Origin of the sequence: Pseudoxanthomonas japonensis (assembly GCF_043632995.1) — a bacterium.
Classification (GTDB): Bacteria; Pseudomonadota; Gammaproteobacteria; order Xanthomonadales; family Xanthomonadaceae; genus Pseudoxanthomonas_A; species Pseudoxanthomonas_A japonensis.
Genome location: NZ_CP171633.1, coordinates 1 through 112235, shown reverse-complemented (window position 1 = coordinate 112235; position 112235 = coordinate 1). Strand labels below are relative to the sequence as shown.

Below are 112235 nucleotides of genomic sequence, written 5' to 3'. Positions count from 1 at the left end.
CGATCGTGGCCGACGCGAGCGACTCCAAGAATGCGACGGTGACATCGGCCCTGACGGATACAACGTTGGTTGTCGATGCCTCGGCCGGTCTGGACTACCCGCGTCACGCCAGCACGATCGATTCCTTTGCGCGCCACGCGTCCATCTTCGTGACACCGAGCGGGAACGCCGGCGTCGTGCTCATCGAAGACGCGTCGCGCAACCAGCGACTGCGCACCTTGGAGGGTCAGTATTACCGGGCTCTGATCCAGAACGACTGGGGCCGTGACCACTTGGCGGGCCACCTCGGCGCATTCTGGAGTGGCGCGAGCTGCCGCGACATCTCGATGGTCCTGCCCTACGCCCGGGTGCTGGGCCATGCGTGCACCTTTGCCGAACAGCTCCCCGCGTTGATTGCGAGCGACCAAGCGCACATCCGTGTCTGGCAACAGGCATTGAAACAAGGTGGCGTGGCGGTCTACGACATCCCGGTGGAGGCTGAGCAGAGTCTGCCGCTCGATGACGATCTGACGGTGTTCTTAGATGCGGGCGTTGAACGCCGCTTGCGCGAATGGCGCCGCCTAGGCTTCCCCAATGAAACAGGTGGCGTGCTGCTGGGCTACTACGACTACAACGTCGGGGCCTTGGTCATTGTCGACGTCCTCCCTGCACCGCCCGACAGCAAGGCCACCGCGGGTTCCTTCGAACGTGGCATAGAGGGCTTGAAGGAGGCCGTGGACGAGGCCTCGCGGCGCACGGCCGGCATCGTCGGCTATGTGGGCGAGTGGCACAGTCATCCGCAGGGGCATTCCGCCTCGCCGAGCCGGGATGATTGGATCCAGCTCATCCACCTCGCCTTGGGCATGAGCGAGGACGGCCTGCCAGGCGTGCAGCTGATCGTCGGTGAAAGCGGCCTGCAGTTGTTGAAAGGTGCCATGCGCGTATGAGCTTGCCGACCGACACGCCCATCGCCTTGGCCCTGTCCGGCGGCGGCATTCGCGCCATGGTGTTTCATCTGGGCGTGCTGCGCTTTCTCGCCGAACAGGGGCGGCTCGAAGACATTCGGTGCATCTCCAGCGTATCCGGCGGCAGTCTGGTAACCGGCCTGATCTTCCAGGAAGGCGGAATGCGATGGCCGAACTCGCGGGAGTTCCTGAGCAATGTCTATCCGGCATTGCGTGAACGATTGGGTCAACGCAGCATGCAATGGGGCGCACTGCGCGAGCTGTTGCGCCTGACCAATCTGCGGTTCTTGCTATCCCGTGCCAATCTCCTCGCAGGCGCGCTCAAGCGAGAGTGGCGCATTAGCCATCGACTGGCCGACTTGCCATCCGTTCCGGAATGGTCGATCAACGGCACCAATGCCGAGAACGGCCGGCGTTTCCGCTTCAAACTTGACGGGATGGGCGATTACCGGACCGGCTACGCGGCACCGGGCAATTTTCCGCTCGCCAACGCGATGGCCGTATCCGCGGCGTTTCCAGGCGGGTTCGGTCCGTTGAGCCTGCGTGCCGATCGCTTCGAATGGCGGCGACGAGACTGGGATGCGCCCCTAGAGGCCATGCAGATGGTCCGCCCGCCGCGCATCCTCCATCTGTACGACGGGGGGGTGTACGACAACCTGGGGATCGAGTCGTTTTTTGATCCCGGACGCGCACGCACAAAGAAGCCGGGCCATTTCATCCTGGTATCGGATGCCGGCATGCCGCTCGCCGACGGGCTGGCGGCCAGCGCGCTGAATCCTTTCCGGCTCAAGCGGGTCGCTGACATCATGTCCGATCAGGCGCATGCCTTGCGCATTCGCACCTTCCATCACTACCTGCAGCAAGCGCCTGGACAGGGCGCCTTCTTGTACATCGCAGGTGCGACGAGCACCGGAGGCGCAGCCGAACGGGATTTCGCCGCTACGTTTCCAACCACTTTGCGAAAAGTGTCGGGCGCCACCTTCGACCGAATCTCTTCCCATGGCTACCACGTTGCCCAAGACCAACTGAGCGGGCCAGTTCCCACATGCCAACCCTCCTGAAGACCGCCCCCACCCGATTCCGCGCCTACCAGTTGGGTCAGGCAGGATCCTCGTTCTCGTACTTTGATGGCCAGCATTTCACGCTGATCGAAGCCATGGCCACCGATGTCAGCAAGCCCTCGCTGCTACATGAGCTTGCAGCGTGTGGTAAGCGCACCATCGACACCTTGCACATTACCAGTTGGGACTCCGATCACTGCAGCGAGTCCGGCCTCGGCTGGGCACTGGAAACCCTCCAGCCCGCCAAGGTCGAGTATCCAGGCTACGATCCTCATACCGATTGTGCGAAGGCTTGCCTCAAGCTGCTTCGCTCCTACCAGAGCCAAGCCACTGCGAAACAGCGGTCCGTCAAGCTCAATAGGATTGACCCTCCCTATATCCAGTCATTGGAGCAGGCGCAGGGGCTTGGATACCGGAATATCTTCTACCATCCGAAGAGCATCTTTCCGTCGTCCAACGACAACTCGACGGTAAAGCTGTTCCGGACGGGGATGTTCAATGTCCTCAGTCTGGGCGACGTTCAACACGCCAACATCGGCTCGATGCTACGGTCCTGCAAGATCATTTGCCGGGAAACCGACGTTATGGTGCTGGCCCACCATGGCGCGGATAACGGCATTACGACCAAGAAGTTCTTGGAATGCATACGCCCCTCATTGGCTATCTGCACCAGCAACTATGACAACCAGTACGACCATCCCCCTCAGAGCATCAAGTCGCTGCTCTACGAGCAGGGGGTCAGGCTGTGCACCACGAAAACAGGCGATGTCATCATCGCCTCGGAGGCTCCGCATCGCTCAGCTTATAGAGTGATCAACCTGAAGGCCGGCTCCACCGAAGTATCGTCTGTAACAACGTTCCGGGCGAAGAAATCGCACTTGCTTTCGGCTAATCAGGACGTGATCCGCAATATCTACCACCCGGGCTTCAAGGGCATCAAACGCTAACCAGCCATCCAGCCCACGCTCATGATCGGCCCCACTACCGGCGAGGTAATAACTGACAATGGCCAAGTTGTGGATTGACAACGGCTACCACGTTCGCGTTCTGGAGAGGGCCTACCGAGGCGAACTGGTTTCCAACGACCACTCAAGGACGGTGAACTTCTGGATGACCCACAGTATCGAGGTGCCCGAGGGCAAGGTGGGTTTCGCCACAACGGTCAAAGTAGACAAGTCAACACACTCGGACGAACAGGCGGCACTTGCCTATGCGCGCAACTGGCTTTCGGTGGAGCTTCCGCGGGCGTTCCAGCAAGGACACGGGCACTTCAACGTTTACGGTTGCAGATGGTGCACGGCCGCTGACACCGCCAAGGATGTATTGCCTGCGGTATCGCCCGTCGTGCTGGAGTTCGACTGTTCGCCACCAGCAAGGGCTCACTTGGTCGAAACTATTGCCCATCTTGAATCCGTCAAGCGGGCGTTCTCAGCAGCACGGACGAAAATTGACGACTGGGCGTACCACAACACCCCGCACGGCTTCAAGGCAACGTTGGGGATGGCTTGCGGCTTGTTCTCGAAGCTGGAACAAGTGCTCTCCTGCTCCGGAGAAGGCCAGGGTGGAAGCAAGCCATCCCATGTTCGCAATGCGCGAAGTAGTTACGAAGAATTGGCGCGTCGCTCAAGGGAGTCGAACTCCACTTACCAGCACCATCTCAGGGATCTGCAGCGGTTTGCGTTGGCATTGCGATTCCCGGCGGTATGGGACAGGAGGCCGCAGGTTCCGTCCTGAGCATCGCACTCGTTGAGTTTTGCCTGGTTCCCCTTATCGCGCCACAGAACGTAACGAGAACAGAAAAGCGCCTATGGACGCCTTGGAAGACATTCTGAAGAGCGGTGCTTATCCAGGAACATTTCACCCGATTTATCAGCGTTCGCCCTCGGCATGGTTTCCAGGAAACGAGGCCGCGAGCCTTCTTCTGCAGTCGCAGTTCATCTGGGACGACATCGTCGCGCTTTCCAATATCCAGCACGACTCCAACGGTCAGTATCAGCGGAAGCTGATCCTGAAGTACCTCATCGTCGAACTCAGATCGTTGCTCGAGGTCTTCGATCGGCTGCAGGCATTGGTCATGCGCGCAACCGTGTTTGATCCTGAAGAGCGCGATCAGCGGCCCTACCGAGGCATCACCATGGCCGAGCACCGGCTCGCGAGGGCGCTCTATAAGGAGTACGCCCAAGCCAAATCAGGTGTTGAGAAAGACGTCGTCGATATCAGGAACGCCATCGGCGCGCATCGAGGCAACATTGACTGGCCCGTGGTAATGAGGTTCTGGGATGCCCTCTCTCTTTCTGCTCTCCAACCTCTCCTGGACGTCATCCCAAGGGTATTTGCCCATGTCAAGGAGCTGAACATCTACGAATGGAGTCGTGCGCCTAATGAAGGCGTCATCGAGATCATTGGGGCAGCGATCTACCCAGGCGACATCGAGTTTGAAGATGTCTTGGATTCCGAGCCGCCTTAAGCTCGCGCTGTCGTCCTCCCGTATGTTGCGCCATGGCGCAGTTAGTGCGTCGCTAATCAGGGAAACACCATGTCGGATGAAACGCCGAAATCAAGGCCTGAGGTTGACGGCGCCCCGCCGAGACGAGTGGTTGATCGAACCTTGGCTGGGCGTCAAATGACATTAGGCCAGTTCCACGAGACGGCGCGACGCCAGTTCAGCGTTGTTGGTCAAATCCAGCAGGTGCTTAGGCCTTCGGTCGATAAGTTGGTTGGGAGCTCCGCGACAATGCAGTTCCAGACTATCGCCGCCAGTCTCTCGCCACTCTCGACGATCCGCTCTTCCGCGCCGTGGCTGAATGTCCTGCAAGCCTCCTCTGCCCTGTTGACAGTTGCGGAGGCCGCAGCAGCCGAGCGTGCCCGGGTGCTTGAACTGATCCGGCCGAAGTGGAACACCAGCCTGATAGGCAATGCCCTCTCGGAGACCGTGCGTCAGGCCGAGATGGCCAGCATTGGCCGGATAAGCGAAGTCGCCCGGCTGGCCAACATCGATGCGATGCAACGCGTCAGCAGTACCGTCGGGAGCGTCATTGCCAACCTTCAGGTGCGGTTGCCAAGTCTTCTGGAGATTGGCGAAGCCCTCCAGCGCTTGCCCGAGCGGGTGCGCGAGAACCTGGTCGCGCTGGCTGATGCCGGCTGGTACCTCGATCCCGAAATGCCTTTTACGGACTTGGCATATTTCAGGGAAGAACTGGCTGAAGGTTCGCCCGAGGAGGTGCATCGCGAACTGGCCGGTTATTTTCACGAAGCACTGGATCGCATTGAACAGGAGTTGATCGAACGCCACCCAAAGCGGGAAAGATTTATCCGCAGCGCGATGAAGTCGCACCGGACCGGCGATTACGCCAGTGCGATTCCGTTGTTGTTTGTCCAGGCCGACGGCATCTGTTTCGACAGCACTGGCTACCAACTGTTTGCCAACGGGGGGCTGCGAAAATACGCTAAGCGCATCGATCCAGACACGCTGGAACGCGCCTACCTTGAGCCGCTGCTGCGGGAAACACCGATGACCGAAAGTACCGGGCGGCGTGCTGCCCGAAGTACCGCACTGAATCGCCATGCCGTCCTGCATGGCGAAAGCCTCGATTACGACAGCAACGTGAACAGCCTCAAGGCCATTTCGTTCCTCAATTTCGTTTCGTATGTATTACTTTCTGATGACCAAGCATCAGAAGGCTGTGCTATCCCGCATGTCGATGGAGAGTAACTCTACTCCGCAGCAGCAAATTCCCGCTCTTGGCGGACGCTAATTCAGCACCGCGCCTTCCAGTTCACTGCGGGCAGCATGCCACCTCGCCTTCCCCACTGCCGGCTGTCTTTGCAGCCGCAAAGGCCTTGAGCGCCCACATCTCTCCCACGCAGCCGCCCATGGTCGAAGCGATTGCAAGCATTTCGGCCATCTCCTCTCGGTTGGCCCCCAACTCGACCGCCTTGCGTGCGTAGTGCGCTATACAGGGCTCGCAGCGGGAACTGACCGACCACAGCAGCGCTGCCAGCGCCTTGATCCGGGCAGGCAGCGCGCCATCGTCGGCGTAGATTGCTGCTTGGCGCATCTGGTCGATGTGGGATGCAGCAACATGAAAGGGATTCGACGGCGCGCTCATGGCTTCACCTGCGATGGATAGCCGGCGTTCGTCGTGGCATCGGTCAGCTGCTGCAGAGATGCCTTGGCGTCGTCGAAGGTGACGATGGCCTCGCGCTTCTCGAAGTTCACTGTGATTGCGGTGACGCCATCAACCTTGGCAAGGGCCTTCTTGACCGTGATTGGGCAGGCGGGACACGTCATGCCCGGAACCGACAAGGTCGCGATTCGGGTGACGGCCCATGCCGGAGCCATGGTCAGGGCCAATGCAGCGGCGGAGAGGAGAAAAAGTCTTTTCATGGCGAACTCCCGACTAATAGAAGAGTGGCACAACATAGGGAAAGCCGAGCGCAATCAGGATCAGCGCAGCCACAATCCAGAAGATCAGCTTGTAAGCGGCTCGGATCTTCGGCACTGCGCACACCTGCCCCGGCTCGCACGCCGACGCCGGATGGAAGATGCGCCTCCAGGCGAAAAACAAAGCCGTCAGTGCAGCCAGGATGAAGATGGGGCGATACGGCTCCAGCACCGTGAGATTGCCGATCCAGGCGCCACTGAACCCCAGTGCCACCAGAATCAGCGGCCCCAGGCAGCAGGTCGAAGCCAGTACGGCTGACAGGCCACCCACGGCTAGTGCCGCACGACCGTCTTTTCTCGTCATCCTTCTATCTCCTGTTCAATGCCTACGAGGTAAAGTTAGGGCCGTACCAAAGTACGGACTCAAGCCCATGTCGCCGCCTCCCGATGAGCTGACCATTGGTGCCCTGGCCAAATCCGCGGGCGTCAATGTGGAGACCATCCGCTTCTATCAGCGCAAGGGATTGCTTCCGGAACCGGTCCGGCCGTATGGCGGCATCCGTCGCTACGGCGCGACCGACCTGGCGCGGTTGCGGTTCGTGAAGTCGGCCCAGCGCCTGGGCTTCAGCCTCGAAGAGATCGCGCAACTGCTACTTCTGGAAGACGGCACCCATTGCCGCGAGGCGGCGCAATTGGCAACGGCGCACTTGAGTGACGTCCGAGCCCGCCTCGCGGATCTTCATCGCATCGAGGCGGCATTGTCCCAGTTGCTGGCGGCGTGCGAATCGCGTCGCGGCCAGGTGTCGTGCCCCCTGATCGATGCTTTGCACTGACCGGGCACAGGCAATAAATCGATTACCGGGCGCGGCGTGCGTACACCAGCCCGAGAACGCTGCCGAACACCAGATGCAGCATCCACGTCATGACCGGCGCGATCATGCCGAGCTTCATTCCGAAGAGCCCCGCGCCTGCCATCGGCATGATCATCAACATCATGAGCAGCCAGGCCGCCGATCCGAACACCAGACCCTTGGCGACTGCCTCCTTGCCCGGGATCGCCTTGTACAGCACTGCGAACAGGGCGCCCCATATGGCACCGATCATGAAGTGGATGACCCAGGCGACTGGAACCGCTACCCCCATCATCCGCGACAGCATCGAGATGACATCCAGCTGGGGCATCAGCCCCATCATCGACTTTGCCACCATCAGTACCGACAGCACGACGGTCGCGACAATTCCGGCGGTAATGCCCTTGGCGATATTGCCCATTTCGCTTCTCCTCTGAGTTGGTCGAGCGAGCTTGCTCTCAACGATAAAGAGGTGGCGATGAGGCAAAAGGATTCGCCGACCAGCGTTGCCGAAGGAATTCATCGTGATCCGCCACGAGGGAAAGCCTGAGGAAGGTGCTATTCCACGCCCCCGCGAGCGTGTTCCCTTATCGCATCCGTCACTTCGCGATTCACGTCCATCCCGCCCAGCAGGTAGCAGCGCCCACGCACGCACGGCATGCCGCGGTGATCCATGCTGGGTTGCTCCAGGAGTGGTCGCGACCTCCATGTCCCCGTGCCCAGGTCAAAGGCATCCACTCGCGCCGACGCGGGTGACGGCACTCCGTCGTATCCGGTGCCGTCGAAGTTGTAGGGGTTCTCGCTGCCCGCAACGAATACCAGCTGCCGGCCTTCATCGTCGGCGAAACTGCCCATGCGGTAACGTGGCAAGCCCGGGTGGGATGCCACGCGTTGCCACGCAATCCGCGTAGGGTCGCCTTCCTGGATGCGCCCGTGCCAGCATTCGTCGGAAGCCTGAAAACGGCGCGTCCCCTCGCCAGTGTCCAGTCGCACCCCGTCGCAGATCAGCAGATCCTCGCCCAGCAGCGCCCCGGCGTGGCCGAATACCGGGGTGCCCGGCCAGTCGGGGGCCCGACTCCAGACATTGCGGCGCGTGTCATACACCTGCACGGCGGCGACGTTGTCGTGCTGGTGCCAGCCGCTGACGAGAATGACCCAGCGGTCCGCGTAAACCAGCGCCACGGTGTCGTCCACCGGCACCGGCATCGGCGCCATCGCCGTGTAACGGCGGCTCCTCGGGTCGAAACGCAGCACATCCGGAGTGGAGACCTCCGTCCCGTCCTCGGCCACGGTGTAGCCACCGAACAGGTAGATCCGACCGCGAGCGGCTGCCGCGACCGAGGCCAGCCTTCCTCCTGCGACCGGCGGTGGCGGCAACTCTTGCCAGCGGTTTCGCCGGCTGTCGTATTCGAACGCGCGGCGGCTGACGTCGCGCCAGGTCTTTCCCTGCCCGAGTCCGAAGAAGCTGTAGAGCCTGAACTCCTCCCCCTCCTCCACGGCCGCCACCGCGTTGTTGCTGACGGCGACCGGCAAAGGCGGAATGGCACTGCCTGCCATCGGGAGCATCAGCAGGACGAGCAGCGGGAAAACGCGTCCGCACATGCGCAGCCCGGTCTCGATCGATCTGCCCGCAGGGGATCTGCCTGGCGCGGTGCGTCCAGTTACGGTGTCCACCCTCAAGTCGTTCGGCATATGTCCCCCTCGCAATGCACCGACGGTATGACGCGTCCCATCATGCGCATCGCCGAAAGGGCAATGGCGACCCCCGCCAGAATCCCGAGGTAGGCCGGGATTGCATGCGGCGAAAGCGATGGGATGCCGAACAGGATGAGCCCGTCGTTGCCGCCCGGAATGAACATGGCGCCGATGCCCATCAGCAAGCCGCCTCCGGCATGGCGCATGGCCTCGCGTGCGCGTAGCCGTTGCAGCCGGAAGGATCCGCGCTGCCAGCTGGAGAAAGCCATCCCCACGAGCGCCGCCGCGAGTACCAGCAGCGGAACGGATTGCGACGCGCCGCAGCGGGCCACCGTGCTGGCCTCCAGGACGCAAAGCATCGTTCCGGTGAACGACCACGGCCCCCATGCCAGCAGCAGCACGGCGTTGGCCCCGCCGACCAGCGCCGCTCCGGCGGACAAGGTGTAGATCGGAGCCCCGATGCTGTGGCGGAGCGAACCGGATTGCGCCAGCCTGCGCACCAGCAATGCCGCTTCCCAAAGGACGAACAGGCCAATCGGAACCGACAGCCAGAGCGGCAGTTGACCGGCGGGTACGTTCGCGGGCGTGGCGTCGCGAAGTCCGGACATGAGTGTCAGCGCCGACACGATCCCTACGGGCCACATGAGGACCGTGGCCAGTACATTCAGATTGCCGTCCATCAGCCGCGACAGTGTCGAAAACGTGCAGCCGCCGTTGATCCCTGCCCCCAGGCCAAACAGCATGCCTCCGGCGACGGAAAGCCCGCTCAACGGCCAATGCCGCAACCCGATTTCCAGGGGCACCGCCGCAGCCAATGCGCTCAGTGCCATGACCCAGAGCGAGCTCTTGGCGAACGACCACAGGAAATTGGCACGTCGGGTGGTCAGAACTTCCGCCACGGCCTTGACCGTGCAAAGCCCGGCGCGATGCGCGGCAAAGCCCAGCAACGCGCCCATCAGCATTGAAAGAACAATCAGCATGCCTGGCCTGGCCCTGGACTATTGCGACATGAGTGGGGCAGTCGCCGATTCCGATACCTTCGCAATGCGCAGGATATCGCCTGCACTGAACGGCGGGACGGACAACGGCTGCGGCAGGCGACAATAGAGTGTCGGCGGAACCGAAATGTCGGCGACATAGAGATCACCCGCTGCGGCGCATGTTGAAAGTCCGATCTTGGGCGCGGCCAACGTCAGCGTGGCGACCGCCACCATCGACGGATCCAGCGTCTTGCCGCTGGCGGCGTCGAATCCCGAAGGCACATCGAGCGACAGCACAGGCGCTGATGCGGCCCTCGCCCAGGAAATCAGTTCGGCGACGCGCCCGCGGGGGACGCCATGCAGGGAATAGCCGATCAGTCCGTCGAGGATCAGGTCGATTCCGTCATCGGGCTGGCCTCCCGGCTGCAGTCCCATTCGTTCGAGAATGGCCAGTTGCCGTGCCGGTACGGGCGCCATCGCGGCGGGGTCCTGCGAGAGGACGATGGAAACCCGGGCACCCCACCCTGCCAGCCTTCGCGCGGCCACGAGCGCGCCACCGCCATTGCCGCCGCCTCCCGCCAGCACGACGACGTGCGTCCCCCTCGGATCTCGCCCCAGGAACCGCACAGATGCCAGCGTGGCCAATGCACGGCCGGCGTTCTCCATCATCTGCGGGAGGCTGATGTCGTAGTGCCCGATCATCAAGCGGTCGACTTCGATCATTCCGGCCGCATCGATGGCGGGCCAGTTGCGAACGACCGGAAATCCGAACGGATCGCGTTCCATCACGCCGCCTCGATGGCCGCGACGACATCACGGCACCACCCCGTGCCACCGGTGAAGCATGCGCGCGGAAGGCATGGAGCTTTCGCGCTCATGGGGTCGCAGCCTGTTCTACGTGGCGATTGCCGACATCGTGGAGAAACTCCACGAACTCGGGTGACTTCTGCAGGAGCTCCCTGGATTGCGCAACGAGCGCATCGACTTGGGCAGGTTGCAGGCGAAAGGTAGTCGGCATGGCATTGAAGCGCCTACGAACGTCAGCGCTTTCGATCTGGTCGAAGGTCAGGATGGAGAAGTGCACCCTGACCTTTGCCTGGTCCGGCCCCCGCATGGTGTTGACGTGGTCCTCCCACATCAGGAAACCCTGCTTCGCCAGGGAAACCGTCTCCGTGTTGAGGATGCCGAGTGCCGAGTCGAACGAGGACTGGAGCATGGCGGTAAGCCCGGGTTCGCGCCCCTGGAGCGACCAATCCGTCTCCGTGTACACCTGCGCGTTTGCAATGACCACGAGGACATTGCGCACGCGCTGCAGCTGATCCCGAGTAAATGCCCCAGACATCTCCGGAACATTGCCGTAGTGCGCGACCGGACTCATCATCGAACCGCGTACGCCCAGGTTGTCGGTTACACCACCGTCGACCAGGCGCACTACCGGCATGCGATCGGGGATGGCGTAGCGCTCCAGCGCTAGCGCGACGGCACGCCGCCGCTCCAGAAAGGAGTCATGCGCCAGCGCATCGGCGACCCAGGGCTGATTCCGCTCATTGCAGCCATCGTAGTTGCGCAGCGCCATGCTGGCGAAAGGCCCCGGAACGGCGGACGATGCCATCACGGCATTGGCCACCGGATAGGGAGCAAGGTCGGAACACAGGAAGTCGAACTGTTGCTGGATGAAGGAGAACGTTGTGGCGTTGTTGATGTCGCTGGCGTTGATGATGATGAATGGCAGGTCATGCTGCGACAGGTCGCGATAGGTCGCCCCTGCGAACAAGGTTCGATCCAGGTATGCCGCCACGAGGTCGCTTCGGTTGTAATCGCCGGACGCGGTCCGCACTAGGCTGCCCGGACGCGCCGCGAGCCTGATCAACTCGCCCTGCCAGTCGCGGTTCAGGAATTCGCGCTTGAATTCCGTGAAGATGCGATCGCCATATAGGCCGTAATACGCTGCGGTATAGCTGCCACCGGAAACGGACGTGATGACGTCGACCTCGTCCAGCAACCGGCGTTGCGCGCCATCGACCTTGATCGTGGTATCGCGCAACGCCTCCAGTACGCCGTAGCTGAACGAAGCGGCACGGGTACCACCTCCCGAGAACGCAAGCACCACGAAGATGTCCTGTGAATTCTTCGGCAGGCGATTCCGGAACTCATAGCGATCGTCCATCGCCTGCCGGCCAATCGGTGCATTCCAGATGCGGTGTGCACATCCGGTACCGGACACGGTGACGACGATCCCGAACACTACCCAGGCCAGAACGGATCGCACTGTGCGCTGACTCGCCATGGGCTGTCCGGGGATGTCAGCTCTGCCGGTGCGACCACGCGAAGTCACCGAACTCGGGGTTGGTAGCCGTCCCGGTGATGTGGTTGGTGTAATTGCTGAGGGTCTTCATGGCCACGCCGAGCACGACTTCGATCGCCTGCTGCTTCGTGAAGCCGGCGGCAAGGAAGCGATCCAGTTCGCCTTCGGGCACCCAACCGCGTTGTGACACAACGGTCCGCGTGAAGGCCGCCAGTTCGTCGAGGCGCTTGTCCGGGATCGTGGCTTCACCGCGAAGGGCATCGACAACCTCCGCCGCCGCACCCGCCATCTTGAGTGCGATCATCGAGTGCGCAGCGACGCAGAATTCGCAACCGTTGGCTACGCTCGTCGCCAGCAGCACGACCTGCCGTTCGACCGGGGTGAACGAGGTCTTGTCGAACAACGCCGAAAGATCGAAGTACGCCTCCAATGCCGCGGGGGCCTCCGCGAGGTGGCCATACAGATTGGGAACGAAGCCCAGCTTCTGCCGGGCGCCCTTCAGCAGGTCGCGCGCGCCTTCGGGCGCCGAATCAGTGGTGTGCAAGGGAAAGTGGGACACGGGATTTCCTCTTTGTTGATGTCCAGAGCCTGCGGGGACCTGCGCACGCATGTGCGCGTTGGACACCCGCACCAAGCCGCACGAAAACGGCTGACTACCTGGATAAAGAGGCGTCGGGAAGGCAAAAGGATTCGCAGGCCGGCAGATTCGTCAGCCGCACACGCGACGTAACTTTTCCATCCGCTGAAGCGAAGTCTCCCTGTGAGAGGGATGCCAGGCCGAGTGCCGGTGCCCTCGATTCCCAACCACACAGGAGATTTTCCATGTCGACCCGCTTCCAGTCCGCCGTTCCCGCCCTCGCCCTCGCCGCTGCGCTGGGTTCGGCTCTGGCCATGGGCGCCGCGCCCGCTTCCGCCGCCGAAAAGGGCGCCGCCCAGGAGAAGTGCTTCGGCGTCGCCCTCGCCGGCAAGAACGACTGCGCCGCCGGCCCGGGCACGACCTGCGCGGGCACCTCCAAGGTCGATCATCAGGCGAACTCGTGGAAGTTCGTCCCCGCCGGCACCTGCACCACGACGCCGTCGAAGACCTCGCCGACCGGCTTCGGCCAACTGGCGGAGTTCAAGGCCAAGCCGTCCAAGGCCGGCTGATCGTCTTTCCCTCTGGCTTCCGGAGATAGGTCGGTGAACCTCCCTCGCAATCCGCACAGCGCCGAATATCCTCCGGCCGATGCCGGCCTGCCCTTGCGGGCCGGTATCGGATTCAAACCCCAGCACTTCGATGCGTTGCTGGCAGACGAGGCACCGCCCGCCTTCGTCGAAGTGCACGCGGAAAACTACATGGGCGCCGGCGGTCCACCGCACGCCCAATTGTCCATGCTCCGGGAACGCCTGCCGGTGTCCGTGCACGGCGTAGGCCTGTCCATCGGTGGCGAAGCCCCGTTGGACCCGGCCCATCTCGCCCGTCTGCAGGCGCTGATCGACCGCTACCAGCCTGCGGCGTTCTCGGAGCACCTGGCGTGGTCCACCCATGACGGCCGCTTCTTCAACGACCTGCTGCCGCTGCGTTACGACGCGGCAAGCCTGGCCCGGGTCTGCGCGCACATCGACCAGGTCCAGGAGCGGCTTGGCCGGCAGATGCTGCTGGAAAATCCCAGCACCTATCTGGAGTTTGAAGGCAGCAGCTACAGCGAGCCGGATTTCCTGTCGGCGATCGTGCGGCATACCGGCTGTGCGCTGCTGCTGGACGTGAACAACGTCTACGTGTCCTGCCACAACAATCGCCATGATCCGGTCGAGTATCTGGCTGCGTTGCCACTGCGTGCGGTGCGCGAGATCCACCTGGCCGGGCATGCGCAGGAATGCGATGCCTCCGGCGAACGGCTGCTGATCGACGATCACGGCTCCCCGGTCGGTGCCGCCGTGTGGGCGCTGTACCGGCACGTGATAGCGCAGACCGGACCGATGCCGACCCTGATCGAGTGGGATACCCATATTCCGGCCTATGCCACGCTGCGCGAGCAGGCGCAGCGAGCCCAGGCCTTGCTGGATGAAGTCTGCGCGACGGCGAAGGAGGCGGCATGATCGCGTCCGCCTCTCCTCATCGCGAATTCGCCGCCGCGCTGCAGGTGCCGACCCTGAGCGTTCCCCCAGGGCTCAGGGTCGGCGGTGGGTATGCGGCTGAGCGCCGGTTCGCCGTCCATCGCAACAACTTCGTCGTCGGCCTGATCGACGCACTGGCCGAGTCCTTTCCCGTGGCCGAGGCCCTGGTCGGCCCGGAGTTCTTCCGCGCGATGGCGCGTGAACGTGTGCTTTCCGATCCGCCGCGTTCACCGGTGCTGACCGACTACGCACTCGATTTCCCGGACTTCATCGCCGGTTTCGCGCCGGCCGCGGTCGTCCCCAATCTCGCGGACGTGGCGCGAATCGAAGCCCTGCGCATCCGCGCCTACCACGCTGCGGACGCCACGCCTGTGCGGGACGCGGCTTACCGGGAGTTGCTCGCGGATCCGTTGCGGATGGGTGCTGCGACGCTGCGACTGCATCCGGCCTGCACCTGGTTTCGCTCGCGCCACGCCGCCTATTCCATCTGGCACGCCCATCAAGGGGTGTCCGACATGTCCGAAGCCCGACTCGACTTGATCGATGTCGATCGCCCCGAGGACGTGCTGGTCACGCGGCCGGAACTCGACGTCGTAACGATCCCCCTGCCCGTCGGCGCCACCCTGTGGCTGGACGCGCTGCAAGACCGGCACACGCTGGGCGAAGCCTTTCAACAAGCCCATGCCGCTGACTCGCAGGTGGACGACGGTGCGCTGTTCACGCTGCTGGTCCAGAACGGATTGGCCATCGCCCTCGAAACAACTACGGAGAACTGAAGTGAGCACTTTCATCGTGGCCTCTTCCAAGCCCCAGCCCGGCCTCGTGGCCTCCGTCACCCGTCTGCTGCAGAAGACGACAGCCCTTTTCAGTCGCATTCCGCACAGCCTGATCGCCTTGCTGGCACGGTTCTCCGTGGCAATGACGTTCTGGCTGTCGGGACAGACCAAGATCGAGGGTCTGGTGCTGGATCCCATCAACGGCACGGCGCAGCTCGGCGTACCGCGGATTTCGGACGGCGCGCTGGAACTGTTTCGCAGTGAGTACGCGCTGCCGCTGATCCCACCCGAACTCGCCGCGCCCATGGCGGCCGTCGCCGAGCACGTGTTCCCGCTGTTGCTGCTCGTCGGTCTGGCCAGTCGTCTGTCGGCGCTGGCATTGCTGGTCATGACGTTGGTCATCCAGGTGTTCGTCTACCCCAGCGCGTTCCCGACCCACGGATTGTGGGCGGTGTCGATGCTTTACATCATGGCGCGCGGGCCCGGCGTGGTCTCGCTGGACCACTGGATCGCCCGCCGCTCGGGCGTCTGGGCGCGGTGACTTGGCCGCTGTGCCGGGACGACGCATCATGGCCACCATCCTCCCGTTCCCGATGCCGACACCGGCCATGCCCCAACGCAGTGAGCAGGTGGTCCACAACGTTCCGGGCCGCACGCCGGACCCGGACGACACCTGGAGCGCACTGATGGTGCGCGCCCAGGATGGCGACAAGGTCGCCTATCACGCGCTGCTCAACGACATCACGCCCTACCTGCGTGCCATCGCCGGCCGTTACCTGGGGAGGGGCGAGGATGCCGAGGACGCGGTGCAGGAAATACTGCTGGTCGTGCACGACATCCGACATACGTACGAGCCGGGACGTCCATTCAAGCCCTGGCTGGGCACGATCGCGACGCGCCGCTGCATCGACCTGCTGCGGCGACGCTCGCGGCGGATCGAACATGAATTGCTCGTGGACGTGGAGTTCGACCATCTGCAGGACGCATCGCCGGGGCCGGAAGAAGCCACGACCCGGCTGCAAGAGGCTCAAGACGTTCGCGACGCCGTCGCCGAACTGTCACCCCGGCAACAGGAGGCCGTTCGGCTGATGCACCTGCAAGACATGTCGTTGAACGAGGCGTCGGTCCAGAGCAAGCAGAGCGTCGGGTCCCTGAAAGTCGCCTGCCATCGGGCGCTGAAAACGTTGAAGCACGCGCTGCACAAGGGGGACGGCCGCCATGACTGATACCAACCGACTCATCGAACAGCTCGCCGCCCGCGCTCAACCGGTACGCCGACTCGCCTCGCCGCTGCGCCGGAGTCTGCTCTGGGTCACGCTGGCCACGGTGCTGATTGCCATGATCACGTCGGTTTATGGCCTCCGTTCCGGACTGGCGTCGCAGCTGTCTGCCGCGCCGGCATTGATCGAATGGATCGCCAGCGTGCTCACCGGCCTGCTCGCCGCGTACGCCGTCTTCCAGATCAGCGTGCCGGGGCGCTCGCTCGCGTGGATGTGGTTGCCGTTGCCCGCCCTGCTCCTGTGGTTGAGCGGACTGGGCTGGGGCTGCATGCAGGACTATGCGCGCATGGGACGGGAAGCCTTCCTGGTCGAACTGGTCAGCTCGGAATGCGCCGTCGCCATCACCATGACCAGTATCCCGCTGGGCCTGCTGATGCTGGTGATGGTGCGCCACGCCGGCGTGGTGCGCCCCGCGCCGACGGCGATGCTGGCGGCGCTGAGCGCGGCCGCCCTGTCCGCCGCCGGCGTCAGCCTCTACCACAGCGGAGAGAGCGCGCTGATGGTGCTGCTCTGGCACCTCGGCGCGGTCGTCGCGTTGTCGCTTGCGTGCCTCGCGTTCGGGCGCCCGCTGTTCTCCTGGATCGGGTACGCCAAGCGCTGAATCTCGCAGCCCGGCGCGGCGTAACCAAGGTAGGCGGATCGCCAGTCTGTGGATGCCGCCGGGAGAAGCGTTGAGGTTCTTCCGGCGGCTTCCGGGCAAGTCGTGCGGGCTCAGTGCCCGACCGAAAGGGCCGCGTCGCGGTCGCGGTGAACGCCCAGCCGCTCCACGAGCGACTCACTGGCCTGGTTCAACCCGATCACCTCCACGTCAGCGCCGTGCTTGCGCAGCTTGAGCACGACGCGATCCAGCGCGGCCACTGCGCTGGTGTCCCAGAAGTGCGCGTGGGTCAGGTCGATGACCACCTTCTTCTGTGCGTGCAGGTAATCGAAACTGTTGGCGAACTGGATGGCACAGGCGAAGAACACCTGCCCCTTCACGACGTACACGCGGCTGCCGTCTTCGGCCACGTGATCGTCCACCTGCAGCATCGAACTCACCCGGCGCGTGAACGAAAGCGCAGTCAGCAGAACACCGGTGAGCACGCCCTTTGCCAGGTCATGTGTGGCCACGGTGACGATGACCGTGCCGATCATGATCAGGTTCGCACTCTTGGGATGCGTCTTCAGCTCGGCGAAGCTCTTCCAGTGGAACGTCCCGATGCTGACCATGATCATCACCGCCACCAGCGCCGCCATCGGAATGCGCGAGACCCAGTCCGACGCATAGACGACGAGCAGCAACAGCACCACGCCCGCGACGAAGCAGGACAAACGCCCCCGTCCACCGGACGATACGTTGATCACGGACTGGCCGATCATCGCGCAACCGGCCATGCCTCCGAAGAGGCCGGCAACGATGTTGGCCGCACCCTGCCCGGCGCATTCGCGGCGGCGATGGGTCGGGGTGTCCGTCGTATCCTCGACGATCTGCGCGGTCATCAGCGATTCAAGCAAGCCGACAACGGCCAGGGTCGCCGAAACCGGCAGCAGGATCTTCAGCGTTCCCAGCGTCCAGGGGATGTCCGGGAACAGGAAGACCGGCAGGCTGTCGGGCAGTTCGCCCATGTCGCCGACGGTACGGATGTCCAGCCCCAGCCAGACGCAAACAGCGGTGAGCACGACGATCGCGACCAGCGGCGACGGCACCGCCCGCGTCAGCCGCGGCAACAAGTAGATGATGGCCAGCCCCGCCGCGCACACGGCATACACCTTCCAGGACATGCCGATCAGCTCCGGCAACTGCGCCAGGAAGATGAGGATCGCCAGCGCGTTGACGAAGCCGATGACCACCGAACGCGAGACGAAACGCATCAGCGTGTTCAGCCTGAGCGCCGCGGCAACGATCTGCAGCAGGCCGGCGAGGATCGTGGCGGCGAACAGGTACTGGAGGCCGTGGTCCTTGACCAGGTCGACCATCAGCAGGGCCATCGCCCCGGTGGCGGCCGAGATCATCCCCGGTCGGCCGCCGGCGATGGCGGTGATCACGGCGATGCAGAACGAGGCGTACAGGCCGACCTTGGGATCGACGCCGGCGATGATCGAGAAAGCGATGGCCTCGGGAATGAGGGCCAACGCGACGAGCAGGCCGGACAGGATGTCGCCGCGGACATTGCCGAACCACTGCTCGCGCAGCGAATATGTAACGGACACTGGAATGACTCCGGCGCGCCAGCAAGGCGCGCATGCAAAGGAAGGCACAAGACCCTGTCAACCGCCACAAGGCGGTCGGCGCGAACGCAGCCAGAGAAGGGTCAGGGCGGAGTCATCAGGCAGGAGCTCGGCGAAGGACGCGCATTGTATTGCAGCGCAGCAGGTGACTCAACGACGGGCGCTATCGCGGTGCGATAGCCAGAGTTTCTTTGGTGTCGCGACGCGTGGTGTGCCGCCCTGCATCTCTTATCCACTCTTGGTACGAACTCTCAGCCGCCGTCCGTCGCGCCTTGCGACAAGCGCTCGCGCATCAGGGACCGGGCACGGTGCACGCGGGACTTCACCGCGGCCAGCTCCATTCCGAGCTGCTCGCCGATCTCGTTGAGCGTCAGGCCGTCCACGTCGCGCATCAGCAGGATTTCCCGGTAGTGCGGCGGCAATGTCGCCATCACCCGGCTGATGTCGGCGCGCAACTCCAGGGGCTCGGGCGTCACGATCGACTCGATCGCGGGTGTTATTTCCTGGTTGGTCAACAGGCGCCAGCCGCGCCGCATCCGGTTGCACTCGCGCTTGACGATGCGGAACAGCCAGGAGGTCATCGATTCGACCTGGCGTAGGTCGCCCATTCGCCTGGATACGGTGAAGAGCGTTTCCTGCACCGCGTCCTCGACGTCGTTGACCTCGCAGTGGTACTCGGCATAGCGGCGCAGATCCTGGCGCGAGCACGTTAGAACGGCGTTGATCGCTTCAACGTCGCCGGCTTTCGCCGCATTCACTGTTTCTGGGTCCAGGCGACCTGCCACTATCACTCTCCAAAGCGCCTCGGAACAACGTTGTTGCCGCTCCGTACCGGCTTCTACATGGTATCCGACCGCGATTCATCCAATTCCCTCCCCCCGAAGAACACCATCTCACGTCGCCAGATGTGGACGAAAAACCGCCAGGAAGTAACCCGCGCGAATCCTTTTGCCTCTTGCCGGCCTCTTTACACAGGTAACCGGTCATTACGCCGGTCCCGCCCGACTTGAGGAAACGCAATGGCTCGATCCGCGATGCGCCTGATCCTGCTGGCTGTGCTGGCCATCGCCGCCTGGGCGCTATGGCGCAGTGGGCTGCTGGATCAGCTCAGCCTGGAGGGACTGAAGGCCCGGCAGGAGGCGCTGCAAGGCTGGACCGCCGCCCACTCCGTCGGGGCGGCAGTCGGGTTCTTTGCGCTGTACGTGCTGGTGGCCGGCCTGTCCCTGCCCGGGGCCGCCATCCTCACGCTGGCCGCGGGCGCCCTGTTCGGCCTGGTCGAGGGCACGCTGCTGGCCTCCTTCGCCAGCACGATCGGCGCGACGCTCGCGTTCCTGGCGTCGCGGTTCCTGTTCCGGGATGCCATCCGCAACCGGTACGGCGAGCGGCTGCGCGCCTTCGACGAAGGCATCGCGCGCGATGGCGGGTTCTACCTGTTCACGCTGCGCCTGGTGCCGGTCTTTCCGTTCTTCGTCATCAACCTGGTCGCGGGCCTGACCGCGCTGACGGTGCGCTCGTTCTACTGGGTCAGCCAGGCCGGAATGCTCCCGGGCACCATCGCCTACGTGTACGCCGGCACCCAGCTGGCGCGCATCCGCGAAGCCGGCGACATCCTCTCTCCCGGCCTGCTCGGCGCCTTCGCGCTGCTGGGTCTGATGCCCTTGCTGATGCGCTGGCTGGCACGGTGGCTGGCGGCGCGCCGGGTTTATCGCGGACACAAGCGCCCGCGCCGCTTCGACTACAACCTGGTCGTGATCGGCGCCGGTTCGGCGGGCCTGGTCTCGGCGTATATCGCTTCCGCGGTCAAGGCGAAGGTGGCGCTGGTCGAACGCCACCGCATGGGCGGCGACTGCCTCAACACCGGTTGCGTCCCGTCCAAGGCGCTGCTGCGCAGCGCCCGGCTGCTGGCCGAGGCGCGGCACTCGCAGCGCTACGGCATCGACCGGATGGACGCGGAGTACGACTTCGCGCAGGTGATGGAGCGCGTCCAGGCCGTGATCGGCAAGGTGGCGCCGCACGATTCGGTGGAGCGCTACACGGGGCTTGGCGTGGAGGTCGTCGAAGGCGATGCGCGCATCGTGTCGCCGTGGGAGGTGGAAGTGGGTGGCCGGCGCCTGAGCGCACGCAGCCTGATCGTCGCCACCGGTGCCGGGCCGCTGGTGCCGCCGCTTCCCGGTCTGGACACCGTCGACTACCTCACCTCCGACACGCTGTGGAACCTGCGCGCCCTGCCGAAGCGGTTGCTGGTGCTGGGCGGTGGCCCGATCGGCTGCGAACTGAGCCAGGCGTTCGCGCGTTTCGGCAGCGAAGTCACGCAGGTGGAGATGGCGCCGCGGCTGCTGCCGCGCGAGGACGCCGATGCCGCCAGCGAGGTGGAGTCGCGCTTTCGCGAAGAAGGCATCCACGTCAGGGCCGGCTGCAAGGCGCTGCGGGTGGAACGCGATGGAGAAGGCGGCCGCCTCGTGTGCGAGCAGGACGGGAAGGAAGTCGCGTTCGCCTTCGATCGTCTGCTGCTGGCACTGGGGCGCAAGGCCAACGTGCACGGGTTCGGGTTGCAGGAGCTGGGCGTCGCGATCGATCCCCGCGGCACCGTCCGCGCCGATGCCTTCATGCGCACCAACTTCCCCAACATCCTGGTCGCTGGCGACGTCGCCGGCCCCTACCAGTTCACCCACGTTGCCGCGCACCAGGCTTGGTATGCGTCGGTCAATGCGTTGCTGGCGCCGCTGTGGCGCTTCAAGGCGGACTACCGCGTGATCCCGTGGGCAACGTTTACCGAGCCGGAAGTGGCCCGCGTCGGCCTGTCGGAGGACGAGGCGCGGGCGCAGGGCATCGCCGTGGAAGTCACCCGGTACGGGCTCGACGACCTGGACCGCGCGATCGCGGACTCCGCCGATCGCGGTTTCGTCAAGGTGCTCACCGCACCAGGCAAGGACCGCATCCTCGGCGCGACCATCGTCGGCGAGCACGCCGGCGACCTGCTGGCCGAGTTCGTATTGGCGGTGAAGCACGGCATCGGCCTGAACAAACTGCTCGGCACGATCCACACCTACCCGACCCTGAGCGAGGCCAGCAAATACGCGGCCGGCGTGTGGAAGCGCGCCCACGCGCCGCAGGGCGCGCTGCGTTGGGCCGAACGCTACTTCGCGTGGCAGCGGAGCTGATCATCATGCGCCTGCTGCTTGCCTTGCTGTTCTGGTTCTCGGCTTTCGACGTGATCGCCGCGCCGGCGGCCTACGATCCGTCCCACGCCGCCTGGGGCCGGTTGTTGTCGGCCCACGTCGACTGGAATGCGGTGGGGACGACGACGACGGTGGACTACGCCGGCTTCGCCCGCGACTCGGTCGCGCTGCGCGGTTACCTGCAGTCGCTGACGACCGTCACCGAAGCGCAATTCCGGCAATGGCCCCAGGCCGAGCGCGAGGCGTTCCTGATCAATGCCTACAACGCCGCCACGGTGCAATTGATCCTGACCCGTTATCCGAAGCTGCGGTCCATCAAGGAGCTTGGCGGGCTGCTCAGTTCGCCCTGGAAGCAGGCGTACGTTCCGCTGCTCGGGAAGACGCGCAGCCTCGACGACATCGAGCACGGCCTGCTGCGCAGCGATCCGGGTTATGCCGATCCGCGCATCCACTTCGCGGTCAACTGCGCCTCGGTAGGATGCCCCGCCCTGCGGCCCGAAGCCTACGTCGGTCCGCGCCTGCGTCAGCAACTGGAAGACCAGACCCGGCGCTTCCTGCGCGACCGCTCTCGCAATCGTCTGGATGCCGGAACCCTGCGGGTATCGAAGATTTTCGACTGGTACGGGCGCGACTTCGCCGCTCAGGGCGGCGTGAGCGCGTTCCTCGCTCGCTACCCGGATGCGTTGGGCCTGGACGCGGGTGTCAGCGGTCGACTGCGCCGGGGACAGTTGCCGATCGCCTACCTGGACTACGACTGGTCCTTAAATCGGAGGCAGCCATGAAGTCGCGACTGGCTGATTGCCTGCACTCGTTTCGCGCCATGCCGCGTTGGGTGCAATTGTGGATGGCGTGCGTGCTGGTCCCGGTCAACCTGATGCCGTTCCTGTTGCTGTCCACACCGACCGGTCGGGCGGCGGCGTTGGCGACGCTCGTGGTGATGCTCGGCGGCCTGCCGATCATGCTCGCCGAGCGTGGGCTCTCGCGCCTGATGTCCGTGCCGCACCTGGTGGCCTGGATTCCGCTGGTGACGTTGCTCGTCATCTGGTTGATGCATGGACGTCCGATGAGCCCGGCTGAAACCGGACTGGCCGTCACGCTCGTCGTGGTCAACACCATTTCTCTCGGGTTCGACGTTGTCGAGTTCGTCCGCTGGTGCCTGGGAGGCCGTGCGGTACCCAGCGCTGCATCAACCCCCAACCGCACCTGAGGAGCTTTCCGGCATGTCACTGATCCTGCTGATTCTGGTCACCCTGGCGCTGGCCGCCGCCAACGGGGCCAACGACAACATCAAGGGCGCGGCCACGCTCATCGGCTCCGGCGTGATCGGTCATCGCGGTGCGATCGTGCTGGCCACGGTTGCGACAGCGGCCGGTGGCGTGGTTTCGATTTTTCTCGCCAATGGGCTGCTGGCGGCCTTCAGCGGCAAAGGCATCGTGCCGCAGGAGATCACCACTTCGGTGCCGTTCCTGCTGGCGGTGGGCGTGGGTGCGGCCATGACCATCTGGCTAGCCACGTGGACCGGCATGCCGGTTTCCACCACCCATGCCCTGCTCGGCGGCTTGCTGGGCGCAGGTGTGGCGATGGTGATGCAGCAGGTGGCCGTCGGGACCGCGATCAAAGCGATGCTGGCGCCGCTGCTGATCTCGCCGCTGATCGCGCTGGTGTTCGCATTCGCGCTGGTGCCGCTGCTGCGGCGGCTGCGCGCACCCTCGGCGCACGGCGAGCCCTGCGTCTGCAGCGAGATCGAAGTGGGCCACATGGGCACGGCATTGGCGATCGATCGCACCATGCTCGCAGTGGCCACCGAGGATGCACCGCAATGCCAGCCGGCGCCCGGCCGTAGCGTGACGGTACTGCCCATGCGACGTTGGCTCGACAACACCCACCTGCTCAGTGCCGCTGCCGTCAGCTTTGCGCGCGGATTGAACGACACGCCGAAGATCGCCGCATTGGCCGTCGCCGGAAGCGGCCTGGGCGTGGGCTCGGCCTCCGCGGCGGTGGTGACGGCCATGGCAGCCGGCGGCCTGCTGGCGTCACGCCGGGTCGCCAACACGCTCGCCCACAAGGTCACCCGGATGGATGCGGGCGAAGGCCTCGGCGGCAACCTCGTCACGGCACTGCTGGTGATGGGCGCTTCGCGCTTCGGCATGCCGGTATCCACCACGCACGTCAGCACCGGCGCCCTGTTCGGCGTGGCGGCCAGCAACGGTGGCGGCCATGCCGCGATGATCCGACAGATCCTGCTGGCATGGTGTTTCACCCTGCCCGTGGCCGCGCTGCTCGCATTCGGCACCGCACAGATCATTTCCTGAGAGATACCCATGAACCTGCACACTTCCCACGGCGACAACATCCACAATGACATCCGCCACTATTACGGCGACGTGCTCCAGTCCTCGCGCGATCTCAAGACCGGTGCGTGCTGCCCGGCCGAAGCCATGGCACCTGCACTGCGGGCCTTGCTCGACGACGTCCATCCCGAAGTGAAGGACCGGTTCTACGGCTGCGGCTCGCCGCTGCCGCCGGCCCTGGAAGGCAGGACCGTGCTCGACCTGGGCTGCGGCACCGGGCGCGACGTGTACCTGCTCTCGCGCCTGGTCGGCGAATCCGGTCGCGTGATCGGCGTGGACATGACCCCCGAGCAATTGGAGGTCGCCCTCCGGCATCAGGACTGGCACGCACAACGCTACGGCTACGCCCGCTCCAACGTCAGCTTCCACGAGGGCTACATCGAGCGACTCGACGCCTGCGGGATTGCCGATGCTAGCATCGACGTGGTCGTCTCCAACTGTGTGCTCAACCTGTCGCCGGAAAAGGAAAAGGTCTTCGCCGAGATCTTGCGCGTGCTCAAGCCCGGCGGCGAGTTGTACTTCTCCGACGTGTTCGCCGACCGGCGCATTCCCGACGCATTGCGAACCGACCCCGTGCTGCTCGGCGAGTGTCTGTCAGGCGCACTGTACGTGGAGGACTTCCGCCGGATCATGGGCCGCCTGGGTTGCGCGGACGTGCGTTGCGTCAGCCAGTCGCCGATCCCGCTGCTGGATGCGCAGATCGAGGCCCGCATCGGCATGGTCCACTTCCGTTCGATGACCATGCGCGCCTTCCGCCTGCCGCTGGAGGACCGCTGCGAGGACTTCGGGCAGGTCGCGACCTACCGCGGCACTGTCGCCGGCCAGCCGCATGCCTTCGTGCTCGACGACCATCATCGCTTCGAGACTGGAAAGCCATTGCGGGTGTGCGGCAACACCTTCGACATGCTCGCCGCGTCGCGCTTCGCCGGGCACTTCGACCTGCTCGGCGACAAGGGCACGCATTTCGGCCTGTTCGACTGCGCCCCTGCGGTGGATCCGTCCTCCTGTGCCACCGGCAGTTGCTGCTGAGCCATGTCGCCGAGCCTCGCCATCGTCGTGCCCGCCGGTCCAGGCGATGAAGCCTGGCGTGGGCTGTTGCCGCAACTGGATGCCGCCGGCGCCCAGGAGATCGCTCTCGTCCTGACGCAGTCCGACGCACGCGACGTGGAGGACCTGTCGTCCAATATCACGCTGGTTCCCTCGCTGCCAGGACGGGCACGGCAACTCAATGCCGGCGCCGCGGCCACCTGCGCGGACTGGCTGTGGTTCCTGCACGCCGACTCGCACATTGGAGCCGCCACCATTGCCGGCCTGCACCGCTTCGTCCGCACCAATGACGATGCGATCGGCTACTTCGACCTGCGGTTCCTGGACGATGGCCCATCGCTGATGTGGCTCAACACGCTCGGGGCGCGTCTTCGCAGCCGCTGGCTGGGACTGCCGTTCGGCGACCAGGGTTTCCTGATGTCACGTCGGATCTTCGACGCCATCGGAGGATTCGACGAACACCTCGTAGGCGGCGAGGACCACGCGCTGGTCTGGATGGCGCGATCGCTGGACGTTCAACTTCGTCCTACAAGGGCTCCCCTGCACACAAGCGCACGCAAGTATGCGCGGTATGGCTGGTGGTCGATCACGCGCGAGCACCTGCGGCTGACGCTCATGCAGGCGCGCACGTTCTCCCGGCAGGTGTCGCCACGATGAACTGCGGGATCGCCATCTTCGTCAAGACGCCGGCGTTGTCGCCGGTGAAGACCCGCCTGTGGCCGGGCATCGGGCGTCGCTGCGCCGAAGCGCTGTACCTGCTTTCGGCGGAAGCCGTGGCCTCGGTGGCACAGCAGGCCGGCGGCGTGCAGCCGTACTGGGCCGTCGCGGAGACCGCCGCGCTGCATTCCGATGCCTGGCTCGACCTGCCGCACCTGCCGCAGGGCGAGGGCTCGCTGGGCGAACGCATGGCCCATGTCTATCGCCAGCTACGCCAACGGCACCACGCGGCCCTGCTCGTCGGCGCGGACGCCCCCCAGCTCATCGCCGCGTCGCTGCACAGGGCGGCGGAGTGGCTGAGCTGCGTGGACTCCCGGCTGGTGCTGGGCCGTGCCGATGATGGCGGATTCTGGCTGTTTGGTGGAAACAGCCCCCTTCCGGATCGGGCCTGGACCAGCGTGCATTACAGCGCGCCGGATACGGCCATGGAATTCACCCACGCCATGCGTGACGGTGGCTGCTGGCTGGAGCTGGAGACCCTGCACGATATCGACACGGCCGACGACATTCCCCACGCGGTCGCGTCGTTGGCTGCGATCGACGTTCCGACCGCCGCTCAGGTTCGCCTGCTGCGGTGGCTGACGTCGTCGACGATCGCGGAGCCCTGCGTATGAACGGCAATGGGCTCCTGACGCCAGGACTGCTGCGGCTGGCGATCGTGTTGGCTTTGCTGCTCGTGCTGCTGGCCTGCCAGCGCGCCTGGCCCCGGCGTGGAGAAGCGTCTCCGCCGCGCCGTCGCTGGCGCAACCTGGGCCTGGCCGCGATCGGCACCGCCGTCGTTTATCTGGCTCTGCCGGTGAGCGCGGTGTCCTTCGCCGCGATCGTGCAGAACCACGGTTTCGGATTGCTCGCGCTCACGCCCTGGCCGGGCATCATCGAGTCCGCGCTGGCGATTGCCGTACTGGACCTGGCCATCTACTGGCAGCACCGCTGGTTCCACCAACTGCCCTGGTTGTGGCGCATCCATCGCGTGCATCACAGCGACACGCAGTTCGAGGTGACGCTGGGACTGCGCTTCCATCCAGCCGAAATCCTGCTGTCGATGCTGTACAAGTTCGCCGTCATCATCGCCCTGGGGCCGTCGGCGGCAGCAGTGGCGTTGTATGAAGTACTGCTGGCCACCTTCGCCCTGATCACCCACGCCGATGTCGCGCTGCCCGGACAGTGGGATCGGCGTCTTCGTATCGTGCTGGTTACCCCGGACTGGCACCGCGTGCACCATTCCGTGCACCGGAACGAGACCGACAGCAACTACGGCAACCTGCTGACGCTCTGGGATCGCCTCTTTGCGTCCCGCATCGCGCAGCCACGCGATGGCCACCCCGGCATGACCATCGGCCTGCCCCAGTTCCGCGCCCCCGCAGACCAGACGTTGCCGGCCCTGTTGCGGCTGCCGCTGGTCGGCGATGTGCGCCCCTCCACGAGTGGACATTGAACCCTATGCACGACACCTGGCCCCTACTGAAAGACAGTGATTTCCCGCGGATCGAGCGCGGCGCAGTCACCACGCTGCAGCTCAACCTCGGCTACCGCTGCAACCTCAGCTGCATCCACTGCCATGTCAACGCCGGTCCGCGACGGACCGAGCGCATGGACGAGGACACCATGCGCACCGCGCTGGCGGTGGCCAAGCGGTTGAACGCCACCACCCTGGATCTCACCGGCGGTTCTCCGGAAATGAACCCGCTGTTCCGCTGGCTGGTCGAGCAGGCACGCGCGCTCGGCCTACACGTGATGGACCGGCTCAACCCCACCATCATGGAGGAGCCAGGCTACGAGTGGGTCGGGGAATTCCTCGCCGCGCACCAGGTCGAGATCGTCGCTTCGTTGCCGTGCTACAGCCAGGAGAACGTCGACGAGCAGCGCGGCGACGGCGTTTTCGAAAGCTCGATCCGTGCCCTGCGTCGACTCAACGAAGTCGGCTATGGACAGCCCGGCAGCCCGCTGCAACTGAACCTGGTCTACAACCCCAACGGCGCCTTCCTGCCTCCGAATCAGGAAAAACTCGAACAGGACTACCACCGGCTGCTCGGCGACAACTTCGGCATCGTCTTCAACCGCCTGTACGCCCTGGCGAACATGCCGATCCAGCGCTTCGGCTCCTGGCTGGTCTCCAAGGGCCAGTTCCAGACCTACATGGCGACGTTGCGACAGGCGCATCGCGACGAGAACCTGGATTCGGTGATGTGCCGGTCGACCCTCAGCGTCGGCTACGACGGCTATCTGTACGACTGCGACTTCAACCAGATGCTGAAGCTGCCGCTGGCCGGCCGCGAGCAGCCCACGCACTTGCGGGATTTTCTCGATGGCGAGGTTCCTCGCGGGATCGGCGTGGCGGGACATTGCTACGGCTGCACCGCCGGCCAGGGTTCCAGTTGCGGAGGAGCTTTGTCATGAGCGTCCAGCCCGGGTCATGTAGTGCGGTCAATGTCCTGTTCCTGTGTACACACAACTCTGCGCGCAGCATCTTGGCTGAAGGCTTGGCGACGAAGCTCGGGGAAGGCCGGCTTATCGGCCACAGCGCGGGCAGTCATCCTTCCGGAACGGTCAATCGCCATGCCTTGGAAACGCTACGGGAGCGCGGTTGTCACGTAGCCGCATTGCGGAGCAAGTCGTGGGAAGAGTTTGTGCAGCCGGGGGCGATTCCGATGGACATCGTCATTGCCGTCTGCGACAGCGCTGCGCGCGAGGCCTGTCCCGTCTGGCCGGGTGCACCGGTCACGGCGAACTGGGCCTGCAGGGACCCGTCGGCAGCGTCAGGTGACGATCGGACCATCGCGCTGGCCTTCAGACACACAGCGGATCTGATCACAGGCAGGCTGTGGCGCCTGCTTTCGATTCCGTTCGACACCGTGCCTCCTGCCGTGATCGCGGACGAGCTGACCGCGATCGCACGGGAAATATCGGAGGTAGAGAAGCCATGACTGCACCGGTAGCCAACAGCATGTTCGTCGACCGGCTATTGCCGGGTTGCATGGCCTTCTTCATGTCCGCCCTCGTGACCTGCACCGCGACCTGGGTCAACTCGCCCTCGATGGCCGGCGTCGCAGTGGCTTTCCTGCGCGCATGGGCGGTATCCCTGCCGGTGGCGGTGGTCGCCGCCTACCTGACCCGCCCTCTGGCCTTGCGCGTCGCCAAGGCCATGTCGATGTGTATCGCTCGGCTTCCGCGACGCGCGCACTGAAAGTTAGTGGCCGCGCCACACCCCATCAGGAGTCTTGCATGAGCTGGATCAAAGAAATCGGGCCGGACGAAGCCGAAGGTGAGTTGCTGCACCAGTACCAGGAACTGGAACGGCAACGCGGCAAGGTGGCGAACATCCTCAAGGTCCACAGCCTGCGGCCGTCGTCGCTGCAGGCACACCTGGCGCTCTACATGGACCTGATGTTCGCCTCCGGCGGGTTGTCGCGCGCCCAGCGTGAGCTGATCGCCGTCGTCGTTTCGCGGGTCAATCAATGCGACTACTGCGTCGCCCATCACGCCGAGGCGCTTTCCCGCTATCTGCGGGATCCGGCGTTGCTGGCGGAGATCGCCCACGGCGAGGTGCCGGCGTCGCTGACGCCTGCCGATCAGGCACTGGCCGCCTACGCCAGCAAGCTCACCGGCGCACCGTCCACGATAGCGCCAGACGACATCGAAACCTTGCGGCGCCACGGGTACGCCGATCCGGACATCCTGCTGATCAACCTGATCGTCGCCTATTTCAACTTCGTCAATCGCATCGCGCTCGGGCTGGGGGTCAGCTTCGACGAAGTCGAGGTCAGCGGGTACCGCACATGAGGTGACGTCATGCTCCTGATCAACAAGCCACTGGCGTGGCTGGGGCAGAGGTTGGCCCGGTTCCTCTCCAAGCAGACTCATGTGCACGGCGTCGCCCCCGAGACACCGCTGGGACTGTTGCGGGCGACCCTGCGCCCGGGCGACGTCCTGCTGGTGGAGGGGCACAGCCGGATCAGTTCGGCGATCAAGTACCTGACCCAATCCACCTGGTCCCATGCCGCGCTCTACGTCGGCGATCACTTGGCGCAGGCGGGCGGCGATCCGCGCCACTGCTTCATCGAGGCCGACATCGTCGACGGCGTGCGCAGCATCGGCCTGGAGCAATTCGCGGGCTACCACACCCGGATCTGCCGCCCGGTCGGGCTGGACGAGGCCGCGGCGCGCAAGCTTACCGGCTATGCAATCCAGCGTCTGGGCGCACGCTACGACCTGCGCAACGTGTTCGACCTGGCACGTTTCCTGTTCCCGACCCCGCCGCTGCCCGCATCGCTGCGCCGGCGGGCGCTGGCCTTCGGCAGCGGCGATCCGACACGGGCCATCTGCTCGACCCTGATCGCGCAAGCCTTCCAGTCCATCCGCTATCCGGTACTTCCGACCTTGCTCCGACACGACGTTTCCACACCCACGTGCCCGGGATGCGTGGACGAACTGCTGCGCGTGCGTCACTACAGCCTGTTCGCACCGCGGGACTTCGACGTGTCGCCGTATTTCGAGATCGTCAAGCCGAGCCTGGCGTCGGGCTTCGACTACCAGAAGCTGCGCTGGGACGAGATCGCAGCGACTCACCCGCATCCTGAAGGAGAAAAGCCATGATCCCCGCATCAAGAAGACTGGAAATTTCGCTGCTCGCGCTGCGTCTGGGTGTGGCTGCCGTCATGTTGCCGTGGGCGCTGGACAAGCTGGTCCGCCCGGAGCATTCGGCGAAAGTGTTCGAGGGGTTCTACCACTTGTCCGGGTTCGGCGAGACCGCCTTCCTGGTCCTGGGGCTGGCCCAGACGGTGCTGGTGCTGATGTTCCTGGCGGGCCTCGCCCGCACCTGGACCTACGGCGCGGTGCTGCTCCTGCATGCCATTTCGACCTTGTCGTCGTGGCGGCAATACCTGGCCCCGTACGAGGGCGTCAACCTGCTGTTCTTCGCCGCCTGGCCGATGCTCGCCGCGTGCCTGGCGCTGTTCCTGCTGCGCGACCATGACCGGCTGCTGACGCTCGGGTCCGGGAAGAGATGAATTGCGGTTGCTCAGGCGCAGCACTTTCGGTCCGCCCGTGGGCGTAACCAATCCCCTCGTTCGAACGAATGCTGTCAATGCGGAGGCTGCTTCCGCTGCATGCCCCGTCAACCGAGCCCGCCAGGTTTCGCTCGCTCGACGAGACGGTTCACCAGTCCACTCAGGAGATCATCCATGAAAGCAAATCTCATGCCTGGCGTTTCGGGCGTCGCGCTGGCCTTGATGGCAGCGAGCCTGGCCGTGTCCAGCCCGGTGTCGGCCGGGCAGAAGGCACAACTCAAGGCGCGCAGCGTCGATCTCGTGCATTGTTCGGGCGTCAATCAGTGCAAGGGCCATAACGACTGCAAGACCGTGAGCAACATGTGCAAGGGCCAGGGCAGTTGCAAGGGCCAGGGTTTCGTCGCCGCACCGGCTGCGGCCTGTGAGGCGATCGGAGGCCAGGTGATTGATCCCGGCATGACCATGACCGTCGCCAGCAGCGAACTGATCCATTGCAACGGCGTCAACAGTTGCAAGGGCCACAATGACTGCAAGACCGCGAACAACGCCTGCAAGGGCCAGGGCAGCTGCAAGGGCCAGGGCTTCGTCGCCCTGCCGGCGGCCACCTGCGGCAACGTCGGCGGCACTGCGGGCTGAACGTGCAGTACGGCCTGCTGACGACCGGCCAACCCTCCGGCGCACCCGCGCCGGAGTCCCGGCCGTGGCTGGGGTTCGGCCTGGGACTGCGGACCGAGCACTACGAATCCGTGCTCGCCGAGGCCCCGGCCGTCGACTGGTTCGAGATCATCTCCGAGAACTTCATGGTCGCCGGCGGCAAGCCTCGCCACTACCTGGAAGCGATCCGCGAGCGCTACCCGCTGGCCATGCACGGCGTTTCACTGTCGATCGGCAGCACCGATCCGCTCGACCGGGACTACCTGCGGGCGCTTAAACGGTTGATGCAGGAGATCGAGCCGGCCTGGGTGTCCGATCACCTGTGCTGGACCGGCGTGGACGGCATCAACAGCCACGACCTGCTGCCCCTGCCCTACTGCGAGGCGGCCATCGCCCACGTCGTGGCGCGGGTGCAGCAGGTGCAGGACTTCCTCGGCCGGGAGATCCTGCTGGAGAACCTCAGCTCCTACGTCGAGTACACCGCCTCGACCATGCCAGAGTGGGAATTCGTGGCCGAGATCGCCCGTCGCAGCGGCTGCCGCCTGCTGCTGGACGTCAACAACATCATCGTCAGCGCCCGCAACCATGGGTTCTCGCCGTTGGACTACCTGGCGGGCATTCCGGGCGACCGGGTCTGGCAGATCCACCTCGCCGGCCACAGCGACTACGGCGATTACGTGATCGACACCCACGACCACGACGTCCCGACGCAGGTCTGGTCGCTGTATGAGGCGGCGATCCGCCGTTTCGGCCCGATCAGTACGATGATTGAGCGCGACGACCATATCCCGCCGCTGGCGGAGTTGGTGGCGGAGCTCGACATGGCACGCACCGTTTATGCCCGGGCGCTCGCACCCGCCGTGGCCGTGGCCTGACATGGAGACCCTGGCAACCCTGCAGCGCAGTTTCCTCGCGGCCCTGACCGCGGGCGACAAGACATTGCTGGCGCAGCTGGCCACGCGCCGCGTACCGCGCGAGACCGGGCTGGACATCTACGCCCACGCCTACGGCGCGCGTCTGCGCGAGGCGCTCGACAACGACCACCGCCAGCTCGGCCGTTACCTCGGCGACGATTTGTGGGACCAACTGTGCACCGGTTACATCGCGGCGCACCCGTCCCGCTACCGTTCGCTGCGGCAGTTTGGCGACCGCCTGTCCGAGTACCTACGCACGACCGAGCCCTTTTCGGATCACCCGCAAATCGCCGAACTGTCCGCCTTCGAGCGTCGGTTGCTCGACAGCTTCGACGCGGCCGATGCCCCCTACGCGGACCGGAGCGGCCTGCAATCGCTGCCAAGCGAAGCCTGGCCGGAGCTGCGCCTGCGATTCCAGCCCAGCCTGCAGCGGTACTCGGCCGCGTGGAACAGCGTTGAAATATGGCAGGCATTGAAGGATGAGCGGACGCCTCCTGCGGCCGCGCCCGCGACGAGCCGTGAATGGGTGCTCTGGCGCGATGCCACACGCATTACCCGTTACCGCTCCCTGGATGCTGAAGAGGCCGCTGGCCTCGACCACTTCCTCTCCGGCGGAACCTTTGCTGGCTTGTGCGAATTGCTGATGGATGCTCATGCCGCGCAGTCGGTTCCCTCGGTTGCGCTGCAATTGATGCAGCGATGGGCTCAGGAAGGCTGGATCGCACACTGGGTGTCGACCAAGGCCGCCGCAAAGCATCGTGGACTGGACGGAATAACCCCTCTTGAGTAGATCAAGGCCTCGAGCTTGGGTAAGCCACGTGCGCTGACGCGCAAGGCGACGGCCTGCAGCTGACGCTACTTCACATTGCGTGCCGGGCGCCTTGCTTGCGGCGCCTTCGCCGCCTCGATCTGCTTGAGCAGATCCTTCTTCTGCCGAATGGTCAGGTCGTTCCATTGCAGCAGCAACTCCGCAAGCAGGTCGTCTTCGGTGTAGAGAAACGCCGGAGGAATGCCCAGTACCTCGGCTAACCGCTTGGCTCGCTTGAGCTGGGGTTCGTGCTTGCCGCGTTCGTACTGATTGATGGTGGGAGAGGCCACGGAAGGGTCCAGGCCGGCGAGCACGCCGAGTTGCGTCTGCGACAGGCCGGCGCGTTCCCGCGCCTGCGCCAGTCGCTGCGCAAAAACTGGGTGCTTTGCCGTCCGATTCGCCACTGCCACCCCCTAAGGAAGCCTTAAGGATGGCGGAAGTGACCGCGGCTTGGATACTAAGATATTCTTAGACATCCAACAACCGCTTTTGGCCTTAACTCAATGGCGCCTTCTGCCCCGGCCACCGTCGATGAACTCGGCTTGCAAGGCTGCCTGTACCTGTGGGCGCTGCTGACCGGTCAGGAACACCGTCTGCCGGTCGCCCAGACCCGACGCATGACGCTCGTCGTAATGGCGTATCTGCTGGAACGTGGAGTAATTGAAGTGCCTTGGCCCGAAGCGCGATGGGACGTCAAGCCCGACGCCAGGACGACACCGATTGAGGGGTTGCAATGGCGCCTGATATGGACGGTGTACGAACCCGCGCGGCTGATCGATGCGTTGGACGACTATTTCGACTCGCTTGAACGTGATGACTTCGCTACCGCCCAGCGGCTGCGGCTTTGGATGGAGTTGGGTTCCGGCGAAGCCGAACGCTTCTTCGAGCAACAATTGGTCAAGCACCGCTTCTGCGCGGACTGGGCTCAGGACGTCGCCTTCGCTTATCGCGAAAGCACGGCGGTGCTGACACTGGCCCAGTGGCGATACTGCGCGTGGGCTGCCGTCCGACGCGGCGCGTCGATGGCTCTGCAGCACGGACCGCAAGCCGACGGTCTACGCGACACCATCTATCAAGAGCTACGCCGCCGTGCCGCCACGGTGGCCAGCGGCGCCTGGACAGGATGCTCGTTCCCGCCCTATAACCCACAACCGGAGAGCGCCCTGGGCCGGGGGTTCGTGCATCGGTTGACCCGTCTGGGCGCGCTCTACTGGACAGGCTGGCCCAGCGTCGAGGTTCTGCTGGGCCATCAGCTCGATCGTTCCCAGAGGGTCGGGGGGCCCTAGGTGGGTAAGGCGGCCTCGTCATCCTCGGGCAGCGCGCATTGCTGCTCGATCCGCCGACTCGTAGGATCGCGTGTCACCGCCTGCCGCACGTCGCGCTCGCAGATCAGGGCCTCTATCTCAGCAGGCAACTCGTACGTCCGCTCAAAGATCTGCGTCTGTTCGAGGTTCTCGATCGCGCACGCGACCAGCCAGGTCTGACGTTCCAGCCATTGGTGCTCTTCCGGTGTCGTGCAACGCACGCTCCAGTCGGCCAAGACGTCCTCCGCCCAGAGTTGCATCTCCAACGTGTGCTCCAGCGAACTCTGGCCCGCAAGCACGCGACGGCGCACCAGGAACAGCAACAACGTGAATGCGGCGCCACTGAAGCCGGGGCGGTTACAGAAGTGGCGGACCGCAGCGAGCACCCCCTCCCGCAGGATCCGCACCTCGTCCACCGCACCCACCTCGATCGCACGACGGTACAGCAGGCACAGCAGCAGAAGACAGGTAATCGATCGTTTGCGTGCAAAGCGGCGAATCACCCGCCGGTAGGCGCTTGCGGGCGTTGGCAGACGGCAGATCGATGCCACGCGCACCAGCAGCCTGAGCGCGGGGTCCTGCATGCGCTCGACGAAGATGAGTTGCCGGATTGCCTGATTGATCATTTCCTCGCGCTCGTCCGGGGAGGGCAAGGTCGGCCCAAGCAGGCGCCACAACGCGCTGTCGTAGACCAGCTTCGTATGCGCGAAGCCTGGCTTGGCGGCCACGCGCTCAACCACGGTGTCCTTATCGGGCCGTGGAATACCGGGGTCCGAGGCGTAGTACTCGATCCGGACGAACGCCCGCGCGGCCTCTTCGACATCGCCCAGGAAGAAGCGCCCCATCGCCGGGTGATCGCCAGGCGTGCGTCGGTGGGACTTCACTATGGCCAGCCAGATCTGGCTGCGCGCCCGATGGACCAGATCCTTTGGGCCACGACGGCGTGTGGGCTCTGGTTCGCCTTGGTTCGCCTTGGTGCCGGTTGCGGCACCAGCGACATTTTTGCTGGGCTTTTGGGGCATGGCGGTGCCAATAAAAACATGGCTCACTGCGCGCTGTCACGCACAGACCCGCAATTCATGCCGTTAAGCGAAGCAGACGCGCAGGCGCTGACGAAACGCCTGCTTTCCACACATGGGGAGTTGATCGGCGGTCTCCCCCTCGCCCGCTGCATGGGGTTCCGCACCGCCCGGGCCTTTCAGGTCGCGGCCCAGCGCGGCCACTTGCCGATTGAAACGTTCGCCCTGCCCGGTCGCCGCGGACGCTTCGCCCGCACATTCCAAGTCGCCCAATGGCTCGCCAATTGCGACGTCGTCCCAGAAGCCCCGGGCGATGAGCACGCGATCCGCCTCGCCCTGCCCACCCATTCGGGCGAATAGCCAAACACACTCGCCAGACCTCCAGGAGGTGCATCCCTGACGTCCTGATCGCTCCCAACGAGATTTCCCGGCCCGGAAATGCGCAGGGGCCCGCGCGCCAACGCGGACCCCTGACAAGACTCTTGAGAACCAACTCCAGCCTCAAGCGTCCTGCATTTCCTTCCGCCCGTCAAGCGATTCGCTCGCCTGGCACGGGCATCTATTGCCTGAAGGAACTGCTGATGCTCCTTTTCCCGATTCGACGTCGTCGTCGCGACGACAGGTCGGCCTCCTCGACCGCCCCATGCTGTTCGCGAGCCCTGCGAGGTCGCCCATGAGAGCGATCGATCGCACTATTTATCCCCGTTTGTCCGCGAACCCGACACGCCGCGAACTGATTGTTGAGTTCACCCCTACTCCCGAGGAAGCCGATTGGATCAATCGGCGATTCACCAAAAGCCTGCCCCATCGCCTCACTTTCGCGGTGATGTTCAAAGTCTTTCAGCGCCTGGGTTACTTCCCTACGTGGTCCGAGATTCCGGCGCCAGTTATTGCACACGTCCGCGCTTCGCTAAAACTGCGGCGCGAACTCAAGCCGGCGATCGTGGACCCCAACACCACCTGGCTGCGCTACCAACGGGACATCCGCGACCACCAGGGCATCCAGGTCTATGGTCACGCCGAACGCCGCGGCGTGATGGAAGTGGTCGCAGAACGCGCTGCGGTGCTCGACTATCCATCCGATCTCATCAACGTTGCCATTGAACACCTGGCCCAGGAGCGTGTTGAGCTGCCTGCATTCTCGACACTCGACCGCCTCACGCGGCGCCTGCGTGCGCTCGTCAACCGCCGCTATTTCACACAGATCACGGAACGCCTGACGGAAGACGACCGCTGCAGGCTGGACGACCTGCTTGAGGTGCCGTCCGGGGGCAAGAGCGTCTTCAACGCGCTCAAGCCCAGCGAACGCCGGGACTCCAAGACGCATTTCAAGGTGCTGCTCGATCATATCGACATGCTCGATGGCCTCGTCGATGTCCCTGGGGTGCTTGAGGGGCTTCCGGACGTCAAGCGCCGGCACTTTGCCGGCGAGGCGGCCAAGCTGGATGCCTCCGAACTGCGCCGATTTGCACCGCTGAAGCGTCATGTTGTCTCGCTCTGCCTCCTCCATGACGCACGCATCCAGGCGCGCGACGACCTGCTCGAAATGTTCGTGCAACGCATGGCCAAGATTCATCACCAAGCCAAGGCCGCGCTGGATGCGTTGCGCAATCAGTTCCGGGAAAAGGACGAAATCATTCGGGCCACCATGGCCGATGTCGCTCGCCTGCTGCTGACCAACCCGGTCGATGCCGATGCCGGTCGTGAAATCCGCCGATTGGTCACGAATCAAGGCGGGGCGCAGGATCTGCTAGCCGAGTGCACGAAACTGCAGGCCTATGACGGCGACAACTACTTGAGCCTGCTACCCGGGCCGTTCAAATCGTATCGGAACCTGTTCTTTCGCATGGCGCGCACCATCGAATTGCACAGCACGAGTGAAGACATGGCGCTCATTACGGCGCTGCATGGCCTCTTGGCTATGCCCGATCGGACGCCGCAATTGCTGCCGGTGCCATCAGACCTGTCGTTTACCACGGAAGCCTGGCGCGATCTGTTGGTCCAGCGGCCGGCACAGGGCGATCCCTTCATGGAGCGCCGGCTCTATGAGATCTGCGTATTCAGTGCGCTCGCCAATGACCTCAAATCAGGGGACATTGCCGCCGTTGGCGCCGAGGCCTTCGGAGACTATCGCGCACAACTTGTGCCTTGGGCCGAGTGCGAGCCGGAGATACCCGATTATTGCGCTCGACTGAACCTGCCGGCGACGGCCGCTGAGTTTGCAGACGAATTGCGCACCCGGCTGGCTCACGTTGCAGAGCTCACCGATCGGGCCTACATGGACGACCAGACCCTGGCGATCGATGACAATGGTATTCCCATCCTCAAGCGACATAAGGCCCGCCCCATTCCGGCCGGCGTCCCGGAACTGGCAAACGCCATTGTGGAGCGCATGTCCGAGGTCAGTGTCATCCAGATTCTTTGCGACTTGCAGCATTGGTCGAACTGGACGCGGCATTTTCAACCTGCCTCGGGTTCAGAGCCGAAGCTGAAAAACGCAAGCGAGCGCTACGTCCTTACGGGATTTGCCTACGGCTGCAATCTAGGCCCAGCTCAAGCGTCACGCCATCTGGGCGGAGTAGTTACGGCCCACGAGCTTGGCTTCGTCAATCAACGGCATATTGACGGCCCAAAACTTGAGGCTGCGAGCCGAGACATCGTTAATCTCTATGCGGGGCTTTCTCTGCCCCGGTTCTGGGGGGATGGTTCGGCGGCTGCCGCTGATGGAACCCAGCACGAACTATACGAACAGAACCTCATTGCGTCGCGCCACATTCGGTACGGTGGTTACGGCGGCATCGCGTATCACCATGTTTCCGACACCTATAGGGGTCGCCTCAGAAAACGGAAAATAAAGCACGCTAAGCCGGTTGCAACGGTCGTAGCGGCCTGAACTTGCCCGCGCCGATCTTGGCGCTGCTGCGCCAGAGGTAATCGCCGGTCAGGTTGATGTGTTCCCAGCCGAGCGGCGACAGGTATTGCAATAGCGCGTCATCGACAGCATGCCCGTTGCCACGCAACGCATGTGCTGCGCGCTCCAGATAGACCGTGTTCCACAACACGACGGCCGCCGTCACCAGGTTGAGGCCGCTGGCCCGGTAGCGCTGCTGCTCGAAGCTGCGGTCGCGGATTTCGCCCAGACGGTTGAAGAATACGGCGCGGGCCAGCGCGTTGCGCGCTTCGCCCTTGTTCAGTCCAGCGTGGACGCGGCGGCGCAGCTCCACGCTTTGCAACCAGTCCAGGATGAACAGCGTGCGTTCGATGCGCCCCAGCTCGCGCAGGGCGATGGCTAAGCCGTTCTGGCGCGGATAGCTGCCGAGTTTCCGAAGCATCAGCGAGGCTGTCACCGTGCCCTGCTTGATCGAGGTCGCCAGCCGCAGAATTTCATCCCAGTGGGCACGAATAGCCTTGATGTTCAGCCTGTCGCTGCTAATCATCGGTTTGAGCGCGTCATAGGCGGTATCCCCCTTGGGGATGAACAGCTTGGTGTCGCCCAGGTCACGGATGCGCGGCGCAAAGCGGAAGCCCAGGAGATGCATCAGGGCAAAGACGTGATCGGTGAAGCCTGCCGTGTCGGTGTAGTGTTCCTCGATGCGCAGGTCGGACTCGTGGTACAGCAGGCCGTCAAGTACATAGGTCGAGTCGCGCACGCCGACATTGACCACCTTGGTGTGGAACGGCGCGTACTGGTCGGATATATGGGTGTAGAAGGTTCGCCCAGGGCTGCTGCCATATTTCGGGTTGATGTGACCGGTACTCTCGGCCTTGCTCCCGGTTCGGAAGTTCTGGCCGTCCGACGATGACGTGGTGCCGTCGCCCCAGTGTTCGGCGAAGGGATGCCGGAATTGGGCGTTCACCAACTCGGCCAGCGCTGTCGAATAGGTTTCGTCGCGGGTATGCCAGGCTTGTAGCCAGGCGAGCTTGGCGTAGGTCGTGCCGGGGCAGGACTCGGCCATCTTGGTCAGGCCCAGGTTGATCGCGTCGGCCAGGATGGTGGTCAACAGCAGATTTTTGTCCTTGGCCAGATCGCCCGATTTCAGGTGCGTGAAGTGGCGGGTGAAGCCCGTCCACTCATCGACTTCGAGCAGCAGTTCGGTGATCTTGACGTGTGGCAGGATCATGGCTGTCTGGTCGATCAGCGCCTGCGCGGTGTCGGGTACCGCCGCATCCAGCGGCGTGATCTTCAGGCCCGACTCGGTGATGATCGCATTCGGCAGGTCGTTGGCCGCTGCCATGCGGTTGACCGTGGCAAGCTGCGCTTCAAGCAGCGTCAGGCGGTCGTGCAGGTACTGGTCGCAGTCGGTGGCCACGGCCAGCGGCAATGCGCTGGACTGCTTGAGGCTGGCGAACTTCGCGGGCGGCACCAGGTAGTCCTCGAAGTCCTTGAACTGGCGCGATCCCTGCACCCAGATGTCGCCCGAGCGCAGCGAGTTCTTCAGCTCGGACAGCGCGCACAGCTCGTAGTAGCGCCGGTCGATACCCGCGTCAGTCATCACCAGCTTCTGCCAGCGCGGCTTGATGAAGTCGGTCGGGGCATCGGCAGGCACTTTGCGGGCGTTGTCGGTGTTCATGCCACGCAGTACCTCGATGGCATCGAGCACGTTCTTGGCGGCGGGTGCGGCCCGCAGCTTGAGCACGGCAAGGAATTCCGGCGCGTAGCGGCGCAAGGTGGCGTAACTTTCGCCGATGCGGTGCAGGAAATCGAAGTCATCGGGCTGAGCGAGCTTCTGCGCCTCGGTGACGCTTTCGGCGAAGGCATCCCAGGACATGACGGCCTCGATGGCGGCGAACGGATCGCGGCCAGCTTGCTTGGCCTCGATCAGCGCCTGGCCGATGCGCCCGAACAGCCGCACCTTGGCGTTGATCGCCTTGCCGGATGCCTGAAACTGCTGCTGATGCTTGTTTTTGGCGGCGTTGAACAGCTTGCCCAGGATGCGGTCGTGCAAGTCGATGATTTCGTCGGTGACCGTGGCCATGCCCTCGATGGCCAGCGCCACGAGGGTGGCGTAGCGCCGTTGCGGCTCGAACTTGGCTAAGTCGGCGGGCGTCATCTGGCCACCCTCACGGGCGATCTTGAGCAGGCGGTTCTGGTGCACCGACCGCTCGATACCGGAAGGCAGATCGAGCGCCTGCCACGCCTTGAGGCGTTCGATGTGTTCCAGCATGTGCCGCGAGTTCGGTTTAACCGGCGACTGGCGCAGCCAGGCCAGCCAGGTCGTCTTGCCGTTGTCCCGGCGCCTGAGCAGATCGTCGAGGCGGCGGCGATGCGTGTCCGACAGTGGTTCGGCCAAGGCGTCATAGATGCGCCGGTTGGCGCGAGTGATGGCCTCGGCGCTAGCGCGCTCGATGGCGTTGAGCGCGGGCAGGATGATCGACTGTCGCCGCAGATGCTCAAGGTGCTAGCCAGCACGATGCCTTTGTCGGTTTGCATGGCCAGGTCGGTCAGCGTGTGCACGGCCTGCCGGTAGTGGCTCATGGTGAACGGCTGGAAGCCAAACACCGTTTGCAGCTCGACCAGGTGCTCGCGCCGGGTCTGCTCCCGCTGCCCGTAGTCGTCCCAGCTTTCGACGCCGACCTTGAGCTGGTCGGCGACCAGTTTCAGTAGGGGCAAAGACGGCGCCTGATCGACACCAAGGAAGATTCCGGGAAAGCGCAGGTAGCAGAGCTGCACGGCAAAGCCCAAGCGATTCGCAGGCCCGCGCCGCTGGCGGATGATGGAGAGATCGGTATCGCTGAACGTGTAATGTCGAATTAGGTCGTCCTTGGTGTCCGGCAACGCCAACAGGCTTTCCCGCTCGGCGGCGGACAGTATGGAACGACGAGGCATATTTATTGATCCAATTTCAAGTATTGATACAGGGTCTCCCGGCTGACACCAAATTCACGGGCCAGCTTCGCTTTTTGCTCGCCCGCCGTGACGCGCCGTTTCAGTTCAGCAATCTGTTCACCGCTCAGAGACTTCTTTCGGCCTCGGTAGGCTCCGCGTTGCTTAGCGAGCGCGATGCCTTCGCGCTGCCGCTCACGGATCAAGGCCCGCTCGAATTCGGCGAATGCCCCCATGACCGACAGCATCAGGTTCGCCATCGGTGAATCCTCGCCGGTGAAGGTCAGGCTTTCCTTGACGAACTCGATGCGCACGCCGCGCTTGGTCAGCTTTTGTACGAGGCGGCGCAAGTCATCGAGGTTGCGCGCCAAGCGATCCATGCTGTGAACCACCACGGTGTCGCCTTCGCGCACGAAGGCCAGCAGCGAATCAAGCTCGGGCCGCTGGGTGTCCTTGCCCGACGCCTTGTCGGTGAACACCCTGCCGACTTCGACATGCTCCAGTTGCCGCTCCGGGTTCTGGTCGAAGCTGCTGACCCGGACGTAGCCGATGCGTTGACCCTGCAAGATACCTCCAAATACGAAAGTGTCAGGAAGAAATCTATGACCTTTCGCCGCAGGTGTCAAGAAACACAAAAGTTAACTCTATTCTGACGTTGCTGGGTGGCTTCTCCTGACATCAGGATAGGGTATGCCTCAGTCTGACAGTGATGAGTCGCAGGCGTTCGGATCGGCATCGGTTTCGCTCCCGGTCTTGGCGCGCGCCTGGAAGCGCTGATAGCACTCCAGCCCGCAGAAGTGCTCGACGTATTCCGCGCCTTCCGGGGTGAAGGCGGCATCGAGCGGGATTTCCTTGCAGCACACGCAGCAACTGGTGGCAGTCGGATCATTTGCATTCATGGTGGCACCCCTCCATTGACTGACGAAGACGGCGAATGCCGCCGCCGGCATCGGCTTGGCGAACAGGAAGCCTTGTCCTGTGTCGCAGTCCGCTTGTCGCAACAAATCAAGACTCGCCGATGTTTCCACGCCTTCGGCCACTACTTCCATGCCAAGCCCATGCGCAAGCTGAATCACGGTGCGCACGATGGTCTGGTCGCGGTGGTCGTTGGCGAGTCCGGCGACAAACGATTGGGCTCTGTTGCAAAGATTGGCGGCAGTCAGAGGTAGGCTGTCGCTCTGCGCCGATCAGGCGGCTGCTGCGAAATGGTGGTTGAGCATGCCCATGGCCTCCGTCAGCGCCGAGGGCCCAATGCCAAAAGCTCTCTCCACAAGGCGCACCTCGCCCCTGATGCCGGGCTGCAGGCACCAGGGGCGAGCCTGTCCTTTGCGCAGGGCTCGCATGACTTCGAATCCCTTGATCGTGGCATAGGCCGTGGGGATCGATTTGAAACCGCGCACCGGCTTGATCAGTATCTTGAGCTTTCCGTGATCGGCCTCGATCACGTTATTGAGATACTTCACCTGCCGGTGGGCCGTCTCCCGGTCCAGCTTTCCTTCGCGCTTCAATTCGGTGATCGCTGCACCATAGCTCGGCGCTTTGTCGGTATTGAGCGTGGCAGGCTTTTCCCAGTGCTTCAGGCCTCGCAGGGCCTTGCCCAGGAACCGCTTCGCTGCCTTGGCGCTGCGGGTCGGCGACAGGTAGAAATCGATCGTGTCGCCCCGCTTGTCGACTGCCCGGTACAGGTAGGTCCACTTGCCCCGCACCTTGACGTAGGTTTCATCCAGGCGCCAGCTCGGATCAAAGCCACGCCGCCAGAACCAGCGCAGCCGCTTCTCCATCTCCGGGGCGTAGCACTGGACCCAGCGATAGATCGTCGTATGGTCGACCGAAATGCCGCGTTCCGCCAGCATTTCCTCAAGGTCGCGATAGCTGATCGGATAGCGACAATACCAGCGCACCGCCCACAGGATCACATCACCCTGGAAATGGCGCCACTTGAAATCCGTCATCGTTCCGTCCGTCCAATCTCCGCCAAGCATGCTCAAGCTTCACGATTTTTGCAACAGAGCCATCTGCACCAATCTCGACTATGCTCAATACTCGTGTGCACCAAAGCGAGGTGAGCATGGCGACGGAGGCTCTGTTGCAAAGATTGGCGGCAGTCAGAGGTAGGCTGTCGCTCTGCGCCGATCAGGCGGCTGCTGCGAAATGGTGGTTGAGCATGCCCATGGCCTCCGTCAGCGCCGAGGGCCCAATGCCAAAAGCTCTCTCCACAAGGCGCACCTCGCCCCTGATGCCGGGCTGCAGGCACCAGGGGCGAGCCTGTCCTTTGCGCAGGGCTCGCATGACTTCGAATCCCTTGATCGTGGCATAGGCCGTGGGGATCGATTTGAAACCGCGCACCGGCTTGATCAGTATCTTGAGCTTTCCGTGATCGGCCTCGATCACGTTATTGAGATACTTCACCTGCCGGTGGGCCGTCTCCCGGTCCAGCTTTCCTTCGCGCTTCAATTCGGTGATCGCTGCACCATAGCTCGGCGCTTTGTCGGTATTGAGCGTGGCAGGCTTTTCCCAGTGCTTCAGGCCTCGCAGGGCCTTGCCCAGGAACCGCTTCGCTGCCTTGGCGCTGCGGGTCGGCGACAGGTAGAAATCGATCGTGTCGCCCCGCTTGTCGACTGCCCGGTACAGGTAGGTCCACTTGCCCCGCACCTTGACGTAGGTTTCATCCAGGCGCCAGCTCGGATCAAAGCCACGCCGCCAGAACCAGCGCAGCCGCTTCTCCATCTCCGGGGCGTAGCACTGGACCCAGCGATAGATCGTCGTATGGTCGACCGAAATGCCGCGTTCCGCCAGCATTTCCTCAAGGTCGCGATAGCTGATCGGATAGCGACAATACCAGCGCACCGCCCACAGGATCACATCACCCTGGAAATGGCGCCACTTGAAATCCGTCATCGTTCCGTCCGTCCAATCTCCGCCAAGCATGCTCAAGCTTCACGATTTTTGCAACAGAGCCAACGATTGGTCGATCTTGAGCGTGCTGATGGGGCAGCATTTCAGGTGTTGCAGGCAGGAATAGCCGGTGCCGAAGTCGTCGGCGGCGAAGCGCACACCGATCTGTCGCAAAGCTTCCAGGGCGGGGAAGATCGCCGGATCACCGAACGCAACCGATTCGGTCAGCTCAATTTCAAGATACGCGGCGGGCAACCCGGCATCGGCCAGCACGCCCTTTACCCACTTGTCGAAATCTGGCCCCACTTGGCTCGCCGCAACATTGACGGCCAGCCGGAACGGTTGCCATGCCAGCACCCGCCAGTCGCGCATTTGACGGCAGGCTGCGCCCAGCACCCATGCGCCGATTTCCGGCATCAGGCCGGACGATTCGATCACGGGCAGGAACTGGCCCGGCGGCAACAGTCCGAGCGTCGGATGACGCCAGCGCAACAGGGCTTCCGCGCCGACAATCTGCTCACTGCGCAAATCGACAATCGGCTGGTAGTGCAGCTCAAGCTGCCCGCGCTCGACCGCCTGCGCCAGTTGCGCCACTGTCCATTCAATTGGCTGGGAAGCGCTCATGATCGACCTCTGAAGGCCCGCAGCAGCCGCGTCACAGACAGGACAAACAAGCCGGTCAGCGTGAGGGCTGCAATACCCCAGTGCTCGCCGATGAACGCGCCGGCCGTCGTGCCGGCCAGCACAATGGCGAGAATCGGCAAATGACAGGGACAGGTGAGCACCGCCAGCGCACCCCACAGGTAGCCGGTGAACGGCTTGTGTGTCTCGGTCGGCAAGCGCTCGGGGCTGTTCATGGCAGACTCTCCGCTTGCTGGGCCGGCGCGGTCGGCATCGCGGCCAACTGCACTTCCAGATCGGCCAACGCTTCGCGTCGGCGTTCGACGAACTGACTCAGCACGGCAAGCTGTGCGGCTGTTTCATCGCAGTCCGCCGCATCCAGCGCCCGGCACAACCGCGCCAATGCGTCCAGGCCGATGCCCGCCTCAAAAGCGGCCCGCACAAAGCACAGCCGCTGCAAGGCGGCGTCATCGAACAAGCCGTAGCCGCCCGTGGTGCAGGCGACTGGCCGCAGCAATCCGCGCAGCAGGTAGTCGCGCACGATATGCACGCTCACCCCGGCCTCAAGGGCCAGTCGGGACACTGTGTAGGCGTTCATCGAACACCTCCTTTTCCTTATCCGGCGCAGCAGGACAGTTGCTTCACGTCCTTGCTGAAGGTCTGCGCCGCGAGCTTCAAGCCCTCGACCATCGTTAGGTAGGGGAACAACTGGTCGGCTAGTTCCTGCACCGTCATGCGGTTGCGAATGGCGAGAACAGCCGTCTGGATCAGTTCGCCCGCTTCCGGGGCCACCACCTGTACGCCAATCAGCCGTCCGCTGCCTTCCTCGATGACCAGCTTGATGAAGCCGCGGGTATCGAAGTTGGCGAGCGCACGCGGCACGTTGTCGAGCGTCAGCGTGCGGCTGTCGGTTTCGATGCCATCGTGGTGCGCTTCCGCCTCGCTGTAGCCCACGGTCGCCACTTGCGGGTCGGTGAACACCACGGCCGGCATCGCGGTCAGATTGATGGCGGCGTCGCCGCCGGTCATGTTAATGGCCGCACGAGTGCCGGCCGCTGCCGCCACATAGACGAACTGCGGCTGGTCGGTGCAGTCGCCGGCCGCGTAGATGTTCGGGCTACTGGTGCGCATGCCCTTGTCGATGACGATGGCCCCCTGCGCATTGACGGCTACCCCCGCCGCTTCCAATGCCAGGCTGCGCGTGTTCGGTGTCCGGCCGGTGGCGACCAGCAGCTTGTCGGCGCGCACTTCGCCCTGTCCAGTGGTCAGCACGAATTCGCCGTCCACATGGGCGACTTGGCTGGCTTGCGTATGTTCCAGTACCTTGATTCCTTCGGCACGGAAGGCGGCTGTGACGGCCTCGCCGATGGCAGGGTCTTCGCGGAAGAACAGCGTGCTGCGCGCAAGGATCGTGACCTGGCTACCCAGCCGGGCGAAGGCTTGCGCCAGTTCCAGCGCCACCACCGACGAGCCGATGACGGCCAGGCGTTCGGGAATGGTGTCGCTGACCAAGGCCTCGGTCGAAGTCCAGTAGGGTGACTCTTTCAGGCCCGGAATCGGCGGCATGGCCGGACTGGCACCCGTGGCGACCAGGCAGCGGTCGAACATCACGACGCGCTCACCACCCTCGTTCAAACTAACGATAAGGCTCTGGTCGTCCTTGAAACGCGCTTCACCGTGCAGAACGGTGATGGCTGAATTGCCGTCCAGGATGCCTTCGTACTTGGCATGACGGAGTTCTTCGACACGGGCCTGCTGCTGGGCCAGCAGCCGCTCGCGCAAGATCGTCGGCGGTGTGGGTGGCATGCCGCCGTCGAATGGGCTTTCCCGGCGCAGATGGGCGATGTGGGCGGCGCGGATCATGATCTTGGACGGCACACAACCGACGTTGACGCAGGTGCCGCCGATGGTGCCGCGCTCAATCAGCGTGACCTGCGCGCCTTGCTCGACGGCCTTCAGTGCTGCCGCCATCGCGGCTCCACCGCTGCCGATCACGGCGACTTGCAACGGGCGCTCGCCGCCGCTGCCCTTGTCGGCGGCACCCATCCAGCCGCGCACCTTGTCGAACAGCCCAGTGCGGTTGTCGGTCGGCGGGGCATCGGCGAGCATCGCTTTGTAGCCCAGGCCAGCCACGGCGGCGGTCAGTGCGTCCGGCGCTGTGCCTGGATCAAGGGCGAGCTGGGCCGCGCCCTTGGCATAGGACACTATGGCAGATTGGACGCCGGGTACTTTTTCCAGCGCTTCCTTGACGTGCGCCGCGCACGAGTCGCAGGTCATGCCGGTGATTTTTAGATGGGTCATGCGACAGATCCTTTTTCGTTTGTGGTAGCAGACAAGGGCGTCAGATGTGCTGCGCTGCCGTTTTCAGTGCCTCACTTCTTGACGCTGGACGGATAGCCTGCGTCTTCGGTGGCCTTGGTCAGCTTCTGCACGCTGGTCTTGGCATCATCGAAGGTGACAACCGCTTCGCGTGTCTCGAAGGTCACGTTAACTTTGCTGACGCCTTCGACCTTGGAAATCGCCTTCTTGACGGTGATCGGACAAGCGGAGCAGGTCATGCCCGGTACGGACAGCGTGACGGTCTGGGTGGCGGCCCACACGGGGGCAACAACGGCAGCGATGGCGAGAGAGGCAAACAGTTTTTTCATGATGAACTCCTGTGATTAATAGAAAAATGGCATGACGTAGGGAAATCCGAGCGCGACCAGAACCAGCGCGGCCACGACCCAGAAAATGAGCTTGTAAGTAGCGCGCACTTGGGGAATCGCACACACATCCCCTGGTTTGCAGGCTTGCGCCGGTCGGTAGATGCGCCGCCAGGCGAAAAACAGCGCCACCAACGCCGCGCCGATGAAGATCGGGCGATAAGGTTCCAACACCGTCAAGTTGCCGATCCAAGCGCCGCTGAACCCCAGGGCGATCAGAACCAGCGGCCCCAGGCAGCAAGCCGAGGCGAGGATGGCGGCTAGCCCGCCAGTGAAGAGCGCCCCGCGCCCGTTTTGAGGTTCAGACATACGCTTGTCCTTTCAAATCTGGATTGGATAGCTTAAGCTTACTTCCGTACCAATGTACGGAGTCAAGCGATATGGAAAAAAATTTGGAGAATCTGACTATTGGCGTTTTCGCCAAGGCGGCCGGGGTCAACGTGGAAACAATCCGGTTCTATCAGCGCAAGGGCTTGTTGCCGGAGCCGGACAAGCCCTATGGCAGCATCCGCCGCTATGGCGAGGCGGATGTGACGCGGGTGCGCTTCGTGAAATCAGCCCAGCGGCTCGGATTCAGCCTCGACGAGATCGCAGAGCTGCTGAGGCTGGATGACGGCACCCACTGCGAGGAAGCCAGCAGCCTGGCCGAGCACAAGCTTCAGGACGTGCGCGAAAAAATGACCGACCTGGCGCGCATGGAAACCGTGCTATCCGAACTTGTGTTCGCCTGCCATGCGCGGCAAGGGAACGTTTCTTGCCCGCTGATTGCTTCGCTGCAAGGGGAGAAAGAGCCGCGTGGTGCCGACGCGGTGTAGCCGAGGGTAGTTACGCCTTAGCGTGCTTTATTTTCCGTTTTCTGAGACGACCCCCTATATTGCGTTCTTCAGCCAGTTCATTACCTGCGGCGTATGGGAAGGCGTCTACCTCCTGGACGGACTGCTGAAGAACACGTCGGACCTTCAGCCCACAAAAATCCATGCGGACACCCAGGGTCAGTCATACACCGTGTTCGGTTTGGCACACCTTCTGGGAATTGAACTGATGCCACGAATTCGCAACTGGAAGGACTACCGGTTCTATCGGCCCGACGCGAAGGTGCGCTATGACCATATCGATGCGATATTCAAGGAACGCATCGACTGGGCGCTGATTGAACGGCATTGGAAGGATCTGATGCAGGTAGTGATTTCGATCCGCAACGGTCGCATGGCCGCATCCACCCTGCTGCGCAAGCTTGGATCCGCCAGCAGGAAGAACCGGCTGTACCATGCCTTCAAGGAATTGGGGGCGGCCGTGCGCACCTTGTTCCTGCTGCGCTATATCTCGGACCTCCAACTTCGCGAGCAGATCACGGCAGCCACGAACAAGGTCGAAGCCTTCAATGGGTTTTCCAAGCACCTGTTCTTCGGCGGTGAGGGCGTCATTGCTCGCAATGACCCGGTCGAACAGGAAAAGGCGATCAAGTACAACAACGTCGTCGCTAACGCCGTCATGTGCTGGAATGCGGTCCAGCAGAGCCGCCTGATTCGGCTCCTCCGCAAGAGTGGCTGGAAGATCACCTCCACCCAAGTGGCCTACCTGAGCCCCTATCTGACGAGCCACATCAAGCGTTTCGGGGACTACACGATCGATATCAAGTTGGTCCCACCGCCGGTGGAGCCGGATCTGGATCTGGACGACTGAGCTGCCGGGGTTGGTCGGCATGCGTCGAAAGTCACGCAACACATTGATCAAAAACAACTTTCGCGATCCTGTGCATGGTTTTTACACGTATGTCGGCTGTACCCCGAATAGACGAGATCGCGAGCGGGTTGGCGTATCCAAGCTGGCATTGGCGCGGTCGTGCCAGCCACGGACAGTTCAAGCAACGCCAAACTGTTCGGACACAAGCACTCCGCGCATGGGGCCCGAATAGCTGGATCAATGGCGCCACGTCGAAGTACGCGCTGTATGCGGAACGAGAGACGGTATGCTAGGTTCAGCGGGTGCGCCGCAATGCCATGAACACCCTCCGACGACTGCGATTCCCGGGCTGGCTGCTCATTGTGGCCATCTTGTGCGTTTCGCTATCGCCAGTGACATTGGCCTCGACCGACTCATCGGTGAAGAGTCAGCAGTGCGCGTACTCTGACGGGACGACAACCGATCAAGGGCGCGTTGGCGGGTCCTGTGCTGGCGAGGATATAGGGTGCCTGCACGTTTGCAGCGCACTGATTTACGCGCCCATGTTTCTCTTTGATTTCAGAGCATCGATCCGACCGGATTCACTCAACGCTCTCGATCTTGCCAGACGGGAGCGACCGCCTCATCCCCCGCCGAAAGCCTGAGTCTTCCCATCACCTACCTGACTCGCGATCTGCCTCAGCCGGTCGCGGCTTGACCGTGCGTGCCATGCACGCCGTATTACGGATGGAGAAAGACACATGAAGTTGGAAGGCGTCACGGGGACGTGTACCCGACACTGGGAGCGAGGGGCTGCCGCTCTCATCGGGATCAGCCCGTTCAATAGTTATTTCAGCGCCGAACGCATCAGGTCGATTCTGGAGTTCTGCGAGCGCGACGAGCGGCCGGTTGCGTTGTTCATTCCGGACGATGTGACCCGATTCACGCTGCAGGCGCGTGGTTACACGCCTGCGCAGGCCATAAGAAAAACGCAGCGACAAACCCGGTACCTGTACAACAAGATCGAACGCGCCGCCGGTGACAGGGATCTCAAGATCTTCGGGTGCCAATCACTGGAGGTAAACCCAGCGTACGTAAAGCACCACACCGCCTTGTGTCAGGCGTTCGAGACCGACCAGCCCTTCCGTCAAGGTTGCCTCGACACGACGCATTGGGTACTGGCAGCATCCGAGAACGAACCGGTCAGCACGCAGGCAGCATTGCTCGGCGTGCGTTACTTGCTGGCAGAGTTGCCCTTGTTCTTGCATGCGCCGGAAATTCTCGGTGAGAAAGCCGTCGTGTTTATCTACCACCAATGCCCAGACTTCATCGCGGCCCTGTACCGAAACCCAGAGCGCACACGTATATCACCTGGGCAGGGTTTCGGGGTGCTGCAATCCTTGGTGGACGATCAAGCAAAACATCACGACGCGGCGCTTGCCAGCTCTGCGGTCTGAGTGATCTTGGAGGCACTTTCCCGACCCCGCTTCGGCGGGGTTTTGGTGCGCCAGGCATGGGCGTATCAGCGTCAGAGCCTTGTTGCCCTTGCATCAACCCGCCCCTTCCTCGCGGTGCACGCCGCCGGCAGCCACGTTCACGCCTTCCGCCAGGGTCGGGTGGATATGGATGGCGCGGGCAACGTCTTGAAAGGTGGCGCCGACCCGCATGGCGACAATCAGCTCGTGGATCAGGTTGTCGCCCTCGGGGCCGATGATGTGCGCACCCAAGACCTTGTCGGTCGCGTCATCGGCGATGATCTTGATGAACCCGTCGGTTTCGCCGATGGCGCGGGCCTTCGCCACCGCTTTGAACGGCTGCACCCCGATCTTGAGCGTGTATCCCTGCTTCCTCGCTTCGGACTCGGTCAGTCCAACAGAACCGATAGAAGGATCGGTGAATACGGCGTGCGGCACGAGCCTCTGGTCCGCTGTCGCGGCGGGGTCGCCCTTGATCAGGGCGCGATAGAGGATCTCCGCATCATCTCGCGCCGAGTGGGTAAACATTGGTGGACCTTTCACGTCACCCATCGCCCAGATGCCGGCGGCCGACGTCCGGAATTGATCGTCGACTTTGATGAAACCGGCACGATCGGTTTCCACGCCGACCGCTGCCAAGTTCAAGCCGGCTGTATTCGGCGTACGTCCAGTGGCGAGCAGCAGGTGCGTGCTCTCGAAGGTTCGCTCCCCGGCGCCTGTGCGGGCGTTGACCACAATGGTGCCGCCCGACTGCTTGACGCTAGTCACCTCGGCTCCAGTCACCACCTCGATTCCCTCACGTCGAAACACTTCGGCCAGAACTGCACTGATATCCGGCTCCTCGTTCGGCACGAGACGCTCGGCGCGCTGGAGCAGCGTGACCCGTGAGCCAAAACGTGCGTACATCTGGGCGAATTCGACGCCGACGTAGCCACCGCCCACAATAGTCAAGGACTCCGGCAACTCCGTCAGATCGAGCGCAGACCGGTTGGTCAGGTAGTCCACGCCGTCCAACCCGTCGATGGGCGGAACGGTCGCCTCCGTGCCCGTGTTGATGACGATCATCGCGGACTCCAGCATGCGTTCGCCGACGATCAGGCGCCCAGGTCCATCGAAGCGCGCATCGCTCTCGATCAAGTGAAGATTTTCGATTTTTCCGACACCCCGGTACGCACCGTCCCGGATCGGCTTCACCACCTCGTCCTTGCGCCGGACGATCGCTGCGAGATCCGCCTTCGGCTCCCCGGCCACGATGCCGAACTCGGCCGCGCGGCGCACGTGGTGCATGATCTTCGCCGAATGGATCATGGTCTTGGTCGGGATGCAGCCACGATTGAGGCAGGTGCCGCCGAGCAGCTCCCGCTCGACCAGGGCGGTCTTCCGGCCTTTGAGTGCGGCTTTCTGGGCGAAGGGAAGCCCTGACATCCCGCCTCCGATCACGATCAGGTCGAAATGTTTGCTCTCACTCATGTTCTTCTCCTTTATGTCGAACTCGTTTCAGCAGGGCCTCCAGGTGAGTGGCGATCGTGGATGCAAGACGCTTGGCGCGGATGGCGGAATTTCCACTGAATCGCTCATCCACGGTTTCCACGAATAACGCCAGCCACCGTTGGAAATGTCGGTGTTGCAGGGGGTGTCGAGCATGCAGCGAGATATGCCTGGCAATCATGTTGCGCCGGTAGCTTTCGCGGTTTCTGAGCAGCATCTTGCGCCAATAAGCGCGAACTATTGGTTTATGTTGCTGCAGGTCAATGTCTTTGAAAATCGGCCCAAGCACCGAGTCAGCCACTACTTCCGCGTAAAAGGCATCCACAAGGTCGGCAATGGCCTCCGGCGAGTTCAGTTCACGTTTGGTTCGTGGATCCGCGGACATCGTTCTTGCCAGGCGATCACAGGCGGTCGTCACGCGGGACAGGATGCGGCGATGCGCGTGCGCAGGAAGGCCATATCCTGCTCGGACAGTGCCGCCAGGTTCTTCAACATCGGCAGGCGGCGGATATCGTCCATCGCCATCGGGGTGTCCAGACGCGGGTTGAGACGGTGATAAGCCGGGCCAAGCAGGCCCTCGGCCAGCAGGTCGACGTACTGGGATTGGCTCTCGTTGGAAACGCTGTGAAAGTGTGCGCCCCACGCGAGCCGGCCGCCTGCTCGCAGCCGATCCGGATCGTAGGGCATGGCACACAGTTCGCCGGTGCCCACCGACAACACGGCCAGTTGCTCCAGGCAGGTGGCGCCGAGGTCGTAAGGCGGCGCCATGCCGCGGCGGCTCTTGCGGCTGAAGCGGAAGGCCTCCACCACACCCAGCAGCGCGGGGTTGTTGGCGTACAATCCGCCGTCCACCAGATCGGTCCAGTGCGCGGTGGACTGCGCGGCAAAGAAGGTTGGCGCCGCGGACGTGGCCAATGCCAATTCGACCAGGCGGTCATGGCCATGGATCGCTGGCTGGACGTAATCGCTCCGGAACAGCAGCGGCCGTGCGTTGACCAGCGAGGTCGCCGTCACGCAGACATCCGTCCGTACATCTTCCAGCGTGCGTTCGCCGAAAAAAGCCTGCATTGCCTTGCGCAAAGCATCGGTGCGGTAGCGGGGACGGAAGGTGCCGATCCAACTGGGGCGGCGCATTGCCGCGCCGAAGATGCGTGGAAGGTGTGCCTCGTACGAGGCCGACACCGCACTAACCGGCTGGCCGAGCGCAAGCGCCAGCGCGATGATGCCGCCAGTCGAGGTGCCGCAGATCAGGTCGAACCGGGCGCCGAGGGGAAGCGTCGCGTCGGTCAGCGCGTTCAAGTACGTTTCGACGTGTTCGAGAATCTTGAGTGTCAGGTAACCGCGTGCGCCGCCGCCGTCGAGGGCCAACACCGAGAATAGCGGTGGCGCCGCAGGGTTCATTCGTGGCGCGGGTCTTGCGCCGGGTCCGCCCCGCTGGCGCCTTCGGCGCGCATCCTGAAGCGCTGCAGGCATTCCACTCCGCAAAAATGCTCGACATATCCGGTGCCTTCCGGCGTCAATGCCGCAGTCAGCGGAATCTCCCTGCAACAAACGCAACAACTGACGGTGGTGTTCTCGGTAGCGTCGTTCATGGGTGCCTCGGTATGGCGCGCAAGGCGCAGATCAGCGACACGACGAACAGCGTCGCGAACGCGAGCGCCGTCATGCCCAGATGATGGTCCAGGAAGGCGCCGGCCGCCGTCCCCGACAGGAGTAGCGCCAGCACGGGCAGATGACAGGGGCAGGACAGCACGGCGAGCGCGCCCCAGCCCCACGCGCGCAGCCGGGAGATTGCACCGGGTCTGGCTGCGTTGGCGCTCTCCGTTGCCGACTGCTTCGCCTGGTGTGGGAGACTGCGCGCCACGATTCACTCCCGATCGCTGCCATCAGCCAATTCGGCCAGCTTTGCCGTGACTTCGGACAATGTCGTCTGCTTCGCCGCAACGCGCCCCAGCAGGCGCTGCACGCAATCCCGTACTTGGGCGTCGTCATGCGCATCGATGGCCCGGCACAGGTGCGTCAGTTCGTCCAGCCCGATGCCGGCCTCGAAGGCGGTGCGCACGAAGCGCAGCCGCGCCAGCGACCGTTCGTCGAAAATTCCGTACCCGCCTTCCGTGCGCCGTGCCGGATGCAGCAGGCCGCGCACCACATGGTCGCGCACCACATGGACACTTACGCCTGCGTCTTCGGCCAGGCTGGAGATCGTATAGGCGTTCATGGCTGCACTTGGCGGCTCAGCCCGCACAACACGACAGCTGCTTCACGTCCTTGGTGAAGGTCTGCGCGGCGAGCTTGAGCCCCTCGACCATGGTCAGGTAGGGGAACAACTGATCGGCCAGGTCCTGCACGGTCATCCGGGCCCGGATCGCGAGTGCGGCGGCCTGGATGATCTCGCCCGCTTCCGGCGCGACCGCCTGCACGCCGATCAGCCGGCCGCTGCCGGCCTCGGCGACCAGCTTGATGAAGCCGTGGGTGTCGAAGTTGACCAGCGCTCGCGGCACGTTGTCGAGCGTGAGCGTGCGGCTTTCAGTCTCGATGCCGTCATGGTGTGCTTCGGCCTCGCTGTAGCCCACGGTGGCCACCTGCGGGTCGGTGAACACCACCGCCGGCATCGCGGTCAGGTCCAGTGCCGCGTCGCCACCGGTCATGTTGATGGCCGCGCGGGTGCCGGCCGCTGCAGCCACGTAGACGAACTGCGGCTGGTCGGTGCAATCGCCGGCGGCATAAATGTGCGGCACGGAGGTGCGCATGGCGCGGTCGACGACGATGGCGCCTTGTGCATTGACGGTGACGCCCGCCGCGTCCAGGGCCAGACTGCGGGTGTTGGGCGAGCGGCCGGTGGCGACCAGCAGCCGGTCGGCGCGCAGTTCGCCGTGGTTTGTGGCGAGGACGAATTCATCGTCCAGGTACGACACCTGGCTGGCCTGGGTCTGTTCCAGCACCTCGATGCCCTCGGCGCGGAAGGCCGCGGTCACCGCTTCGCCGATGGCCGGATCCTCGCGGAAGAACAAGCTGCTGCGCGCCAGGACCGTGACCCGGCTGCCCAGCCGGGCGAAGGCCTGCGCCAGCTCGACCGCCACCACCGAGGAGCCGATGACGGCCAATCGCTCGGGGATGCGTTCACTGGCCAGCGCTTCGGTCGACGTCCAGTAGGGAGTGTCTTTCAGGCCCGGGATCGGCGGCACCGCGGCGCTGGCGCCGGTCGCGATCAGGCACCGGTCGAACGCCACGTCACGCTCGCCACCATCGGCCAGGCGAACGCCCAAGGTGTGTCCATTCTTGAAGCGCGCCTCGCCCCGCACGACTTCGATGTTCGGGTTTCCGTCCAGGATGGATTCGTACTTGGCGTGGCGCAATTCGTCGACGCGGGCCTGCTGCTGGGCAAACAGGCGTGCGCGGTCGATGGCGGGTTCGCCTGCGGCGACGCCAGCGTCGAACGGACTGGTCCGCCGCAGGTGTGCAACGTGCGCGGCACGGATCATGATCTTCGAGGGCACGCAGCCGATATTGACGCAGGTGCCGCCGATCGTGCCGCGTTCGATCAGCGTGACCTGGGCGCCCAATTCTGCGGCCTTGAGGGCGCCGGCCATGGCGCCGCCGCCGCTGCCGAGGATGGCGATCCGCAGACGCGCCGGCGTGTCCGCCGAATCCGCGGGACTCGATGTGTTGCGCGACCTGAACAATCCACCCAAGGCGCCCAGCACGTTGTCGATGCCCGAAGGCTTCGCGGATCCAGGCGTTGTGCGCTCGCGCTCCGCCGTCTCCACCAGCCGATAGTTACGGGGCAAGGCGGCGTTCAATTGCTCCAGCGTCACCGGTTGGGCACTGTGGACGCGGGCTTCCTGCCTGGGATAGCTGACCGTGACCTCGGTGAGTTCCGACAGCGATCGCAGTGCGTTCTCCACGTGGAGGGCGCAGTCCGCGCAGGTCATGCCGGTCACGTTCAAGATGCGTTCGTTCATGGGGTTCCCAATCTCTGTTCAGATCCAAATATGGAGTGGCGACGCCACAAGTCCGTGCGAGCGGCTGCGTGCCGCCTGGTGCGGCCTCGAAATCATGCTCGCCATCAGCAGCAATACGGCGCCGCCACGATCAGCAGGAGCACGAGGCCAGCCATCACCGCGACCGCGAAGAAATCGTCCTTCTTCGATCGCAACCAGGCCTTCATGCGTTCGGTGGGTTTTGCCGGTGTCATGGCCGCGGCCCCGGTGCGTCGCAATGTGTTGGCCCGCAACGGCGGCTGGCCGGCGACACCAGATCCCACAGAGACACCGCCACCATCAAACCGAGCCCGGCGTAGGTGGCGTAGCTGCTCCACCCGTACTTGAACCAGGGATAGAGCGACAGCAGCACGATGACCGGTCCCAGCATGCCCAGCACGCTGCGGTGCCACTGCCGATGGCTGAGCCAGCCCAGTGCATTGACGACGAGCGCGAGTCCGGCAAACAGCGGGAGCAGCGTGTTGACGAAGAGGCCTTCCCACCGGCTGAGGAAGCCGAGCCCGATGGCCGCGCCGAGGCTGGCGATGGCGGGGAAGCACATCGCACAGCCCATGGCGGACACTACAGCGCCGATTGAGCCGGCCTTGTCGCCGAGTCGGGCGATCCAACGGATCGGTTGGACCGCAGTCCTCACGGCCTCATTCCTTCACGCTGGACGGATAGCCCGCGTTGGTCGTCGCTTCGGTGAGCGCCTTGAGGGTGGTCTTGGCATCATCGAAGATCACGACAGCTTCCTTTTTTTCGTAACTGACCTCGACTTGAGCCACACCCTCGACCTTGTTCAGCGCCTTCTTGACGGTGATCGGACAAGTGGCGCAGGTCATGCCGGGCACGTCGAGCGTGGCGGTCTTGGTCGCGGCCCAGGTGGGGGCGGTGAACGCGAGGCCCAAGGCAAGTACGGCGGCGAGTTTCTTCATCTGCGAATCCTCCAGTGGTGTCAGTAGAACAACGGTGCGAGGTAGGGGAACGTCAGCGCCAGCAAAATCAAGGCGGCGACGATCCAGAACAACACTTTGTAGGCGGTCCTGGCCTGCGGCACGGCGCAGGCCTCACCCGGTGCGCAGGCAGCTGCCGGCCTATAGATGCGGCGCCAGGCGAAGAACATGGCAACCAGGGCCGCGCCGATGAAGAGGGGCCGGTAGGGTTCGAATGCCGAAAGATTGCCGATCCAGGCTCCGCTGAACCCCAACGCCACCAGCACCAGCGGTCCGAGGCAGCACGTGGAGGCGAGGATCGCCGCCATCCCCCCGGCGAACAGGGCGCCACGGCCGGTCTTCTTGGTCTTGGTCTGCATCGGGCTGTGTGCCTCCACGGTGATTGATTGAGCGGGACTCATGCTAGTGCCGTACCCAAGTACGCACTCAAGGCGTACTTCGTGGGGACTGGGCGGCACGTTCAGCCCGAAGCAAGGTTTGTCGATACAGCCATTTCCAACCGTCGCGAATCAGCCTCGCCCAACCAGGCTTGTGCAGCAGTGCCATTGAACGCGTGGTGGGCGGCAGATCGCTGAACCGTTGGCGCAGTTGACGCAGGATCCGGGCTTCGCGCCGCACCAGCAGTCGCGCCACCTGGGCCAGCGATGTCCGGCGATAGCGGCGGTAGTCCTTGATCACAGCCGGCTGGCCATCAAGGCAAGTCGGATAGACCTCCGGCTTCAGCCCCCGCCATCGCTTGAACGCCCGCAGGAAGAGCACGGACGTACCGGGCACGCCGTCGACGCCGCCGGGAAGCGCTCGTGTCCCTATCAACATGTAGGCAGATGCATGCAAGCGCGCAGCGGGACTTTCCAGCGCCTCTCCTGCTGCGCGCCGACATGCTGCTGAAGTACGGTGCTTGCGGCGACATACAGCCGGTCAAGGCGGGTCTCGATGGGAACCACCTCCTCATCGATGAGCACGTCCCGAAACGCGCATGCCAGGTCGCATTGCAGGGCCGCACCCTCGGGCAGGGGTACACCCGCCTCTGACAGGCGCAGCACGACCCGTGCCGCCAGGGTGTGCGCTTCCTCTTCGCTGAGATGATCGACGCTCTCGCGCCCGTACCAGCAGGCCGGATCGGGGAAGGACGCGAGCAGTTCCGATACGGGCGCGGCGGGGACGGGGATAATCTCATCGCTCTGGCCTCCGAGGGCGGCCCATAGCAAGTCGACCTGCCGGCCTGCATCGAGCTCGCGCTTCCATTCGACCGCAATCACCTCACCGCTGCGATGCAGCCAGGCCCGTTCGACGGCGGCTTCGCCTTCCAGGCGGATCAGCACTGGCTTGGCCAGGCATCCGCAACCGAGTTGCGGCACGACCGCGCACGCCAGCGGCGCTGAATAGAAGCGGAGGATTCGGGACATGGTCTTTACCGACGAATGCTGACGAGCGTAAGCTACTCCTGTAGTTAAGTACGGGATCAAGTACCATGCCGTCCTCCCCGGAAAACCTGACGATCGGTGCGCTCGCCAAGGCGGCCAGCGTCAACGTGGAAACGATCCGCTTCTATCAGCGCAAGGGATTGCTCGACCAGCCTGAGAAGCCTTATGGCGGCATTCGCCGCTATGGCGCCTCGGACGTGGCCCGGGTCAGGTTCATCAGATCAGCGCAGCGACTGGGGTTCAGCCTGGACGAGGTCGCGCAACTGCTCCGGCTGGAGGACGGCACCCACTGCGATGAGGCCGCCGAACTTGCTGCGGCACGCCTGGCGGATGTTCGGACACGTCTGGCCGATCTCCAGCGCATGGAGACGGCGCTGTCCCAACTGGTCGTTGCATGCCGCACGCATCAAGGCCGAGTGTCATGCCCCCTGATCGCCGCGTTGCACTGAAGGCGAGCCGACATGACGACTGTGGACCGCTACCTCGAAGCCGCCAGTCGCGAGAACACCCAGCGCAGCTACGGCTCGGCGCTGCGGCATTTCGAGGTTGAATGGGGTGGGCACCTGCCGGCCACGCCGGACAGCGTGGCCCGCTACCTGGCCGACCACGCCACGCAGTTCGCGAACAACACGCTCCGCCAGCGCCTCGCCGCGCTGGCGCACTGGCATCGCGAGCATGGGTTCGTCGATCCCACCCGGGCGCCGCTGGTGCGCAAGGTGCTCAAGGGCATCCAGACCTTGCACCCTTCGATCGAGAATCAGGCCGAACCGCTACAACTGACGCGACTGGTGCAGGTGGACGACTGGCTCGGTGCTGCGATCGCAGCCGCCAGCGAACGCGGTGACCGCGCGGACGAGCTGCGCCATCGGCGCGACCGGTCCCTGATCCTGCTGGGCTTCTGGCGCGGCTTTCGCGGCGACGAACTGATCCGCGTACAGGCCGAACACCTGCGCCTGGTCCCGGGCGAAGGCATGACCTGTTTCCTGCCGCGCAGCAAGGGTGACCGCCAGGCGCTGGGCACCACGTACAAGGTGCCGGCGTTGTCGCGGTTGTGCCCGGTGACCGCGACCGCCGAGTGGACGGCTGTGGCCGAGCTGACGCAAGGACCGTTGTTCCGCGGCATAGACCGCTGGGGCCACGTCGGCGAAGCACCGCTGCATCCGAACAGCCTGATCCCGCTACTGCGCCGCCTGCTCACCGCTGCGGGACTCCCGGATGCAGAGGAGTACAGCAGCCATTCCCTGCGTCGCGGCTTCGCCGGCTGGGCCAACGCCAACGGCTGGGACGTGAAGGCGCTTATGGAATACGTCGGCTGGCGCGACGTGCATTCGGCGATGCGGTACATCGATGGCGGCGATCCCTTCGCCCGCCGGCGGATCGAAGCGAGCTTGCCGGAAACGCCAACGCTGCCAGGGCCTGCAACTACCCGAGGAAACTGAATGGCGTCGATCGAACGGACGGCATACCCGCAATTCAAGCGCAATCCGGTTGTACGCGAACTGGTTGCGGCCTACACGCCAACCGACGCCGAGCTGGCCTTCGTTGCCGAGAACACCCGGCAGCCTGCGCATCGCCTGACGCTGACGATTCTGCTCAAGACTTTCCAGCGGCTGGGGTATTTCCCCGTGTTGGACGAAGTGCCGCTTGCGGTGGTGCGCCATATCCGCGGCGCGCTGAAGCTGAGGGTGCAGGTAAAGCCGGCGGACCTCGCCAACGCCTCGCGCTATCGCTACTACCGCCGGGTCCGCCAGTTCCTGCAGGTCCGGGCGTTCGGCGATGGCGGACTGAAGATCGCGGCACGGGCGGTATACGAAGCCGCCGCGGTGATGGACAACCCGGCGGATCTGATCAACGTGGCCATCGAACAACTCGTGCGCGATCGCGTCGAGTTGCCGGCGTTCTCCACATTGGATCGCCTGACCCGGCGCATCCGCACGCTGGTCAACGGTCGCTATTTCGCCCAGATTGAGGCGCGGCTGACCGTCGACGAAAAGCAGCGCCTTGAAGGCCTCCTGCAGGTCGAAGAAGGGCGCCAGAAGAGCCCGCTGCACGCAATCAAACGCCTGCCCAAGCGCTCTTCGCTGCAACACTTCCAGGAGCTGATCGACCATATCGCTGAACTGGGCGAGTTGGTGGGCAGCGAGGTGCACCTGACTGGCATCCCAGAGATCAAGCGCAAGCACTTCGCCGCCGAGGCACGGGCGCTGGATGCTTCCGAACTGCGCAAATTCCGACCCGCCAAGCGCTACGCCGTACTGGTGTGCCTGATCCACCGGGCCCGGGTCCAGACCCGAGATGATCTCGCGGAGATGTTCAGCAAGCGCATGGGCAACATCCACAACCGGGGGCGTGAGGAACTGGAGCGGTTGCGGGCACGCTACCGCGAGAAGACCGAGGCGATCGTGGCGACGATGTCGGACGTGGTTCGCGTCCTTGACCATCATCCCGGCGACACCGAGGCGGGCCGGGAAATCCGGCGCTTGGTCAACGCCCACGGTGGCGTACAGACCCTGCAGGCCGACTGCAACGCCATTGCCGCGCACAGCGGCGACAACCACTTGCCGCTGCTGTGGCCGTACTACAAGAGCCACCGCGCCACCATCCTGCGGATGGTGCGCATGCTGGACTTGGCTTCGACCACGGAAGACCGCTCGCTGATCGATGCGATTGAACTGATCCTGACGCAGGAGCGGGCCCGCGGCGACTGGTTGGATGAACCGGTCGATCTGGCGTTCACCACCCAGCTCTGGCGCAAGACCATCGTCCATCGCACCGAGCAGGGCGAGGAGCGCATTCACCGGCGCCTGTTCGAGGTCTGCGTGTTCTCGTCGCTGGCCAACGAGCTGAAATCGGGCGACGTGGCCGTGCGCGGATCGGAAACCTACGCCGACTACCGTGAGCAGTTGCTGCCGTGGGAGCAATGCGAGCCGATGCTGGAGGATTACTGCAAGCAGGTGGGGCTGCCGTCGACCGCTGTTGGCTTCGTCAATGCGCTGCAATCACGCCTGATGCAGGTCGCTGATCTGACCGACCAGAGCTACCTGGAGAACGGTCAGGTGATCATCGGCGAGGACGGCATCCCGGTACTCAAGCGCAGCAAGGCCAAGGAGATGAGCCGCGGGGCCCGCGCCCTGGAAACCGCCATCCTCGACCGCCTGCCTGAACGCAGCGTCATCGAGATCCTGTGCGACGTGGCGCATTGGACACGCTGGCCCCGACACTTCGGGCCGCTGTCCGGCTCGGACGCCAAGATAGAACAGCCAACTGAGCGCTACGTCCTCACCGCCTTCACCTATGGCTGCAACCTCGGGCCGGCCCAGTCCGCCCGGCATCTGCGTGGCGCCGTCTCGGCGCACATGCTGTCGTTCGTCAACCGTCGCCATGTGGACGCCAACAAGTTGGCGGCGGCTTGCCGCGATATCATCAACAGCTACGCAGGCCTGCAGCTCCCCAAATTCTGGGGCGACGGCAAGAGCGCGGCCGCTGACGGCACCAAGTACGACCTCTACGACCAGAACCTGCTGGCGTCGTACCACATCCGCTATGGCGGCTACGGTGGCATCGCCTACCACCATGTCTCGGATACTTACGTGGCGCTGTTCAGCCACTTCATCCCGTGCGGTGTCTGGGAGGCGGTCTACATCATCGACGGCCTGCTGAAGAACACCTCCGACATCCAGCCGGATACCGTCCACGCCGATACGCAGGGACAGTCGTTGCCGGTGTTCGGGCTCTCGCACCTGCTGGGCATCCAACTGATGCCACGCATCCGCAACTGGCGCGAATACAAGTTCTTCCGCCCGGACGAGGATATCCGCTACGAGCACATCGAACCGCTGTTCCGCGACACGGTCGACTGGGACCTCATTGAGACCCACTGGAAGGACCTGATGCAGGTCGTGCTCTCGATCAAGACCGGTACGATCGCGGCCTCGACGTTACTGCGCAAGCTGGGCAACTACAGCCGCAAGAACCGTCTGTACCAGGCCTTCAAGGCGCTAGGTTCGGCCGTGCGCACGTTGTTCCTGCTGCAGTACATCTCCAACCGCGAACTGCGCGAGCAGATCACGGCCTCGACCAACAAGGTGGAGGCTTACAACGGCTTCGCGAAGTATTTCTTCTTCGGCGGAGAGGGGGTGATTGCCGACAACGACCCCGTCGAGCAGGAGAAGGCCGTCAAATACAACGACCTGGTCTCCACTGCCGTCATCTTCTACAACGTGGTCGAACAGACCCGGATCATGAAGTCCCTGATGCGGCAGGGGTGGAAGATCACCCGGGAGGACGTGGCTTCGCTCAGCCCGTACGTGACCAGCCACGTGAAGCGGTTCGGCGACTACCTGATCGACGTGGAAGCGATTCCGGAACCGTATGAGATCGAGCTGGCTTTGGCGGCATAGTCTGGCCACCAGAAAATATCCGCTAACTCACTGATCTAGTGAACAAACGTGGGCCTTGTGAGTCATTTTTACACGTATGTCGGCTGAACCCCCAATTGGCCCGACATCCTGCGCATCGCCGCCACCATTGCTGCCGGGACCGTCGCGCCAAGCCAGATTCTGCGGAAACTCGCCTCCTATCCGCGGCAGAACGAGCTCGCGACAGCCCTGCGGGAAGTCGGTCGCGTCGAGCGCACCCTGTTCATGATCGACTGGATTCTGGATGCCGAACTCCAACGGCGTGCCCAGATCGGGCTCAACAAAGGCGAAGCTCATCATGCGCTGAAGCGGGCAATCAGCTTCCACCGCCGCGGTGAAATCCGCGACCGTTCCGCCGAAGGCCAGCATTACCGCATCGCCGGCATGAATCTGCTCGCCGCCATCATCATCTTCTGGAACACCATGAAGCTCGGCGAGGTCGTTGCAAACCAGAAACGCGATGGAAAGCTGCTATCGCCCGATCTCTTGGCCCATGTTTCGCCGCTCGGATGGGAACACATCAATCTCACCGGAGAATATCGCTGGCCAAAGCCTTAGCGTAGGATTCCGCCCCCTCCCGCAAACGACCCCACAAAGTCCATCGACCAGACCTGGTTGGCTGCTTCCGGCCGAAGCAAGGGTTGGCGCTCGCCCAGCAGCACCTTCTTCCGCTTGCGCCGGCGCACTTGCAACCTGGCCTCCTGATACAGCCGTTCCACCCGCTTGTAGTTCACCGGCCACTGCTCCTGCCGCAGCTTCAGGTAGATCATCCCGACCCCGTAGCGCTTGTGCCGCTGTGCCAGCGCAAGGATCCGCTTGCGCAGTTCGACGTTGCGATCCGGGCGAGGCTCGTAGCGAAACGCGCTGGCGCTCATCCGCAGCGCGCCCAATGAGCGCCGCTCGCTCAGCCCCCGATCGATCATCTGCCGCACCAGGTCGCGTCGCGCCGGTGCGGTCAGGGCTTTTTTCGCAGGACGTCCTTGATGACGTCGTTCTCGAACATCTGCTCGGCCAGCAGCCTCTTCAGGCGTGCGTTCTCAGCCTCCAGTTCCTTCAGCCGCTTCGCATCCGGCACGCTCATGCCGCCGAACTTGCTGCGCCACAGGTAGTAGGAGGCCTCGCTGAATCCGTGCCGCCGACACAGGTCCTTCACTGCCACGCCGGCTTCGGCCTCACGCAGGAAGCCGATGATCTGTTCTTCGGAAAAGCGCTTCTTCACGTCCAATCTCCTTCTCGTTGGGGATTGGACTCCAAATCGCCGTGCTACTCAAAAGCGGGGGGACGTCGCACGGAGGAGATATGCCGCGGCGTTGGTCTGCCCGAGGCCTGGCGCCATCAACATGCTATCCAGGAAGACAATGTTCCGGGGCATGTTGGAGTATCCAAGGTCGGCCTTGGAGTAGTCAGCTCGCCCTATCCGCAAGCTCTCAAAAATCTGCCATGCATCTTCGGAACCGACACCACCTTCATCCCACCGATCACCCCGCATTGGATCTTGAGCGGGACGATAGGTAGTAACACGAATCGTGCTGTCCCGGAATCCTGACACTGAACCCACCATCACTTGGAACGTGAAGTACTTGCCGGCGTCCTCGCCTTCGTACCTATCGTGCGGGGCCCGATCAAGCCTAAAATTCATCTTCATCGAGCTGGGTGAGCTTGCCATTCCAGGGGTCCGCCATAAGGTAGAGCCCATGGTCAATCATGATTTGAAGAGTCTCTAGCTAGGTTGGCCCTACTTTCGTGCCATTGAAGTCCCTATCCTGGACGATCCGCACCAACCCGCCCCATTCGCCGCACTCATGCGTCCCCACTTTTCAACGGTATGCACTCATCTAGCCCCAAATTTCAATGGCACCTACTCATGCTTCCCCAGATTGCAATGTTCGGGGCGCCGGTGGATTCAATGGTCGCGTAACACCAAGAACAGGATCCGGAGGTGGGCCCACGTCCTCGAACGTCCTCCAACGTCCTCCCCAGTCCCGTCTGGTACCACAAGAGAAAAACCACGAATAAGTGAGAGTGGATCAAAAACCCCTTCAAACAAGGCATATCGTGTCAGTGGCGCACTAAGACGTTCCCCAATAGATTGTCATCAGATTTAGGGATAACATCGAGAGGGGATTGACCCGCGCCTTCATCCAGAGCCACATGCTCACGAACCTTCATCCGAGTGAACTTGACGGCGCTGTTGCTGCACTTGATGAAACTCTAACAGCTGCTCTTCAGCGCTTTGCTAAAGAGGTCGCGAGATCCGGTGTAAGTGCAGCTCCAAATGAGAACGTCATTGTTTATGGCTGCAAGGAAATAAGCGGCCATTTTACTTCTGTGCTGCAAAGTGCACCATGGCTTGTCGTCGTAGAGGTAGCCGATGAAAGCGCTGCTAGCATCAAGATCATCGCATTCAGGAGGCGATTCGATTCGAGCGGAACTGTTCAACTCGTCTCATTGTGCCAGTACTGCTCAATCCAGTTCAGGATCTGCCCCCACGCACTTAAAACCCTAGCTTCTCTTCAGCATCTGCTGACCCCAGAGAGCACAGTTGAGCCTTTTGTTGGGCTGTATAGCTCTGACGACTGGGGTTGGGATGATCACGACGTTAGGGAAATTCCTGATTACCTGTCTGCGCACGATAGAGCGTCATCTGTTGGCTCGTATCTCACGCTCGCGAAGGTCTTTGATACTGGCTCGGGGTGGCAAGAAGGCTCCAAGCTAGTACTACAGCTCAGTAACGTGCAGCGCTCAAGGCTCGGGGAAGGACAGAGTAAAACAGTTGTTTCACTGCGGATTCTTACCAAAGACAACAGGCTATTTCTGGCAGAGGCGATCCCACTCAATGCACCAGAATGTGAGCTTGAGTGGTATGCGAAGTACGACTCTATGCCTGCCGAGAACGACGGCTCAGGTCGTCGTATTGAAAGCTTTGGCGATGCATTTCATTTGACCCAGTTCGCCAAGCAGGAACGTCTACTCAACTCAAGGGGACAGTTGGTCTACTACAACCGGGCTGCTGAAGCGATGTACCGCTGGCATCCGAATGACGACGATTCACAAACGCTTGTATGTTTGATGAACGAGCCAAAGGATTGGCTATTTCCTGACGGACCTGTCTTCTGTCCGCATGCGAATACCATAACGCAGCCCTCGATTCCAAGGCATGTTGTCGACTTGATGGAGCGTGTGCCTAGCATTGATGCGGAGCAATCAAAAAATGTGACTGCGCATTGGAAGCACCATCCTGTCCTAGGGACTAGCTATTTACCACTTCCTCTCGCCGAAAGAATCATTACTGACGTTCCCACAACCCTTGTTGGTAGGGTAGAGACATCAATCAATCGCCCAGGCATACAGACGCCAATAAGCGGTGTCTTCGTCGTTATAGAGCGCTACGCAGGATCAACCCCTGTGTCGGTGGACATCAAGAATGGACACCTTGAGCACAAGGAAGGAAACAACTGGAATCGGTACCATATCAATACTGACCACAGTACATTGGTTGAGAGCCTTAACCTTCTTGGCTTCATAAGGCTAAGCGACATTGAAGGTGCCTTTGTGCTGCAAGCACCTATCGGCGCCTCCATTGAAGATGTCTATCTGGCGATCTCGCTTGATGAAGGTTGGGATTGGTTTGCGACGCCGAATGGGGTCAACACTAGATTGGTTGACTCGAAGGGACCTCTAGCCCTCACCTTCAATGCCGCTGTCAAGAAGCAAACGAATGGTTCTGATAAGTATGAGCTAGTAATCGACTGTCGTGGTGGTGACGAGAAGGTTGAAATTGCTGGCCTTCACAACAGTCACTTCCTGCAAGATCGACTCGCACATAAGCTTTGGAGTGACCGCTACGGCCGGCGACTGCCCGAGGGTGTCCTGCTGCTAGGGATCAGCAAAGGGGTGTATGCGTTTGTAGATAACCACTCACTTCAAGAATGCCTATCCAAGGCAAGCATCCTTCTCGATCATGCAACTCGGGTTGGATCGTCTTTGGTTCTCTCCAGTGGAGCACTCTTGAGGCTCGCAACACTAGATGAAGAGCTACTCGAATCTGGAGCGGAGATTGAGCGTGCGCGAACAGTCGTAAAGGAGCTTCTAGACGCGCAGACAGTTGGTGATGAACGCGAAATTAAAGGCATCAATGGCATAACGTTCTCACCGAATCAAGCCGCAGGGGTGAATTGGCTAGTTGCTCTATACAAGAACCGACTTGGCGGCGTTCTGGCGGATGAGCGTGGAGCAGGAAAGACATTTCAAGTGCTAGGAGCTGTCGCTGAGACACGAAAGATAAGGAAGGGCCTTAAGAAAGGGCCAGCCCTCATCCTTATGGAACTTCGTGAGCTCGATCATTGGACTGGCAAGCACCTGGGTGAGCACGCAAAGGGCTTGAAATGGAGCGTCTTCCACGGACTCAGGAAGCCAGATGTCGATGTTCTACGTGAACAGGACGTTGTTGTGACTACATACGGGATGGTTCCACGCAACGAGGAGCTATTCAGGTCTTTGGACCCTGGCTTCATTTTTGCGGATGAAGCTAAGCGGCTGAAAAACAAAAGCACAAAGACATGGGGCGTCATCAATTCAATTGAGGGCGCAAGCGTCGTCTCGATCAACGGCACACCCTTGACAAGGAATGTTGCTGATATTTGGTCTGGCATCAATCTCGCGGTGCCCGGGTTTCTCGGCAGCTATACCGGCTTCACGCGACGGTACAAGGCGCATATCGAAGAAGACCCTGCATTCCTTGATCGTCTACGGAAGGCCATGGCGCCAATTTTCATTAGGCGGTCTAAGGACAGTCCCAGCGGAACACCTAACAAGCAGCTTATACAGCAGGTTGTGACGATGGAGCCGCGCCAAGCGGAGGCCTACACACAGGCTAAGGCGCGTGTTCTGGAGGATTTGCAACAGCTACGCGATGCTGAAGTTCCGACCCCGCAGATCCGTTTCAAGCTGAGCAACATGCTGGAAAGGTTGCGAGCCATCACTGCTACCCCTGGTAACGTCCGGCAGCTTTCCAGTAAGGGCGAGGCTCTGAGGGACATGGTGGGAGAGTTTGTCGATGATGGACGTCAAGTCCTCGTCTTTAGTCACAACAACACCTTTGTCGACAGCATTGCTGAAATCCTGCGTAAGCAAGGAATTCCAACGAGCGTGTTCAAGGGGTCTAACGCCTCTCAGCGGAACAAAGAGAAGCAGTTGTTCATTGATGGGCATAGCCGAGTTCTCGTTCTGTCGGGCTATGGCGGAAAGGGTTTGGATCTACCTCAAGCAACGCGTGTCATCATTACCGATCCGTGGATTGATGCGGATGAAGACGATCAGATGGCGGATCGTGCGCTTCGATTCATCTCCAAAGAGGACATCGAGGTCTTCCACCTCATCGCTTCGGGCACACTTGAGGAGGGCGCGATGGTGTTGCTAGACCGACACCGGGAGATGCAGCAGGCGATCCTGGACGGCGCTCCAGCCCCAGATCCGAGGCTCATGAAGGCGAGTACGCTTGATGACTATCTCTACCTTCTGGAATTTGAACCTAACGTTCGCAACTAGCAACGATCAATCCTCCCCCAACCTAGCTTGGGCTGGGTGCCGGCGACAGCCATGATTGAGTGGCCAATTGGGCACACCGATTTACTGATCGGTCTCAGTCCTACTTCCTTGGCTTCCCCAACTCAACAGGATGATTGATGACAACGAATGCCCCTACCCCCGAACAGAACGCCGACCTCAATGCTCGCCTGGACGTCGTGCGAGAACAGACCACGTTCGACAACCGTCTTAGCCAGGCCAACAGCGCCATGGTTACGACCGCCCAGCTGGATGTGGCTTCATTCTTGATTTGCCGAGAGCTGCTTCGCGGAAGCATTCCGGACGAAGACCTGACGTCTGCAAGCATCGCACTTACCTGCGACCCCGGTCGGTTCGGAAACCCGTTCTCTGACTTGGCCACCGACATCTCCTCCTCGATCAGTGAGCTTGCAGAGGCTGTGCGGGCGCATACCGAGGCAAAAGAAGCCTCCTGATTGAGAATTGGCCTGACCTGTGTTTAAACTCGCGCAGGCGCTTCCCGGCGCCTGCCGCCCACACTGGCGAACGTGTCTCGACGCGACGGTGTTTCAACCCTGCCAATCGAACCCCGATGGCGACAAGTGGGCTGTCGTTGATCACCGGAGGCTTCGATGTGCCCTGCACCTTCCAAGACGCTTGTTGCCCGTCTCAAGCGCGAAGCTAAGGCTCGCGCGAAACAAGATTCCGTCTCCCACTCGACCGCCCTTGAACAGTTGGCTAGGGAGGCCGGCTTTGCGAACTGGCACGCCGTCATCTCAGGGCTCACCAGTGCATCGGCAGCGCAGCCGGCGCCCTACACCACCGATCCCCGCCTTCCCGCGCTTCCCACGTTCCTGCCCATAGATCCGAAGCTACCGCGAGGGTTCGACTCAACCGCCAACGACTTCCGGTCTGCGCGCCAGTTGGACGAATGGTGGGATAGACCCTATGCGATCCGTCAAGCCGATGGCAGCTTACGCGTGCGTTGCCTCGACGGCGGCGCTCACGATCGCAGTACTTCTTACGGAGTCGCGAAGAGCGAGGATGAAGCCTTGGAGCTGGCAAGGTCCAAGCTGGCGTCATGGCGATTGAGACGCGAACGGCCCATGGTCTATGTTGATGACGCTCCGGGCGTCCACTTAGTACGGATGCCACAAAGGCCGGATTGGGAAATGTTGTTCCTGCTGCGTTCTGTCTCGCAGGAGGAAGTCCGTACCTGGATGGATCAGCACTTTTCTAGGGCAGACTAAGCAGTGACTGGCGCTTTCCGCTGGTTAAACCCTGCCCCGTCCCCGTTTCGTTGGAAGATGGGGGCTGGCGACAAGTGCGCCGGCGTGCAGGGAGTGGAGATCGGTATCACACGAAGGGGGGAGTGATAAGTATGGCCAAGATCTACAGCAGCGGGATGACGCCAGTAAATCGAACGGCCGAGCGTGTGATCCAACCTGGATTGCACTACGAGCCCAAGCTGAAGCCAACGCCGCATAGTGAACAGAATCATCCTCATGAGCTTCGCCCCATCAATCATATCCCCGCCGAATTGCGGGGCCTGGTCGGGTACAAGTTCGGCAGGATGACCGTGCTGGGGTTGTCGCTGCAGCCCAAGAGCTGGTCTGTCAGGTGCGCTTGTGGGATGTACTGCTTACGAAAAGCAGCAGCTATCAGAAATCCGGCCAACGATCTTGATGCATGCCGCATCTGCCGGCAAAAGCTCTTTGTTGCGCGGGAGAATCATTGGAGAAGAACCGGCAAGGATGTCGACATCAAGTCGCTCGCCATTGCGTCGCCGCGCCGTGATCCTCTGCCTGGCGCCCCGGTTCGTGGGAAGGTCCTTGTCAAAGGCAAGGGCACAGGGACTACTGTGAAGAGTCAGCCTGAGAAAGATATGGGGAAGGCTATGAAGTCGAACAGGCCGCAGCGCGCCAGCGCGCCGACTGCATTGGCAAACGCCTTTATAGCCGCGCAGCAGCGGAAGGAAATGAAATGAAGCGTGAAGAGGAAATGGGCTCTGCCTACGGCCCCATTCGCCTGAGGCGCAGCATGGTGCATACGGCCAGCCAGTTGGGCACCGACGCCAATTGAACTGTGTGCCGTAGCCGGCCACGTGGGCACCGGTGGATATGCCTTCCGCTGGAGGGCACATACTACGTTCCTCCTCCAGAGGATGGCTTGACCAGTCGAGGTGGTCGCATGCAACCAGGTACATGGCGAATTGATCGGGTAATTCGGGATGAGGGTAAGCAGAGCACCTTGCCCTACCTGATCACTGTGCATTCCGTCACGGGCGGTGAGATCCAGTTGCGGTGTGCTGGGCCGTGGCCAGCGCCTGGCAGCAACCTCTATGCGATGCGTTCGGAGGTGCTCAAGGACGGCGAAAGAACCGAGCTGGTCGAGGAGTGTCGCATTGTCGACATTCAGAAGAAGGCGGGGCCCAAGGCAATCACTGTCCACGTAGTTCTTGATCGAAAGCGACAGAAGCGCTGCAGCTTTCTCTTTTTGAAGAAGAACGGCCGCGAACAGGTGTTCTTCCGCACCGAGAGTGGCATCAAGGCACACCGAAGTAGCTCCTACCTTCAGCCAAAGCCCTTGCGCTTTGTGAGCGAAATAGTGATTGACTCGCGTGAGAAGTATCCCTGGAAGATCAACGCCGCTCATGTCATTCGGCGGGAGCTGCCGGCGGGCGACTATGCACTATGCGTCCAAGAGCGGATCGTTGCGGTCATCGAGCGCAAGACCCTTCAGAACATGCTTGCTAACCTCAATTCACTTGAGGCATATCACACCCATCTTGCCGAGTTGACGACTTTCCCCGGTGCAGAGGTTGTGATCGAAGCCTCTCTGGCGGACTTCTTCAATCCCGAGAAGGTGAAGCCGATGTCTGCAACCCGATGCACACGCGCGTTGGCGGACATTGCAGCGAAGCACCCGAGTCTGAGGATCACCTACGCAGGCAACCGAAAGAACGCCCAAGTTTGGGCAACTGAGTATTTCGGCGCCGTAGCCGCTAAGTATCATGGTGTTGAAGAGGAGAAACTTGAGCAAGGATCGCTTCTCAATCAGAACTCTGACCGCGGCTTTACTGGTGGTGTTGTCAGCGAGATCCGCCACACGGTGATGTACGTCCTGCCGGAACGCTTCCAGGTGGCCCAGGTTCGTGATGCACACCCTGAGGCAAGCAAAGTAGCCATAGCCGATTGCCTTAAGGCTCTTCGCGGTGAGGGCAAGCTGACTACTTCAGGTCACGGCCGCGGCACTGTCTGGGTGCGGGCGAAGGCAACTGGCGCGTCGCCTTGAGTCAGGCCGTGGCCGTTCGTAGTCCCAAACTAGATCATCCCACCAAGGAGTTCTTGGCGGGGCTGCCGCCCTTTGCAGGCCTCGAGCTGGACAGGATCCAGTGGGTGGGTAGCGAGAACGATGCTGCCTGTGCCCTGCAGACCCTTCTGCAGGCAAGCGCACTTGGCTTTGACACAGAGACCAGGCCTACCTTTGTCGCCGGCGACGTAAGAACGGGTCCTGACGTGATCCAGCTGGCGACGGCAGACCTGGCATTCTGCATTCCCGCTGAAGGGGCATGGACAAGGCAGCTACTTGCTCCCCTTCTGGAGTCCGACCGCATCCTCAAAGTCGGATTCGGGGTGGCCAACGATCGCCGCCCGATCTACGGTAGGTACGGGATCAAGCTGAAAGGGGCACTCGATCTTGCGCCAGTTGTGCGGAGGCTCGGCTATCGGCAGCGAGTCGGGCTGCAGGCCGCTGTGGCAGTGGTGCTCGGGAGGCGGCTAGGCAAGTCGAAGACCACCCAGCTGTCCAATTGGAGCGCTCGCCCTCTCAAGCCATCCCAACTGATCTATGCGGCAAACGACGCGTTCGCGTCTTGGTCTGTGTTCGATGGGATCCAGCGGCTGCACCCTGAGCTACTTCAGTCTGCTATTGCCCACCTAGTGCCATCGGATCGGCCTTGATCCTGGCTCTGTCAAGGCACTCGTTGTCGATCTTCTGCCTTTCATCAATGAGATCGATCATCGCCGCCTGCCTACTCTTTCCATGGGTAGCAACGATCGCAGATGACATGTACTGCATCATCGTGCCCTTCTCGATAGAAGAAAGCATTCGACCGGTTAAGTGAGCGTCTGTAGCGCTACTGAGAATGGAGGAGACCATCATGCAACTGTTGATCGCCTGGCGATCATAGCTGTTGTTTTCCATTCGCTTCATTCGCTCTTCCAGCATCCTTTTCTCGCTGGCAAGCTTGGAATTTTCCATCGCGAAGTCCGACTGATAGTCGCGGGCTTCCTTGGTCTCTGCTTTCGCAGCGGTGACCTGAGATGCTGCGGTGAGGTATCCGCCAGCTCCGCCCACAATCAGCCCTACAACCAATGCAGTCCCTGCTCTTCCGCTCACTATTCTGTCCCCCTGTTGGTGGACCAATGATGCAGTGAGAGGGTCAATCTGGGCAATGGTGCAGGGCCCCAGGTCGGCTCGACTAGTCGGCTTCGAGTTCGTGCCGGTAGTGGACGTCAGGCTTGTCCGTCAGGATCGCGACCAACTCATTTACCGTCTTGCCTTCCGGATAGAGCCACGCGTCGACGTTCTCCGGCTTGAGCTGCAGGGGGCATCGATCGTGTCCGGTTACTGCCACCTCAGGAGGCGGATCGTTAGTGATCACTGCGAATGAAAGCAGCTCCTCGCCGCCGGCGCCCTTCCATCGAGACCAGATGCAGGGAATCAGCATCTCCTGCTTTGGCTCAGGGATGAACTTGAGTTTGATGCTTTTATCTTGTGGGAGATCCAGTGCGGCAAGCTTGTAGTCGCCGGCGCTGGCGAATTCGTGGAAGGCTCGAGCCACGATCACTGCGTGCTGCTTCCTGAAGAGTGCTTTCCAATACCCGCCAGGCTTGATCAGTTTGTCGAGCCGCGCATTGTAGGCACCAGGGTAGGTCTGGTCGAACTCAGCGGGCACACCTGGTGGACGACAGAGATACCGCATCGGGAGCACTGTCTTCTCGCCATCGACCACGCACATCACGGGTGCGTAGTTCCCTGAGTAGATGCGTGCGTATCCGCTACCCTTCTCTTTCCCTGGCACTTCCAGCAAGCCCGCGATCTTCCCTTCCGTCGAAGCGATCTTGTTGGTCGCGATTCGCCTCTCGTTGAGTGCTGCCTTGGTCTCCCGTCTTACTAGCTTGGCTTCGGCCGCCTTCAGCCGTTCGCGAAGCTCGCCAAGGCTCATCTCCATCCTGCCCAGTCGCTCGGTGCGTGCGTGCCGCAGTTCCTCTTGGATGTCGGCGAGCTCTGGATTTGGATCATCCAGAATCGCAGTTTCCATGGTTGGCGTGAGGTACAGATCGCCTGTTCGACGCGTCTTGTTGACGAGCTTTGCGAACTCCGCAAGAGACAGATGCGCTCCGTAGCGCTCTACATAGGCGACGTACGAACTAGCTGTTTCGACGCTGTAGCACATGGCTTATCACCTACCTTGCACAAGCCCACTCAAGAATTCCTTCGGCCAGTGTGTCTGGCGCAGGAAGTCGCGGCGGGGCTGTTACGGGGACACCACCATTGGTTACCCCGTCTGCATCGTACTCAATGATCTGAACGGTCTGATATGTGCCTGTAGTGCAATTGAACTTGTCGCGTGCTCTCCGGGAACCACCACTTTTCAGGCTTGTACTGTTCCAGAGTGTCCGCGTGCTCCCTTCGACAGATATTGTTCTCAGATCAATGCTCCACCAGGTACCGTCACTGCCTTGAAGCAGGCGCAACCAGCGTTCGGATGTCCTACTCCCCCGCGACTTGTAAATCTCGACGGCTCGTTCTAACGATTGGTACCCACCATCTTGATAAGGATCCGCTGCAATCGCCTCCGCAACAGCGGCTTCGGCCGCTGCAGCAGCTGCCCAAGCAGCGGCAGCCGCATCTTCAGTCTCGCCGGCGGCCGCAGCCGCATCAGCAGCGGCTTGAGCTTCTGTAGCCGTGGCAGCAGCCGCATCTGCCGCCGGGTCCGACTTGAACCTTGCGGCCTGGTCGACCAGTTGTTGGCGCGCTTGGGCGCCGGCGTCTGGGGCAGCGATGGATGGGAGCAGCAGCACTGCGATCAGGGCGAGCCTATTGGGGTTCATCCTTGGTTTCCAGGTCAAGATTCAGGGTTGGGGATCTTGGGGCGAAATGGCAGCACCCGGGCGTTCGGCGCCGGCGGGAGGATGTACTCGCGGGCCTCTTCCCAGGTCATACCATTGGTATCGGCCGGGTGATAGGCCGCGTCGTTGGCAGCCTCCTCGGGGTCTCGGTCCGGTCCGCGGTTCATCCGACCAGTGTACTCACCCCGGTCCGGCCCGCCAGTTCATACGTAGGGCCGGGCTCGAGCGTATGCTCCCCGACCCGGCCGGCCTGTCCAATCTCGACAGGTGAGATGGTCCTTGTTCACCCTTCGCCGCCATGTACGACCCCGAAACGACAACTGTCGCCACCTATCACGGCCCTGCCACCGGTGCTTTCCCGGCTTCACTACCCTTGCCGTCTACAGACGTCACGGCAGAGGCAGGCTTCCCATTGCCGACGGCAGATTTCAGTGCGAGCGAGGTGGATCTCGGAGAGATCTTGGTGCCGAATCCGCTGGCCTCGTTCTTGTACCGTGCGGCCGGCAACTCAATGATCATGGACGGTGTTCTGGACGGCGACTTTCTCTTGGTCGATCGATCGCTGAACCCCCGCAGCGGCGATCTCGTCGTTGCAACGTTCATGGGCCAGGCGCCGATCTGCAAGCGCCTGCGGCTCGATGGCGATCGCATCATTCTTGATTCCCGCAATCCACACCACAAGCCGATCGAAGTCCCCGAAGGAGTCGAGGTGGAGTGCTTCTGTGTGCGCAGCGTGGCCCGGGTCGTCCGCCGCGGCTGATCTATGCGTTCTGCAGCCACTCCCTACCGATACCCCGATCACCTCCGCGGCGACGCTGAGGCTATGCCCAAGGCCGCCGGGGTGTACGTCTTTCATGGTGAGGATGGCCCCCTGCCCCTTTACGTGGGCAAGAGCGTCTGCCTGCGTACACGGGTGTTGGACCACCTGCGTACGCCGGAGGAGGCTCGAATGCTCCACCAGGCTCGCAGGATCACGTTTCAGCGCACTGCCGGCGACGTTGGCGCCCAGCTGCTGGAAAGCCACTTGGTAAAGCGGCTCAAGCCCATCTACAACCGGCGCCTGCGCCAGGTGAAGACTCTGTATTCGCTCCGGTTGGCCGAGGGTCGGGTGACGGTTGTGTCGAGCGCCGACGAAGCATTCTCGGAGCAGGCGGGTGTGCATGGCCTGTTCCGCACAGCACCGGCCGCCCGGCGTGCGATCGAGGAGCTGGCAGACTTGCACCGTCTGTGCCTGGTCACGCTGGGTTTGGAGCCTGGTACTGCCGGCCGTCCCTGCTTCCGTCACCAGATCCGCCGATGCGCGGGCGCATGCGCCGGTGCGGATGACGCCTATGGCCACCAGCAGCGAGCCAGTTCCGCTTTAGGTTCGCTGCGCATGAAGCGATGGCCGTACCGGGGCGCGTTGGGTGTGGTGGAGCGCGAAGGACGCATGTCGCGAATCCACGTGGTGAGAGAGTGGTGCTACTTGGGCAGCGCGGCGACGCCGGCGGCGGCAGCGAAGCTGGCCAACCGCCCTGCCCGCTTCGATCTGGATGGATACCGTCTACTTGCGCCGCTGCTGGTTACACCAGGCAATGTGCAGACTATGGAGTTGGCGTGATGTTCGCTTTGATCGACATCGACAGTGCATATTGCGCCTTTGAGAGCGTGTTCGATCCGTCCATTCGCGGCAAGCCAATCATCGTATGCTCGGTTAACGATGGCGCGGTTATTGCACGCAGTAAGGAAGCCAAAGCATTAGGCATTGGCATGGCTCAGCCCGTGCATGAGATCCCGCCGGAAGTACGCAAACAGCTGGTGATTCGCTCTGCGAACTTTGAGCTTTATGGTTCTATGTCTGATCGCTTCTATCGCATTGTGCAGGAAGCGGCACCACGCGTCGAACGCTACTCGGTTGACGAGCAGTTCTTCCTCGCAGATGGCATTCGTGATCGGAGAGCATTTGCATTACAGCTTGTAGAACGGGTCAAACGCTACTTGGGAACAAATAGCTGCTGCGGACTCGGCCCCTCGAAAACACTTGCAAAGGCAGGCAACAAGCTGGCTAAGTCAGGTGCCGTGGTTGTTGATCTAAGCGATCCATCCACACACGACGAAGCGTTGGCGAGGCTGGAAGTCGGCGATGTGTGGGGCGTTGGTCGCCGCTGGGCGCCGCGCCTGCAGGCAATGGGAATTCGTACCGCCCGGGATCTGCGCGATGCGCCCCCAGATCAGATCGGGGAGACCTTCGGCGTGGTTCTGCTGAGGACTCAGCGTGAGCTGCAGGGACGTCCGTGCGCAGGCATTGAGTCGGAAGATCCAGATCGCAAGTCGATCATGGTCAGCCGCAGCTTCGGTGAGCGGGTGACGGACCTAGATCAGGTGCACGAAGCGGTGGCCACGTTCGCATCCCGCGCGTGCGAGAAGGCGCGTAAGGGCGGCTTGGTGGCCGGCGCGATGCAGGTGCACCTGGCCACGGATGTCTTCCGGCCGGACCAGCGCCAGCACCACCCCAGCTGCAGCTTCACCTTCCCAGTGGCCACGTCAGACACGCGTCTGGTGCTGGCCCTTGCGCGGCGCATGGTGGAAGGGATTGCGAAGCCTGGCTACGCCTACAAGAAAGCTGGCGTGATGCTGTTCGATCTCGCGCGACCTGATGCCCTGCAGGCGGACCTGTTCTCGCCGCCTACAGTCGGCGATGAAATCCTCATGTCCACTTTGGATAGCATCAACAAGCGCTTCGGCCGCAGCACGGTGAAGTTCGCCGCGGCCCATGCTCGCCAGGACGCCCCTTGGCGCATGAAGCAGAGGAATCTGTCCCCCTGCTACACCACGCGCCTCAGTGACCTGCCCAAGGTCCTGTGCTGACTGGTGTCCCTTATGGGGCCATGTTGGCGGCCGTGACCGCCTGGATCCATGACTTGGACTGCTCGCGAGTCCATTCAAGATCATCCTTCGACCCGTACAGAAGCAGCATGAACATCGTGTTCTTTACGCGGATGAAGTTCAGGGTGCCGGCGGCGACCTCAGTGACTGACTCGCCGTCCTTGATGCCTACGCTGTAGCGTGACAGGACAGACATCGACAAGCTGTTGGGCGTTTCGTGATGAATCGGAAGTGGGACCAGACTCTCCAGACCGACCTCCACCTGAGAACCTAACTTGCCCGACAGTTCGCTGCTGGCCTGATCCATCAAGCCGTCCACTCGCGGCTTGATGTTCGCCATTGTCCGCTCCAGATCGGCCCTTGCCTTAGCCTTCAATACCTCGAAGTCCGCTTGGGTGAAGTTATAGTCGATGGCCACCTTTGGAACTTGTACGACGAATCGCCTGGTCATATCGGGGACCTCGCCGGTCATGGCCACGGCGAGATCTTGCTCCGAAAGGAACAGCGCGAGGGACTGATTGTTGGGTGGCGTAAAGGAGTCCAACAAGCTCAGCAGCTCAGTCATGTCCGCCGGCACACGCCCGTATCCTTGTGGCGTCGGGATCTCGATGGTCTTCTTCCCGATCTGGACCGGCGCCGCGCCCGCCATGAAGTGTGCGGCTGCGAAACAAGATGCGATAAGTATGCGCAGGAAGGTTCTCATAGCGACACCGGTCAGCCGCAGCTGAACTCAATGAATGACTCCGCAATAGAGCCTGGAATCACAGGAGCGAAGGCCGTTGGCGTAGAGGAAGTTCCTGAGGACGTGCCGTCGGCCCTGTACTCGGTATAGGTGACGGACCTGGATTCTCTACTTGAGCACTGGAACTCCATCCTGTTCGCGCTCAACAGGACCCCACGCTGAAATTCATTAATCCACAGAGTAGGTTTCTCACCCTCTACAGCCGTACGCATGTCAGCGTAGTAGAACTTGTCGCCTTTGGATTCGCCAACAAGTATCCAGCGATGAGACGAGCCATAACCGTTGTTGTCGAAGACACGGTACGCTGCCAAAGCAGACGACAACTTCTTTTCAGCCTGGAAGTAAAAATATGCGCGATACGCAAATGATTCGTCTTGCTCGCGCGGCAAGCGCGTAAAAATCCTTCCTATGTACTCGCTCCTCCGCTGATCCTCGGGGAACGACTCCTTCACCTTTTCCCACTCAATTGCAACATGACCTGTACTAAGGAGGGGATTGTAGGTGAGTTGGTCCGATCTACTCGATGCCTTCTTTGCCGGTTGAGCGGCCACTGGAAAGGCACATGAAGCGACAAGCGTCAGCCCAACAAGCGCGATGCGAAGCAGCATTCTAGTCCCCTGATTCAGTTCTAGACTCCGGCACCCCTGCCGGGTCTTTTGGCTATTCTACTTCGCCAGAATTGGGGCTGCAGCAGCGGCGCATCCTCTTTTGTCGTGCGATGACGGCGATCTTGTCGGAGGCCACGGCGGTCCACAGGAAGCGCTGGTCGTGCGCAGCAACGGCCGTTTCGGGCCAGACGCGGTTCTGGGCGTCCAGCATCACAGTGTCGAGCGTGCGCAGGACATAGGGCGTATCTGCCAGTGCAGCGCCCTTGTACGGCCTGAATTCTTCTACCACCCAACGACCCGGGAGGCCGCGTACATTGCAGATTGATCCGAGGGTGACTGCCATCGCCACATCCGTTCACTTGGAGATTCCAAGCTTGGTGTCTGGCGATGCCCCGACTCTGGGGCTCAGGCTTCCTGCAGTGTTCGCGAGGAAAGGCGGTAGATCAGCGAGGTGGCCTGCGCTGCATCGAGGCCGACGTAGCGATCCAGCAGCATCAAGATGGTCGAGCCCCGGTCAAACAGGGAGGCATCGTCATCGAGCGCGACGGCATGTCGAATGTGGACGCCTGCCAAGTAGGCTTCGCATTCGCGTTGGCGCTCACTTACTCCATCACCTAGAACCGGGGTCACCCCGGCGATTCGTGAGTGGATGGACGGGGGGAAATGGGAAAGAAGCTGATCGCGTGTGGCGTTGATGCGCCAGTTCGTGCTCAGCACCAGGTCGACATGGGGGCACGACTCCAAAACACGCAGAAGGTGAGGCAGGTTCGTGAAGGACCCTGACTCTGCTGGGTGCATCACGCCATCGAAGTCGAGGAAGAGAATGCTGGAGCCAGGTCGAGGCCCGGGCCACGTCGACGCCGGTGGTTGATCTGAAACCTGCTTTCGATCCCGCACAACACTACGTAGCCACGACAACATCAACGAAGCCCTTTCTCCTTCAGCGCGGCAGCATAGGCCAGATGCGTTGCTAGTCCAGACCTGATTCTGCGCTCGAACAGGTTGCATTCAACGGCATCCAAGACGTCGGTCACATCTTGCTTGGGGAGGAACACGGAGAAGCCACCCTGAGTGTTCTTGGCGATGCGCGTGGGGCCGAGATCGGTAACCCATCCATCCTGGTCCAGCGAGTCCGTCAGCGCCTTGTTTGATAGGCGCTCGAAGTGAACTGCGGTGACGGGCCGCGGACACGTCTGCGTGCTGCCAGAGATCGCCGAGGAGGCCTTTTCGGTTGGTGTGCAGTCCCGCGACAGCGGGATCACCTCCACGACCCTTGCCCCGTTCAGCAGTGGTGCCAGGTTCGTGGAAACGCACTGACTGTGACCATCGGAAAGAGCGAGCTTACCCACCAGGTCATCGTAGCTCTCGTAGGTGGAATTGCAGCCGGCGAGAAAGATGACCGACAGGATCAGAAGGATCTTGTTCATGGGCTATGACTGCATGAGGAGGATGCTAGAAGCATTGGTGCGGAACGCCTTGAGGATCAGCTCGCAGAGCGATTCCGGCATGTGGTACTGCAGGTGATCCGGCCTGATCACGATGATCAGGTCATCTGCGAAGTGATGGCGGTCCTGGTCGGAGTACTGGTACTGCCTTGCCTGGAGCTTGAGCAGCATGCTCGCGCTGCCCTCATTGAGTGTGCTGGCGAGCTTGTGGCGGCCTTCCAGTCGTGCCAGCGTCGCGATCGCGGCGTTGACGCGCATGATGATGTTGAGGTTCTGGCGGCTGATGTGCATCGCCAGAGGCGACTTGTGTAGGCGGAAGGTGAATTGCGCCGCGCCAGAGTGTCGTTTGACCGGCAGCACGATCAGGTCTGGCTGTTCGATGCAGAACCCTGCCAGAAGATCCGTTGTGGCCAGCTTGGCGGCATTGGCTGGCACCTTCTCCGGCTGGAAGCGTGCCTTCACCTCCTCGAAGAACGTGCGCAGGCTGCGGGTACGCGCGTAGTCGAGTGTCGCAAGTAGACGCTCGTTTGACCGACCGCCGGTTGGCATGTCCGGCCATTCGATCAGGTCGTGGTACGGGACGGTGCTGAGCGAGCCTGAGGGGTCCAGGATCGGCATCAGGGCCTTCATCAGGCGCTCGGCGAGCTGTCGGTAAGCGTCATGGGGGGCAACGGCCCGCTCGGCGCTCCAGTCCAGTACCGGCGTGCCATTGGCCGTGGACACGCCCTGGGCGAAGACCTCCGACAGGTTCTCGTTGACCGAGATGGCATCCCGGGCCTGGCGCTCGATCGCCGACAGGATGCTCAGGAATATCCGATCCAGGGCATCAACCGACTCGTCCAGACGCTGTAGGTCCAGAACGACGGATTCGGGGATCTGGGGTAGTTCTTCAGGCGCCGGCGCCGGCGCCGCAGGTGACCTGTTGCGCCCCCGACGCTGGATCAGGAGGGGGTGCTTGATTCGCTGACGGATGACCTGGTTGGGACGCATACGGGCGGGATGTGGAAGGTCTGCCAATTCTGTTGGCCTGCCGGCAGCCTGGTAACTGGGGTTGCCCGCCTATTCAGAGGGGCACTGCAGGAAGCTGTGCGGCGGCCGACGGCGAGGTGTTGTTGGTGGGTACAAACGCGACCTATGATCGGCTCGCGCAGTGAACCCGCTGCGCTGCAGCTGAGGCGCTGCTGGGGGCGTGATGGATCGACGAATCGGACACTTCCCGAACTATGGTGCGGCCACCGGCTGGGCTCAGACGCTGGCGATGGAGCATCGTGAAGATGTTCATGTCCGGCGTGACGGCGAGGGCTGGGGGCTGTTCGTGGCCGAAGAAGTGGCCGCTCTGTTTGGCGGCTGGTGGGAACGGCACGATGTCGCTGGCTCCTATCCCCTGCCCTCTGATCCTCGCTGGAGCGAAGGCGAACAGATTGGCGATTCTCCCGACCCTGAGCCCTTCCCTGATGGCACTGAGGGAGAGTTCCGATGGTGATCGAGGCTGACCAGGCCGAGGCGCACCGGTGAACGCTCCAAGCCTCTGGTATGTGGTTGGAATCTTGGGTGCATTGGCGACGAGCTGGTGGATCTCCGAGCTCTATCAGCGCCATTGCCCATTCTCGGGAACCGAAGGTCGGAAATGGCATGGGGCAGGCATTTTCAACCTGGCTCTGTTTGCGCAGTGGTCCTTGCTGCTAGCTTTCGCCGGCCGCGGTCGGCCTGATAACTGGGTGATGTGGGCTATCGGAATCGCCCTCGCCACGTGGGTTGCACGACGCTTCTGGGTGGACAAGGATCGAGGCGAGGACGCTAAGTAGGCCGGGGCGTCCTTTCCCCGGCCGTTTCCTTAGCCCATACGGCGCTGCTGCTGGCCGTTGCCGTAGCTCTGCTGACGGTTGTCACCCTGCGGGCGCTGGCCGGCACCACGGCTTTCCTTGGCGGCCTGCGACTTGGTGTGCAGATCCGCGGCCCGGCGGATAGCCTGGTCGACCAGATAGCCGTCCTTCTCCTTCAGCTGGTCCTTGCAGGTCCTGTAGAACATGGCCAGCACCTCGCCGATGTCGTCGGGGCCGACATTGACCTTCCGGATCTCCTTGCCCTGCGCGATGGTGAAGCGGACGGCGCCGGCGTACTGTTCCGAGGTCTCCTCGACCTCGATCCACTTTTCGTTGTTCGCGCCATGGCCAGCAAAGCGGGCCTTGGGAATGAAGCCGCGCAGGACCGCAGTGATGAGCTGCACTTCCTTGGGCACGCACATCAGGGTGATCTTGCCGTCCCAGTTCATGCCGCCGCGGGTGGACTGACCGGTTGCCTTGGCGATCGCGATGTTGATCGTGTAGTTCGTGTTCTGGTTGTTGACGCACCGCTCGAACTGGATCGCGGTGTCCTTGCCAAAGCACGCCTTCTGGTCGTAACGCGACTCTTCCGGCACACGCGGACCATTGCCGTTGTCCTGCTGCGGGCGGCCGCGAGTGGGGTGGTCCACGACGCGACGCTCCTGATAGTCCCGCGCCTGCTGGCTCTGGCCGCGGTTCTGCGGCGGGGGTGCCTGCTGGGGCCGCTGCTGGTGCTGCTGGGGAGCCGGACGCTGCTGCTGGTCGCCCTGGCGCCCTTCCTGCCGCTGCTGGCCACCCTGCGACGGGCGCTCCTGCTGGGGCTGCTGGCGGGACTGCTGCTGTGCCGGCGCCTGCCGCGCCGTCGGCTCGAAGTCGTCTTCCGGTGGCGGCATGGAGTTGATGCCGTTGCCGTTCTGCTGCGGCGGTCGACGGTCCTGCTGCTGTCCATTCGATGCAGGGGCACCCGCCTGACCCATGATGGCGGGCAAACCAATCTCGCGAATCGCGCGGACACCATCACGCAGGTGTTCCTTCAGGAACTCCGTTGCGTTGGCATCACCTTTCTCAGCACTGGTCAGCAGGTCACCTACCAGCTTCGGCGTCTGCTTCTTGCAGGTGGCGTACACGTCCGGCACCGAGATGGTGTTGGAGATCAGCGTGCGGATGCGAGCATGCAGCTTGAGTGTCAGAGAGAACGCGCGGGCATGGTTGACCGCAGTCGGGTCATTCTGCTGCAGGCCTGCCACGATGCTTTGGATGATCTGCGGCCCGATGCTGGAGACGAGAGTGGAGATCTCGCCGGGATCGAGCTGCTGGAGACCGACCTTCTCCAAGAGGCTGTTGAAGACTTGCGGGCGGACGAGGTTGCTCATGTGCTTTTCCCTGGCAAAAGTATCCCAGCACATCCTTTCAGCATCGAATCGCACAGGCTGCGATCAGTGAAAGGAACCGCTGTTCACTTCATTTCTACCAGCGAAGACAGCCACCCAAAAACGAGTTTGGGGGAGAACGTAAATGCGTCTCGGGCTGAGCTACAGCACCATCCAGGTACCGCCTTCGGTGAGCACTTCGTATGTCGTGGTCCCATCCGGCAATCGGATGTGGAATGCCGCAGAGGTTCCCACGCGACTGATCACTTCGCAGGTTCCACGGTCTCGACTCCACACGTGTACCCCGGGCTTAAGCATCGAGACATCAGTGAGTGGGGTGCCGGCGCTGAGTGCCGCGAGGTGCGGCAGGGTCTCGATCTGGATCAGATCGGCCATGCCCTTCTCTTTCAGGTAGCGCTGGGCCACGCGGGGGTTGCGCAGCGTAATACGGTCCTGCACACCATCGCGGACTGCCTCGGCCACGCGCATCGAGATGCCCAGTTCGCCCTCGAACAGGTACGGACTAGCCTTGCGAACACCATCGCTGGCCTGAGGGAAGTCCTCGTACTGGTCCACCCACGCGGACAGTAGCGGATCTTCGGCGTGCTGGATGATCAGGTGGTGCTGGGCGCGGGTCACGGCAACGTATGCCAAGCGCCGCTCCTCCTCAGCGTCGAGGGGCGAGTTGGCAGGGACAACGCCGGCGTTCCAGCTGGGCAGGATTACCGTCGGGAACTCGGCACCCTTGCTGGAGTGGATCGACTGGATCCGCACATGCGGGTACTTGGGCGGCTTGTCCTTCTCATGCGCGGCAAGGGGCCCCAGCTCGTCCAGGAACTCGGTCAGCGTCTCAAACCCCTCAGCAGCGGCACGCATCGCCTGTACATTGCGGACGCGCTCCTCACCGTCCTCACGGGTGCGCGAGTGCTTCAATAGCGAATCCGTCAGGCCGGTGAACTGGATATAGGTGTCGATCACCTCGCCCGGGCGCATAGCGCTCATGCTGCCCCGGCAGAGCATCTCCATGAAGCTCGCGCGATCGCGCAGCTTGGGCAGACCCGTCTTCAGTCGCTCCAGCTCCTGTGCCGGCACGATAGAGCCGATCTTGTTAACCGCATCTAGCATGCCCTTGCCCACTTCACGCGAACCCTGATCCTCGAAGATCTCCATGGCATAGACGGTGAGCATCTGCGTCACCTTATTGGAGACGAAGACGGTGGGCGCGACCATCATGGCCTGGATGAAGCGCGGGATGCTCTTGGTCATGAACGGCCAATGGTCGGCGGCCATCGCCATCGCGCCAACGAGACAACCGATCTCAGGGTTGTACAAGGTCCCTTCCCTGCCGTACACAAAGAATGGGATGTCAGCCATCAGCATCTCCATCTGGAGAGGGACGGCGTGGGAGTAGTTTCGACACAGGATCGCTGCATCGGAGAGCGAGCCGTTGGCCTGGCGCTCCTTCAGCAGGTTGATGATGAACGGGTTCCTGCCCCTGACCGGATGGGTCAGCTCAACGAGTGTGCTCGGGTTTCCGTCCTCGGCGATGCTGAGCTTGTCATCGCGAATCTTGTTGTTGACGACGAGATGATTGGCGAACAGCGCAAGCTCATCGCCGAAACGGAAGGTGCGCGACATGACGTAGCGCTTGCAGGGCGTGAAGCGTGCTGCGAACTCCTGAGTAATGTATTGGACCCTGGCCCCACGCCAGGAATAGATGGCCTGGTCGGCATCGCCAACGACAACGACCGACGTTTCCGGACCCGTAATGCCCTCCAGAATGCTCATCTGGACTTCCGAGATGTCCTGAAACTCGTCGACCTGAATCTGCTGGTAGCGGCCGCGGAACAGGCTCCAGAGCTCGGGATTGTCTTTCAGTGTGACGGCGGTGTCGTAGATCTGATCGTCGAAGAAGCGCAGACGCTGGCGAATCCGATCGCTCTCGAAGCGGATGTAGGCGCCAACGATCAGTGCACGTGCCTCATAGGGCATGTCTGTGCGGTCGTAGACCGCACCGGGAGCATCGAAACCGCTCTTGGTCAGGGTCTTGAGTGCATTCAGCATCTCGAACTGCTCTTGCGAGACGTAGACCCCCTTCCCCGCCTGAGTTCTCAGCGCCTGCTGCAGCATGGTGGCTTCCATGCTGGACGAGTCTTTCGGCTGGCGCGTTGGGGCGACGTGGCCGAGGCGCTCCAGCTCCTTCCACATGGCCAGGCAGAAGGAGTGGTAGGTCTTCACGTCCGGGATCGCTGAGTGGCCAAGTCGCTTGGCGAGCCGACCGGAGAAGTCCAGCTGCGCTTCCTTGTTGTACTGCAGGATCAGGATCTGGCTTTCGGGGATCCCCGAGGCGATCAGGCGCCGACACCGTTCGACCAGCGTCGTCGTCTTGCCGGCGCCGGCGACGGCCGACACAAGGGCATGCCCAACCTGGTGGTTGGCCACTGCAATCTGCTCATCCGTGAATCGTCGGCTCATACGCCAAGGCTACTGGACTTTGGGATAGCTCCCCAGCCGGCTTGGGGGGCATTTGAAACCACCCCCAAACCCGCTTCTGGTCATTAGCCCGCGTTGCTACCTTGGCTGTCCCGAATCGACCTCACCCACGATGAAGCGAATTGCCGTTCTACTGGGCCTGCTGATGGCCGCACCTGGAGCCGTAGCGGGCTACGCAGAGCCCCTGCCCGCCGCCCAGGCATTCCGACCCCAGCTCACTGCCTATGACGGCAACACGCTGGTGATCTCATTCCAGATCCCGCCGGGCTACTACCTTTACCGAAAGCGATTGTCGATCGTCGACACGCAAGGTTTTCAAGTGACCGGCTATCAGGTCGGCGGCACCAAAGTGATCGATGATCCGATCACAGGCGCGGAGGAAGTGCTCGACTCCGGAAGCCGCGTTGTTGTCCGCGGCGCAGCCACCACCCCTGAAATGGGCGTCCAGTTGCGACTGAAGATGCAAGGGTGCCTGAAGGACCAGGTGTGTTATCCGCCCGAGATCCGAACGCTCTCGACCCGTTGAGCAGGCATAAAAAAACCCCGGCATGACCGGGGTTTTCGTTGTGTGGAATGAAGATCCCAGTCCGTGACGGCACTGGGATCATGTTGGCATTGTCAGTTCAGCGACGCCCTCAGAGGTTCGAGGACCTGCAGCACTGCAGGAAGCTTGCGGGCCTCCTCCAGTCCGATGGACCTGAGCACATCGTTCCAGTCCACCGTCTTCTCCCCTGCAGGGATAGAGAACGGGGGAATGACACAGACAGCCCTCTTGCCGGCCTTACGCAGACGGGAAACCAGTTCAAATGCGGCACTCTGGCCAACATCGTTCTGATCACGGTCCGCCCAGACAATCACGGCTTCAACGTAGTCCGGTATGACCAGTTTGGTCATCTGGTTCTGGTTGATCGCTGACCAGGTGGGGAACCCAGCGATGGCGCGGGCGGCCAAGGACGACTCGATGCCTTCGCCGACCATCAGGACGGGGTGGCGATCGGTGTCGAACTTGACGGCACTGCCTTCAATGGGATGGGTGGAGATCGAGGATGTCAGTCGGCGAACGGATTCAACGTTAGCCTTGTGTCCATCATCGGTGATCCAGGTGCGGTGCAAGCCACAAGTACGGCCATTGACGTCCGTCATCATGCACACCATCGCCGGACCCGTATGCACCACCTTACGTTCAGTGAAGTAGTCCAGAGCCGGATGGCAACGGACAGCGGTGAGGGGTCCCCGGACTTCGTGGAGCTGGCGATTGAAAAACCAGCGACGAACCGGGAAGGATCGTTCATCGGACAGAGGCAGTGCTTCACCCCAGATCTGCGAAACGATCTTCTTGTTGAAGGCATCCTTCCGTGCGATCTCTTCAGGATCCTTCACCTTGACGTACCGAACCGGGAGGTTCGACGCATCAAAGCGACCACCAAGAGCCTCTACAAGCATCTTCTTGGCTTCCCCGAAACCGCAGCGACGGGCGTGCATCAGCAGAGCCCAACCATCCTGCCACTTGCCACAGGAGCAAATGGCGCCGCCGGTGTCAGCGAAGTCCTGAAAAATCCGGAAATCGTTGGCGCCGCCGTGAAACGGACAGGTGATGTGATGCTGATGACCCCTTTCCACCGCCAGATCAAGACCAGGGATCAATCCCAGCAGTACCTGGTCCCAGCGGCCCTTCAATGCTTCGTTGAGCTGCCTGGTTTCGGCCTGTTGCTTCTGACGGTATGCCTGTTCTTCTTCTGGTGTGCGAATGCGGTTCATGTCGGTTCCTTGTTACACGGGTTCAATGGATGAGCAGCATCTACATGCCGTTGATGCATGGCATGGAGGAGAGCTAGTTGGAATGCCCGGAGATGGGCGAGATGAGGTGGTGCGTGAGATGGAAATAGATCGGAATTGGCGGGCCGAGTCCCGTTCGTGAGGCATGCCTCAGAAAGTGCATCGGCAAGCTGACGGCTTGCCCATGGACTCTCCCAGGCCAGGAGATCCCCCAACCAGCGCGAGGCTGGTCGGGGGAATCCTGCGTTAGGCCGCTTTGAGATGCTTGCGACCGAACAGTTGCGTTACCACTGAAGGAAGTTGCGAGATGTCGTGCAGATCAACCCAGTTCTCGAAATTGCAGATGTTCGTCGCACCATAGGTGCCCATCACTGCCACTTCGATGCCCTGGCTCAAGGCGTACTCAACAGCTGCCTTGGTGGACTCCACTCGATCACTATTGGGTTCACCATCGGTGGTCAGGATCATCACCTTGCGCGGCTTGCGCTGCGCTTGGAGCATCCTGATGCCGAGGTAGACCCCATCGTCCATTGGTGTGCTGCCGGAGGCATGCAGCTGGAACTGGCCAGGCACATGCTTGGCCTTGCGGCCGAACGGCAGGACGATGGTGTTGAGCGGGAAGGTGAAAGCGCCACAAGTGACACCTTCGATGCCTTCCAAGGCCACGGCCGACGCATATACCGCTTCGCACGTCAGCTTGATCTTGTCGCCCTTCATGGAATACGACGCATCAATACCCAGAACAACCGCGGTATCCAGCTCGATCTCTTCCGAGACTGATTTGAACACCCTGCTGTCGCCGGCCGCCACACGATGGATGTGTGAGGCAGACATACGACGTCCCTTCCGATGGATGCTCACTTCGGCCGTTGATGCGGCCTCCATGTTGCGTCGGAAAGAGCGCCGAAGTGGGCTGGTAACGGCCAGAGCCGCACCCAGATCGCAATCGTCGTTGGTATGGGTGTTGATCGCAGTCGTGACGCTGGCCACGTTGACGTGCATCGCAGGGCTGTCCATCTTCAGCTGCCCGTTGGAACGCGGGGCAACCTGGTTGACGACTTGCTGCAGTGCCTCCCTGATGGCGTCCGATCGCTCCCCTGCCCGCTTGTCCGTATTGGACGGGTCGAGAATTGACTGGAGGGCCGCCACCGCAGGATTGTCACCGCTACCTGCCGCGTCGCCGGAGCCGTCCGGAGGCGAACCCCCGGCGTTTCCTGCATCGCTCTTGCCCTTCTGGCCCTGGCTGTCACCAGATCCATCAGCAGCAGCCTGCGGAGCGTCCTGAGCGCCCTTCTGACCCTGGTTGTCACCAGAGCCGTCCGAGTCGCCTTGGCCGTCCTGAGAGCCCTGTCCGTCCTGTCCCTGCTGTCCGTCCTGCCCTGCGTCCCCGGAGGGTTGCTGAGGCTGGTTGGACTGCTGCTGTTCCATCTCGTCCTTTGCCTTCTCGATGAACCCGGCGATGTTCTTGGCCATGGTCAGTGAGTCTGCAGTGTTGGCGAGCTGGTCCAGCTGAGGGAGCAGTGCGTCCAGGCGCGTCATGAACCCCTTGGAGAACTTCGACTCACAAACCGCGTGAGCTTCCAAGGCCAGCTCCTTCGTACCGACATCACCGCGATAGTCGCAGTAGAGCCGATACAGCAGGTAGCCGGTCAGTGCTTCCATGGGGCTGGCTTCCGCCGCCACATGGGTGTACCGGTCCGTCAGGTAGAGCGATTGGGTCAGACTGTCGAGATACTTTCGAGTGTTCGGCCACTTTCCGATGAACGCATTCTCCATGCGAACGTCTTCAATGATCCGGAACAGTGAGTCCACCAGGGGCGTCACGTCCTTGAGCTGCTTCAGAACCTTGAAATCAGATTCAGAAACGTGGCCCAGTTCGTGGTACCCGAGACCGTAGGCAAGAGACGTCATCAGCACCAACGTGTCGATGTCGCTCTTGTCCGCCGGAATCGGCAGGTTCATCAGCTTGATGACCTTGCCGTCAGTGGAACCGCAGTCACTTGCGCCGTAAACAACACTGACGCGGCAACCTGTAGCACTTGCCAGTCCCGTCAGGGCGATTGGCATGCCGCCAAGAGTCGCCATTGCGGAGCGGACTGCGTTCTTCGGATCCAACGCACCGCCCGTGAGGGCGGTGCGCAGGATGGTCCTGCATTGATCCTTGTTCATGGAGTGACCTTAGAGGGTTTGAGAGAACAGCTTGCGGCGGCTCTGCGACAGGCTCTGCTGGGCCCCGATAACGGCGGCATCAACTGAGGGAAGGTCGGATTGCGCTTCAGGCTGGACAGCCGGCGTACCTGCGAACAGGTTCGTTTGGGCTGGTTGCGGGATGGGCTGGTGAGCATCGGGGTTGGCAGCGAATGCCTCGCCGATACCCAGTGTGGTCTCCGGGTCCATCAGCTGACGCAGCACGGTGGTAACGGTGCTGGTTTGCTGTGCGTTGAGCGGACCAGTTGACGGCAGATTGGAGAGAATGACGCGGAGGGACGAAACGGTTGGGAAAACGCGGACATCCAAGAAAGCGTAATCACCCAGCTTCTCGACAAGCTTCACAACCTGCTTGACGTTCGCTTGCGTGATCGATTCCCTGAACCTGCGCTTGCCTTTCGGCTTGCTGGGGTCGACAGGAACCATGAACGAGGTGAAATAGATCTCCCTCGCTTCAGATGCCACTTCCTCCATCAGCCTCGGCGTCGCATTCACCATGATGGTGTTTGCAAAGTGAGCATTGATGGGATCGGAGTCATCGTCCGCCGGGGCAGTGATCTTGAAAACGCCGACCTTGAACGAAAAGCGCTTTCGCACTTCGTCTTCGGTCATGCGTCCCTCCTTCAGGAGGGCCTTCCACTCGGGGGGTGCTTTCTCAACCTGCTTTTCGTACGCAGATTGGAGATTCTGGATGAACTTTTCGACCTCAGAGTTGAAGTCATCCTCAAGCTTGGGAAGCTCTTTGAGGACCGTAGCTGCACGGTCCTCATTGACTGCCACACAGTCACCGATCAGGGTAAATCCCTGGGTCTTCAACAAGCGCTCGATGCGCTTGCGAACTTTCCGGGGCCCTGCCAAGTGCTTCTGGTCAACAAGGTTCTTGCGCCCGTCCGAAGCGAACTGCTGCGGCGGAAGGGTTGAAGCAATGTCCTTGTAGTCCAGATTGCGGTCAATCTTGAGTGTTCCAGACCAGATCGAAACCTGGGGCGAGAACATTACGAGCTTGCCAATGGGTGAGTCTTTGATAGAGATGGTCATGTGTATCTTCCGGGTGCGCGACCCACAAGAGAGATGACATCCCGTTGCGCAGGCGGGATGTTGGTCCCGACTGGACAGATAGATCCCGAGAGGGACATAGCTGTCCCGGTCGGGTAGATAAGCAGGCTAACGTGGCCTGTGGACGTAAGAGCCAAGGGCTCAAAAGGGTCTTTCTTCTGACTGCGCCAGGCGTCAGGAGAAAGACCCCTCAGAGAGGGGTCTTGTGATCGGTCAGAGCGACATTGACAGCGCCACCCGTCCGCCCCGTGGTGCTTGGGGAGGAATGGGCTTCGCGATCAAGCCGAGGTTGCACAGCACGGAAACGGCTTCTGCCACGACTTTTCCCGTCCGATGTTCAAGACGGAAAGCCTCCTTTACATCGAAGGCGTTGGCATCAGCGTCCGAAGCAGTTACATCAACAGCCCGTGCCGACATCGCGTAAAACACCGGTACAACAAGGTGTCGTAAACGTTGCGGTACGTGGGCAGTGATCTGAACACCCCTGAAGTTGTTCTTGACGGTAGCTACATACCCGTCGAAGTTCAGGATCAGACCCGAAGGTCCGGTCTCGTCCTTCATCTCAATGCCCGCTTGGCGGACATCAATCAGGAAGGCGTTGACATTGTTCATGTCGAGGAACTGAGCTGAGTAGAAATCCAACGGTTCCTGTACTGCATCAGGCATTTCCGAGAAGTAGCCCTGGGCGATGTACGAGCCAACGAGTTCGTTGACCCGCTCATCTACAGAGCTTTTCAGTGCACCGAAACCCTCGATGTCGGTCTTGGGTCTCTTTCCGGGCTTGGTGGTAGTGATGGAGATCCCGACTTCGTTCGTGTCGATGACGACACTGATGAACTTGCCGTCAGGTTCACGCTTCTGCAGGACGATTGCTTCCATTGCCACCACCTCAGGTCAGGATCGAGTCGTAGAGAGCATTGACAGCCTCCTTCTCATGATCCGGCATCAGGTTTGTCAGAACCGGGCCAAGGGCGTACTGCCCAGGGGAAATGCCGCGGCTCAACAGGTAGCCAAAGGTCGATTCGAGGTAGAGCCAGTCGATCACCATCGAACGGCAGAACGTGCGGGACAGCTGCACGGACTGGTTGCCGATCTTGGTGGCCGTCTTGCCTGCCTCGCGCAGCGCAACAACGAACTGAGCCTTCTTCTGAACGATTCCCTTGTCGAGATCCGGATACAACGACTGGATGAACTCAGCCTCCTGATCCACGCTGGGGGATTCGTAAACCATGCTGAAGAAGCGACGCAGCACGCTGGTGTTCTGCCCACGGGTACCTGCGAAGGCATCGGTGGGATCGTCCAGGAACTTGGAGTTGCACGTAGCGTGGACTTGGAAGCCACGCTTGGCATGAATGACCTCGCCGGTCTCCACGATGGTCACCGTACCGGAATCGAAGAACTCGTTCAGACCCAGCAGAGTGCTGGGCTTGGCCGCATCGATCTCGTTGATGATCAGAGGGATTCCGTACATGGCCGCCAGCGCACCAGCACCGTACTCGATCGTGGTGTCACCACCGACGATGGAGCGGGTGTAAAGCAGTTCGGTAGGTTCCATGTCCGCCCGCATCGTTACTTCGATGCACGGAATGCCCTGGTAGGCATGCCGTTGACGCAGGTGGGTGGTCTTGCCGGCGCCGCTATCCCCGCTGACCAGCAATCCCCGACGCGGTTCGGCGTCGTCCCGAGACCACTCGCGAGCCAATGCCATGGAGAACAGGCGATCAAACTCGATGTTGTCGAATCGGAAGTAGGGATTCATTGCGGGCAGGTACGTGTGGTTCTTCGTACCGATGCCCACGATGGTGTCAGCGTCGCCGATGTCCAGGCCGACAGATCGCATCTTGGTGACTGCGACCTTGTAGTCCATCGCCCGTGAAGCCAGGGCGTTGGTGTCGGCAAATGGATCGTTTGCCGGGATGGTGATGGCTTCGAGATGTGAGTTGTACATGGTGGACTCCAGTGTGAAAAAGGGGAGTCCGCCCTGTGGGGAGGATACTCCCCAGATGGGTTGTGGTTTTAGTTATGCGACGCGGTTCGCTAGCCCAGCGGGAGTGCGAATCGTGGAACGGCCAGCTTTCGGCTCAAAGTCGAACATCTTGCAGAGCCCCAGGAAGGAGAACTCCGATTCGTCCGTGCTGTAGAGCCACATGAGTGCATCCGGATCTCCGCGCTCGGCAGCCATGACTGACTGGCGGAACACGTCGTAGTGAAGGCGCTCATGCTTGTAACGCTTCCGGACCTGCTTGAGGATCGCTCCTCGTACAAGATCAGGATCAACGTTGCTGACGTAGCAACACGTCTCGTATGAGAACGGGTCGTTGGGTCGGTTTGCTGTCATCCAGACAACCAACTCGATGATGCGTGGGTTGTTGGTTGCCCAGTTCTGCTGGAAGGCCTCTTGGAAGGCTTCCAACATCTTCTGGTGGATGATGATGATCTCTTCGCGGCTGAACTGCTCGTCGTTGCCCTTGATGCGAGCTTCGTTGTAGCGAGAGCACGCAGGCTTGGGAACGTAAGCAACAACACGTTCGGAATCGCGGGTCCGCATCTGAAGCTTGTACTGCACGGATTTCTTGCGTTCCTTACCAGGGCGCCTCATACGCAAAGCGTCCCTGGAGAATCGGCCCTCCTTTTTGCGAGAGCTGATCAAGAGGTCAAACATTCCTTCCCGAGAGAAGCGGTGACTGATCTCAATGTCCGAGTCCGTCACCTTGATGTTGAACAGTTCGGGCTGCACGTCGTGCGTACCTTGACTGTCACGCCGATCATGGCGCTTGTGCTTGCGGTTTTTCATGGTGTCTCCGTCGTGGTCGATAAACCGGCCAAGACGAAGCCCGAGAATCGGGAGATCGTCCCGACCGGGTTGGTAGTCGTGAATTGAGCTTCACGTAGCCGTCAGACGAGCTGACAAAATCGACCGGGGTGACGAAACCCCATGATCCCTGCATGGCAGAGATTGCCTCTGCGCTCAGTAGAAAGCGCACACGCAATCGCGCCCAGGGAAAGGCGAAGTATGAGAGGAAAGGAAGTGCCCGAAGGGGCTAGGTAGAGAGGCCGTTGGCCTGAGTAGAGGGGCATTAGCGGCGCCCAGACCGACGTATTAACGCAGAGCCAATTTAGCGCTGTGCTTAGGCGCTGTCAACGGGGTTTGGACCGAAAAAAGAGCCGGGATCGCGTTAGCGAATCCCGGCACACTGGTAATCAAGAAACAGGTTTTTGCCATCAACCTATGGGTCGGAACTAGCGGCTTTTGCCTATCCGAACGAAGGGCTCTCGAACAACAAGACCCTCCATCGAGTCCCATTGGCATTTTTGGCGAAAATCGCACAATCCGCACGGCGTATTGAAAGCCGAAAGCGGTCGCTTCGGGAACTTCCCTGCCCTGATGCATCGGGCAGTCTCGATCCTTCCTTGCAACCACTCCAGTTTCTCCTCCTGATCGCGCATACGCACGATGCAGGGAGGTTCGACCGTTGGACCAGCAGCACCTTTCTTAACTGGCACTTTGCGCTTAAGAAGCTCGACGAACATGGTGCCGTCTAGCCGCTCAAGTCCTAACTCATCCATGAAGGCTTCAACTACCACCTGGTAGCCCGTGAGCTGTTCAGACAGAAGAGCAAAGCCCTCGAAGGACGCCTGGGCCGGTGTTTTCCAGTCGCAGACGATGATCCATCCATCACGCTTGCGGCGCAGGATGGCGTCGATGATGGCGGTGTACTCGATGTTGTCGGGGAGGCCGATCTTGAACTCGCGTTCGAGGATCGGCTGCCCTTTTGCATCAAGAACCACCTCATATTCGTCTTTCTTCCAGAACTCATCGAAGCGTTCCAGCATCAGCTTTCCGCAGTCGATGAAGTCCTTTATCGACCAGTTTGCGGGAAGCCGAAGGTTTGTCTCAGAAGCTCGGCGCAGGAACTCCTGTTCAAAGAACAGGGGCGCCGTGAACGTTGCTCCGTCGAACTGTGCCTTCAGGTAGAGGTGAATGGCCGTGTGCACAACCTTGCCGAACATCGTGGCCATGCTCTCCTGGATGCAGGTGAGACGGTCGATCTTGGCGTATTTGTACTGACGCGGACAGGTTTGGTAAGTCGAGTCGGATGAAAACGAGAGATATAGGGTCTTGTTCATGACCTTACCTCTTGTTAGCCAGGCGGCGCAGGCGAACCAGCTCCGACTTGCCATCGTTATCATCGTTCAAGCGACGGACGTCTTCTCCAACAAGCCGCGCATAGTGCGTGATCTGCTGCAGAAGGCGAGTGTCGATGTGCCCGTTGTCGGCACTGGACTGTTCCTTATCAGGGTTGTTCTCCTGTTCCGGACTGGGTACCAGGGCCGCTTGCACGGGCTCAGCTTGCGTAACGGATGCTGCTTCTTCCAGATCCACAGTCTGCACCGGCTCTGGCAGTGAATCACCAGCATCAGTTACATCCTGCGAAACGTCTCGATCGTCACCTTCAGCTTCCGAGGCCACCTGTGAGATCGGGCGGACCACGAATCCCTGGGCAGCAACAGCCTTTGCGGGCTGCTGGGTTTGCGTCTGTGCCCTGCTTGTCGCTGCAGAGTCAGCCGGCCTTTGGTGAACCATGACGGAAGAAGCATCACCGTCAGGAGCGCTTGGAAGACCCATGCCGCGATACAGCTGCAGCAGAACCCTCTTCAACCCCAAATCTGCCGAGTTGAGGTTGTTGACGCCCTGAAGGACTGTCACGGAATGCACGACCTTACCCGTGGGATCGGTCAACGCAGCCGTGAACTTGAGCACCTGAAGCATCGTGGGAAGATCACCGCCGAAGGCGTTCTTCATCACGACACCGTTCTCGACCAAGGGATTACCAAAGTCGGGCAACTTCAGCCCTTCCATGACAACCATGTCCGTGGTCACGGCCCATCCCAGCATCGGGTCGAACGTCCCGAGAAAGATGGGTGTCAGGTAGTCCGGAGTCCATTCGCGCATCTCCCGACCATTGAAGATAACGGGATTACCGTCCGAGTAACGCCAGGTGACGAGCTTTGACGTGTCGAGTTCGGTGCCGTCAAACGGACCCTGAGTGATTTCGTACTTGTTAGACATTTGCATCTCCACAACCCAGGCACGCATGCGCGTGTCCCTCCTGGGTTGAATCGAACCCAGGGAACGGGCGGTGTTGATGGATTAGAGTTGGATTACCACTTGCACAGGTTGTGTTCCTGATGGCTGCTTTGTTGAGCAGTGTTCAGGCCTTTGTCCCTGTACAGCGTGGCCGCATCACTTTGGTGGTGGCTGTTGCCGTACTGCGGTGGTGCGGGATGGGAAGTGGGAGCAGGTGCTTGTGCGGGTGCTGCAGGCGCTTGCGCACCAGGACGTTGAACGGCAAAGACCCGAGGAGCGGACTTGACAGGCTCCGGTTCCGAAATAGCTGGCTCGGATTCGATCATTCCGTCAGGACCGCAGTTCATCGACTGACCTGCAGGACGTTCGTCACCGATGGCTTGGATAGATGACGCTTCCACGAAGATGAAAGGGTCACTGGTGCCCTGCCCCAGCTTGATACGACTGCAGATCCCACCTGATGCGAGCACTTCCCGTCCCTTGTAGAGGTTGCGGGAGAAGAACGTCGCACCGTTCTCCGTCGTGTTCATGGTGACGGTGAGGAAGGTGGTTTTCTCGCTGATGCTTGTTGCGTTGCGCTTGTGGTTCAGTGCGATCACAAACTCGACGTCGAAACGACCGGGCCTGTGCTCGCTCTCCACAATCTGTGCATCCCTTACGAGACGACCTGTAACCACTACATTGTTGATGTTCATGATGGACTCTCATGGTTGCGTAGACACCCGAAGGTGCGAACCTGGGCGGTTCTGAAGGTAATGGGGGAAAGAACCCCAGTTTTTGTGTGGCATGGCCACGCAACCGAGAGAGCACCAAGGTGCCCTTCCGCAAATGCTCTGGTGGAGCGCTTGAGGAAGGACACCCGACAGGTTGTCCTGCCGGGTGTCTATGCCGATCTCCTGCTCATGCTCCGGCCGCCACACGGACAGGCATCAATCCATTCTTTCGGATCAAGCCGTTCTGTTGTGCGTGGGCGCGGAGAGAGTTCATGTCCATGACACTCGAAAGCCCCTGCTCCAGTTCAGCGTGGGTATCGAGCGGATCACGGTCGAGCAGGCGTCCCATCAGGACAGTTACATCAGCGTTGTTCATGGTCTTCTCCAGTTGACGGGGCGGGTGTCCCCCGAAAGCACCTTGTGGAAAGTGGTTTCGGTGGGAGACCCGCGTCCATCAGCGGGATCAGGGTGCAAGCCAGACGTCTACATCTCCAGGGCCCCGTAGGGCCGCTGGAGAGACTTGTAGTTCCGCTGGATCAGCGATTGCAGGCGGAGACGGTACCGTTGACGGCCGCGTCGATGCTTTCCTGGATGTTGTTGCCGGAGGCGTAAGCAACCAGGGGATGCATCTTCGTGGACGAGCAGCCGGTATCGACTTCAACTTCGACCGTTGCTGCATGGGCCACGTCACTGTCAAAGGTACGCATGACGGCGAACAGGACCAGCATTACGGCAAAGATGTAGCCGATGATCTTCCAGGTGTAATCCTTCTGCAGGCGCTTGTCGGACACACGGATGGCTTGGGACTTCTTGCTCATGGGTAGTTCCTCACCGGTGTGCCAACCGGATAAATGAGAAATCCCGGTGGCACTGGCCGGGAGGTGTGAACACCCCCGGAGAACAAAAAGACACCCCTGGTGGGGAACTTTTGTTCCCCGTGGGATAAGAGAGACTGCACAGACGTCGCCGATCAAGGCGCGCTTCACGATCTAGGATCGTCATAAGCCTGTGGAGGTTTGAAAGCGAAAAGCAGTGGCGGGCGAAGCGCAAGGCGCATCGTCGCGTCGGCCAAAGCAGATAGCAGGCAAACCAGTGCCCAACTGACTCTCGACTGGGAGAGCAGGCAGACACAAAGTCACGTATCGGGATGCGAAAAACGCACGCCGTCAGATACGCGGCCAGCACGAAACACAACGTCAATCGACACGATTGAGGAAGGCGTGACTGGACTAGGTAACCGCTGCAAGAGCGGTATCCACACGTGGTGGATGGGATGTCGGCGCGAAGCCGGAAGATAGGTCAGCGGACTGACTTGAATAGACCATCTCGAAGGATGGATTCGGCCCCTTGTTTTTGGAGGGTTGGGCCTCTGGACCTCTCATCGGGTTGGTAGACACGAAGTCATACACAACCAAGCTGGCGAGAAGCTTAGATGCGGTTGGAATTAGGTGTCAAGGGCAGTTGGGCAAGATAAAAAGTTGTTTTGAGTCTGCAGGTGAGGCATGTAACGAGCCCCCGTTTGGAAAGGCATTTCGACATACCCATAGGCACCTTCCGCGCATTTCCGAGGCCGAACAATGGCACTACGGCATTTGCCGTACAGGAAGGAACACCCATGAATGCTGTAGTCAGTCCCGTGCAGGATGCCCAGAAGCCTGGTGCCGCTGCACAGAAGCCGGCGAAGGCCCGGCCGGCGGCGCTCAAAGTCGCCAAGACCGCCGAAGCACCTGCATCCCAGCAGGTCCGAAAGCCGCCCCGCGGCATCAATGGCTTCGAGATCCCGAACGGTGCGTACCGCGAGGATCGCAAGCTCGATCTGCGAAACATCGAAGTCATCAAGCTGGCAGAAACCGGTTTCGCACATGCCCACGAATCGTTCTACAACATCGAAATGGTGTTGCCGAACTACCAGAACGAGAACGCCGATCGCATTCGCGAGACGGAAGCGGCCATGTCGGCGCTAGTGGGCGGCCTGGCTACTGACCTGGCCAATGAAGTCAAGCGACTTCGTGTACTGGCGAAGAACTCCGGCGTCGAGCTGACCAAGGGCGGCTATGTCCCCACGCATTTCGAGCTGCAGGTGGCGAGCCGGTACGCATCGCGGCTGCTCAACGTGTTCACCGACCTGGATGAGCTGTACCTGATCACCTCGGCGATGACCTTCAATGGTGCCATGGGCGCCGCCGAGCGCGTCACGCTCAACTCGCAGTGGCGCAATCGCATTCGCCGCTTCATCCGATCCCTCAAGCACCACTACGTGATGCTGAAGAATCGTGGCGAGCTGCCCGCCCAGCACAATGACGCAGAGGCCGATACCGGCACGGATCAGCAGTTCCAGGACTCCCTGGAGCGGATCGACGATGCCGCTGACGGTGGTTCGACGGCAGCAGCACAAGCGGCAGCCTGATGCTTAACACTGGGCAGCAGCAAGCAGTCCGGGCCTCGGGGCACGCCATGATCTGTGCGTGCCCCGGTTCGGGGAAGACGACTGTCCTGAAGTTCCGGGCATCCCATCTGCTTGAACTGTCCCCGTCCAGCCGGTTGCTGGCAGTCACCTTCACCTCGGACGCCGCCGGCGAGCTCGAGGAGCGCATCAGGTCTCAGGCGCCAAAGCTCGGCGATCGACTGGTGTGCGGCACCTTCCACAGCTTGGCCAAGCGTCAGCTCGAACGTGCGGGAAAGAAGGTCAACCTCAAGGCTCAGGCCGCGGCCGCCATCTTGCGCTCGGCCTACAACGAGGTGGTGACCCAGACGAACATCTACCCTTTCGAGGAGATCGCCTCGAAGGTGGACTTCTTCAAGACCCACATCGACCATTCGTTTGGTTCGCCTCAGAACCAGATGGCCGAAGAGGTCTACCTCCGATACAGAGAGTTGATGGCGGAGCGTGGGTTCCACGACTTCTCTGACCTGCTGCTGCTTGCCACGCGAGGCATGCAGAAGGGATCGGATCATCCGGATTACGTGGCGCCGTACAAAGTGGACTATGTTCTGGCCGATGAGTTCCAGGACACCGACGACATTCAGTTCAAGTGGATTGCCGAGCACATCAAGCACGGCGCCAAGGTGACCGTTGTTGGTGATGACGACCAGTCGATCTTCGGCTTCCGCTTCGCCGGCGGCTACAAGTGCATGACCGAGTTCCAGCGGCTCACCGAAGCCCAGGTCATCAATCTGGACACCACCTATCGCTGTGCTGCTGAGATCCTCGCACCAGCGTCCAAACTCATTGCGCACAACACGGAGCGGCTACACAAAGACCTGGTGACCGAGAACAAGGCCCAGGGCCAAGTTCGTGTGCTTCGTTTCCCGTCGCGCGAGGCCGAGAATTCCGCAATGGCCGCTGCCATTTTGGAGAACGGTGACTTCGGCAACTGGGCGGTACTGGCACGGACCAACAGCCAGCTGGAGAAGGTCGAGAGCATCCTGCAGGAAGTCAGCATTCCCTGCACTCGATCAGGGCGCACGCCCTTCTGGGAATTGGATGTACCAGCCCTTTACCTGTCCGTGCTGAAGTCGTTGGCGGCCGGCGATATGGCAGGTTTCGATCAGCTCCTTCGTCGTGGGGGAGTCGATGAGGCCGATCTGACCCGAATCACAAACCGGGCAATGTCATCCCGGCCTGGATCTCTGCAGCGGTTCTTGAATGAACCCGACGAAACGGACTCTCCCACCGTCAAGAGACTGGTCAATGTGATTCCCGACTGGATCGAGATGGCGAAGGATCCGGAGCGAGTGCAGCGTGCGTGTATGGGGCTGAACATGTTCATGAGCAGGAACATGTACAGCAGCCAGCCAACCAAGGCGACCATCGAGCGGAACAATCGGCTACTGACTTCCTGCGAAGGAATGATTGCGAAGCTCTCAGGCACGCTGAAGCAGCGCCTCATGCACATCCAGCGCCAAGCTGAAGGCACTGACGAGGAATCCGACGCAGTTCGCCTCATGACGCTCCATGCCTCTAAGGGTCTGGAGTTCAAGCACGTCTGGATTGTGGGATGCGAGAACGGGGTGATCCCCTCCAGCCAGGCGCCCGTTGATGAGGAACGCCGATTGTTCTACGTCGGCATGACGAGAGCGAAGCTGAATCTCTTTCTGAGCTATCAGCGCAACAACGACAGTCAGCCGTCGGAATTCCTTGCGCAGGCCGGCCTGATTTAACTCAGCGTCCATCTGCGGGCGCCGTTTCTACCCTCAACTGACTCTATTGGGCAGGTGCGATGGAAGCGAGCAGATGACGATTTGTTTTTCTTCGTCGTCACGTGCCCAGTAGATCCGCAAGCCGAAACGAGGGTCGAAAGACGAATTCCCCCGGAGGTGCATGTCGGCGACCAGGCGTTTCCCGTTGTGGGTCATGGTGTAGCTGTCGGCGGTGCGAGCGTCTGTAGCTGCGACCCCAACCCTACTGCACTCAACCCCAAGCTCAGCACACCTGGCCTCCCATGCCGCGGGATCCCGCTTGGCCGTGTCGTAGAGCAGCGGCCAGTACAGTTCAGAGAGCGCCTGCAGGCAAGCGTAAACCTTGGCTGGATTCTGGTAGTTCGATTCCTCCGCTGCCGTGACAGCTCGCGGATGTAGGTGAACCCTGTCCTTTAGATTGGCAGCAGCCCATGACTGCAGTTCTGTGAAGTCGGCTGGATACTCAACGACTTCGGAGGGTTCAACTGCCTTGGAATTGATCAGCGTATTGATCGACTTCTGAAGCTCGTATAGCTCCCCGCGAAGGGCGTCATTCTCCGCCTGGCGATCCTCGGCGATGGATGTCTGCCTCGCCAGCTTTGACTGCAGTTCGTCGACCAGGGCGGCGCTGGATGGCACATCGGTAGAGTTCGCTGGCTGAGCCCCGCCTTGGCGGCTGTTGTTCAATGCGAGGAGCTTCGTCCTTGCCTGTGACAGACTGGCATCCAGTTCGGCTGACTGCCGGCGAGCTGCGTCGCGACTCGCCCTGGTCGTAGCGAGCTCACGCTCCAGTTCCTGAATCTTGATTCGGGCTGAGTTCGCCGTCTCAAGCGATTGGGCAACGACCTCGATCGACTCCAAAACAACTTTGCTCTGATCGAAGATCGGGCGAATGCCATTGCCAGGGATTCGGAACGGAAGCAGGTCACCCATGTAGGTGAGCAGAGCTGAAGGGGCAGGATTCTCCTGCAGCCATTCGTCCGTTATTGGCCTGTCAGCAACAAGCTCCAGTTCGGCCCACATGCCAGGATCACTTGGCCAGAAGCCGATGTCCTCGCGTAGCAACTGCTGGCTAACGGAGAACCGGCAGCAGAAAGAACCTTGAGGACCCGACATCGAGAGTTGGGCGTGTGTGGTTGCCCTAAGCGTCCGTGTCATGGTGTTCGGGATCACTTCCTTGATGACTTGGATCTGCAGCGTGCCGTCCTTGAGCGGGGCAGTAGCGCCATCTGCGGCATCTGACCTTGGGTCCTCAGAGATGGTCTCCAGCGCCTCCCACACATAAGACTTCCATTCCCCCTCATCAATGTCGATGCACTCAAGAATGGCTTTGAGGGCGCCGTGAACCGCGCGATCGACCCCCTCTCGCGTCCGTGCTGCCGGTGCTTCCGGGCCAGAGCGGTAGGCGTACTCCCGGGTTTGGGCACCGTCGAATGCATCGTCCGTCATTCGATTGAGTTCGGGGGCGAAGGCCGCGAAACCTTCGAGCAACGCTTTGCGTTCCGCCTGACACTCAGGACAGGTGTTCGGATCGTGACCTTTTGATTGATGACGACGAACGGCCTTGGCCTTCTGCCGTTGTTTTGCGTCCCGCTTGTTCTTGCTGTTCCGGCTCATCCAACCCCAAGCTCCATCTCTCGATTCATGGCGAGTGCTTCACTGTGCCTTCAGAGGCATGAGCATTGCCAGGTAAACGGTATCGGAGTCCTGTTCCACTACCGCTACGGCCTCAGTTCGTAGCTGGTCAATTCTGATCTGGATATGGCAACCGATCACGTCGCCAGATTCACCGTGGTTGATCAGTCCCATTGTGACCTCGATACCTTCATGAACCTTTTTAACATTGTCGAATTGACTACTGCAGATCTCTTTGGCTGCCACCGACTTGGTAGCAGCAGCAACGCCACGCTTAAGCATCAGCATGCCGGTGTCATCTACCGATACTGTACGGGTCAACAGTCGGAATCTGCCGAGATTGCCGGTGGAAGCGGTCTTCACTTCATCGAGGACGACTTTCTTAGGCCTGATCTGCGTGTGCAGTGGGACAACCTCGCTTGATGTTGGCCATACAACCTGCACATCCGACTTGGTGCTGTCAGAGCTCTCGGCTATGAGGTGGCCAACCAAAAGGGCAGCTGCAACTGCCCCCACTGCTATGAGCACCTTCTTCAATCCATCACCGGACATGGCCTGGCTCCCCTTCAATGCCCCACCTAGCATAGCGCCACCCTCGCCCATGCGGCCGACTCGTACAGGCGATGCAGACAAGGAAAACCCCGCCAAGGCGGGGTTCAGTGGTCAATCCATAACGGAATAGCCGGCAGTCAGTCCTTTTCGAGGATGGCCAGCAGCGACATCTTGGACACGCCGGCGGCGAAGCGGTTGTTTCCGCCAAGCTGGATCAATCGCCAACCCAGCTTGTAGAGCTCGGGAAGGGACTTCGCCTCTTTGATGCCCGGGCAAATGATACTACCCCCCTTTTCATCGGCCCAACTAAGGGAGATGCGCGACCTGCCAACGCCCGTTAATCTCCGCTTAGGTCAGGACCTCTCGGCCAATCGGCTGCTTGCTTGGCCGCAGTCGCTCGATGAGTCCCTCCCCTCCCTGCTGGCTGATTCCCAGATTGGCCGCGATGACGTGCGCGTCAGCACCAAGGCGTAGCAGGTGAGTAGCCGCCGTGCCTTTGAAACGGTTCAAGCCAGGTGCGTCGTCTGCATACCGGTTCCAGGTTGCCGAGATCGCATTTCCTGTCATCGAGAACACTCTTTCAGTGTCCTTGGCTTTGCCCACGTACTTACGCATTGCAGACAGGACGGGATTGCTCAGATAGATCGGCAAGGGATGGTTGGCCACGAATATGGAATGGATGTGGTCCTGACTACCCGGCTCGTCTGCAACATCAAACGTCCGCTGGAACGATGCCATGGTGATCCCCGCCAACATGGCCGGCTTAATGCCGGTCAGAAGGAGGATGTGACATGGCACGCGGTAATTCACCGGAAGGCGCGTGACCAGTTCGGCAACCTGGAAGGCTGACAGCGGGATCTCGATGGGTGCCCTTGTATTGAAAGGCTCATAGACGACTGGTGTAGCAGGCCAAAGCTGAGCCCACGCCATCGCCATCCATAGCGCGTGGTGGCCAGCCGCCGCAGATTCCAGCCGTAGTGCGTTGGCTGTCTCTCTGATTCGGCGGAGAGACTCCTCCGGTTTGATGGAGCCACTGACACATGATCCAACAGCGGGTTCTACCAATTCCGTGAGAAGCCTCTTGTACGCCCGGTGCGCGATGGATCTTGAATCGGGCATCGCCGAATTTAACCAGCGAGAGAAGAGATCACGGACAGTGAGGAATTGCAGGTTTCTTTCCATGATCAGGCACTCTTTGCGAACATCGTCAGGGACACCCATACCGAACCTGCGCCGAGCATGATGAGCAAGGGGGTCATGATGGGGTTGAGCGGGATAGGTGCAAAGATGATGGCCACAGCGCCGATAAAGAAGATCCAGACCATCGACTTGGCCATGATGTGCATCGTTGGCGATGGCGTGCTGAAGTTGGTGGATGCGATCCTGCGCTGTGTCATCGCATCGATCATCACCGGGGTAAAGATCAGGATCCCGTATGGCCACCACATCGCCGTTACGGACACACGCACCAGGAATTGGTAGACCAGAAGCCACATGGTTCTCACCCGACTCTCGATGTATCCCAGCACTGGTCCAACCGTCTGGGCGGCCGCACTGGTAGTGTCCGAACCCGGCTCCGGGCTCACGACCCGCAGCGAACCAACCACCAGTCCACTATCGACGAAGCTGGCCTTGTACCAGGTGTGTGCGCGGGATTCAGCGTGCCCTGCCGGACCCTCTCCAAGGACGCCGTAGTTGAGCTGCCTCTCTCGCTCCAGCATACCCGATACGTATCGCTCCGAAGCGAACAAGGCGATCAACGCCAGGTAGCAGAGGCACCCGATGATGATGAATTTCCATGTCTTGGCTGCTTCCTCAATCCGGTGGGCCATTACGCGACCTCCTTCTTGGGAGTTGGCGTTGAATCCAGCAGTGGGATTCGGCACTTGACCAGCTTGCCACCGGAGATTCGCCCGAAGAACTCAAGATTAGGCAAGCAACCCAGCATTGCTGGCGCAACCAAAGGCACCTGCTCTTCCTTGATCGTTTCCGAGATCCTGTAGCCGAACTCCATGACCCGGGCCGTGCCTGTGTCCGTAGCCTTTCCGTATTCGATGTGACGCACCCATGTCTTGGGCAGGGACTCAGCGATGTACTCCTGAGTGTTGCCGTCGATGGTGCGCAAGACGATGACGTTGTTCAGGTTGCCCAGCACCATGCGAGCTTTCTCAGTCGAACCCACGCGAGCAGCGAAGTCGCCAAAGGTCTGGGTCGCAATGATCAGGCGCAGATTGGAACCACCGGCCTTGTTGAGCAGCTGGATCATCTTGTCGCTGACCAGCTCCGCGGCCTCGTCGATGATGAGGTTGACGGGCTTGTTGTCCCCGCCCTCGCTGAAGTTGTAGCGATCACCGGAGACCGCGGTCATGTCGGAGACGAACATGGAGCCAATAGCCGAACCCACCATGTTGTCGGACAGCGAGTCCAGGCCGATGTAGCACACCTGACGGTTTGCGATGATTCGCGCGAAGTCGGTGATCAGGCGTTCGTCATCAACATCGTCTGGATCGGGTGAGAGCAGCCCGCCCAGTGTTCCTGAGGTGAGCATGGTCAAAACCGGGACCAACGATGCCAGCATTTTCTGCTGATGGGATGCGTCATGGCTGAAGGTTCCCATCAGGCCTTCAAGGCCTGCGTGGGGCTTCTTCTTCTGGATCACGTCCCGGTAGTACTCGACGTAGACGTTGCAGATTGCCTTGTCATTCTTCTTTGCCTTCTCCAGGAACGGCTTGACCTCATCGCGCCATTCCGGGTGAACATCGGAAAAGTACTTCTCGCAGGCCTGGCGCAGCAACGTTTCGACACCGGAGTCCACGTACCGCTTGAGCTTCACCAGGGTCGGCTTGCTATGGACCATCAGCATGCCTTCGCACATGTTGGTCAACACGCCCATTGCGTGTGCGGTGAACGGGTCATTGCCGGTTTCAGACGGAATCAGCGCGGCGACGCGCGTGGCCAACTCTGTTGCCCGGTTGAAGTTCTTCAGTGGATCGATGCGAGCCGAGTTCTCCGGGAACGCGGGATGGAAGTAGATGAAGTCGTTCGGACGTCCCGAATCGACACAGGCGTTGAGCGCCGAGTCCCGTAGCCCCCTGTCTCCCTTGGGGTCCCAGATGATGACGGACTCACCGCGATCGACGGCCTGGGCGATGATCGAGTCCAGGGTTCGCGACTTGCCAGCTCGGGTCGTACCGATCAGCAGGATGTGGCCGGCGGTGTGGTCCAACGGCAGGAAGATCGGCTCTTCTCTTGCCATGCCAATGCCGTGGATCCAAGGCTGACCCATCTGGCCGCGGTTGTCGCTTGGAATCAGCCGCGCCGGATCTGCACGCTCAATCTGGTGTGTCAGCTGGGCCATGTCCTGCGACCAGGAAAACCCGAATCCGAGAAATAGCTCGTTGGGATGGTCGGCACAAATGTCCCGCAGTTCCTGCCTGGTCATGAAAGAGACCGTCTGGCCACTCAGATTCCTCTGCAGAGACCACAACTTGTACGCCTTCAAGCCACGTACCGCCCCCATGGCAAGGCACAGGCCCGAGACGACGATGAAGATCCCCGGGGGGTACGGGCTTACGGCCTGCACCAAGATGGTCAGGAATGCTGCGACGACCCATGCGGCGATCGCGTAGAACTCGTAGATCGTCCGGAACGGATCTTCGTACTTGTAGACGTCCTTGAACACGCTCACGGATTGTTCTCCCTGTAGATTCGATCTTTGACCAGCGTCGCTGTCTCAGCGTCCAACGTGATGTTGTAGGTGGGATTGATGCGAAGCTCCCACCTGGCCACAGCAGCCTTGGCGAACTGGGTGATGACAAACAGGGGATTGGCCTTGTCCACCCCCAAACTGTGAACCGCGGTTCGGCTGATGCCCCGGTGCGAACCGAGGAAGTCAGTGACCGTTACCTTGACCAGCCGCTCATCGAGCTCAACCAAGCTGTCGATCGAGTCTGCCGTTGGCGAGTAGCGATCCTTGAAGAACCGATAAAGCGCATTGCGCAGTACCGACGCCTGCTCTGGATCCTGGGTGCCGGCGAAGGAGAGCGCAGTCCACCGCCCGACATCATCGGCGGTCAGGTAAGGGCCAATCGTTGTGGGTGAGCTAGGCGCTTCGTCCTTCTTGGTGTCCGGGTTGAATGCGTCGCCGGCGATCAGGGTGAAAACGGTACTCATGTCCTCGTTGAGCCTGATGCACTCGACGGGGCGATTCGTGCGCGGGTGCGTGATGGAGACGTTGGCCCGACCAGGCGTCGCAGGATCTCGCTCGATCCAGCCGATCTCGCTCATCTCCGTACGCAGCTCAAACACGTCTGCGCCCAAACCCTCGAACGCGAGCGGGAACTTGAGGTTGACCCGTTCGTCGATAAGGAAGATGTGCTCTCCCACACGTAGCTTCCCGATCTTCAGCGAAGCAGCGATGTCCTGTAAGTAGATGCCGATCGGCCGCTTGCCCTTCAGCCACTCGTTTGCTTCCTCCTCCGTCGCCGGCGGCCAGTTCGAGCGCATCAGGTCTCGGGCCTCACGCATCTGCTCGGTGCGCGAGTCCCTCTCGGTGGAACGGTCTCGGTAATACGGATGGTCCGGGTCATCTGCAGCAGACTGCTGGTCCTGGCCTTCGTCGGTGATGGAAATCTCACCGGCTTCAGCCAGCCTCTGCGCAGGAGGAAGGACGGGATCTGTTGCTTCCCCACCCACCCGCTCGGGCATGGTGACGCCCTTCAGCATGTCGGCAGGGTACAGGTGTGGGTAGGCCTCGGCGTGCCCGGTCTGGGGCACCTTGGGTTCGCTGGTGGCGGCAGACGATGCATCACCTGACGGCACCTGGTCCTCACTGGCGTCGCCGGCGTCGCTGAGGCTCGGCTTGGCGGGTAGCTGACCGCTTGCCAGGCGAATGGGGGCCTGTTCCAGCTCCTCCACATGCGCAGGCTTGGCAGGCGCCGTGTCATCGGCCTTGGCGGGCGCCGTAGCACCGGCGGGCAATGCAGGTGCGCTGACGGCTTTCTGGCCAGGTGCGGGTTCCCACGTCACTTTGACCGGGGTCGGCATGACCGTGGATGAGGGAATGATTGCTTCGGTGTGGAAGCGGATCACCTGCAGGCGCTGAGAGAACGGCTTGCCCTTGCTCTCGCCCTCGATCGTCACATGCCAGGTGTGCATCGCACGACCGTCGGGCAGGATGTTGGGCTGGGTGAAGCCGTAGTCGGCAAGGATCTCCAGGACCTGCATCGAGTCGTGGACCACGCCCTGTTCGCCGCTGTCGCGGAGGGACTGAACCATCCGATGGGTGATCTCGGGGAACACAGCCACGATCCCGTCTTCTGTGTACCAGACCGGATCGCCAACACGGTTGAGCCGCCATTCGCCGGAGAAGAGCTTGTCGTGCAGCGATCGCACCAGACGCGAAGCAACAGAGCGAAGGCCGCCCTGACCCGTCTGAGCAAGCCGCGAGCGCGAGGCCAGAATGTCACGCGAGACGCTCAGCTGGTCAGCTTGCTTGATGATCTCGACCAGGGGATTCGACGGGTCGTGGCGCGAGGTCATGGCCAGCAGCATCTCGGAGAACGGCTTCTGGCTGCCGGCGGCGGCGATCCACCGCAAGGTCTCCTCGGGCACGATGCGGTAGATGGCGGCCGTCGTGAAGGCTTCGTGCTTCGTTCCCCGCGGGGCATGCCGCCAGGTGATGAAGTAGTGCTTCAGGGAGTTCTCGGTCAGCCATGCGTGCAGCGGCAGCACGTGCGGATCCCACTGCAGCTTCCCTGACTCATCGACAGCGCCCACGTCGAACAGGGGCTTTCCAAGGTCATGCATGATCGCGCCCAAGATGGCGCACATGCGATACCGCGGCTCCAGCGCTTTCCGTTGGGACGGGGTGAAGTCCAGGGCGAAGACGGCAGCCTCACAGCGCCGCGCCGCGTGGTAGCCGCACTCCAGCCCATGGCGCAACAGGCCGCCAATGTCCCAGTGGTGATGGTTCTCCGACGCCGGCAGCAGATGCACGAACTGGGCGTAGTTCTGAAGGACAGGACGGAGGTAGCTGTTGAAGTCGCTGTAGCTGAAGCCGGATGCCTGATGCAGCTTCTCTACCAGGATCTGCTGGGTCTTCAGCAGGATCTCGGGTGGTGCCGCGGGCACCGCTTCTTCACGATTCGGGTAGAAGGGTACGGGCTGGCCAGCGAACGTTGGGCCGGCCGGCGGCACCTGCGCTCGATGCACGATCGCGGAGGTATCTACCAGGTGCGTATCAGGCTGCGCCTTCTCTACAGCCTCCTCCGCCCCTTCCTGTGCAACGTCGACCGGCATCGCCGGCACTTCCTTGGTCTTTCTGCCGATCAGTCTGTTCAACCACATGGATAGATCCTCATGCCCATGCGGATGATTCTGGTGCTCGCAAGCTGTAACGAACCCCAGTAATGGCGGCTCTTTTGCGGTTATTTCAGCCCCAAAAAGAGAACCCCCGCACCGATGTCCGTTCGGTGCGGGGGCGTGTGTGGCCTCTCCTTGGTCTGGGCTGGCATCCTGCCACCTGCATGGTTCCGAGCGTCCTGCCCTTCCCCGATGCTGTTCCTGTCCCTAGCTATGCCCTCTATGTCGTCCTTCTGGTTCGCCTCCCTGACGAGGCGTGGGCGTCCTGCCCTTGAATTCAGTTAACCACGTGCGCCTGGTACCCAAAAATTCGTTTGGGGGAAAAGTTGCAGTTAGCGCGTCGGCTCCAGAACGGTGGCATTACTGATCTTCGTTCCATCTGGCATGGTGACGGTTGATCGCGTGGTTACCTTGTAGTTCTTATGGATCGCGTAGATGAAACCGACACCAAGCGCTACGGCCAAGAACGATACTGCACCAATGAGCGGGGCTGCCGCTGCCGCACCTACCAGAGCTGTAGTCCAACCAACTGGATTCCAGATCATTGTTGCGGAAAGGCCTGCCGCCGCGATGGCGGCAATAAGTGCGCCTTTTGACGCCTTTGCCACCAAGCGTACTTTGCTTCCCAAGTCCGGGTCGGAAATGATGATCCTTACATTGCCGACTGCAAGTGCAGCCTTCAATTCCTCGCGTGACTTAACGTAGATCTCGCCTTTCAATTGCACCCCCCTTTATGAGATACGCCGCGGCATTCTGCGGCGTGACCCCATCACGCTGCACACCGCTTGGCGGGTCCATTGTAGACGGCCACGATGACGCAGGCAGGCTATACCCGACTACCTAGGGGCACCAATTACTGCGCCGTGTGTTCCTTCACGTAGTCACGGGACTGGCCGTTCTGCTCGCCGATCAGGATCTCGCGGATCCGCGGTGGGACGTCGGGACTGTTGATGTCAGTACATTGCCCTTTGGCTGCATTGACCTCATCGCAGTGGAGCGTCCTGTTGCGCCAGTAGATCAGCTGGGTCTCGAAGCCCGAGTTCTTCGTATGCAAGCCGCGATTGGTGGCCTGCGTCATCAGCTCGTTCTGCGTCAACCACTTGCCCGCGTGCATCTTGAGAGCCACGTCGTCGGACAGAACGTCTTTCTCGCATTGTTCAACTGTGTCGCACATGACTTTCACCTGCGGCACGTAGTCGATGACTTGCTCTTCAGGCGCTTTGCTGCAGCCGGCAAGAACGGCAATCGAGATGAGGGAAAGCATGTGGATTCGGGTCATGGGCTTAGTCCGGTCAGTTCGTGGTGATGTGGTTGAAATAGATGCCGGCTTGAATGGCTTGCTCCATGTCGGACAGCTCCAGAGCCGCCCGAGCTGAGCCAAGCTGGATCGCCTTTTGGTACCAGGTGCGGGCCCGACTCGGATCCTTGCCGCGGCCAATTCCGTAGTTGTAGATCCGCGCAGCGTTCTCGGCGGCTTCCGCATTTCCGAGCTGGGCAGACCGCTCGAACAGGCTCACGGCCTGCTGCATGTCCCGCGGCACCCCGGTTCCGTTGACGAACATCGCTGCTAGGTTGTTGATTGCGCCCGCGTGGTTGAGTTCGGCCGCCTGCCGGAACATGGGGATGGCGGTCTCGTAGTTGCCCACCATGGCCGCATCCAGCGCCCGGCGATTGAGGGAGTTGGCGTCGACCTGCAGAGCCGCCGGCGGTTGCTTCGCCTGCATCTCCGTCCGCAGAGCGGCGATGGTCTTGTTCGATTCGTCCAGCTGCATTCGTGCTTGAACCAGCTGATCCATGGCTTGCTCCAGCTTGTCTTGAAGGGCGATGAGTTCCCCGTGGGAGTAGGACTGCACCGCCGGCGCCGGCGCCGGCAGTTCGGCGGCCGCGATCGCGATGACGGGCATCGGGAGGGTGGCCAGCACCGGGAAACCGGACCCAAACGTGGTGGGTTCCAGCTTCTGGGGCTGCACGCTCTCCAGGAGGGCGGCGGTCTTGGAGTTGGCCAGCAGCGGAGCAGCCTTCAGGAACTTCGACTGGCGAGCTTCCAGTGGCCGCTGGACGGCTTCCATGGGGCGCTGGACAGCCGCGGCGGCGTCCCGGGCCACACCTGTAGCGCGGACGACGGCAGGCCCGCTGAGGCCTGCGCTGGCCAGCTCCTGCAGCAGCTGGGTGGCGCCCGGATTGCCCATGGTCGCTGCATGGGTGATGCGGAAGACGGAGAGCTTGGCCAAGTGGCGGCGCTGCTCCTCGCCCAGATCCTCTCGGAGCGCCTGGCGCCCGTAAGCCATACCCAGGTCTACCCGGCAAATCGGGTGCAGCTGTGCGTCACATGCGGACAGCACATCGAGTGCTTTGGCCTGTTCCAAGGGGTCATGGGACTGCAGGTACAGGGCAGCCAGCTTGGAGGCGGCCAGAGCGTTCCCGCCCTGTGCCGATGCTTCCAGCTGGGCAAGGTCTGCATAGGAGGACGCCAGCCCGGTGCCGGAATGGTCGGTGGCCAGCGCCTGGCCGGCGCCAAGGGAGGCGATCACCGCCAGGGAGAGGATTCGCAGTTTCAAGGTGTCGTGCCACGGATTTGGGGACGTGGGGGACTGTAGAGGGCCAGCCAT

The 112235-nt window shown here is 61.7% G+C and carries 113 protein-coding genes and 9 pseudogenes (1 of these 122 running past the window's edge); 53 read left to right on the top strand and 69 right to left on the bottom strand.

Features of this window, described 5'->3' with window-relative positions; genetic code table 11:
- The 6 genes from ACGHX3_RS20050 to ACGHX3_RS20025 form a co-directional block, all read left to right on the top strand.
- Positions 1-926, top strand: partial view of a ThiF family adenylyltransferase gene (locus ACGHX3_RS20050; RefSeq protein ID WP_394697543.1) — the 3' end only. It extends 1333 nt beyond the left edge of the window; only the last 926 of its 2259 coding nucleotides appear in the window; its start codon lies off the left edge, out of view; its stop codon occupies positions 924-926.
- Complete coding sequence (locus tag ACGHX3_RS20045) at positions 923-2005, top strand: patatin-like phospholipase family protein (RefSeq protein WP_394697542.1); 1083 nt, start codon at positions 923-925, stop codon at positions 2003-2005. The genes ACGHX3_RS20050 and ACGHX3_RS20045 overlap by 4 nt, the downstream gene beginning before the upstream one ends.
- Complete coding sequence (locus ACGHX3_RS20040; RefSeq protein ID WP_394697541.1) at positions 1990-2952, top strand: hypothetical protein; 963 nt, start codon at positions 1990-1992, stop codon at positions 2950-2952. The genes ACGHX3_RS20045 and ACGHX3_RS20040 overlap by 16 nt, the downstream gene beginning before the upstream one ends.
- A gap of 58 nt (positions 2953-3010) precedes the next feature.
- Positions 3011-3739, top strand: a complete 729-nt coding sequence (locus tag ACGHX3_RS20035) for a hypothetical protein (RefSeq protein WP_394697540.1) — start codon at positions 3011-3013, stop codon at positions 3737-3739.
- Between the two features lie 73 nt (positions 3740-3812).
- Positions 3813-4472 (top strand): hypothetical protein, encoded by a 660-nt coding sequence (locus tag ACGHX3_RS20030; RefSeq protein ID WP_394697539.1) that lies wholly within the window; start codon positions 3813-3815, stop codon positions 4470-4472.
- Positions 4473-4541: 69 nt separating this feature from the next.
- The gene (locus ACGHX3_RS20025) at positions 4542-5717 is read left to right on the top strand and encodes a hypothetical protein (protein WP_394697538.1); all 1176 of its coding nucleotides are present in this window, start codon (positions 4542-4544) and stop codon (positions 5715-5717) included.
- Positions 5718-5781: 64 nt separating this feature from the next.
- On the opposite strand, the gene ACGHX3_RS20020 is transcribed toward ACGHX3_RS20025, so the two are convergent.
- The 3 genes from ACGHX3_RS20020 to merT (ACGHX3_RS20010) are packed head-to-tail and all read right to left on the bottom strand — an operon-like array spanning position 5782 to position 6753.
- On the bottom strand, positions 5782-6114 hold the full coding sequence (locus ACGHX3_RS20020) for a carboxymuconolactone decarboxylase family protein (RefSeq protein ID WP_394697537.1): 333 nt from the start codon (positions 6112-6114) through the stop codon (positions 5782-5784).
- Positions 6111-6392, bottom strand: coding sequence for a mercury resistance system periplasmic binding protein MerP (gene merP, locus ACGHX3_RS20015; RefSeq protein ID WP_394697536.1), 282 nt, complete (start codon positions 6390-6392; stop codon positions 6111-6113). Before merP (ACGHX3_RS20015) ends, ACGHX3_RS20020 begins: the two co-directional genes overlap by 4 nt.
- A gap of 13 nt (positions 6393-6405) precedes the next feature.
- Entirely contained in the window at positions 6406-6753 is a 348-nt protein-coding gene (merT, locus tag ACGHX3_RS20010; protein ID WP_394697535.1) for a mercuric ion transporter MerT, read from the bottom strand.
- A gap of 67 nt (positions 6754-6820) precedes the next feature.
- On the opposite strand from merT (ACGHX3_RS20010), the gene merR (ACGHX3_RS20005) reads away from it, so the two are divergent.
- Positions 6821-7222: an Hg(II)-responsive transcriptional regulator gene (gene merR, locus ACGHX3_RS20005; RefSeq protein WP_394697534.1), complete on the top strand. Its 402-nt coding sequence runs from the start codon at positions 6821-6823 to the stop codon at positions 7220-7222.
- A 22-nt stretch (positions 7223-7244) separates the two neighbouring features.
- Here the strand turns inward: merR (ACGHX3_RS20005) and ACGHX3_RS20000 are convergent, their stop codons facing one another.
- The 6 genes from ACGHX3_RS20000 to ACGHX3_RS19975 form a co-directional block, all read right to left on the bottom strand.
- A complete protein-coding gene (locus ACGHX3_RS20000) occupies positions 7245-7661 on the bottom strand; it encodes a DUF6789 family protein (RefSeq protein WP_394697533.1) in 417 nt (138 codons plus the stop codon).
- A gap of 137 nt (positions 7662-7798) precedes the next feature.
- Positions 7799-8932: a Kelch repeat-containing protein gene (locus tag ACGHX3_RS19995; protein WP_394697532.1), complete on the bottom strand. Its 1134-nt coding sequence runs from the start codon at positions 8930-8932 to the stop codon at positions 7799-7801.
- On the bottom strand, positions 8917-9915 hold the full coding sequence (locus ACGHX3_RS19990) for a YeeE/YedE thiosulfate transporter family protein (protein WP_394697531.1): 999 nt from the start codon (positions 9913-9915) through the stop codon (positions 8917-8919). Before ACGHX3_RS19990 ends, ACGHX3_RS19995 begins: the two co-directional genes overlap by 16 nt.
- Before the next feature lie 18 nt (positions 9916-9933).
- Positions 9934-10701, bottom strand: coding sequence for an NAD(P)H-hydrate epimerase (locus ACGHX3_RS19985; RefSeq protein WP_394697530.1), 768 nt, complete (start codon positions 10699-10701; stop codon positions 9934-9936).
- Positions 10702-10789: 88 nt separating this feature from the next.
- Entirely contained in the window at positions 10790-12202 is a 1413-nt protein-coding gene (locus ACGHX3_RS19980) for a patatin-like phospholipase family protein (RefSeq protein WP_394697529.1), read from the bottom strand.
- Between the two features lie 16 nt (positions 12203-12218).
- Positions 12219-12779 carry a carboxymuconolactone decarboxylase family protein gene (locus ACGHX3_RS19975; RefSeq protein ID WP_394697528.1) on the bottom strand — a complete coding sequence of 187 codons (561 nt, stop codon included), beginning with the start codon at positions 12777-12779 and terminating at the stop codon, positions 12219-12221.
- A gap of 263 nt (positions 12780-13042) precedes the next feature.
- On the opposite strand from ACGHX3_RS19975, the gene ACGHX3_RS19970 reads away from it, so the two are divergent.
- From ACGHX3_RS19970 to ACGHX3_RS19945, 6 genes are read left to right on the top strand one after another with little or no spacing between them, the layout of a single operon-like run.
- Positions 13043-13366 carry a DUF2282 domain-containing protein gene (locus ACGHX3_RS19970; protein ID WP_394697527.1) on the top strand — a complete coding sequence of 108 codons (324 nt, stop codon included), beginning with the start codon at positions 13043-13045 and terminating at the stop codon, positions 13364-13366.
- Positions 13367-13399: 33 nt separating this feature from the next.
- Positions 13400-14299: a DUF692 family multinuclear iron-containing protein gene (locus tag ACGHX3_RS19965; protein WP_394697526.1), complete on the top strand. Its 900-nt coding sequence runs from the start codon at positions 13400-13402 to the stop codon at positions 14297-14299.
- Entirely contained in the window at positions 14296-15093 is a 798-nt protein-coding gene (locus tag ACGHX3_RS19960; RefSeq protein ID WP_394697525.1) for a putative DNA-binding domain-containing protein, read from the top strand. Before ACGHX3_RS19965 ends, ACGHX3_RS19960 begins: the two co-directional genes overlap by 4 nt.
- 46 nt (positions 15094-15139) lie before the next feature.
- The gene (locus ACGHX3_RS19955) at positions 15140-15634 is read left to right on the top strand and encodes a DoxX family protein (protein ID WP_394697554.1); all 495 of its coding nucleotides are present in this window, start codon (positions 15140-15142) and stop codon (positions 15632-15634) included.
- 28 nt (positions 15635-15662) lie between these two features.
- Positions 15663-16319, top strand: a complete 657-nt coding sequence (locus tag ACGHX3_RS19950) for an RNA polymerase sigma factor (protein WP_394697524.1) — start codon at positions 15663-15665, stop codon at positions 16317-16319.
- Positions 16312-16974, top strand: a complete 663-nt coding sequence (locus tag ACGHX3_RS19945; protein WP_394697523.1) for a DUF1109 domain-containing protein — start codon at positions 16312-16314, stop codon at positions 16972-16974. The genes ACGHX3_RS19950 and ACGHX3_RS19945 overlap by 8 nt, the downstream gene beginning before the upstream one ends.
- A 110-nt stretch (positions 16975-17084) precedes the next feature.
- Here ACGHX3_RS19945 and ACGHX3_RS19940 read toward each other — a convergent pair whose 3' ends face one another.
- Both ACGHX3_RS19940 and ACGHX3_RS19935 read right to left on the bottom strand, forming a co-directional pair.
- Complete coding sequence (locus ACGHX3_RS19940) at positions 17085-18563, bottom strand: SulP family inorganic anion transporter (protein ID WP_394697553.1); 1479 nt, start codon at positions 18561-18563, stop codon at positions 17085-17087.
- 269 nt (positions 18564-18832) lie between these two features.
- The gene (locus tag ACGHX3_RS19935; RefSeq protein WP_394697522.1) at positions 18833-19366 is read right to left on the bottom strand and encodes an RNA polymerase sigma factor; all 534 of its coding nucleotides are present in this window, start codon (positions 19364-19366) and stop codon (positions 18833-18835) included.
- Positions 19367-19600: 234 nt separating this feature from the next.
- Here ACGHX3_RS19935 and ACGHX3_RS19930 point away from each other — a divergent pair, with 234 nt between their 5' ends.
- From ACGHX3_RS19930 to ACGHX3_RS19850, 17 genes are all read left to right on the top strand, one after another.
- Positions 19601-21742, top strand: a complete 2142-nt coding sequence (locus ACGHX3_RS19930) for an FAD-dependent oxidoreductase (protein ID WP_394697521.1) — start codon at positions 19601-19603, stop codon at positions 21740-21742.
- Positions 21743-21747: 5 nt separating this feature from the next.
- Complete coding sequence (locus ACGHX3_RS19925) at positions 21748-22542, top strand: DUF547 domain-containing protein (protein ID WP_394697520.1); 795 nt, start codon at positions 21748-21750, stop codon at positions 22540-22542.
- On the top strand, positions 22539-22967 hold the full coding sequence (locus ACGHX3_RS19920) for a hypothetical protein (RefSeq protein ID WP_394697519.1): 429 nt from the start codon (positions 22539-22541) through the stop codon (positions 22965-22967). The genes ACGHX3_RS19925 and ACGHX3_RS19920 overlap by 4 nt, the downstream gene beginning before the upstream one ends.
- 13 nt (positions 22968-22980) lie before the next feature.
- Positions 22981-24072, top strand: coding sequence for an inorganic phosphate transporter (locus ACGHX3_RS19915; protein WP_394697518.1), 1092 nt, complete (start codon positions 22981-22983; stop codon positions 24070-24072).
- Positions 24073-24081: 9 nt separating this feature from the next.
- Positions 24082-25140 carry a methyltransferase domain-containing protein gene (locus ACGHX3_RS19910; RefSeq protein ID WP_394697517.1) on the top strand — a complete coding sequence of 353 codons (1059 nt, stop codon included), beginning with the start codon at positions 24082-24084 and terminating at the stop codon, positions 25138-25140.
- 3 nt (positions 25141-25143) lie between these two features.
- Positions 25144-25815 carry a glycosyl transferase family 2 gene (locus ACGHX3_RS19905; RefSeq protein WP_394697516.1) on the top strand — a complete coding sequence of 224 codons (672 nt, stop codon included), beginning with the start codon at positions 25144-25146 and terminating at the stop codon, positions 25813-25815.
- Entirely contained in the window at positions 25812-26489 is a 678-nt protein-coding gene (locus tag ACGHX3_RS19900) for a DUF2064 domain-containing protein (protein WP_394697515.1), read from the top strand. The genes ACGHX3_RS19905 and ACGHX3_RS19900 overlap by 4 nt, the downstream gene beginning before the upstream one ends.
- Positions 26486-27310, top strand: a complete 825-nt coding sequence (locus ACGHX3_RS19895; protein ID WP_394697514.1) for a sterol desaturase family protein — start codon at positions 26486-26488, stop codon at positions 27308-27310. Before ACGHX3_RS19900 ends, ACGHX3_RS19895 begins: the two co-directional genes overlap by 4 nt.
- Before the next feature lie 5 nt (positions 27311-27315).
- A complete protein-coding gene (gene arsS / locus ACGHX3_RS19890) occupies positions 27316-28272 on the top strand; it encodes an arsenosugar biosynthesis radical SAM (seleno)protein ArsS (protein WP_394697513.1) in 957 nt (318 codons plus the stop codon).
- A complete protein-coding gene (locus ACGHX3_RS19885; protein ID WP_394697512.1) occupies positions 28269-28799 on the top strand; it encodes an arsenate reductase ArsC in 531 nt (176 codons plus the stop codon). Before arsS ends, ACGHX3_RS19885 begins: the two co-directional genes overlap by 4 nt.
- Positions 28796-29059 (top strand): DUF2798 domain-containing protein, encoded by a 264-nt coding sequence (locus ACGHX3_RS19880; protein ID WP_394697511.1) that lies wholly within the window; start codon positions 28796-28798, stop codon positions 29057-29059. Before ACGHX3_RS19885 ends, ACGHX3_RS19880 begins: the two co-directional genes overlap by 4 nt.
- Positions 29060-29097: 38 nt before the next feature.
- Positions 29098-29655 (top strand): peroxidase-related enzyme, encoded by a 558-nt coding sequence (locus ACGHX3_RS19875; protein WP_394697510.1) that lies wholly within the window; start codon positions 29098-29100, stop codon positions 29653-29655.
- 9 nt (positions 29656-29664) lie between these two features.
- On the top strand, positions 29665-30468 hold the full coding sequence (locus ACGHX3_RS19870) for a YiiX/YebB-like N1pC/P60 family cysteine hydrolase (protein WP_394697509.1): 804 nt from the start codon (positions 29665-29667) through the stop codon (positions 30466-30468).
- Positions 30465-30881 (top strand): hypothetical protein, encoded by a 417-nt coding sequence (locus ACGHX3_RS19865; protein ID WP_394697508.1) that lies wholly within the window; start codon positions 30465-30467, stop codon positions 30879-30881. The genes ACGHX3_RS19870 and ACGHX3_RS19865 overlap by 4 nt, the downstream gene beginning before the upstream one ends.
- 174 nt (positions 30882-31055) lie before the next feature.
- On the top strand, positions 31056-31517 hold the full coding sequence (locus tag ACGHX3_RS19860; protein WP_394697507.1) for a hypothetical protein: 462 nt from the start codon (positions 31056-31058) through the stop codon (positions 31515-31517).
- 17 nt (positions 31518-31534) lie between these two features.
- Positions 31535-32410, top strand: a complete 876-nt coding sequence (locus tag ACGHX3_RS19855; RefSeq protein ID WP_394697552.1) for a DUF692 domain-containing protein — start codon at positions 31535-31537, stop codon at positions 32408-32410.
- Between the two features lies 1 nt (position 32411).
- A complete protein-coding gene (locus ACGHX3_RS19850) occupies positions 32412-33239 on the top strand; it encodes a putative DNA-binding domain-containing protein (RefSeq protein WP_394697506.1) in 828 nt (275 codons plus the stop codon).
- A 65-nt stretch (positions 33240-33304) separates the two neighbouring features.
- Here ACGHX3_RS19850 and ACGHX3_RS19845 read toward each other — a convergent pair whose 3' ends face one another.
- Entirely contained in the window at positions 33305-33661 is a 357-nt protein-coding gene (locus ACGHX3_RS19845) for a helix-turn-helix domain-containing protein (protein WP_394697505.1), read from the bottom strand.
- 99 nt (positions 33662-33760) lie between these two features.
- On the opposite strand from ACGHX3_RS19845, the gene ACGHX3_RS19840 reads away from it, so the two are divergent.
- Positions 33761-34543, top strand: a complete 783-nt coding sequence (locus tag ACGHX3_RS19840) for a hypothetical protein (protein WP_394697504.1) — start codon at positions 33761-33763, stop codon at positions 34541-34543.
- Here ACGHX3_RS19840 and ACGHX3_RS19835 read toward each other — a convergent pair.
- Positions 34540-35406, bottom strand: a complete 867-nt coding sequence (locus tag ACGHX3_RS19835) for a hypothetical protein (protein ID WP_394697503.1) — start codon at positions 35404-35406, stop codon at positions 34540-34542. The genes ACGHX3_RS19840 and ACGHX3_RS19835 overlap by 4 nt on opposite strands.
- Before the next feature lie 69 nt (positions 35407-35475).
- Between ACGHX3_RS19835 and ACGHX3_RS19830 the strand changes: the two genes are divergently transcribed.
- Positions 35476-35940, top strand: coding sequence for a hypothetical protein (locus tag ACGHX3_RS19830; RefSeq protein WP_394697502.1), 465 nt, complete (start codon positions 35476-35478; stop codon positions 35938-35940).
- A 313-nt stretch (positions 35941-36253) separates the two neighbouring features.
- Positions 36254-38473 (top strand): Tn3 family transposase, encoded by a 2220-nt coding sequence (locus ACGHX3_RS19825; RefSeq protein ID WP_394697501.1) that lies wholly within the window; start codon positions 36254-36256, stop codon positions 38471-38473.
- On the opposite strand, the pseudogene ACGHX3_RS19820 reads toward ACGHX3_RS19825, so the two are convergent.
- The 11 genes and pseudogenes from ACGHX3_RS19820 to ACGHX3_RS19770 all read right to left on the bottom strand — a co-directional run bounded on the left by ACGHX3_RS19820 (position 38442) and on the right by ACGHX3_RS19770 (position 47934).
- Positions 38442-41407, bottom strand: a pseudogene (locus ACGHX3_RS19820) (Tn3 family transposase). The gene ACGHX3_RS19825 and the pseudogene ACGHX3_RS19820 overlap by 32 nt on opposite strands.
- A gap of 2 nt (positions 41408-41409) precedes the next feature.
- The gene (locus tag ACGHX3_RS19815) at positions 41410-41970 is read right to left on the bottom strand and encodes a recombinase family protein (RefSeq protein ID WP_003055107.1); all 561 of its coding nucleotides are present in this window, start codon (positions 41968-41970) and stop codon (positions 41410-41412) included.
- Between the two features lie 129 nt (positions 41971-42099).
- Positions 42100-42537 (bottom strand): annotated as a pseudogene (locus ACGHX3_RS19810) (DUF3330 domain-containing protein); the annotation flags it as partial.
- A 54-nt stretch (positions 42538-42591) separates the two neighbouring features.
- The gene (locus ACGHX3_RS19805) at positions 42592-43356 is read right to left on the bottom strand and encodes an IS6-like element IS6100 family transposase (protein ID WP_001389365.1); all 765 of its coding nucleotides are present in this window, start codon (positions 43354-43356) and stop codon (positions 42592-42594) included.
- A 181-nt stretch (positions 43357-43537) separates the two neighbouring features.
- Complete coding sequence (locus ACGHX3_RS19800; protein WP_001389365.1) at positions 43538-44302, bottom strand: IS6-like element IS6100 family transposase; 765 nt, start codon at positions 44300-44302, stop codon at positions 43538-43540.
- Positions 44303-44365: 63 nt separating this feature from the next.
- Positions 44366-44923 (bottom strand): annotated as a pseudogene (locus tag ACGHX3_RS19795) (EAL domain-containing protein); the annotation flags it as partial.
- Complete coding sequence (gene merE / locus ACGHX3_RS19790; protein ID WP_003090697.1) at positions 44920-45156, bottom strand: broad-spectrum mercury transporter MerE; 237 nt, start codon at positions 45154-45156, stop codon at positions 44920-44922. The gene merE (ACGHX3_RS19790) and the pseudogene ACGHX3_RS19795, both read right to left, overlap by 4 nt.
- Positions 45153-45518, bottom strand: coding sequence for a mercury resistance co-regulator MerD (gene merD / locus ACGHX3_RS19785; protein WP_003090698.1), 366 nt, complete (start codon positions 45516-45518; stop codon positions 45153-45155). The genes merE (ACGHX3_RS19790) and merD (ACGHX3_RS19785) overlap by 4 nt, the downstream gene beginning before the upstream one ends.
- A gap of 17 nt (positions 45519-45535) precedes the next feature.
- Positions 45536-47221 (bottom strand): mercury(II) reductase, encoded by a 1686-nt coding sequence (merA, locus tag ACGHX3_RS19780; protein WP_003090700.1) that lies wholly within the window; start codon positions 47219-47221, stop codon positions 45536-45538.
- 71 nt (positions 47222-47292) lie between these two features.
- Entirely contained in the window at positions 47293-47568 is a 276-nt protein-coding gene (gene merP / locus ACGHX3_RS19775) for a mercury resistance system periplasmic binding protein MerP (RefSeq protein WP_000732290.1), read from the bottom strand.
- 15 nt (positions 47569-47583) lie between these two features.
- On the bottom strand, positions 47584-47934 hold the full coding sequence (locus tag ACGHX3_RS19770; protein ID WP_001294666.1) for a mercuric transport protein MerT: 351 nt from the start codon (positions 47932-47934) through the stop codon (positions 47584-47586).
- 71 nt (positions 47935-48005) lie between these two features.
- Between ACGHX3_RS19770 and ACGHX3_RS19765 the strand changes: the two genes are divergently transcribed.
- The 3 genes and pseudogenes from ACGHX3_RS19765 (at position 48006) to ACGHX3_RS19755 (ending at position 50744) form a co-directional block, all read left to right on the top strand.
- On the top strand, positions 48006-48440 hold the full coding sequence (locus tag ACGHX3_RS19765) for a mercury resistance transcriptional regulator MerR (RefSeq protein ID WP_000414383.1): 435 nt from the start codon (positions 48006-48008) through the stop codon (positions 48438-48440).
- Positions 48441-48462: 22 nt separating this feature from the next.
- Positions 48463-49308, top strand: a pseudogene (locus ACGHX3_RS19760) (Tn3 family transposase); the annotation flags it as partial.
- A 740-nt stretch (positions 49309-50048) separates the two neighbouring features.
- Complete coding sequence (locus ACGHX3_RS19755; protein ID WP_206620827.1) at positions 50049-50744, top strand: tRNA-dependent cyclodipeptide synthase; 696 nt, start codon at positions 50049-50051, stop codon at positions 50742-50744.
- 93 nt (positions 50745-50837) lie between these two features.
- Here the strand turns inward: ACGHX3_RS19755 and lpdA are convergent, their stop codons facing one another.
- The 13 genes and pseudogenes from lpdA to ACGHX3_RS19690 all read right to left on the bottom strand — a co-directional run bounded on the left by lpdA (position 50838) and on the right by ACGHX3_RS19690 (position 58592).
- On the bottom strand, positions 50838-52232 hold the full coding sequence (lpdA, locus tag ACGHX3_RS19750; RefSeq protein ID WP_206620826.1) for a dihydrolipoyl dehydrogenase: 1395 nt from the start codon (positions 52230-52232) through the stop codon (positions 50838-50840).
- The gene (locus ACGHX3_RS19745) at positions 52225-52635 is read right to left on the bottom strand and encodes a group III truncated hemoglobin (protein WP_206620825.1); all 411 of its coding nucleotides are present in this window, start codon (positions 52633-52635) and stop codon (positions 52225-52227) included. The genes lpdA and ACGHX3_RS19745 overlap by 8 nt, the downstream gene beginning before the upstream one ends.
- A 29-nt stretch (positions 52636-52664) precedes the next feature.
- Entirely contained in the window at positions 52665-53621 is a 957-nt protein-coding gene (locus tag ACGHX3_RS19740) for a patatin-like phospholipase family protein (protein WP_343244399.1), read from the bottom strand.
- A 26-nt stretch (positions 53622-53647) separates the two neighbouring features.
- Positions 53648-53848: pseudogene (locus ACGHX3_RS19735) on the bottom strand (DUF3330 domain-containing protein); the annotation flags it as partial.
- Positions 53839-54042, bottom strand: a complete 204-nt coding sequence (gene merE, locus ACGHX3_RS19730; RefSeq protein WP_206620833.1) for a broad-spectrum mercury transporter MerE — start codon at positions 54040-54042, stop codon at positions 53839-53841. The gene merE (ACGHX3_RS19730) and the pseudogene ACGHX3_RS19735, both read right to left, overlap by 10 nt.
- 75 nt (positions 54043-54117) lie before the next feature.
- The gene (merD, locus tag ACGHX3_RS19725; protein ID WP_206620822.1) at positions 54118-54468 is read right to left on the bottom strand and encodes a mercuric resistance transcriptional repressor MerD; all 351 of its coding nucleotides are present in this window, start codon (positions 54466-54468) and stop codon (positions 54118-54120) included.
- 16 nt (positions 54469-54484) lie between these two features.
- Positions 54485-56212 carry a mercury(II) reductase gene (gene merA / locus ACGHX3_RS19720; protein ID WP_206620821.1) on the bottom strand — a complete coding sequence of 576 codons (1728 nt, stop codon included), beginning with the start codon at positions 56210-56212 and terminating at the stop codon, positions 54485-54487.
- 104 nt (positions 56213-56316) lie between these two features.
- Positions 56317-56445 carry a hypothetical protein gene (locus tag ACGHX3_RS19715; protein WP_394697500.1) on the bottom strand — a complete coding sequence of 43 codons (129 nt, stop codon included), beginning with the start codon at positions 56443-56445 and terminating at the stop codon, positions 56317-56319.
- Entirely contained in the window at positions 56442-56885 is a 444-nt protein-coding gene (gene merC, locus ACGHX3_RS19710) for an organomercurial transporter MerC (protein ID WP_394697499.1), read from the bottom strand. The genes ACGHX3_RS19715 and merC overlap by 4 nt, the downstream gene beginning before the upstream one ends.
- A 4-nt stretch (positions 56886-56889) precedes the next feature.
- On the bottom strand, positions 56890-57168 hold the full coding sequence (gene merP, locus ACGHX3_RS19705; RefSeq protein WP_394697498.1) for a mercury resistance system periplasmic binding protein MerP: 279 nt from the start codon (positions 57166-57168) through the stop codon (positions 56890-56892).
- Positions 57169-57188: 20 nt separating this feature from the next.
- The gene (merT, locus tag ACGHX3_RS19700; RefSeq protein WP_394697497.1) at positions 57189-57545 is read right to left on the bottom strand and encodes a mercuric ion transporter MerT; all 357 of its coding nucleotides are present in this window, start codon (positions 57543-57545) and stop codon (positions 57189-57191) included.
- A gap of 223 nt (positions 57546-57768) precedes the next feature.
- Positions 57769-57915, bottom strand: a pseudogene (locus tag ACGHX3_RS19695) (kinase); the annotation flags it as partial.
- 80 nt (positions 57916-57995) lie between these two features.
- Positions 57996-58592, bottom strand: coding sequence for a hypothetical protein (locus ACGHX3_RS19690; RefSeq protein WP_206620817.1), 597 nt, complete (start codon positions 58590-58592; stop codon positions 57996-57998).
- 65 nt (positions 58593-58657) lie between these two features.
- Between ACGHX3_RS19690 and merR (ACGHX3_RS19685) the strand changes: the two genes are divergently transcribed.
- The 4 genes and pseudogenes from merR (ACGHX3_RS19685) to ACGHX3_RS19670 all read left to right on the top strand — a co-directional run.
- Positions 58658-59059: an Hg(II)-responsive transcriptional regulator gene (gene merR, locus ACGHX3_RS19685; RefSeq protein WP_394697496.1), complete on the top strand. Its 402-nt coding sequence runs from the start codon at positions 58658-58660 to the stop codon at positions 59057-59059.
- 12 nt (positions 59060-59071) lie between these two features.
- Positions 59072-60031 (top strand): annotated as a pseudogene (locus ACGHX3_RS19680) (site-specific integrase); the annotation flags it as partial.
- An 18-nt stretch (positions 60032-60049) separates the two neighbouring features.
- On the top strand, positions 60050-63010 hold the full coding sequence (locus tag ACGHX3_RS19675; protein WP_394697495.1) for a Tn3 family transposase: 2961 nt from the start codon (positions 60050-60052) through the stop codon (positions 63008-63010).
- A 93-nt stretch (positions 63011-63103) separates the two neighbouring features.
- Positions 63104-63586 (top strand): annotated as a pseudogene (locus ACGHX3_RS19670) (Tn3 family transposase); the annotation flags it as partial.
- On the opposite strand, the pseudogene ACGHX3_RS19665 reads toward ACGHX3_RS19670, so the two are convergent.
- Positions 63586-64247 (bottom strand): annotated as a pseudogene (locus ACGHX3_RS19665) (transposase); the annotation flags it as partial. The pseudogenes ACGHX3_RS19670 and ACGHX3_RS19665 overlap by 1 nt on opposite strands.
- A 905-nt stretch (positions 64248-65152) precedes the next feature.
- Between ACGHX3_RS19665 and ACGHX3_RS19660 the strand changes: the two are divergent.
- From ACGHX3_RS19660 to ACGHX3_RS19635, 6 genes are all read left to right on the top strand, one after another.
- Complete coding sequence (locus ACGHX3_RS19660) at positions 65153-68575, top strand: DEAD/DEAH box helicase (protein ID WP_394697494.1); 3423 nt, start codon at positions 65153-65155, stop codon at positions 68573-68575.
- A gap of 137 nt (positions 68576-68712) precedes the next feature.
- Entirely contained in the window at positions 68713-69048 is a 336-nt protein-coding gene (locus ACGHX3_RS19655; protein WP_394697493.1) for a hypothetical protein, read from the top strand.
- 156 nt (positions 69049-69204) lie between these two features.
- A complete protein-coding gene (locus ACGHX3_RS19650) occupies positions 69205-69822 on the top strand; it encodes a glyoxalase superfamily protein (protein ID WP_394697492.1) in 618 nt (205 codons plus the stop codon).
- A gap of 131 nt (positions 69823-69953) precedes the next feature.
- Positions 69954-70559, top strand: a complete 606-nt coding sequence (locus tag ACGHX3_RS19645) for a hypothetical protein (RefSeq protein WP_394697491.1) — start codon at positions 69954-69956, stop codon at positions 70557-70559.
- Between the two features lie 263 nt (positions 70560-70822).
- Positions 70823-71866, top strand: coding sequence for a hypothetical protein (locus ACGHX3_RS19640; RefSeq protein WP_394697490.1), 1044 nt, complete (start codon positions 70823-70825; stop codon positions 71864-71866).
- A gap of 8 nt (positions 71867-71874) precedes the next feature.
- Positions 71875-72534: a 3'-5' exonuclease gene (locus ACGHX3_RS19635; protein WP_394697551.1), complete on the top strand. Its 660-nt coding sequence runs from the start codon at positions 71875-71877 to the stop codon at positions 72532-72534.
- Here ACGHX3_RS19635 and ACGHX3_RS19630 read toward each other — a convergent pair.
- The 3 genes from ACGHX3_RS19630 to ACGHX3_RS19620 all read right to left on the bottom strand — a co-directional run bounded on the left by ACGHX3_RS19630 (position 72500) and on the right by ACGHX3_RS19620 (position 74561).
- Positions 72500-72949, bottom strand: a complete 450-nt coding sequence (locus ACGHX3_RS19630; protein WP_394697489.1) for a hypothetical protein — start codon at positions 72947-72949, stop codon at positions 72500-72502. The two genes, ACGHX3_RS19635 and ACGHX3_RS19630, sit on opposite strands and share 35 nt — an antisense overlap.
- A gap of 106 nt (positions 72950-73055) precedes the next feature.
- On the bottom strand, positions 73056-74033 hold the full coding sequence (locus ACGHX3_RS19625; protein ID WP_394697488.1) for an SOS response-associated peptidase family protein: 978 nt from the start codon (positions 74031-74033) through the stop codon (positions 73056-73058).
- A 354-nt stretch (positions 74034-74387) separates the two neighbouring features.
- Entirely contained in the window at positions 74388-74561 is a 174-nt protein-coding gene (locus tag ACGHX3_RS19620) for a hypothetical protein (RefSeq protein ID WP_394697487.1), read from the bottom strand.
- A 446-nt stretch (positions 74562-75007) separates the two neighbouring features.
- Here ACGHX3_RS19620 and ACGHX3_RS19615 point away from each other — a divergent pair, with 446 nt between their 5' ends.
- From ACGHX3_RS19615 to ACGHX3_RS19605, 3 genes are all read left to right on the top strand, one after another.
- Entirely contained in the window at positions 75008-75469 is a 462-nt protein-coding gene (locus ACGHX3_RS19615) for a LexA family protein (protein ID WP_394697486.1), read from the top strand.
- Between the two features lie 63 nt (positions 75470-75532).
- A complete protein-coding gene (locus tag ACGHX3_RS19610; RefSeq protein WP_394697485.1) occupies positions 75533-76309 on the top strand; it encodes an endonuclease in 777 nt (258 codons plus the stop codon).
- Complete coding sequence (locus ACGHX3_RS19605) at positions 76309-77556, top strand: Y-family DNA polymerase (RefSeq protein ID WP_394697484.1); 1248 nt, start codon at positions 76309-76311, stop codon at positions 77554-77556. Before ACGHX3_RS19610 ends, ACGHX3_RS19605 begins: the two co-directional genes overlap by 1 nt.
- Before the next feature lie 10 nt (positions 77557-77566).
- On the opposite strand, the gene ACGHX3_RS19600 is transcribed toward ACGHX3_RS19605, so the two are convergent.
- From ACGHX3_RS19600 to ACGHX3_RS19575, 6 genes are all read right to left on the bottom strand, one after another.
- The gene (locus ACGHX3_RS19600; protein WP_394697483.1) at positions 77567-78277 is read right to left on the bottom strand and encodes a hypothetical protein; all 711 of its coding nucleotides are present in this window, start codon (positions 78275-78277) and stop codon (positions 77567-77569) included.
- Between the two features lie 11 nt (positions 78278-78288).
- The gene (locus ACGHX3_RS19595; RefSeq protein WP_394697482.1) at positions 78289-78924 is read right to left on the bottom strand and encodes a surface-adhesin E family protein; all 636 of its coding nucleotides are present in this window, start codon (positions 78922-78924) and stop codon (positions 78289-78291) included.
- Between the two features lie 52 nt (positions 78925-78976).
- Positions 78977-79267 (bottom strand): hypothetical protein, encoded by a 291-nt coding sequence (locus ACGHX3_RS19590; protein WP_394697481.1) that lies wholly within the window; start codon positions 79265-79267, stop codon positions 78977-78979.
- Positions 79268-79329: 62 nt separating this feature from the next.
- Positions 79330-79845, bottom strand: a complete 516-nt coding sequence (locus ACGHX3_RS19585; RefSeq protein WP_394697480.1) for an HAD domain-containing protein — start codon at positions 79843-79845, stop codon at positions 79330-79332.
- Positions 79845-80351, bottom strand: coding sequence for a hypothetical protein (locus ACGHX3_RS19580; protein ID WP_394697479.1), 507 nt, complete (start codon positions 80349-80351; stop codon positions 79845-79847). The genes ACGHX3_RS19585 and ACGHX3_RS19580 overlap by 1 nt, the downstream gene beginning before the upstream one ends.
- 3 nt (positions 80352-80354) lie before the next feature.
- Positions 80355-81359 carry a hypothetical protein gene (locus ACGHX3_RS19575; protein ID WP_394697478.1) on the bottom strand — a complete coding sequence of 335 codons (1005 nt, stop codon included), beginning with the start codon at positions 81357-81359 and terminating at the stop codon, positions 80355-80357.
- Between the two features lie 202 nt (positions 81360-81561).
- Here ACGHX3_RS19575 and ACGHX3_RS19570 point away from each other — a divergent pair, with 202 nt between their 5' ends.
- A complete protein-coding gene (locus ACGHX3_RS19570) occupies positions 81562-81852 on the top strand; it encodes a hypothetical protein (protein WP_394697477.1) in 291 nt (96 codons plus the stop codon).
- 351 nt (positions 81853-82203) lie between these two features.
- On the opposite strand, the gene ACGHX3_RS19565 is transcribed toward ACGHX3_RS19570, so the two are convergent.
- On the bottom strand, positions 82204-83565 hold the full coding sequence (locus ACGHX3_RS19565) for a hypothetical protein (protein WP_394697476.1): 1362 nt from the start codon (positions 83563-83565) through the stop codon (positions 82204-82206).
- 159 nt (positions 83566-83724) lie between these two features.
- Positions 83725-86037 (bottom strand): ATP-dependent helicase, encoded by a 2313-nt coding sequence (locus ACGHX3_RS19560; RefSeq protein ID WP_394697475.1) that lies wholly within the window; start codon positions 86035-86037, stop codon positions 83725-83727.
- 130 nt (positions 86038-86167) lie between these two features.
- Here ACGHX3_RS19560 and ACGHX3_RS19555 point away from each other — a divergent pair, with 130 nt between their 5' ends.
- Positions 86168-86581, top strand: coding sequence for a protein-disulfide reductase DsbD N-terminal domain-containing protein (locus ACGHX3_RS19555; RefSeq protein WP_394697474.1), 414 nt, complete (start codon positions 86168-86170; stop codon positions 86579-86581).
- Positions 86582-86673: 92 nt separating this feature from the next.
- Here the strand turns inward: ACGHX3_RS19555 and ACGHX3_RS19550 are convergent, their stop codons facing one another.
- From ACGHX3_RS19550 to ACGHX3_RS19500, 11 genes are all read right to left on the bottom strand, one after another.
- Complete coding sequence (locus tag ACGHX3_RS19550) at positions 86674-87813, bottom strand: toprim domain-containing protein (RefSeq protein ID WP_394697473.1); 1140 nt, start codon at positions 87811-87813, stop codon at positions 86674-86676.
- Between the two features lie 264 nt (positions 87814-88077).
- Complete coding sequence (locus tag ACGHX3_RS19545; protein ID WP_394697472.1) at positions 88078-90000, bottom strand: hypothetical protein; 1923 nt, start codon at positions 89998-90000, stop codon at positions 88078-88080.
- A 9-nt stretch (positions 90001-90009) separates the two neighbouring features.
- Positions 90010-91077, bottom strand: coding sequence for a DUF3150 domain-containing protein (locus tag ACGHX3_RS19540; protein WP_394697471.1), 1068 nt, complete (start codon positions 91075-91077; stop codon positions 90010-90012).
- A gap of 231 nt (positions 91078-91308) precedes the next feature.
- Complete coding sequence (locus ACGHX3_RS19535) at positions 91309-91974, bottom strand: hypothetical protein (RefSeq protein WP_394697470.1); 666 nt, start codon at positions 91972-91974, stop codon at positions 91309-91311.
- A 10-nt stretch (positions 91975-91984) separates the two neighbouring features.
- Positions 91985-93043, bottom strand: a complete 1059-nt coding sequence (locus ACGHX3_RS19530; protein WP_394697469.1) for an AAA family ATPase — start codon at positions 93041-93043, stop codon at positions 91985-91987.
- A gap of 72 nt (positions 93044-93115) precedes the next feature.
- Positions 93116-93889 (bottom strand): hypothetical protein, encoded by a 774-nt coding sequence (locus ACGHX3_RS19525; RefSeq protein ID WP_394697468.1) that lies wholly within the window; start codon positions 93887-93889, stop codon positions 93116-93118.
- A gap of 446 nt (positions 93890-94335) precedes the next feature.
- Entirely contained in the window at positions 94336-95223 is an 888-nt protein-coding gene (locus ACGHX3_RS19520; RefSeq protein WP_394697467.1) for a RecB family exonuclease, read from the bottom strand.
- A 4-nt stretch (positions 95224-95227) separates the two neighbouring features.
- Complete coding sequence (locus ACGHX3_RS19515) at positions 95228-96193, bottom strand: hypothetical protein (RefSeq protein WP_394697466.1); 966 nt, start codon at positions 96191-96193, stop codon at positions 95228-95230.
- 65 nt (positions 96194-96258) lie between these two features.
- Entirely contained in the window at positions 96259-96879 is a 621-nt protein-coding gene (locus ACGHX3_RS19510) for a hypothetical protein (protein WP_394697465.1), read from the bottom strand.
- Between the two features lie 205 nt (positions 96880-97084).
- On the bottom strand, positions 97085-97273 hold the full coding sequence (locus ACGHX3_RS19505) for a hypothetical protein (protein ID WP_394697464.1): 189 nt from the start codon (positions 97271-97273) through the stop codon (positions 97085-97087).
- 160 nt (positions 97274-97433) lie between these two features.
- Positions 97434-97715, bottom strand: coding sequence for a hypothetical protein (locus ACGHX3_RS19500; protein ID WP_394697463.1), 282 nt, complete (start codon positions 97713-97715; stop codon positions 97434-97436).
- 797 nt (positions 97716-98512) lie between these two features.
- Here ACGHX3_RS19500 and ACGHX3_RS19495 point away from each other — a divergent pair.
- Complete coding sequence (locus ACGHX3_RS19495) at positions 98513-99304, top strand: hypothetical protein (RefSeq protein ID WP_394697462.1); 792 nt, start codon at positions 98513-98515, stop codon at positions 99302-99304.
- The gene (locus ACGHX3_RS19490; protein WP_394697461.1) at positions 99304-101058 is read left to right on the top strand and encodes an ATP-dependent helicase; all 1755 of its coding nucleotides are present in this window, start codon (positions 99304-99306) and stop codon (positions 101056-101058) included. Before ACGHX3_RS19495 ends, ACGHX3_RS19490 begins: the two co-directional genes overlap by 1 nt.
- 33 nt (positions 101059-101091) lie before the next feature.
- Here the strand turns inward: ACGHX3_RS19490 and ACGHX3_RS19485 are convergent, their stop codons facing one another.
- The 9 genes from ACGHX3_RS19485 to ACGHX3_RS19445 all read right to left on the bottom strand — a co-directional run bounded on the left by ACGHX3_RS19485 (position 101092) and on the right by ACGHX3_RS19445 (position 112184).
- Positions 101092-102693, bottom strand: coding sequence for a hypothetical protein (locus ACGHX3_RS19485; protein ID WP_394697460.1), 1602 nt, complete (start codon positions 102691-102693; stop codon positions 101092-101094).
- A 39-nt stretch (positions 102694-102732) separates the two neighbouring features.
- Entirely contained in the window at positions 102733-103263 is a 531-nt protein-coding gene (locus ACGHX3_RS19480; RefSeq protein ID WP_394697459.1) for a hypothetical protein, read from the bottom strand.
- Positions 103264-103611: 348 nt separating this feature from the next.
- Entirely contained in the window at positions 103612-104445 is an 834-nt protein-coding gene (locus tag ACGHX3_RS19475; RefSeq protein ID WP_394697458.1) for a hypothetical protein, read from the bottom strand.
- A gap of 2 nt (positions 104446-104447) precedes the next feature.
- Positions 104448-105095, bottom strand: a complete 648-nt coding sequence (locus ACGHX3_RS19470; RefSeq protein WP_394697457.1) for a DUF4400 domain-containing protein — start codon at positions 105093-105095, stop codon at positions 104448-104450.
- A complete protein-coding gene (gene traD, locus ACGHX3_RS19465; protein ID WP_394697456.1) occupies positions 105095-106951 on the bottom strand; it encodes a conjugative transfer system coupling protein TraD in 1857 nt (618 codons plus the stop codon). Before traD ends, ACGHX3_RS19470 begins: the two co-directional genes overlap by 1 nt.
- Positions 106948-109611 (bottom strand): MobH family relaxase, encoded by a 2664-nt coding sequence (mobH, locus tag ACGHX3_RS19460; RefSeq protein WP_394697455.1) that lies wholly within the window; start codon positions 109609-109611, stop codon positions 106948-106950. Before mobH ends, traD begins: the two co-directional genes overlap by 4 nt.
- Before the next feature lie 347 nt (positions 109612-109958).
- Positions 109959-110345 (bottom strand): hypothetical protein, encoded by a 387-nt coding sequence (locus ACGHX3_RS19455; protein ID WP_394697454.1) that lies wholly within the window; start codon positions 110343-110345, stop codon positions 109959-109961.
- A gap of 134 nt (positions 110346-110479) precedes the next feature.
- Entirely contained in the window at positions 110480-110905 is a 426-nt protein-coding gene (locus ACGHX3_RS19450) for a hypothetical protein (RefSeq protein ID WP_394697453.1), read from the bottom strand.
- Positions 110906-110918: 13 nt separating this feature from the next.
- Positions 110919-112184 (bottom strand): tetratricopeptide repeat protein, encoded by a 1266-nt coding sequence (locus tag ACGHX3_RS19445; protein ID WP_394697452.1) that lies wholly within the window; start codon positions 112182-112184, stop codon positions 110919-110921.
- Between the last annotated feature and the right edge of the window lie 51 nt (positions 112185-112235).

Excerpts from the sequence above, each read along its gene's own strand:
- mobH (WP_394697455.1), bottom strand. The coding sequence starts at position 109,611 with ATGTGGTTGAACAGACTGATCGGCAGAAAGACCAAGGAAGTGCCGGCG.
- ACGHX3_RS19800 (WP_001389365.1), bottom strand. The coding sequence starts at position 44,302 with ATGACGGATTTCAAGTGGCGCCATTTCCAGGGTGATGTGATCCTGTGG.
- ACGHX3_RS19840 (WP_394697504.1), top strand. The coding sequence starts at position 33,761 with ATGGCGCCTTCTGCCCCGGCCACCGTCGATGAACTCGGCTTGCAAGGC.
- ACGHX3_RS19535 (WP_394697470.1), bottom strand. The coding sequence starts at position 91,974 with ATGGAAGCAATCGTCCTGCAGAAGCGTGAACCTGACGGCAAGTTCATC.
- ACGHX3_RS19485 (WP_394697460.1), bottom strand. The coding sequence starts at position 102,693 with ATGAGCCGGAACAGCAAGAACAAGCGGGACGCAAAACAACGGCAGAAG.
- arsS (WP_394697513.1), top strand. The coding sequence starts at position 27,316 with ATGCACGACACCTGGCCCCTACTGAAAGACAGTGATTTCCCGCGGATC.
- ACGHX3_RS19905 (WP_394697516.1), top strand. The coding sequence starts at position 25,144 with ATGTCGCCGAGCCTCGCCATCGTCGTGCCCGCCGGTCCAGGCGATGAA.
- merP (WP_394697536.1), bottom strand. The coding sequence starts at position 6,392 with ATGAAAAGACTTTTTCTCCTCTCCGCCGCTGCATTGGCCCTGACCATG.
- ACGHX3_RS19910 (WP_394697517.1), top strand. The coding sequence starts at position 24,082 with ATGAACCTGCACACTTCCCACGGCGACAACATCCACAATGACATCCGC.
- ACGHX3_RS19650 (WP_394697492.1), top strand. The coding sequence starts at position 69,205 with ATGTGCCCTGCACCTTCCAAGACGCTTGTTGCCCGTCTCAAGCGCGAA.
- ACGHX3_RS20000 (WP_394697533.1), bottom strand. The coding sequence starts at position 7,661 with ATGGGCAATATCGCCAAGGGCATTACCGCCGGAATTGTCGCGACCGTC.
- ACGHX3_RS19830 (WP_394697502.1), top strand. The coding sequence starts at position 35,476 with ATGGACCAGATCCTTTGGGCCACGACGGCGTGTGGGCTCTGGTTCGCC.
- ACGHX3_RS19625 (WP_394697488.1), bottom strand. The coding sequence starts at position 74,033 with ATGTGCTACAGCGTCGAAACAGCTAGTTCGTACGTCGCCTATGTAGAG.
- merP (WP_000732290.1), bottom strand. The coding sequence starts at position 47,568 with ATGAAAAAACTGTTTGCCTCTCTCGCCATCGCTGCCGTTGTTGCCCCC.
- ACGHX3_RS19885 (WP_394697512.1), top strand. The coding sequence starts at position 28,269 with ATGAGCGTCCAGCCCGGGTCATGTAGTGCGGTCAATGTCCTGTTCCTG.
- ACGHX3_RS20030 (WP_394697539.1), top strand. The coding sequence starts at position 3,813 with ATGGACGCCTTGGAAGACATTCTGAAGAGCGGTGCTTATCCAGGAACA.
- ACGHX3_RS19580 (WP_394697479.1), bottom strand. The coding sequence starts at position 80,351 with ATGAACAAGATCCTTCTGATCCTGTCGGTCATCTTTCTCGCCGGCTGC.
- ACGHX3_RS19825 (WP_394697501.1), top strand. The coding sequence starts at position 36,254 with ATGAGAGCGATCGATCGCACTATTTATCCCCGTTTGTCCGCGAACCCG.
- ACGHX3_RS19950 (WP_394697524.1), top strand. The coding sequence starts at position 15,663 with ATGGCCACCATCCTCCCGTTCCCGATGCCGACACCGGCCATGCCCCAA.
- ACGHX3_RS19515 (WP_394697466.1), bottom strand. The coding sequence starts at position 96,193 with ATGCGTGCCTGGGTTGTGGAGATGCAAATGTCTAACAAGTACGAAATC.
- ACGHX3_RS19690 (WP_206620817.1), bottom strand. The coding sequence starts at position 58,592 with ATGTCCCGAATCCTCCGCTTCTATTCAGCGCCGCTGGCGTGCGCGGTC.
- ACGHX3_RS19870 (WP_394697509.1), top strand. The coding sequence starts at position 29,665 with ATGCTCCTGATCAACAAGCCACTGGCGTGGCTGGGGCAGAGGTTGGCC.
- ACGHX3_RS19945 (WP_394697523.1), top strand. The coding sequence starts at position 16,312 with ATGACTGATACCAACCGACTCATCGAACAGCTCGCCGCCCGCGCTCAA.
- ACGHX3_RS19995 (WP_394697532.1), bottom strand. The coding sequence starts at position 8,932 with ATGCCGAACGACTTGAGGGTGGACACCGTAACTGGACGCACCGCGCCA.
- merA (WP_206620821.1), bottom strand. The coding sequence starts at position 56,212 with ATGAACGAACGCATCTTGAACGTGACCGGCATGACCTGCGCGGACTGC.
- ACGHX3_RS19585 (WP_394697480.1), bottom strand. The coding sequence starts at position 79,845 with ATGTTGTCGTGGCTACGTAGTGTTGTGCGGGATCGAAAGCAGGTTTCA.
- lpdA (WP_206620826.1), bottom strand. The coding sequence starts at position 52,232 with ATGAGTGAGAGCAAACATTTCGACCTGATCGTGATCGGAGGCGGGATG.
- ACGHX3_RS19985 (WP_394697530.1), bottom strand. The coding sequence starts at position 10,701 with ATGGAACGCGATCCGTTCGGATTTCCGGTCGTTCGCAACTGGCCCGCC.
- ACGHX3_RS19565 (WP_394697476.1), bottom strand. The coding sequence starts at position 83,565 with ATGAGCAACCTCGTCCGCCCGCAAGTCTTCAACAGCCTCTTGGAGAAG.
- ACGHX3_RS19655 (WP_394697493.1), top strand. The coding sequence starts at position 68,713 with ATGACAACGAATGCCCCTACCCCCGAACAGAACGCCGACCTCAATGCT.
- ACGHX3_RS20045 (WP_394697542.1), top strand. The coding sequence starts at position 923 with ATGAGCTTGCCGACCGACACGCCCATCGCCTTGGCCCTGTCCGGCGGC.
- ACGHX3_RS19480 (WP_394697459.1), bottom strand. The coding sequence starts at position 103,263 with ATGTCCGGTGATGGATTGAAGAAGGTGCTCATAGCAGTGGGGGCAGTT.
- ACGHX3_RS19510 (WP_394697465.1), bottom strand. The coding sequence starts at position 96,879 with ATGAACATCAACAATGTAGTGGTTACAGGTCGTCTCGTAAGGGATGCA.
- ACGHX3_RS19770 (WP_001294666.1), bottom strand. The coding sequence starts at position 47,934 with ATGTCTGAACCTCAAAACGGGCGCGGGGCGCTCTTCACTGGCGGGCTA.
- ACGHX3_RS19990 (WP_394697531.1), bottom strand. The coding sequence starts at position 9,915 with ATGCTGATTGTTCTTTCAATGCTGATGGGCGCGTTGCTGGGCTTTGCC.
- ACGHX3_RS19755 (WP_206620827.1), top strand. The coding sequence starts at position 50,049 with ATGAAGTTGGAAGGCGTCACGGGGACGTGTACCCGACACTGGGAGCGA.
- ACGHX3_RS19540 (WP_394697471.1), bottom strand. The coding sequence starts at position 91,077 with ATGACCATCTCTATCAAAGACTCACCCATTGGCAAGCTCGTAATGTTC.
- ACGHX3_RS19470 (WP_394697457.1), bottom strand. The coding sequence starts at position 105,095 with ATGGCCCACCGGATTGAGGAAGCAGCCAAGACATGGAAATTCATCATC.
- ACGHX3_RS19545 (WP_394697472.1), bottom strand. The coding sequence starts at position 90,000 with ATGAACAAGGATCAATGCAGGACCATCCTGCGCACCGCCCTCACGGGC.
- ACGHX3_RS19570 (WP_394697477.1), top strand. The coding sequence starts at position 81,562 with ATGGATCGACGAATCGGACACTTCCCGAACTATGGTGCGGCCACCGGC.
- ACGHX3_RS19920 (WP_394697519.1), top strand. The coding sequence starts at position 22,539 with ATGAAGTCGCGACTGGCTGATTGCCTGCACTCGTTTCGCGCCATGCCG.
- merD (WP_206620822.1), bottom strand. The coding sequence starts at position 54,468 with ATGAACGCCTATACGATCTCCAGCCTGGCCGAAGACGCAGGCGTAAGT.
- ACGHX3_RS19970 (WP_394697527.1), top strand. The coding sequence starts at position 13,043 with ATGTCGACCCGCTTCCAGTCCGCCGTTCCCGCCCTCGCCCTCGCCGCT.
- ACGHX3_RS19860 (WP_394697507.1), top strand. The coding sequence starts at position 31,056 with ATGAAAGCAAATCTCATGCCTGGCGTTTCGGGCGTCGCGCTGGCCTTG.
- merE (WP_003090697.1), bottom strand. The coding sequence starts at position 45,156 with ATGAACAGCCCCGAGCGCTTGCCGACCGAGACACACAAGCCGTTCACC.
- ACGHX3_RS19525 (WP_394697468.1), bottom strand. The coding sequence starts at position 93,889 with ATGAAAAACCGCAAGCACAAGCGCCATGATCGGCGTGACAGTCAAGGT.
- ACGHX3_RS19675 (WP_394697495.1), top strand. The coding sequence starts at position 60,050 with ATGGCGTCGATCGAACGGACGGCATACCCGCAATTCAAGCGCAATCCG.
- ACGHX3_RS19645 (WP_394697491.1), top strand. The coding sequence starts at position 69,954 with ATGGCCAAGATCTACAGCAGCGGGATGACGCCAGTAAATCGAACGGCC.
- ACGHX3_RS19505 (WP_394697464.1), bottom strand. The coding sequence starts at position 97,273 with ATGAACAACGCTGATGTAACTGTCCTGATGGGACGCCTGCTCGACCGT.
- ACGHX3_RS19615 (WP_394697486.1), top strand. The coding sequence starts at position 75,008 with ATGTACGACCCCGAAACGACAACTGTCGCCACCTATCACGGCCCTGCC.
- ACGHX3_RS19930 (WP_394697521.1), top strand. The coding sequence starts at position 19,601 with ATGGCTCGATCCGCGATGCGCCTGATCCTGCTGGCTGTGCTGGCCATC.
- ACGHX3_RS19865 (WP_394697508.1), top strand. The coding sequence starts at position 30,465 with ATGATCCCCGCATCAAGAAGACTGGAAATTTCGCTGCTCGCGCTGCGT.
- ACGHX3_RS19960 (WP_394697525.1), top strand. The coding sequence starts at position 14,296 with ATGATCGCGTCCGCCTCTCCTCATCGCGAATTCGCCGCCGCGCTGCAG.
- ACGHX3_RS19745 (WP_206620825.1), bottom strand. The coding sequence starts at position 52,635 with ATGTCCGCGGATCCACGAACCAAACGTGAACTGAACTCGCCGGAGGCC.
- ACGHX3_RS19600 (WP_394697483.1), bottom strand. The coding sequence starts at position 78,277 with ATGAGAACCTTCCTGCGCATACTTATCGCATCTTGTTTCGCAGCCGCA.
- ACGHX3_RS19620 (WP_394697487.1), bottom strand. The coding sequence starts at position 74,561 with ATGCGGCTGCTGCCACGGCTACAGAAGCTCAAGCCGCTGCTGATGCGG.
- ACGHX3_RS19605 (WP_394697484.1), top strand. The coding sequence starts at position 76,309 with ATGTTCGCTTTGATCGACATCGACAGTGCATATTGCGCCTTTGAGAGC.
- ACGHX3_RS19895 (WP_394697514.1), top strand. The coding sequence starts at position 26,486 with ATGAACGGCAATGGGCTCCTGACGCCAGGACTGCTGCGGCTGGCGATC.
- ACGHX3_RS19495 (WP_394697462.1), top strand. The coding sequence starts at position 98,513 with ATGAATGCTGTAGTCAGTCCCGTGCAGGATGCCCAGAAGCCTGGTGCC.
- ACGHX3_RS19980 (WP_394697529.1), bottom strand. The coding sequence starts at position 12,202 with ATGGCGAGTCAGCGCACAGTGCGATCCGTTCTGGCCTGGGTAGTGTTC.
- merA (WP_003090700.1), bottom strand. The coding sequence starts at position 47,221 with ATGACCCATCTAAAAATCACCGGCATGACCTGCGACTCGTGCGCGGCG.
- ACGHX3_RS19805 (WP_001389365.1), bottom strand. The coding sequence starts at position 43,356 with ATGACGGATTTCAAGTGGCGCCATTTCCAGGGTGATGTGATCCTGTGG.
- merD (WP_003090698.1), bottom strand. The coding sequence starts at position 45,518 with ATGAACGCCTACACAGTGTCCCGACTGGCCCTTGAGGCCGGGGTGAGC.
- merT (WP_394697497.1), bottom strand. The coding sequence starts at position 57,545 with ATGCAGACCAAGACCAAGAAGACCGGCCGTGGCGCCCTGTTCGCCGGG.
- merT (WP_394697535.1), bottom strand. The coding sequence starts at position 6,753 with ATGACGAGAAAAGACGGTCGTGCGGCACTAGCCGTGGGTGGCCTGTCA.
- ACGHX3_RS19595 (WP_394697482.1), bottom strand. The coding sequence starts at position 78,924 with ATGCTGCTTCGCATCGCGCTTGTTGGGCTGACGCTTGTCGCTTCATGT.
- ACGHX3_RS19880 (WP_394697511.1), top strand. The coding sequence starts at position 28,796 with ATGACTGCACCGGTAGCCAACAGCATGTTCGTCGACCGGCTATTGCCG.
- ACGHX3_RS19715 (WP_394697500.1), bottom strand. The coding sequence starts at position 56,445 with ATGACACCGGCAAAACCCACCGAACGCATGAAGGCCTGGTTGCGATCG.
- merR (WP_394697496.1), top strand. The coding sequence starts at position 58,658 with ATGCCGTCCTCCCCGGAAAACCTGACGATCGGTGCGCTCGCCAAGGCG.
- ACGHX3_RS20035 (WP_394697540.1), top strand. The coding sequence starts at position 3,011 with ATGGCCAAGTTGTGGATTGACAACGGCTACCACGTTCGCGTTCTGGAG.
- ACGHX3_RS19490 (WP_394697461.1), top strand. The coding sequence starts at position 99,304 with ATGCTTAACACTGGGCAGCAGCAAGCAGTCCGGGCCTCGGGGCACGCC.
- ACGHX3_RS19450 (WP_394697453.1), bottom strand. The coding sequence starts at position 110,905 with ATGACCCGAATCCACATGCTTTCCCTCATCTCGATTGCCGTTCTTGCC.
- ACGHX3_RS19875 (WP_394697510.1), top strand. The coding sequence starts at position 29,098 with ATGAGCTGGATCAAAGAAATCGGGCCGGACGAAGCCGAAGGTGAGTTG.
- ACGHX3_RS19530 (WP_394697469.1), bottom strand. The coding sequence starts at position 93,043 with ATGTACAACTCACATCTCGAAGCCATCACCATCCCGGCAAACGATCCA.
- ACGHX3_RS19610 (WP_394697485.1), top strand. The coding sequence starts at position 75,533 with ATGCCCAAGGCCGCCGGGGTGTACGTCTTTCATGGTGAGGATGGCCCC.
- ACGHX3_RS19555 (WP_394697474.1), top strand. The coding sequence starts at position 86,168 with ATGAAGCGAATTGCCGTTCTACTGGGCCTGCTGATGGCCGCACCTGGA.
- ACGHX3_RS20020 (WP_394697537.1), bottom strand. The coding sequence starts at position 6,114 with ATGAGCGCGCCGTCGAATCCCTTTCATGTTGCTGCATCCCACATCGAC.
- merP (WP_394697498.1), bottom strand. The coding sequence starts at position 57,168 with ATGAAGAAACTCGCCGCCGTACTTGCCTTGGGCCTCGCGTTCACCGCC.
- ACGHX3_RS19575 (WP_394697478.1), bottom strand. The coding sequence starts at position 81,359 with ATGCGTCCCAACCAGGTCATCCGTCAGCGAATCAAGCACCCCCTCCTG.
- ACGHX3_RS19590 (WP_394697481.1), bottom strand. The coding sequence starts at position 79,267 with ATGGCAGTCACCCTCGGATCAATCTGCAATGTACGCGGCCTCCCGGGT.
- ACGHX3_RS19550 (WP_394697473.1), bottom strand. The coding sequence starts at position 87,813 with ATGAACCGCATTCGCACACCAGAAGAAGAACAGGCATACCGTCAGAAG.
- ACGHX3_RS19475 (WP_394697458.1), bottom strand. The coding sequence starts at position 104,445 with ATGGAAAGAAACCTGCAATTCCTCACTGTCCGTGATCTCTTCTCTCGC.
- ACGHX3_RS19850 (WP_394697506.1), top strand. The coding sequence starts at position 32,412 with ATGGAGACCCTGGCAACCCTGCAGCGCAGTTTCCTCGCGGCCCTGACC.
- ACGHX3_RS19925 (WP_394697520.1), top strand. The coding sequence starts at position 21,748 with ATGCGCCTGCTGCTTGCCTTGCTGTTCTGGTTCTCGGCTTTCGACGTG.
- ACGHX3_RS19835 (WP_394697503.1), bottom strand. The coding sequence starts at position 35,406 with ATGGGGCGCTTCTTCCTGGGCGATGTCGAAGAGGCCGCGCGGGCGTTC.
- ACGHX3_RS19915 (WP_394697518.1), top strand. The coding sequence starts at position 22,981 with ATGTCACTGATCCTGCTGATTCTGGTCACCCTGGCGCTGGCCGCCGCC.
- ACGHX3_RS19560 (WP_394697475.1), bottom strand. The coding sequence starts at position 86,037 with ATGAGCCGACGATTCACGGATGAGCAGATTGCAGTGGCCAACCACCAG.
- ACGHX3_RS20025 (WP_394697538.1), top strand. The coding sequence starts at position 4,542 with ATGTCGGATGAAACGCCGAAATCAAGGCCTGAGGTTGACGGCGCCCCG.
- merR (WP_394697534.1), top strand. The coding sequence starts at position 6,821 with ATGTCGCCGCCTCCCGATGAGCTGACCATTGGTGCCCTGGCCAAATCC.
- ACGHX3_RS19500 (WP_394697463.1), bottom strand. The coding sequence starts at position 97,715 with ATGAGCAAGAAGTCCCAAGCCATCCGTGTGTCCGACAAGCGCCTGCAG.
- ACGHX3_RS19765 (WP_000414383.1), top strand. The coding sequence starts at position 48,006 with ATGGAAAAAAATTTGGAGAATCTGACTATTGGCGTTTTCGCCAAGGCG.
- ACGHX3_RS20040 (WP_394697541.1), top strand. The coding sequence starts at position 1,990 with ATGCCAACCCTCCTGAAGACCGCCCCCACCCGATTCCGCGCCTACCAG.
- ACGHX3_RS19900 (WP_394697515.1), top strand. The coding sequence starts at position 25,812 with ATGAACTGCGGGATCGCCATCTTCGTCAAGACGCCGGCGTTGTCGCCG.
- ACGHX3_RS19520 (WP_394697467.1), bottom strand. The coding sequence starts at position 95,223 with ATGAACAAGACCCTATATCTCTCGTTTTCATCCGACTCGACTTACCAA.